95 protein-coding genes, 3 rRNA genes, 6 pseudogenes and 1 riboswitch (2 of these 105 running past the window's edge) are annotated in these 114,205 nt (G+C 71.8%); of the genes and pseudogenes, 41 read left to right on the top strand and 63 right to left on the bottom strand.

The genetic code is table 11. The features are described from left to right. Window positions 1-240: the 3' end of a cation diffusion facilitator family transporter gene (locus ACSU6L_RS32105; RefSeq protein ID WP_437062459.1), read on the top strand. The gene continues 894 nt to the left of window position 1, outside the view; the window shows 240 of its 1,134 coding nt (coding positions 895-1,134); its start codon lies beyond the left edge, outside the window; its stop codon occupies window positions 238-240. Between the two features lie 60 nt (window positions 241-300). Here ACSU6L_RS32105 and ACSU6L_RS32100 read toward each other — a convergent pair whose 3' ends face one another. Further along, window positions 301-861, bottom strand: coding sequence for a YbaK/EbsC family protein (locus ACSU6L_RS32100; RefSeq protein WP_437062457.1), 561 nt, complete (start codon window positions 859-861; stop codon window positions 301-303). Window positions 862-881: 20 nt separating this feature from the next. Continuing rightward, window positions 882-1,454, bottom strand: a complete 573-nt coding sequence (locus ACSU6L_RS32095; RefSeq protein WP_437062455.1) for a helix-turn-helix domain-containing protein — start codon at window positions 1,452-1,454, stop codon at window positions 882-884. Window positions 1,455-1,577: 123 nt separating this feature from the next. Between ACSU6L_RS32095 and ACSU6L_RS32090 the strand changes: the two genes are divergently transcribed. After that, window positions 1,578-2,435 carry an EamA family transporter gene (locus tag ACSU6L_RS32090; RefSeq protein WP_437062454.1) on the top strand — a complete coding sequence of 286 codons (858 nt, stop codon included), beginning with the start codon at window positions 1,578-1,580 and terminating at the stop codon, window positions 2,433-2,435. 1 nt (window position 2,436) lies between these two features. Here ACSU6L_RS32090 and ACSU6L_RS32085 read toward each other — a convergent pair whose 3' ends face one another. Then, window positions 2,437-3,240 carry an acyltransferase gene (locus ACSU6L_RS32085; protein ID WP_437062452.1) on the bottom strand — a complete coding sequence of 268 codons (804 nt, stop codon included), beginning with the start codon at window positions 3,238-3,240 and terminating at the stop codon, window positions 2,437-2,439. A 108-nt stretch (window positions 3,241-3,348) separates the two neighbouring features. Here ACSU6L_RS32085 and ACSU6L_RS32080 point away from each other — a divergent pair, with 108 nt between their 5' ends. Next, on the top strand, window positions 3,349-3,885 hold the full coding sequence (locus tag ACSU6L_RS32080) for a gamma carbonic anhydrase family protein (protein WP_437062450.1): 537 nt from the start codon (window positions 3,349-3,351) through the stop codon (window positions 3,883-3,885). A gap of 16 nt (window positions 3,886-3,901) precedes the next feature. Here the strand turns inward: ACSU6L_RS32080 and ACSU6L_RS32075 are convergent, their stop codons facing one another. Beyond that, window positions 3,902-4,549 (bottom strand): DedA family protein, encoded by a 648-nt coding sequence (locus tag ACSU6L_RS32075; protein WP_437062448.1) that lies wholly within the window; start codon window positions 4,547-4,549, stop codon window positions 3,902-3,904. Window positions 4,550-4,677: 128 nt separating this feature from the next. Then, entirely contained in the window at window positions 4,678-6,429 is a 1,752-nt protein-coding gene (locus ACSU6L_RS32070) for a ricin-type beta-trefoil lectin domain protein (RefSeq protein WP_437062446.1), read from the bottom strand. Between the two features lie 301 nt (window positions 6,430-6,730). Between ACSU6L_RS32070 and galU the strand changes: the two genes are divergently transcribed. Further along, a complete protein-coding gene (gene galU / locus ACSU6L_RS32065; RefSeq protein ID WP_437062444.1) occupies window positions 6,731-7,654 on the top strand; it encodes a UTP--glucose-1-phosphate uridylyltransferase GalU in 924 nt (307 codons plus the stop codon). A 67-nt stretch (window positions 7,655-7,721) separates the two neighbouring features. Here the strand turns inward: galU and ACSU6L_RS32060 are convergent, their stop codons facing one another. Continuing rightward, a complete protein-coding gene (locus ACSU6L_RS32060; protein WP_073943440.1) occupies window positions 7,722-8,159 on the bottom strand; it encodes a DUF4442 domain-containing protein in 438 nt (145 codons plus the stop codon). Window positions 8,160-8,244: 85 nt separating this feature from the next. On the opposite strand from ACSU6L_RS32060, the gene ACSU6L_RS32055 reads away from it, so the two are divergent. The 3 genes from ACSU6L_RS32055 (at window position 8,245) to ACSU6L_RS32045 (ending at window position 11,694) form a co-directional block, all read left to right on the top strand. Then, window positions 8,245-9,192, top strand: coding sequence for a hypothetical protein (locus ACSU6L_RS32055; protein ID WP_437062442.1), 948 nt, complete (start codon window positions 8,245-8,247; stop codon window positions 9,190-9,192). Between the two features lie 79 nt (window positions 9,193-9,271). After that, window positions 9,272-10,294, top strand: coding sequence for a hypothetical protein (locus ACSU6L_RS32050; RefSeq protein WP_437062440.1), 1,023 nt, complete (start codon window positions 9,272-9,274; stop codon window positions 10,292-10,294). Between the two features lie 65 nt (window positions 10,295-10,359). After that, window positions 10,360-11,694, top strand: a complete 1,335-nt coding sequence (locus ACSU6L_RS32045) for an MFS transporter (RefSeq protein ID WP_437062438.1) — start codon at window positions 10,360-10,362, stop codon at window positions 11,692-11,694. Here ACSU6L_RS32045 and ACSU6L_RS32040 read toward each other — a convergent pair. The 4 genes from ACSU6L_RS32040 to tuf form a co-directional block, all read right to left on the bottom strand. Continuing rightward, entirely contained in the window at window positions 11,656-12,501 is an 846-nt protein-coding gene (locus ACSU6L_RS32040; RefSeq protein ID WP_437062436.1) for a spermidine synthase, read from the bottom strand. The genes ACSU6L_RS32045 and ACSU6L_RS32040 overlap by 39 nt on opposite strands. After that, window positions 12,498-12,740, bottom strand: coding sequence for a helix-turn-helix domain-containing protein (locus ACSU6L_RS32035; protein WP_437062434.1), 243 nt, complete (start codon window positions 12,738-12,740; stop codon window positions 12,498-12,500). The genes ACSU6L_RS32040 and ACSU6L_RS32035 overlap by 4 nt, the downstream gene beginning before the upstream one ends. Window positions 12,741-12,854: 114 nt before the next feature. After that, window positions 12,855-13,691, bottom strand: coding sequence for a patatin-like phospholipase family protein (locus tag ACSU6L_RS32030; RefSeq protein ID WP_437062432.1), 837 nt, complete (start codon window positions 13,689-13,691; stop codon window positions 12,855-12,857). Window positions 13,692-13,836: 145 nt separating this feature from the next. Continuing rightward, window positions 13,837-15,006, bottom strand: a complete 1,170-nt coding sequence (gene tuf / locus ACSU6L_RS32025) for an elongation factor Tu (protein WP_365516798.1) — start codon at window positions 15,004-15,006, stop codon at window positions 13,837-13,839. 376 nt (window positions 15,007-15,382) lie between these two features. Here tuf and ACSU6L_RS32020 point away from each other — a divergent pair, with 376 nt between their 5' ends. Continuing rightward, window positions 15,383-16,147: a TVP38/TMEM64 family protein gene (locus ACSU6L_RS32020; protein ID WP_437062430.1), complete on the top strand. Its 765-nt coding sequence runs from the start codon at window positions 15,383-15,385 to the stop codon at window positions 16,145-16,147. Between the two features lie 4 nt (window positions 16,148-16,151). On the opposite strand, the gene ACSU6L_RS32015 is transcribed toward ACSU6L_RS32020, so the two are convergent. Beyond that, complete coding sequence (locus ACSU6L_RS32015) at window positions 16,152-17,321, bottom strand: thiolase family protein (protein ID WP_437062428.1); 1,170 nt, start codon at window positions 17,319-17,321, stop codon at window positions 16,152-16,154. Between the two features lie 106 nt (window positions 17,322-17,427). Here ACSU6L_RS32015 and ACSU6L_RS32010 point away from each other — a divergent pair, with 106 nt between their 5' ends. Further along, window positions 17,428-17,898: a winged helix-turn-helix transcriptional regulator gene (locus tag ACSU6L_RS32010; RefSeq protein ID WP_437062426.1), complete on the top strand. Its 471-nt coding sequence runs from the start codon at window positions 17,428-17,430 to the stop codon at window positions 17,896-17,898. A 77-nt stretch (window positions 17,899-17,975) separates the two neighbouring features. Next, a complete protein-coding gene (locus ACSU6L_RS32005) occupies window positions 17,976-18,434 on the top strand; it encodes a hypothetical protein (RefSeq protein WP_437062424.1) in 459 nt (152 codons plus the stop codon). Here the strand turns inward: ACSU6L_RS32005 and ACSU6L_RS32000 are convergent. From ACSU6L_RS32000 to ACSU6L_RS31980, 5 genes and pseudogenes are all read right to left on the bottom strand, one after another. Further along, window positions 18,428-18,705 (bottom strand): annotated as a pseudogene (locus ACSU6L_RS32000) (branched-chain amino acid transporter permease). The gene ACSU6L_RS32005 and the pseudogene ACSU6L_RS32000 overlap by 7 nt on opposite strands. Then, complete coding sequence (locus ACSU6L_RS31995) at window positions 18,698-18,934, bottom strand: hypothetical protein (protein ID WP_437062422.1); 237 nt, start codon at window positions 18,932-18,934, stop codon at window positions 18,698-18,700. The pseudogene ACSU6L_RS32000 and the gene ACSU6L_RS31995 overlap by 8 nt, the downstream one beginning before the upstream one ends. A 279-nt stretch (window positions 18,935-19,213) precedes the next feature. Further along, window positions 19,214-19,928: pseudogene (locus ACSU6L_RS31990) on the bottom strand (cupin domain-containing protein). Continuing rightward, window positions 19,922-20,851, bottom strand: coding sequence for a PmoA family protein (locus ACSU6L_RS31985; protein WP_437062420.1), 930 nt, complete (start codon window positions 20,849-20,851; stop codon window positions 19,922-19,924). Before ACSU6L_RS31985 ends, ACSU6L_RS31990 begins: the two are co-directional and overlap by 7 nt. Then, window positions 20,848-22,014, bottom strand: coding sequence for a Gfo/Idh/MocA family protein (locus ACSU6L_RS31980; protein ID WP_437062418.1), 1,167 nt, complete (start codon window positions 22,012-22,014; stop codon window positions 20,848-20,850). The genes ACSU6L_RS31985 and ACSU6L_RS31980 overlap by 4 nt, the downstream gene beginning before the upstream one ends. A gap of 261 nt (window positions 22,015-22,275) precedes the next feature. On the opposite strand from ACSU6L_RS31980, the gene ACSU6L_RS31975 reads away from it, so the two are divergent. The 6 genes from ACSU6L_RS31975 (at window position 22,276) to lnt (ending at window position 27,932) form a co-directional block, all read left to right on the top strand. Then, a complete protein-coding gene (locus ACSU6L_RS31975) occupies window positions 22,276-23,151 on the top strand; it encodes an undecaprenyl-diphosphate phosphatase (RefSeq protein ID WP_437062416.1) in 876 nt (291 codons plus the stop codon). 221 nt (window positions 23,152-23,372) lie between these two features. Next, window positions 23,373-23,552, top strand: a complete 180-nt coding sequence (locus ACSU6L_RS31970) for a hypothetical protein (protein WP_437062414.1) — start codon at window positions 23,373-23,375, stop codon at window positions 23,550-23,552. A gap of 10 nt (window positions 23,553-23,562) precedes the next feature. Then, window positions 23,563-24,132, top strand: a complete 570-nt coding sequence (locus tag ACSU6L_RS31965; protein WP_437062412.1) for a chloramphenicol phosphotransferase CPT family protein — start codon at window positions 23,563-23,565, stop codon at window positions 24,130-24,132. A gap of 101 nt (window positions 24,133-24,233) precedes the next feature. Continuing rightward, the gene (locus ACSU6L_RS31960) at window positions 24,234-25,634 is read left to right on the top strand and encodes a vanadium-dependent haloperoxidase (RefSeq protein WP_437062411.1); all 1,401 of its coding nucleotides are present in this window, start codon (window positions 24,234-24,236) and stop codon (window positions 25,632-25,634) included. A gap of 166 nt (window positions 25,635-25,800) precedes the next feature. Beyond that, the gene (locus ACSU6L_RS31955; protein WP_437062410.1) at window positions 25,801-26,277 is read left to right on the top strand and encodes a nuclear transport factor 2 family protein; all 477 of its coding nucleotides are present in this window, start codon (window positions 25,801-25,803) and stop codon (window positions 26,275-26,277) included. An 83-nt stretch (window positions 26,278-26,360) separates the two neighbouring features. Next, window positions 26,361-27,932, top strand: coding sequence for an apolipoprotein N-acyltransferase (gene lnt / locus ACSU6L_RS31950; RefSeq protein WP_437062408.1), 1,572 nt, complete (start codon window positions 26,361-26,363; stop codon window positions 27,930-27,932). On the opposite strand, the gene ACSU6L_RS31945 is transcribed toward lnt, so the two are convergent. Next, window positions 27,847-28,761, bottom strand: coding sequence for a Gfo/Idh/MocA family protein (locus ACSU6L_RS31945; protein ID WP_437062406.1), 915 nt, complete (start codon window positions 28,759-28,761; stop codon window positions 27,847-27,849). The genes lnt and ACSU6L_RS31945 overlap by 86 nt on opposite strands. Before the next feature lie 11 nt (window positions 28,762-28,772). Then, the gene (locus ACSU6L_RS31940) at window positions 28,773-29,954 is read right to left on the bottom strand and encodes an FAD-dependent monooxygenase (protein WP_437062404.1); all 1,182 of its coding nucleotides are present in this window, start codon (window positions 29,952-29,954) and stop codon (window positions 28,773-28,775) included. Between the two features lie 111 nt (window positions 29,955-30,065). Here ACSU6L_RS31940 and ACSU6L_RS31935 point away from each other — a divergent pair, with 111 nt between their 5' ends. After that, the gene (locus tag ACSU6L_RS31935; RefSeq protein WP_437062402.1) at window positions 30,066-30,674 is read left to right on the top strand and encodes a TetR/AcrR family transcriptional regulator; all 609 of its coding nucleotides are present in this window, start codon (window positions 30,066-30,068) and stop codon (window positions 30,672-30,674) included. Window positions 30,675-30,787: 113 nt separating this feature from the next. Beyond that, window positions 30,788-31,297, top strand: a complete 510-nt coding sequence (locus ACSU6L_RS31930) for a hypothetical protein (protein WP_437062400.1) — start codon at window positions 30,788-30,790, stop codon at window positions 31,295-31,297. 14 nt (window positions 31,298-31,311) lie between these two features. On the opposite strand, the gene ACSU6L_RS31925 is transcribed toward ACSU6L_RS31930, so the two are convergent. The 5 genes from ACSU6L_RS31925 to fabG form a co-directional block, all read right to left on the bottom strand. Continuing rightward, complete coding sequence (locus ACSU6L_RS31925) at window positions 31,312-31,872, bottom strand: hypothetical protein (RefSeq protein ID WP_437062398.1); 561 nt, start codon at window positions 31,870-31,872, stop codon at window positions 31,312-31,314. A 147-nt stretch (window positions 31,873-32,019) separates the two neighbouring features. Continuing rightward, complete coding sequence (locus ACSU6L_RS31920) at window positions 32,020-32,703, bottom strand: uracil-DNA glycosylase (RefSeq protein ID WP_073943417.1); 684 nt, start codon at window positions 32,701-32,703, stop codon at window positions 32,020-32,022. A 92-nt stretch (window positions 32,704-32,795) separates the two neighbouring features. Beyond that, window positions 32,796-34,382 (bottom strand): ABC transporter substrate-binding protein, encoded by a 1,587-nt coding sequence (locus ACSU6L_RS31915; RefSeq protein WP_437062396.1) that lies wholly within the window; start codon window positions 34,380-34,382, stop codon window positions 32,796-32,798. Between the two features lie 246 nt (window positions 34,383-34,628). After that, window positions 34,629-35,381 carry an SDR family oxidoreductase gene (locus tag ACSU6L_RS31910; protein ID WP_073943415.1) on the bottom strand — a complete coding sequence of 251 codons (753 nt, stop codon included), beginning with the start codon at window positions 35,379-35,381 and terminating at the stop codon, window positions 34,629-34,631. A gap of 13 nt (window positions 35,382-35,394) precedes the next feature. Next, a complete protein-coding gene (gene fabG, locus ACSU6L_RS31905) occupies window positions 35,395-36,156 on the bottom strand; it encodes a 3-oxoacyl-ACP reductase FabG (protein ID WP_073943414.1) in 762 nt (253 codons plus the stop codon). A 239-nt stretch (window positions 36,157-36,395) separates the two neighbouring features. On the opposite strand from fabG, the gene ACSU6L_RS31900 reads away from it, so the two are divergent. Beyond that, on the top strand, window positions 36,396-36,911 hold the full coding sequence (locus tag ACSU6L_RS31900; RefSeq protein ID WP_437062393.1) for an excalibur calcium-binding protein: 516 nt from the start codon (window positions 36,396-36,398) through the stop codon (window positions 36,909-36,911). 636 nt (window positions 36,912-37,547) lie between these two features. On the opposite strand, the gene ACSU6L_RS31895 is transcribed toward ACSU6L_RS31900, so the two are convergent. Next, window positions 37,548-37,964: a DUF3037 domain-containing protein gene (locus tag ACSU6L_RS31895; protein WP_437062391.1), complete on the bottom strand. Its 417-nt coding sequence runs from the start codon at window positions 37,962-37,964 to the stop codon at window positions 37,548-37,550. Next, window positions 37,961-38,725 (bottom strand): HipA family kinase, encoded by a 765-nt coding sequence (locus tag ACSU6L_RS31890; protein ID WP_437062389.1) that lies wholly within the window; start codon window positions 38,723-38,725, stop codon window positions 37,961-37,963. Before ACSU6L_RS31890 ends, ACSU6L_RS31895 begins: the two co-directional genes overlap by 4 nt. Window positions 38,726-38,895: 170 nt before the next feature. Between ACSU6L_RS31890 and ACSU6L_RS31885 the strand changes: the two genes are divergently transcribed. Continuing rightward, the gene (locus tag ACSU6L_RS31885; RefSeq protein ID WP_437062387.1) at window positions 38,896-39,360 is read left to right on the top strand and encodes a Rieske (2Fe-2S) protein; all 465 of its coding nucleotides are present in this window, start codon (window positions 38,896-38,898) and stop codon (window positions 39,358-39,360) included. 10 nt (window positions 39,361-39,370) lie between these two features. Here ACSU6L_RS31885 and ACSU6L_RS31880 read toward each other — a convergent pair. Beyond that, window positions 39,371-39,975 (bottom strand): annotated as a pseudogene (locus ACSU6L_RS31880) (cysteine hydrolase family protein). Between the two features lie 86 nt (window positions 39,976-40,061). Here ACSU6L_RS31880 and ACSU6L_RS31875 point away from each other — a divergent pair. After that, a complete protein-coding gene (locus ACSU6L_RS31875; RefSeq protein ID WP_437062385.1) occupies window positions 40,062-40,529 on the top strand; it encodes a pyridoxamine 5'-phosphate oxidase family protein in 468 nt (155 codons plus the stop codon). On the opposite strand, the gene ACSU6L_RS31870 is transcribed toward ACSU6L_RS31875, so the two are convergent. Beyond that, a complete protein-coding gene (locus ACSU6L_RS31870) occupies window positions 40,492-41,445 on the bottom strand; it encodes a LysR family transcriptional regulator (protein WP_437062383.1) in 954 nt (317 codons plus the stop codon). The genes ACSU6L_RS31875 and ACSU6L_RS31870 overlap by 38 nt on opposite strands. A 110-nt stretch (window positions 41,446-41,555) precedes the next feature. On the opposite strand from ACSU6L_RS31870, the gene ACSU6L_RS31865 reads away from it, so the two are divergent. Next, a complete protein-coding gene (locus tag ACSU6L_RS31865) occupies window positions 41,556-42,494 on the top strand; it encodes a DMT family transporter (RefSeq protein WP_437062381.1) in 939 nt (312 codons plus the stop codon). A gap of 48 nt (window positions 42,495-42,542) precedes the next feature. On the opposite strand, the gene ACSU6L_RS31860 is transcribed toward ACSU6L_RS31865, so the two are convergent. Then, a complete protein-coding gene (locus ACSU6L_RS31860; RefSeq protein WP_437062379.1) occupies window positions 42,543-43,874 on the bottom strand; it encodes an aminotransferase class I/II-fold pyridoxal phosphate-dependent enzyme in 1,332 nt (443 codons plus the stop codon). Between the two features lie 36 nt (window positions 43,875-43,910). Between ACSU6L_RS31860 and ACSU6L_RS31855 the strand changes: the two genes are divergently transcribed. Further along, complete coding sequence (locus ACSU6L_RS31855) at window positions 43,911-44,594, top strand: pyridoxamine 5'-phosphate oxidase family protein (protein WP_437062377.1); 684 nt, start codon at window positions 43,911-43,913, stop codon at window positions 44,592-44,594. On the opposite strand, the gene ACSU6L_RS31850 is transcribed toward ACSU6L_RS31855, so the two are convergent. Continuing rightward, window positions 44,576-45,481 carry a LysR family transcriptional regulator gene (locus ACSU6L_RS31850; RefSeq protein WP_437062375.1) on the bottom strand — a complete coding sequence of 302 codons (906 nt, stop codon included), beginning with the start codon at window positions 45,479-45,481 and terminating at the stop codon, window positions 44,576-44,578. The genes ACSU6L_RS31855 and ACSU6L_RS31850 overlap by 19 nt on opposite strands. A 119-nt stretch (window positions 45,482-45,600) precedes the next feature. On the opposite strand from ACSU6L_RS31850, the gene ACSU6L_RS31845 reads away from it, so the two are divergent. Next, complete coding sequence (locus tag ACSU6L_RS31845; protein WP_437062373.1) at window positions 45,601-46,101, top strand: cupin domain-containing protein; 501 nt, start codon at window positions 45,601-45,603, stop codon at window positions 46,099-46,101. Window positions 46,102-46,126: 25 nt separating this feature from the next. Here the strand turns inward: ACSU6L_RS31845 and ACSU6L_RS31840 are convergent, their stop codons facing one another. Together ACSU6L_RS31840 and ACSU6L_RS31835 are read right to left on the bottom strand one after the other, a co-directional pair. Further along, entirely contained in the window at window positions 46,127-47,131 is a 1,005-nt protein-coding gene (locus ACSU6L_RS31840; protein ID WP_437062371.1) for an EamA family transporter, read from the bottom strand. Between the two features lie 60 nt (window positions 47,132-47,191). Next, window positions 47,192-47,818: a Clp protease N-terminal domain-containing protein gene (locus ACSU6L_RS31835; protein ID WP_437062369.1), complete on the bottom strand. Its 627-nt coding sequence runs from the start codon at window positions 47,816-47,818 to the stop codon at window positions 47,192-47,194. Window positions 47,819-48,075: 257 nt separating this feature from the next. Between ACSU6L_RS31835 and ACSU6L_RS31830 the strand changes: the two genes are divergently transcribed. After that, complete coding sequence (locus ACSU6L_RS31830) at window positions 48,076-48,378, top strand: hypothetical protein (protein WP_437062367.1); 303 nt, start codon at window positions 48,076-48,078, stop codon at window positions 48,376-48,378. Here ACSU6L_RS31830 and ACSU6L_RS31825 read toward each other — a convergent pair. The 4 genes from ACSU6L_RS31825 to ACSU6L_RS31810 form a co-directional block, all read right to left on the bottom strand. Next, window positions 48,356-48,994, bottom strand: a complete 639-nt coding sequence (locus ACSU6L_RS31825) for a PadR family transcriptional regulator (protein ID WP_073943659.1) — start codon at window positions 48,992-48,994, stop codon at window positions 48,356-48,358. The two genes, ACSU6L_RS31830 and ACSU6L_RS31825, sit on opposite strands and share 23 nt — an antisense overlap. Window positions 48,995-49,089: 95 nt before the next feature. Beyond that, window positions 49,090-50,802: an ABC transporter ATP-binding protein gene (locus ACSU6L_RS31820; protein ID WP_437062364.1), complete on the bottom strand. Its 1,713-nt coding sequence runs from the start codon at window positions 50,800-50,802 to the stop codon at window positions 49,090-49,092. Then, entirely contained in the window at window positions 50,799-52,613 is a 1,815-nt protein-coding gene (locus tag ACSU6L_RS31815; RefSeq protein WP_437065134.1) for an ABC transporter ATP-binding protein, read from the bottom strand. The genes ACSU6L_RS31820 and ACSU6L_RS31815 overlap by 4 nt, the downstream gene beginning before the upstream one ends. A 46-nt stretch (window positions 52,614-52,659) precedes the next feature. Next, window positions 52,660-53,556: an alpha/beta hydrolase gene (locus ACSU6L_RS31810; RefSeq protein WP_437062362.1), complete on the bottom strand. Its 897-nt coding sequence runs from the start codon at window positions 53,554-53,556 to the stop codon at window positions 52,660-52,662. A gap of 252 nt (window positions 53,557-53,808) precedes the next feature. Between ACSU6L_RS31810 and ACSU6L_RS31805 the strand changes: the two genes are divergently transcribed. Continuing rightward, a complete protein-coding gene (locus tag ACSU6L_RS31805; protein WP_437062360.1) occupies window positions 53,809-54,618 on the top strand; it encodes a PhzF family phenazine biosynthesis protein in 810 nt (269 codons plus the stop codon). A 56-nt stretch (window positions 54,619-54,674) separates the two neighbouring features. Here ACSU6L_RS31805 and ACSU6L_RS31800 read toward each other — a convergent pair whose 3' ends face one another. Continuing rightward, complete coding sequence (locus ACSU6L_RS31800; RefSeq protein WP_365516859.1) at window positions 54,675-55,475, bottom strand: CPBP family intramembrane glutamic endopeptidase; 801 nt, start codon at window positions 55,473-55,475, stop codon at window positions 54,675-54,677. A gap of 172 nt (window positions 55,476-55,647) precedes the next feature. Next, window positions 55,648-57,165: a glutamate--cysteine ligase gene (locus ACSU6L_RS31795; RefSeq protein ID WP_437062358.1), complete on the bottom strand. Its 1,518-nt coding sequence runs from the start codon at window positions 57,163-57,165 to the stop codon at window positions 55,648-55,650. Window positions 57,166-57,748: 583 nt separating this feature from the next. Between ACSU6L_RS31795 and ACSU6L_RS31790 the strand changes: the two genes are divergently transcribed. Further along, window positions 57,749-58,333: a hypothetical protein gene (locus ACSU6L_RS31790; protein ID WP_437062356.1), complete on the top strand. Its 585-nt coding sequence runs from the start codon at window positions 57,749-57,751 to the stop codon at window positions 58,331-58,333. A 306-nt stretch (window positions 58,334-58,639) separates the two neighbouring features. Continuing rightward, window positions 58,640-58,846 (top strand): DUF5999 family protein, encoded by a 207-nt coding sequence (locus ACSU6L_RS31785; protein ID WP_073943393.1) that lies wholly within the window; start codon window positions 58,640-58,642, stop codon window positions 58,844-58,846. A gap of 59 nt (window positions 58,847-58,905) precedes the next feature. On the opposite strand, the gene ACSU6L_RS31780 is transcribed toward ACSU6L_RS31785, so the two are convergent. Next, window positions 58,906-60,417, bottom strand: a complete 1,512-nt coding sequence (locus ACSU6L_RS31780) for a glycoside hydrolase family 43 protein (RefSeq protein WP_437062354.1) — start codon at window positions 60,415-60,417, stop codon at window positions 58,906-58,908. A 142-nt stretch (window positions 60,418-60,559) separates the two neighbouring features. Between ACSU6L_RS31780 and ACSU6L_RS31775 the strand changes: the two genes are divergently transcribed. After that, a complete protein-coding gene (locus ACSU6L_RS31775; protein WP_437062352.1) occupies window positions 60,560-61,123 on the top strand; it encodes a hypothetical protein in 564 nt (187 codons plus the stop codon). Between the two features lie 53 nt (window positions 61,124-61,176). After that, entirely contained in the window at window positions 61,177-61,572 is a 396-nt protein-coding gene (locus ACSU6L_RS31770) for a TOBE domain-containing protein (RefSeq protein WP_241842736.1), read from the top strand. Between the two features lie 143 nt (window positions 61,573-61,715). Here ACSU6L_RS31770 and gcvP read toward each other — a convergent pair whose 3' ends face one another. Continuing rightward, window positions 61,716-64,601: an aminomethyl-transferring glycine dehydrogenase gene (gene gcvP, locus ACSU6L_RS31765; RefSeq protein WP_437062349.1), complete on the bottom strand. Its 2,886-nt coding sequence runs from the start codon at window positions 64,599-64,601 to the stop codon at window positions 61,716-61,718. Window positions 64,602-64,777: 176 nt separating this feature from the next. Next, window positions 64,778-64,873: riboswitch (glycine riboswitch) on the bottom strand. A 114-nt stretch (window positions 64,874-64,987) separates the two neighbouring features. Here gcvP and ACSU6L_RS31760 point away from each other — a divergent pair. Beyond that, the gene (locus tag ACSU6L_RS31760) at window positions 64,988-65,359 is read left to right on the top strand and encodes a PRC-barrel domain-containing protein (protein ID WP_198948585.1); all 372 of its coding nucleotides are present in this window, start codon (window positions 64,988-64,990) and stop codon (window positions 65,357-65,359) included. A 1,035-nt stretch (window positions 65,360-66,394) separates the two neighbouring features. Here ACSU6L_RS31760 and ACSU6L_RS31755 read toward each other — a convergent pair. The 13 genes and pseudogenes from ACSU6L_RS31755 to ACSU6L_RS31695 all read right to left on the bottom strand — a co-directional run. Then, window positions 66,395-67,741 (bottom strand): annotated as a pseudogene (locus ACSU6L_RS31755) (DNA polymerase IV); the annotation flags it as partial. Between the two features lie 271 nt (window positions 67,742-68,012). Continuing rightward, window positions 68,013-68,654 (bottom strand): MerR family transcriptional regulator, encoded by a 642-nt coding sequence (locus tag ACSU6L_RS31750; RefSeq protein WP_437065132.1) that lies wholly within the window; start codon window positions 68,652-68,654, stop codon window positions 68,013-68,015. A gap of 245 nt (window positions 68,655-68,899) precedes the next feature. Beyond that, window positions 68,900-69,373: a bifunctional nuclease family protein gene (locus ACSU6L_RS31745; RefSeq protein WP_004002801.1), complete on the bottom strand. Its 474-nt coding sequence runs from the start codon at window positions 69,371-69,373 to the stop codon at window positions 68,900-68,902. Window positions 69,374-69,508: 135 nt separating this feature from the next. Further along, a complete protein-coding gene (gene ftsR, locus ACSU6L_RS31740; RefSeq protein WP_073943385.1) occupies window positions 69,509-70,246 on the bottom strand; it encodes a transcriptional regulator FtsR in 738 nt (245 codons plus the stop codon). Between the two features lie 43 nt (window positions 70,247-70,289). After that, entirely contained in the window at window positions 70,290-71,252 is a 963-nt protein-coding gene (locus ACSU6L_RS31735) for an FHA domain-containing protein (RefSeq protein WP_437062346.1), read from the bottom strand. A gap of 61 nt (window positions 71,253-71,313) precedes the next feature. After that, on the bottom strand, window positions 71,314-72,147 hold the full coding sequence (locus ACSU6L_RS31730) for a DUF881 domain-containing protein (RefSeq protein WP_437062344.1): 834 nt from the start codon (window positions 72,145-72,147) through the stop codon (window positions 71,314-71,316). Between the two features lie 5 nt (window positions 72,148-72,152). After that, on the bottom strand, window positions 72,153-72,485 hold the full coding sequence (locus tag ACSU6L_RS31725; RefSeq protein WP_003988855.1) for a small basic family protein: 333 nt from the start codon (window positions 72,483-72,485) through the stop codon (window positions 72,153-72,155). Next, complete coding sequence (locus tag ACSU6L_RS31720) at window positions 72,482-73,411, bottom strand: DUF881 domain-containing protein (protein ID WP_437062342.1); 930 nt, start codon at window positions 73,409-73,411, stop codon at window positions 72,482-72,484. The genes ACSU6L_RS31725 and ACSU6L_RS31720 overlap by 4 nt, the downstream gene beginning before the upstream one ends. Window positions 73,412-73,510: 99 nt before the next feature. Further along, complete coding sequence (locus tag ACSU6L_RS31715) at window positions 73,511-76,006, bottom strand: sugar phosphate nucleotidyltransferase (protein WP_437062340.1); 2,496 nt, start codon at window positions 76,004-76,006, stop codon at window positions 73,511-73,513. Between the two features lie 116 nt (window positions 76,007-76,122). Next, entirely contained in the window at window positions 76,123-76,728 is a 606-nt protein-coding gene (locus ACSU6L_RS31710) for a CDP-alcohol phosphatidyltransferase family protein (protein ID WP_073943380.1), read from the bottom strand. 110 nt (window positions 76,729-76,838) lie between these two features. Beyond that, window positions 76,839-76,955, bottom strand: a 5S ribosomal RNA gene (rrf, locus tag ACSU6L_RS31705). An 89-nt stretch (window positions 76,956-77,044) separates the two neighbouring features. Beyond that, window positions 77,045-80,166, bottom strand: a 23S ribosomal RNA gene (locus ACSU6L_RS31700). Between the two features lie 316 nt (window positions 80,167-80,482). Then, window positions 80,483-82,010, bottom strand: a 16S ribosomal RNA gene (locus ACSU6L_RS31695). Together the 16S, 23S and 5S rRNA genes form the textbook arrangement of a ribosomal RNA operon. A gap of 551 nt (window positions 82,011-82,561) precedes the next feature. Between ACSU6L_RS31695 and ACSU6L_RS31690 the strand changes: the two genes are divergently transcribed. Both ACSU6L_RS31690 and ptsP read left to right on the top strand, forming a co-directional pair. Beyond that, the gene (locus tag ACSU6L_RS31690) at window positions 82,562-83,011 is read left to right on the top strand and encodes a PTS sugar transporter subunit IIA (protein WP_437062337.1); all 450 of its coding nucleotides are present in this window, start codon (window positions 82,562-82,564) and stop codon (window positions 83,009-83,011) included. An 80-nt stretch (window positions 83,012-83,091) separates the two neighbouring features. Then, entirely contained in the window at window positions 83,092-84,762 is a 1,671-nt protein-coding gene (ptsP, locus tag ACSU6L_RS31685; RefSeq protein WP_437062335.1) for a phosphoenolpyruvate--protein phosphotransferase, read from the top strand. 69 nt (window positions 84,763-84,831) lie between these two features. Here the strand turns inward: ptsP and ACSU6L_RS31680 are convergent, their stop codons facing one another. Both ACSU6L_RS31680 and ACSU6L_RS31675 read right to left on the bottom strand, forming a co-directional pair. Continuing rightward, window positions 84,832-85,725: a hypothetical protein gene (locus tag ACSU6L_RS31680; protein ID WP_437062333.1), complete on the bottom strand. Its 894-nt coding sequence runs from the start codon at window positions 85,723-85,725 to the stop codon at window positions 84,832-84,834. 186 nt (window positions 85,726-85,911) lie between these two features. Further along, the gene (locus ACSU6L_RS31675; RefSeq protein WP_437062331.1) at window positions 85,912-87,879 is read right to left on the bottom strand and encodes an acetoacetate--CoA ligase; all 1,968 of its coding nucleotides are present in this window, start codon (window positions 87,877-87,879) and stop codon (window positions 85,912-85,914) included. A 212-nt stretch (window positions 87,880-88,091) separates the two neighbouring features. Between ACSU6L_RS31675 and ACSU6L_RS31670 the strand changes: the two genes are divergently transcribed. Next, the gene (locus ACSU6L_RS31670; protein ID WP_437062329.1) at window positions 88,092-90,470 is read left to right on the top strand and encodes a glycoside hydrolase family 31 protein; all 2,379 of its coding nucleotides are present in this window, start codon (window positions 88,092-88,094) and stop codon (window positions 90,468-90,470) included. Here ACSU6L_RS31670 and ACSU6L_RS31665 read toward each other — a convergent pair. Both ACSU6L_RS31665 and ACSU6L_RS31660 read right to left on the bottom strand, forming a co-directional pair. After that, window positions 90,461-90,997: an NUDIX domain-containing protein gene (locus tag ACSU6L_RS31665; protein WP_437062327.1), complete on the bottom strand. Its 537-nt coding sequence runs from the start codon at window positions 90,995-90,997 to the stop codon at window positions 90,461-90,463. The two genes, ACSU6L_RS31670 and ACSU6L_RS31665, sit on opposite strands and share 10 nt — an antisense overlap. A gap of 47 nt (window positions 90,998-91,044) precedes the next feature. Next, a complete protein-coding gene (locus tag ACSU6L_RS31660) occupies window positions 91,045-91,854 on the bottom strand; it encodes a M15 family metallopeptidase (RefSeq protein ID WP_437062325.1) in 810 nt (269 codons plus the stop codon). A 179-nt stretch (window positions 91,855-92,033) separates the two neighbouring features. Here ACSU6L_RS31660 and ACSU6L_RS31655 point away from each other — a divergent pair. From ACSU6L_RS31655 to glpK, 5 genes and pseudogenes are all read left to right on the top strand, one after another. Beyond that, window positions 92,034-92,458, top strand: a pseudogene (locus tag ACSU6L_RS31655) (Zn-ribbon domain-containing OB-fold protein). Continuing rightward, window positions 92,455-93,643, top strand: a pseudogene (locus tag ACSU6L_RS31650) (lipid-transfer protein). The pseudogenes ACSU6L_RS31655 and ACSU6L_RS31650 overlap by 4 nt, the downstream one beginning before the upstream one ends. A gap of 187 nt (window positions 93,644-93,830) precedes the next feature. Further along, window positions 93,831-95,483, top strand: a complete 1,653-nt coding sequence (locus ACSU6L_RS31645; protein ID WP_437062323.1) for an EAL domain-containing protein — start codon at window positions 93,831-93,833, stop codon at window positions 95,481-95,483. 325 nt (window positions 95,484-95,808) lie between these two features. Beyond that, window positions 95,809-96,558 (top strand): MIP/aquaporin family protein, encoded by a 750-nt coding sequence (locus ACSU6L_RS31640; protein ID WP_437062321.1) that lies wholly within the window; start codon window positions 95,809-95,811, stop codon window positions 96,556-96,558. Window positions 96,559-96,578: 20 nt separating this feature from the next. Then, window positions 96,579-98,099, top strand: coding sequence for a glycerol kinase GlpK (gene glpK, locus ACSU6L_RS31635; RefSeq protein ID WP_437062319.1), 1,521 nt, complete (start codon window positions 96,579-96,581; stop codon window positions 98,097-98,099). 82 nt (window positions 98,100-98,181) lie between these two features. On the opposite strand, the gene ACSU6L_RS31630 is transcribed toward glpK, so the two are convergent. From ACSU6L_RS31630 to ACSU6L_RS31610, 5 genes are read right to left on the bottom strand one after another with little or no spacing between them, the layout of a single operon-like run. Beyond that, window positions 98,182-98,787, bottom strand: a complete 606-nt coding sequence (locus tag ACSU6L_RS31630; protein ID WP_437062317.1) for a GTP-binding protein — start codon at window positions 98,785-98,787, stop codon at window positions 98,182-98,184. Next, window positions 98,768-102,400: a hydantoinase B/oxoprolinase family protein gene (locus ACSU6L_RS31625; RefSeq protein WP_437062315.1), complete on the bottom strand. Its 3,633-nt coding sequence runs from the start codon at window positions 102,398-102,400 to the stop codon at window positions 98,768-98,770. Before ACSU6L_RS31625 ends, ACSU6L_RS31630 begins: the two co-directional genes overlap by 20 nt. A gap of 24 nt (window positions 102,401-102,424) precedes the next feature. Further along, window positions 102,425-102,820, bottom strand: a complete 396-nt coding sequence (locus ACSU6L_RS31620; RefSeq protein WP_437062313.1) for a DUF742 domain-containing protein — start codon at window positions 102,818-102,820, stop codon at window positions 102,425-102,427. A gap of 9 nt (window positions 102,821-102,829) precedes the next feature. Further along, window positions 102,830-103,267, bottom strand: a complete 438-nt coding sequence (locus tag ACSU6L_RS31615) for a roadblock/LC7 domain-containing protein (RefSeq protein WP_437062311.1) — start codon at window positions 103,265-103,267, stop codon at window positions 102,830-102,832. Then, complete coding sequence (locus ACSU6L_RS31610) at window positions 103,264-106,314, bottom strand: nitrate- and nitrite sensing domain-containing protein (RefSeq protein ID WP_437065131.1); 3,051 nt, start codon at window positions 106,312-106,314, stop codon at window positions 103,264-103,266. Before ACSU6L_RS31610 ends, ACSU6L_RS31615 begins: the two co-directional genes overlap by 4 nt. Window positions 106,315-106,731: 417 nt before the next feature. Here ACSU6L_RS31610 and ACSU6L_RS31605 point away from each other — a divergent pair, with 417 nt between their 5' ends. Further along, window positions 106,732-107,325 (top strand): hypothetical protein, encoded by a 594-nt coding sequence (locus tag ACSU6L_RS31605; RefSeq protein WP_437065129.1) that lies wholly within the window; start codon window positions 106,732-106,734, stop codon window positions 107,323-107,325. 684 nt (window positions 107,326-108,009) lie between these two features. Beyond that, the gene (locus tag ACSU6L_RS31600) at window positions 108,010-108,840 is read left to right on the top strand and encodes an IclR family transcriptional regulator (RefSeq protein WP_437062309.1); all 831 of its coding nucleotides are present in this window, start codon (window positions 108,010-108,012) and stop codon (window positions 108,838-108,840) included. Between the two features lie 325 nt (window positions 108,841-109,165). Here the strand turns inward: ACSU6L_RS31600 and ACSU6L_RS31595 are convergent, their stop codons facing one another. After that, the gene (locus ACSU6L_RS31595) at window positions 109,166-113,797 is read right to left on the bottom strand and encodes a hypothetical protein (RefSeq protein WP_437062307.1); all 4,632 of its coding nucleotides are present in this window, start codon (window positions 113,795-113,797) and stop codon (window positions 109,166-109,168) included. 58 nt (window positions 113,798-113,855) lie between these two features. Next, window positions 113,856-114,205: the 3' portion of a hypothetical protein gene (locus ACSU6L_RS31590; protein WP_437062305.1), read on the bottom strand. It continues 532 nt past the right edge of the window; only the last 350 of its 882 coding nucleotides appear in the window; its start codon lies beyond the right edge, outside the window; the stop codon is at window positions 113,856-113,858.

Genomic DNA, 114,205 nt, shown 5'->3' with positions numbered 1-114,205 from the left:
GTGCGGGAGGTCGGGGAGCTGCGGCTGCGCTGGATCGGGCACCGGCTGCGGGCCGAGGTGGCGGTGGTCGTGGACGGCGACGTGACGGTCCGCGAGGCCCACGCGATCGCGGTCGACGCCGAGCACGCCCTGCTGCACACCGTGCCGCGGCTGACCGCCGCCCTGGTGCACGCCGACCCGGCGCCGGTGCCCGGTGAGGCGGACCCGCACATGGCGCTGGCCCACCACACGAGGGCCTGACGTCGCACCGGGGCGCGGACCGGCAGGCCCGGCGGGCTGGGCCGGGGACCGCGGCCGTCGCTAGACCGGGACCCCCAGCCCGTCCAGCACCACCGCGCCCGGCAGTTCCGCGAACGCCTTCCCGGGGACGAGCAGCTTGCCGCGCCGCCGTCCGCTGCCGACCAGGACGTACGGCAGGTCGACGACGGCCGAGTCCACCAGCACCGGCCAGTCGCCGGGCAGGCCGACGGGCGTGATGCCGCCGTACTCCATGCCGGTCTCCCCGGTCGCCGTGTCCATGGGCGCGAAGGAGGCCTTGCGGGCGCCGAGTTGGCGGCGTACGACACCGTTGACGTCGACCCGGGTGGTGGAGAGCACGACACATGCGGCGAGGGTGCTCTCGCCGCCGCGCTTCCCGGCGACGACCACGCAGTTCGCGGAGCGCTCCAGCAGGTCCCGGCCGTAGTGCTCGACGAAGACGGCGGTGTCCGCCCACCGCGGGTCGGTCTCGACATAGAGGATCTGCTCGGCGGGGACACCCCCGCGCCACTCGCGTACGGCGTCGGCGACGGGGCGGGTCAGCTCGTCGAGGCAGTCGGGGGCCGGGGTGGCGTGGTCGAAGTCTCCGATGGGTGCACGCATGGCCGCACGGTAACAGCCGCTCACTGGACGGGCGGCACCGAGACGGCCATGACCATTTCCATCGGTACGGTGCCCTGGTTCCCGTAGGTGTGCGGGCTGTTGGCCTCGAAGGACGCGCTCGCGCCCGCGGGGACGAGGTAGTCCACGCCGTCGACGGTCAGTGTCAGCTCCCCGGCCGTGACATGGACCAGCTCGACCGTGCCGCCGGGGTGCGGCTCCGACGGGCTGTTCTCACCCGGCATCAGGCACCAGTCCCACATCTCCAGCGGACCGGGGGCCTCGGCGCCCGCGAGCAGCCGGTTGTAGCTGCCGGCCTCGGTGTGCCAGAGCCGCACGGCCCGCTCGGCGGGGACGATCCGGACCTTGGGTCCCCTCTCGTAGTCGAGCAGGGTGGTGATGCTGACGCCGAGCGCGTCGCCGATCTTGACGATGGTGCCGATGCTCGGGTTGGTGCGGGCCTGCTCGATCTGGATGAGCATGCCCCGGCTGACCCCGGCACGGGCGGCGAGCACGTCGAGGGTGAAGCCGCGCACGGCACGCCAGTGTTTGACATTGCGCGCCAGGGACTGGGTCAGCAGGTCGAGGTCCGACACGTTCCATCCACCATCAGAGTCTTCGGAGTCCAATATTCTGGATGACAGTGTGCACTTCACTGAACTACCGTGAGGTGCACCCGACCGTTCCCGATCGTTCACCGAACTGTACTGCGAGGCCCCGTGACAGCACTCTTCGCCCTGGCCACCAGCCTTCTGTGGGGCCTGGCCGACTTCGGCGGCGGACTGCTGACCCGGCGCCTCCCCGCTCTCACCGTGGTGGTCGTCTCGCAGTCGATCGCCGTCCTGGTCCTCGGCGCGATCGTGGTCGCCACCAGCGGCTGGAGCGAGGCAGGGCCGCAGCTGTGGTTCGCGGTGGGCGCCGGTCTGGTGGGCCCGGTGGCGATGCTCGCCTTCTACAAGGCGCTCGCCCTCGGACCGATGGGCGTGGTCTCACCGCTCGGCTCGCTGGGCGTGGCGGTCCCGATCGGCGTCGGGCTCGTCCTGGGCGAACGCCCCGGACTGGTCCAGCTCGCCGGGATCGCGGTCGCCGTGGCGGGAGTGGTGCTCGCGGGCGGACCGCAGTTCAAGGGCGCTCCGGTACAGCGGCAGGCGGTGCTGCTCACCCTGCTCGCGGCGTTCGGCTTCGGCGCGGTGATGGCGCTGATCGCCGAGGCGTCGACCACGCTGACCGGCCTGTTCCTCGCCCTGTTCGTGCAGCGGGTCACCAACGTGGTCGCGGGCGGCACCGCCCTGTACGTCTCCGTGCGGCGCGGCTCCCCCGCGCTCCCCGCCGACGGCTTCCCCTGGCGTGCGCTGCCCGCGCTCGCCTTCGTCGGGCTCGCCGACGTCGCCGCCAACGGCACCTACTCGATCGCCGCCCAGCACGGCCCGGTGACCGTGGCGGCCGTCCTCGCCTCGCTCTACCCGGTGGTGACCGCGCTGGCCGCGCGCGGCTTCCTCAGTGAGCGGCTGCGCGCGGTCCAGGCGGCGGGCGCCGGACTGGCGCTGGTCGGCACGCTGATGCTGGCCGGCGGGTGAGTCAGGGCTCCGCGTCGACCCCGTCCAGCTCCCGCCGGGCCACGTCCGGCTCGTCCAGCTCCGCGAGCCGGGCCACCGCCGCCTCGTCCAGCTCCGACAGCTTCACCAGCTCGTCGGAGGTCACGCCCTCCGGTATCGGCACGGGCGCCGGGGTGCGCAGCGGCGGCTGCCAGCCCTCGGCGGGCGTCCAGCGGCGTACGACCTTGGCGGGCGCGCCCGCCACCACGGCGTGGTCGGGGACCGTACCGCGCACCACCGCGCCGGCCGCGACCACCACGTTCCGCCCGATCCGGGCCCCCGGCAGGATCACCGCGCCGGTGCCGATCCAGCAGCCCGGCCCGATCTCCACGGGCTCCATGCGCGGCCACTGCTTGCCGATGGGCTCGTGGGGGTCGTCGTAGGAGTGGTTCGTGGAGGTGACGTAGACGTACGGTCCGAAGTAGCAGTCGCTGCCGATGGTGACCGTGGTGTCCGCGATGACATGGCTGCCGCGGCCGAGGACCACACCGTCGCCGATGCGCAGGATCGGGTCCGGACCTAGGTCGAGGTCCGGCATCAGACCGGCCGTCAGGGTGACCTGCTCACCGACGATGCAGTGGGCGCCGAGGTGGATCCAGGGTTCGCCGAAGACCGTGCCGAGCGGGAAGGCGAGCCTGGTGCCGGTGCCCATCGAACCGAAGCGGAACCGTCCCGGCCGCTCGGCGGTGACCGAGCCGGTGCGCTGCACCCAGGCCCAGCCCGCATGGACCGCGCGTTGCGCCAGGCGGCGGCGCCATGATGAGAACGTGTTCTTGGGCTTCGGCACCCGCTCACGGTACTCAGGGCGTCACAGGGCCCGGAGACCGGAGGCCTGTGATCTTCGCCCTACCGGGTGGCGTACGGTGCGGGGGTAATCGACGACAAGGAGGCGACGATGGCTCACCAGGCGCTGATCACGGGTATCGGCGGCAAGGAACCGGCCGTGGACCCGGAGGCGTTCGTCGCGCCGACGTCCACGGTGATCGGGGACGTGACGCTGGGGGCGGGCGCGAGCGTCTGGTACGGGGCGGTGCTGCGGGGCGACGTCGAGCGGATCTCGGTGGGCGCGAGCAGCAATGTGCAGGACAACTGCACGCTCCACGCCGACCCCGGCTTCCCCGTCTCCGTCGGCGAGCGCGTCTCCATCGGGCACAACGCCGTCGTGCACGGCGCGACCGTCGAGGACGACTGCCTGATCGGCATGGGCGCCACGGTGCTCAACGGCGCGGTCATCGGCGCGGGTTCCCTGGTCGCCGCGCAGGCGCTGGTGCCGCAGGGCATGCGCGTGCCCCCGGGCTCGCTCGTCGCCGGCGTACCGGCGAAGGTCAGACGGGAGCTGACCGCCGAGGAGCGCGAGGGCATCACGCTGAACGGGACGATGTACGCGGAGCTGGCGAAGGCGCACCACGAGGTGCACGCCGCCCGCTCGTAGGGCTCGGTCGCAGGGCTCAGTCGGTGGCCGGGACGGGTTCCGGCTCGGCCACCTGCTGCTCCGTCGCCTTCTTCGCCTTGCGCTTGATGATCAGCATGGAGGCGAGGCCGACGCACACCGCCAGCACCAGTCCGACCCACGAGAAGCGCTTGAGCCAGGCCTCGGCCACCACGCCGACGTAGTAGATGACCGCGGTGGTGCCGCCGGCCCAGAGGATGCCGCCGAGGACGTTGGCGATCAGGAACTTCCAGTACGGCATGCGCAGCACACCGGCGAGCGGGCCCGCGAAGATGCGCAGCAGGGCGATGAAACGGCCGAAGAAGACGGCCCACATGCCCCACTTCTCGAAGGAGCGCTCGGCGGTGGCGATGTGCCCCTCGCTGAAGTGCCGGGGGAACTTGTTGCCGAGCCAGGCCAGCAGCGGGCGTCCGCCCTTGCGGCCGATGGCGTAGCCGATGGAGTCGCCGATGATCGCGCCGGCGGTGGCGCAGGCGCCGAGGATCACCGGGTCGATGTCGCCGTGCTGGGAGGCGAGCAGCGCGGAGGAGACCAGGATGATCTCGCCCGGCAGGGGGATGCCCAGGCTCTCCAGGCCGATGACCACTCCCACCAGCGCGTAGATGCTGACCGCGGGTACGGTCTCGAGCCATTCCTGGACGTGCACGGCAGCTCCCCTCTCGTCTCTCGTCGCCTCACCGGCATGCGCCCGGCGGGCGCATGCCGGTGCAGCCTACCGGGTCACGGTCCGGCGGCGGTGCCCGCCAGGGTGACCCGTGCGGCCGGGAAACGGCGTCAGCCGAGGCGTGTGGCAGCGTCGGCGGCGGCAGCGACGGCCCGCACGGGCGGCACGGCCTCCTCGGCCCCTGGGTGAGAGGCCCCGTCGGCCCGCTCGCCCGCCGGAAGGGGGCCCGTGTCGATCCGCCCGGCCTCCGGCAGCAGATCCGCGTCGACCCGCTCGACCGCGGGCGGAAGGTCCACGTCGACCTGCCCGGTCTCGGGGACCGCCCCCTGCCGCCCGCCCGCGTCCCGCCGGGGCCGGTTCCCGCTCGGCCCGTCCTCCACCGGCTCGACCTCCCAGCGCTGTGCCGCCGAGCCGTCCCGGCCGGTGACGACGACGTCCGCGTCGGAGCCTGCGGCGACGGCCCGTCCGCGGTGCCGGCGGGGCAGCAGCTCGCCGCGCACGGTGAGGTCGTACCGCGTCCGTCCGGCGGGCTCGGCGCACTCGGCGAGCACCACCGTCCGGTCGCCCGCGTCGAGACACAGCGCCGGGTCGGTGGCACTGCGCAGCAGCCCGTCACCCCGGTACGACCACTGCCCGGCGGAGGAGCACGCCGCCAGACCGGCACGCGCCCCCGCCTCGGGCGCGCCGCCGGTGTCGAGGCACCGGTCGGCGTCCAGGTTGCGCAGCCGGCCGCCACGGACCTCGTCGGCGTGGTCCGCGGGGTCGGCCGAGGGGAGCTGAGGCGTCGGGCTCGGCCGGACCGTGTGGCCGCTGGGCGCGCCCCAGGTGGCGTGGGTGCCGGGGGCGACACCGTTGTCACCGGACCAGCCCCTGACCACCAGCAGCGTGGCGAGCAGGGCGAGGGAGGTGACGCCGACGAGGAGGGCGGCCTTGGTGGGCCGCCGGGACAGGGCGCTCCGGCCGCCGCGCACGGCCGTGACGCGGTGCCGGCCACCGCCGGCCGGGCGGGTGCGGGTGGTGTGGGGCGCGGCGGCGGTGCCGGTGCGGCCGGGGCGGGAGTCGAGGTAGCGGCGGGCGCCCCAGCCGAGCACGGTCTCCGCCAGCAGCACGCCGAGCGAGCCGTCGAAGTGGGCGAGTTGTTCGGCGGCGTACCGGCAGTACCGGCATTCCTGGAGATGGCGTCGCACATCGGGCAGCAGGGTGCCGCCGCGGCGCATCGGGATGTCGAGGAGCCGGTTGTGGAAGCGGCATTCCTTGGTGGGGGCGAGTTCCCGGTGGGCCCGTACGCAGCCCGTCCGGAATTGTTCCCGGGCCTGTTCCAGCACGGTCGCGGCGGTGAGCGTGTCCACTCCTGACAGACCGGCCGGTATGGATATCGGCTCCGCCTCCACCTCCATGTGCCACAACAGGCATTGGGCGGCGGCCGGAAGAGTGTGGAACGCGCGCTCGGCGAGGCGCCTCCGTTCCGGCGTGGCGGGCCGGGCGGCACGCAGTCCACGGCCGCCGGTGGGCTTTCCCAGATCCGGCAGCAGGGACGTCAGTACGGCGTCGGCGGCCCAGTCGGCGACCGTCTCCCGTACGGCCGCGAGCAGCCGTGGGCGCAGGGCGCCGCCGGCGGCCGGGGAGCCGAGCACCTGCCGGAACGCGGCGGTGGCCACCATCGCCGCCGAACTCTCCCGGCTGGCGAGGCAGATGGCGGCGTACTCGTGGACCGCCCGCCAGTGCCGGGCGAGCAGCAGGGCGAGGGCCCGGGAGTCGTACTCGGGGCCGCCGAGGCGGGCGACGAGGTCGCGGTCGGGGAGCCCGGGACCGGATCCGTGGCGGGGCGGGCAGGGCGGACGTGGGGGGTAAGGAGGTTGCACGGAAAACCATTTCCTTCCGCACTTATGTGCCTGGCATTTGCCTTCCCGCGGGGGGCATACCTTCGCACACACGTCTCACAGGAAACAAGAAGTCCGGCTGAGCGGGAAACAGTTGACCGGAAATACCGCGCCGTTACCACCGGTATCCGTACCGGCATTCGAAATTACTCGGCCGCGGACGACAAGTTGTGCGCGGATAAAGCCGGTTGGCGCACCAAATCTCCGATTTCCCCGCACGGTCCACAGCGTTCTCCCATGCGGTTCTCGGCGTGCTCTTATCCCGGTGCTCCAGCATGGCCGCATGAGCGCCCTCCACACCCCGGTCCGCAAGGCGGTCGTCCCGGCCGCCGGCCTCGGCACCCGCTTCCTGCCCGCGACGAAGGCGACACCGAAGGAGATGCTTCCGGTCGTCGACAAACCCGCCATCCAGTACGTCGTCGAGGAGGCCGCCGCGGCCGGGCTCGACGACGTGCTCATGGTCACCGGGCGGCACAAGCGGGCCATCGAGGACCACTTCGACCACGCCGTGGAGCTGGAACGCACCCTCGCCGCCAAGGGCGACACCGTACGGCTGGACGCGGTCCGCGATCCCGCGCGGCTGGCGAACATCCACCACATCCGGCAGGGCGAACCGCTGGGCCTCGGGCACGCGGTGCTGTGCGCCCGCCGGCACGTCGGCGACCAGCCGTTCGCCGTCCTGCTGGGGGACGATCTGATCGACCCGCGCGAGTCCCTGCTCGCCCGGATGCTGGAGGTGCGCGAGCGGCACGGCGGCAGCGTGGTCGCGCTGATGGAGGTGCCGCCGGAGCAGGTGCACCTCTACGGCTGCGCGGCCGTAGAGCCGGCCGGCCGGGACGGGATCGTCCGGGTCACCGGCCTGGTGGAGAAGCCTGCCCGACAGGACGCGCCCAGCCGCTACGCGGTGATCGGCCGCTATGTGCTCGACCCCGCCGTCTTCCCGGTCCTGGAGCGCACCCCGCCCGGCAGGGGCGGCGAGGTCCAGCTGACCGACGCCCTCCAGGAACTGGCCGCGGGCGGCACGGTGCACGGGGTGGTCTTCACCGGGGCCCGCTACGACACCGGCGACAAGGCGGACTACCTGCGCACGGTGGTCCGGCTGGCCTGCCAGCGGCCCGACCTGGGGCCCGGGTTCACGGCCTGGCTGCGGGAGTTCGTCGCGGGGCTCGACGGCACGGCCGCCGCCCGGGGCGCGGCGGCGGCCTGAGCGCATGCCGAGGGCCCCGGCCGCGACGCGACGACCGGGGCCCTGACGGCTGCAGGAGCCGTACGGCTCAGCTGTTGGGGCGCAGTGTCCAGACGACGGTCATCTCGCTGGTGACGGCGCCGTCCTCGCGCTGGATCGCCACGCTCACCGGGAACTCGGGGCGCTTGCCGGCGTCGAGTTCGGCGACGACGTCGGCGATCGGGCGGCCGAGGGTCGCGGTGGCCTTCACCGGACCCAGGGCGATCTTCTTGAACGCGATGTCGGCGTGGACGGGGAGCGGTACGGCGCGCGAGAGCTGGTCCCCGAAGGCGGCCAGGACGATCGCGCCGCTGGCCGACTCGCCGAGGGTGAACATCGCCCCGGCGTGCGGCCCGCCGACGTGGTTGCGGTACTCGCTCTGGTCCGGGAGGGCCAGCACGGCCTTCTCCGGAGTGGTCTCCAGGTACTCCAGGTTCAGGGTCCGAACCATCGGCACCGTGGCGGCGAGCAACTCGCCGATCGACATCTGATCTGCGCTCATGACCGCATGTTACCCATGAGTAGCCAAGCCTGACCAGACTCGTACGATGATCGCCGTATCCTTGCGGCCCATGTGGCATGGAGAGCAGCCGCCGACGAGCGGTCCCGATCCGCGCGACCCGCAGAACAACCCCTACCGGCAGCCCGGTTACCAGCAGACCGGCGCCTCCGCCCAGGGCCCGCGGCCCTGGGACGCCCCCACCCTCCCCGCCGCGCCGCCGAGCGGCGGCGACGCAGGGGGCGGGCGGCGGACGAGGATGATCGCGATCGGCGCGGCGGCGGCCGTCGTGGCGGCCTCCGCCGTGACCGGGGCCGTACTGCTCGGCGGCGACGGCGACCAGGCGCCCGCCCCGGCGCCGAGCACGTCGGCGGCGGCCCCCTCCCCCACCGGCAACCCCCGCGACGGGGACGGCCCGAAGCCGACCGTCGCGGGCTGGAAGGTCGTGGTCAACCCGGACCTGGGCGTCGCCTTCGACGTCCCGGCCGACTGGGCGCCCCAGTCTCCGGACTGGGTCAGCTACGTCACCGAGGACGACGACCCGCAGGAGAAGCCGCTGGTCGCGATGAAGGCACCCGCCCTGCTGAAGGAGAAGTGGTGCTCGTCAGACGACGACCGGGACGGCACCGCCGACGACACCCCGCTGGCGAGCGCCGGCACCCGCGGCAACAACGGGGCCCGCGATCCCGAGGAGGCCGCCCGCGCCGACTCCGCGAACTGGGTCTACGGCCTCTACGCCCAGCCGGACCGCGCGAAGGTCACGACGAGCCCGGCGACCTCGTTCACCACCGACTCCGGCCTCACCGGCAGCCTCGTCACCTCGTCGTCCTCCGGGGTCGAGCGGCGGGAGAAGTGCGACTCGGACGGCAAGGCCACCACCTTCGCCTTCGCGGACGGCGACGGTGACGTGGTGTCGTGGTCGTTCGTCGGCGCGCACGAGGTGGGCGAGGAGGTACCGGACGCCATGGTGAAGGAGATCGCCCGGACGGTGCGCCTCTACACCGTGCCGTCGGAGTACTGAACACGTGCACGGTTTCGCTACCGCCCTGACAAGGGGCGGTGACCGAATCGTGTCGTGAACACCACTAGGGTTACCGCTCATGTGGCCAGGACAGCAGCAGCCCGGGGGCGAGCAGAACCCGCAGGGCCAGAACAACCCGTACCAGCAGCCGGGGTACCAGCAGCCGAATCCCTATCAGCAGCCCGGCTACCAGCAGCCCAACCCGTACCAGCAGCAGCAGTGGAACACCCCCGCGCCCGTGGGTGCTCCGCAGCCGGCGACCGACGGCGGTGGCGGCGGCGGTGGCGGCAACCGGACGAAGCTGGTCGCGATCGTGGCGGCCACGGCCGTGGTCATCGCGGCCGGCGTGACCGGGTTCCTGGTCCTCGGCGGCGACAAGGACGACCAGGCCGACGGCGGTTCCAAGACGAAGACCAGCCAGTCGCCCGCGCCGACCGCGGAACCCACCGCGAGCTCCTCCGGGACGGACGACAACCCGCGCGACGGTGAGGCGGAGAAGCCGACCATCGCGGGCTGGAAGGTCGTCGTCAACCCCAAGTGGGGCGTCGCGTTCGACGTGCCGGCCGACTGGGAGGTGCAGGACCCGGACATGCTCATCGCGTTCGAGGAGGAGAACGCGGACGAGCTCAAGCCGCTCGTCACCATGACCGGCACCGCCATCTACCAGTCCAAGTGGTGCACGTCGGACGACGACAAGGACGGCAGGAGCGACGACGTCGAGCTGGCCGCGGTCGGCACCAAGGGCGCCGACGGCGCAAAGGACACCGACGAGGTGGCGATCAACACGGTCGCCTGGTGGGTCTACGGCGGCTACACCCAGCCGGACAAGAAGAGCATGGTCTTCGAGGAGAAGGCCGAGCCCTTCACGACCGCCTCCGGCATCGAGGGCAGCGTCGCCTGGGCCGAGTCGAAGGACACGCCCCGCAAGGGCAAGTGCGCGAGCGACGGCAAGGCCATGACGTTCGGCTTCCAGAACTCCGCGGGCGACTACGTGGCATGGAACTTCTTCGGCGCCAAGGGCGTGAAGAAGGAGGTCTCCAAGGAGACCATCATGAAGATCGCCGGCACCATCCGGCTGCACGGTGAGCCCACGGGCGGCTGACCTGCGCCGACGGGCGGCGGCAATACGGTTTGGCAAGTCGGGCCCCGGCCGGTGATAGTCAGCCGGTGAACTCCGCCGACGACCTCACCGCCGCCTCTGGCCGCCGCCCGCGCAGACCCTCCTGGGCGGGCCGCAACTACAGTCTGCTGACCGCCTCCGCGGTGGTCACCCACCTCGGCAGCCACGGCGCGCTGATCGCCGCCGCGTTCGCCGTGCTCGAAGCCGGCGGCGACGGCGGCGACGTGGGGCTGGTCGCGGCCGCGCGCACCCTGCCGCTGGTGCTCTTCCTGCTGATCGGCGGGGCGCTCGCGGACCGGCTGCCCCGGCACCACGTGATGGTCGCGGCCAACACCCTCAACTGTGTCTCGCAGGGACTGTTCGCCCTGCTCGTGCTCACCGGCGAGCCGCAGCTGTGGCAGATGATGCTGCTGACCGCGCTGGGCGGCACCGGCCAGGCGTTCTTCAGCCCGGCGGCCGAGGGCATGCTGCTCTCCTCCGTCCAGGGCGAGCAGGCGGGCCGGGCGTTCGCGGTGTTCCGGATGGCGATGCAGGGCGCGGCGCTGGGCGGCGCGGCCCTCGGCGGCGCGATGGTCGCCGCGATCGGGCCGGGCTGGGTGCTCGCGGCGGACGCGGTGGCCTTCGCGGTCGCCGCCGCGCTGCGCTCGTTCCTCGACGTGAGCGGCGTCCCGGCGCGCACGCCGGGCGGCGGGATGCTCGCCGATCTGCGGGAGGGCTGGCGGGAGGTCGCCGGGCGGCCGTGGCTGTGGGGCATCGTGGTGCAGTTCTCGATCGCCAACGCGGTGGTCGGCGCCGCCGACGCGGTCTACGGCCCGCTGGTCGCCCGCGACCACCTCGGCGGGGCGGCGCCCTGGGGTCTCGCGCTCGGCTTCTTCGCCGCGGGCACGGTCGGCGGCGCGCTGCTGATGACCCGCTGGAAGCCGCGCCGGCTGCTGCTGGCGGGCACGCTGTGCGTCTTCCCGCTGGCCCTGCCGTCCGCCGCGCTGGCCGTGCCGGTGCCGGTGGGGGTGCTGTGCGCGGTGATGTTCCTGACCGGGGTGACGCTGGAGGTGTTCGGCGTCTCCTGGATGACCGCCCTGCACCAGGAGATACCGGAGGACAAGCTGTCCCGGGTCTCGGCCTACGACTGGTTCGGCTCCGTCGCGATGGTCCCGCTGGCGACGGCGCTGGCCGGGCCCGCGGAGCAGGCGTTCGGGCGGACCCCGGCGCTGTGGGGGTGCGCGACGCTGGTCGTGGTGGTCACGGCGGCCGTGCTGTGCGTACCGGACGTGCGAAATCTGCGGCGCCGGACCAAGGAGGTCGCGGTGGCGGGTGCCCCGGCCGTGCCCAGCGCGGACAGCGGGTCAGCCGATGCCGAACGCCCCGTCGGGGGGCTCGGGTGACGGTACGGCGTCCTCGTCGCGGACGGGACGGGCGTCGCCGGTGAACTTCCGCAGGGCGGCCCCGTGCTCGACCCGGGCGGGGAAGACGTCGGCGGCGGTGCGGCGGGCCAGCGCGGCGATGTCGACCGGCCGGTGCGAGGCGACCAGCACGGCGTTGCCGAAGCGGCGGCCCCGCAGCACGGCCGGCTCGGCGATCAGCGCAAGCTCCTCGAAGACCGCGGAGAAGGTGGCCAGTTGGGAGCGGAGAAAGGCGAAGGGCGCGGCGTCGGCGAGGTTCGCCAGGTACACACCGTCCGCGCGCAGCACCCGCTCGGCCTCGCGGGCGTAGGCGAGAGAGGTCAGATGGGCGGGGACCCGCGAACCGCCGAAGACGTCGGCGACGAGGACGTCCGCCCGCCCGTCGGGGACCCCCGCCAGCCAGGCCCGGGCGTCGGCGGCGTGCAGCGCGATCCCGGCGCCGGCCGGCAGCGGCAGCTGCTCGACGACCAGGTCCAGCAGCCCCCGGTCGGCCTCGACGACGTCCTGCCGTGAACCCGGCCGGGTCGCGGCCACGTAGCGCGGCATGGTGAGCGCCCCGCCGCCGAGGTGCACCACGTCCAGCGCGCGCCCCGGCTCGGCGAGGGTGTCCAGCACGTGGCCGAGCCGCCGTGCGTACTCGAACTCCAGGTGGGTCGGCTCGTCGAGGTCGACGTAGGACTGGGGCGCCCCGTCGACGGTCAGCAGCCAGGCCCGCTCCCGGTCGACGTCGGGCATCAGCTTGGCGGTTCCCTGGTCGACGGCTCGGCTGACGGGGATGGGCTCGTTCACGGGTCCATTGTGCGGGCGACCGGCGGGCGGCCGTTCACCACCCGTCGCACCCAGGCCTCCGACAGCCCCAGCCGCGCCGCCAGTGTCTCCACCGGCACGCCGCGGCTGTGTGCGGCCCGCAGGGCCGCGTTCCGGCGTCGCTTCAGCCGTTCGTTCGCGACCTCACCGGCCACCGTGCGCTCCAGCACGACCGCCAGCTCGACCAGCAGCCGTGCCGCCACGCCCCGCACTCCGTCCACCGGCCACCCCCTCGTGTCCGCTTCGTCTCCCCGCCCCCCACACCACGGTCAGGGGTCGACAAAGCAACCACAAGGGCGTGTATCAGGCGCACTGGCGACAGACCGGCCCGAATGTCACCCGCCCCACACCTTCGCGACCTCCTCCGCGTGGGCGGGCGCCTGCGCGTACCCGGCCCGCGCCGCCGCCGGGCGGACCGCCGGGTCCGCGGGGTTGCGGCCGAAGGCCTGCTTCGCCGCCGCGGACGGGGTGAGGACGACGACCTGGGCGCCCTGTTCGGCGAGGCGCGCGCCCTGGGCGGCGGCCGAGGCCAGCGGCCCGCCGCCGGCGGCCATGGGGGCGAGCACGACGACCCGGTCGTACCCCGCCGCCAGATGGGCGTTGGCGGGTGAGTGGATGCCGCCGTCCATCCAGCGCCGTCCGTCGAGGGCGACCGGCGGCCAGATGCCGGGCACCGCGCAGCTGGCGGTCAGCGCGTCGAGGAGCGGGACACCGCTGTGCCGGTCGAAGACCCGCAGTTCGCCGGTGGCCGTGTCGACGGCGGTGAGCCGCAGCGGGCGCTCCGGCCAGTCGGCGGACACCAGCCGGCTCTCGATCGCCGCCCGGCGCGCCGCCGGGTCCGGGGTGCGGGCCGCGAGGGCCATCCGGCCGACCTTGCGGCCGTAGGCCTCCGGGGTGCGGGAGGTGAGAGTGGCCCAGGCATAGCGCAGGATCGTGCCGGCACCGAGCCGGCCGCCGATCTCGTCGGCGGGCTCGGCGAGCTGCCGCTCGTAGGTCTCCTCGAGGCCGCTCGCCGGCAGTTGCGCGCCGACGGTCCCTCCCGCCGACGTACCGATCAGCACCTCGGCGTCGCCGAGGTCCACGCCCGATTCCCCCAGGCCGTGCAGCATCCCGGCCAGCCAGCCGGTCCCGCCGCTGCCCCCGCCACCGAGCACGAGTGCCTTTCCGCCCATGGTGTCCCCGCCCCTCACCGACCATGACCGTCCGCGGCCCAGTGTCCCGCACGGCACCGACGACGCGACGCCGGGGGCCCGCCCCGGGCCCCCAACGGGCGGGCGGGTCCCGCCTCTTGGCATGTGCCGAGGCGGGCCCCGCCGGTCAGCCGACCGTCGTGACCGTGCCCGCGCCGACCGTGCGCCCGCCCTCGCGGATCGCGAAGCCGAGGCCCGGCTCCAGCGGCACCTCGCGGCCCAGCTCGACCGTCATCGTGACGGTGTCGCCGGGGCGGGCGACGGCCGTCTCACCGAGGTCGACGGCGCCGACCACGTCCGCGGTGCGGATGTAGAACTGCGGCCGGTACCCGGTCGCCACCGGCGTCGTACGGCCGCCCTCGCGGGCGGACAGCACGTACACCCGCGCCGTGAACCGGCTGCTGGGCACCACGCTGCCGGGCGCGGCGGCGATGTGCCCGCGCCGGACCGCGTCGCGCGGCACCCCGCGCAGCAGCAGCGCCACGTTGTCCCCGGCCTGCGCCTCCTCCATGGGCTTGCCGAAGGTCTCGAGGCCGGTGACGACGGACTCCAGCCCGGCGCCCAGCACCTCGACCCGGTCGCCGAGGCGGACCGTGCCCCGTTCGACGGCGCCGGTGACGACCGTGCCGCGGCCGGTGATGGTCAGCACGTTCTCCACCGGCAGCAGGAACGGCGCGTCCAGGTACCGCTCGGGCATGGGCACATAGGTGTCCACCGCGTCGAGCAGCGCCTCCACGGACGCCGTCCAGCGCGGGTCGCCCTCCAGGGCCCGCAGTCCGGAGACCCGTACGACGGGTACGGCGTCGCCGCCGTAGCCGTGCGCGGTGAGCAGGTCGCGGACCTCCAGCTCGACCAGGTCGATCAGCTCCTCGTCGCCCGCGTCGGCCTTGTTCAGGGCGACGACGATGTGGTCGACGCCCACCTGCCGGGCGAGCAGCACGTGTTCGGCGGTCTGCGGCATGATCCCGTCGAGCGCGGAGACGACGAGGATGGCCCCGTCGAGCTGTGCCGCGCCGGTGACCATGTTCTTGACGTAGTCGGCGTGGCCCGGCATGTCCACGTGCGCGTAGTGCCGGGTGTCGGTCTCGTACTCGACGTGCGCGATGTTGATGGTGATGCCCCGCGCGGCCTCCTCCGGGGCGCGGTCGATGCGGTCGAACGGCACGAAGGTGCCGGTGCCGCGCTCGGCGAGGACCTTGGTGATGGCGGCGGTCAGGGTGGTCTTGCCGTGGTCGACATGGCCCATGGTGCCGATGTTGAGATGTGGTTTGGTGCGGACGTACGCCGTCTTGGACATGGCGATACCTCGAAGCCTCGGCGAAGTGGATCGGGACCCCCGGGAGATGCCGACCCTCCCCCTGCGGGGTCCGCCGGACGATCCGGGGAGGGTCAGCTTCGGGCGCCGTCGGCGACGGCCGTGAGCACGACGACGGCAGCCTTCGTGGCATCCGCGACCGCGGATGCTGCGAGGACGAAGGCGTGCCGGAACATGACGTCGATCATCGCCGACGCGTCACCGCGCGTCGAATGGTTTTCGCGGCACCGCGCGGGGCGGGATCCCGGGCTGCGGCGGAGGCCGGGCCCGGTCTGCGGCGGAGGCGGGGGCCCGGTCTGCGGCAGTCCTGAGACGCACCACACGGCGATCACACACCTTCGTCGGTTACTGTCGCCGGATGCTCGATGCCACCACCCGCTCTGGGGGCACCGCCACGGCCACTCCCCTGGCCGCCTCGGAACTCGCCGTCGCCGCCCCCGCGCCCGCCGGTCTCCCCGCCCGCTGCGCGCGGGCGCTGCTCTCTCCCTGGGCCCGTTTCTCGCTGCTCGTCGCCCTGCTGGCGGGGGCGGCGGTCTCGGTGCTGCTGTTCGAACCGCAGCGGCTGCTGGCGCACGGCTGGCCGCCGCAGCTGAGCGGTGCCGCGGCGGCGCTGGTGTTCACGGTGGCGTACGGCCTGTGCACGGTGGCCTTCGTGCCGCGCCCCCTGCTGAACCTGGCGGCGGGCGCGCTGTTCGGGTCCCAGCTGGGCCTGGGCACGGCGGTGGCGGGCACCGTGCTGGGCGCGGGGCTCTCCTTCGGGCTCGGCCGGGTGCTGGGCCAGGACGCGTTGCGTCCGCTGCTGCGGGGCCGGGTGCTCACCGCGTTGGACGGGCAGCTGAGCCGGCACGGGTTCCGCTCGATGCTGGCGGTGCGGCTGTTCCCGGGAGTGCCGTTCTCGGCGGCGAACTACTGCGCCGCCGTCTCCAGGATGGGCTGGCTGCCGTTCCTGCTCGCGACGGCGCTCGGCTCGATCCCGAACACCGCCGCGTACGTGGTCGCCGGCGCCCGTGCCTCGACGCCGACGTCGCCGGCCTTCCTGATCGCGATGGCCTGCATCGCCGTACCGGGTCTGGCCGGTGCGGTGGTGGCGTGGCGCAAGCGCCACCACCTGCGGGGCCGCTGATCCGTCAGACGCTCTCCAGGATCATCGCGTTCGCGAGCCCGCCCGCCTCGCACATGGTCTGCAGGGCGTAGCGCGCGCCGCGGGCGCGCATGGCGTGCACGAGGGTGGTGGTCAGCCGGGTGCCGCTGGCGCCGAGCGGGTGGCCGAGGGCGATGGCGCCGCCGTGCACGTTGACCTTGGCGAGGTCGGCGCCGGTCTCCTGCTGCCAGGCCAGGACGACGCTGGAGAACGCCTCGTTGACCTCGAACAGGTCGATGTCGTCGAGGGCCAGGTTCGCGCGGCGCAGCACCTTCTCGGTGGCGGGGATGACGCCGGTGAGCATCAGCAGCGGGTCGGAGCCGGTGACGGCGAAGCTGTGCAGCCGGGCCAGCGGGCGCAGGCCGAGGCGGGCCGCGGTCTCACCAGACGTGATGAGCACGGCCGAGGCGCCGTCGTTGACGGGGCTGGCGTTGCCCGCGGTGACGTTCCACTCGATCTGCGGGAACCGCTCGGCGAAGCCCGGGTCGTGGTAGGCGGGCTTCAGGCCGGCCAGGATCTCGGGGGTGCTGCCCGGCCGTACGCACTCGTCGCGCGTGACACCGTCCAGGGCCGCCACCTCGGCGTCGAACAGCCCCTGGTCCCAGGCGGCGGCCGCCTTGCGGTGCGAGGAGACGGCGAAGGCGTCCATCCGCTCGCGGCCGATCGACCACTTGGCGGCGATCAGTTCGGCGCTGATGCCCTGCGGGACCAGGCCCTCCGGGTAGCGCTCGGCGACGCCCGGGCCGAAGGGGTCCTTGCCGGGCGGCACGTTGGACCACATCGGCACCCGGCTCATGGACTCCACGCCGCAGGCGACGACGAGGTCGTACGCGCCGGACATGACGCCCTGGGCGGCGAAGTGCACGGCCTGCTGGGAGGAGCCGCACTGGCGGTCGACGGTGGTCGCGGGGACCGTCTCGGGGAAGCCCGCCGACAGCACGGCGTAGCGGGTGGTGTTCATGGCCTGCTCGCCGACCTGGTCGACGGTGCCGCCGATGACGTCGTCGATCAGCGCGGGGTCGACGCCGGAGCGCTCGACGAGGGTGCGCAAGGTGTGGGCGAGGAGTTCCACCGGGTGGACGTGGGCGAGGGAGCCGTTGGGCTTGCCCTTGCCCATGGGAGTGCGTACGGCTTCGACGATGACTGCGTCGCGCATGGTGCGGGCCTCCTTGGCCGCCGGAGCGATTACCAGTGAGTAGGAAATCTGGACTCACCATAGCCGCATGAGTTGGAAATTCAAACCCTCCAATAGACTGGGCGTCATGGCCGCCCCCAAAGACCCGCGCCCCTGCTCGATCGCCGACGCCCTGGTGCTCGTCGGCGAGAAGTACTCGCTGCTCGTGGTGCGGGAGGTGTGTCTCGGCAACGGCCGCTTCGACCAGCTGGTGCGCAACATCGGAGCGCCGCGCGACATCCTCGCCACGCGGCTGCGCCGGCTCGTCGACGCCGGCATCCTCACCAAGCGGGCCTACAGCGAACGCCCGCAGCGCTTCGAGTACCGGCCCACCCAGGCGGGCCTGGAACTGGTGCCGGTGCTGCTGACCCTGATGGAGTGGGGCAACCGCCATCTGCGCCCCGAGGGCGACCGCCCGATGGTCAACGAGCACAGCTGCGGCAACGAACTGGTACCGGTCGTCACCTGCCAGGCCTGCGGCGAGGCGGTCCACCACCAGGACCTGACGGCCCATCCGCAGTCCCCCGGCTGGACGGTGGCGGGCCCGACGGCGGCGTGAAGGCGGACCGGAGTCGTTCCCCCCGACGGGGCGCGGCCGCCCGCACGGCCTCAGCGCGCACCTGACAGAATCCGCGGATGGGCATCGAGATCACGTTCTTCCTCGCCCCGGACGACGACACGGCCGCCGCGACCCGCCGGACCGGGCCGGGTCGCGCGTTCACTTCACTGGACTGCCGCGACTTCCACCCCGACGACGCCGTCGTCGAGTGGGAGGCCTGCTTCGACGCCCCGTCCGAGGACCTGCCTGCGCTCGATCGGCTCCACGCGCGCGAGTGGCCCCGCTATGTCGCCCCGATCGTCAACGACGGCACCGGCGTGTTCGCCGTCCCCGAGAAGCTGACGCGCGCGCTCGCCGACGCGGGTCCCGACGAGCTGCGCGCCTGCGCCGCGCGCTGGGCCGAACGGCTCCGGATCACGGACGGCGACGACATGACGGACGACGACCCTCCGACCGTCCTGGAAGGCGTCGCCCGGCTCGCGCGGACCGCCTCGGACAGCGGCGGCGCCTTGCGCCTGTACTGCTGGCACTACTGACCGAGGACAACGCCGGCGAGGGTCACGTGCACGGCCGTGCCGCCGAGGATGCTCAGCAGGGCGTTGCGCCGCCACAGGTGCAGGCCGACGGTGACGGCGAGGGCCGTCAGGGGGCGACGGGCGGAACTCGGTCGGTGACAGGTCGCGCAGGCAGTAGGCGACCAGGATCACCATCACGCCCGCTCGCCCGCAGCGGCGCGAGGGCGGCGAAGGGCAGTGCGCGCAGGGCCCAGGTGACGGCGGCGGCGACGGCGTACGCGGGGTCAGACATGGCTCGGCTTCCTGTCGGTCGTACGGCGCTGGGCCGGCAGCCCGGCGGTGAACAGGGCGAACGCCGCGAGCAGCAGTTGGCCGGGGAAGAGGAACCAGGTGGCCAGGGCGCTGATGAGGGCGAGCGCCGGCGTCGTCAGGTCATGGAGCCGGTCGCGGACGGCGTCCAGTGCCAGCACCGTGAACAGGGCGGTCAGCGCGAAGTCCAGGCCGGTGACACCGGCGGGCACCAGCGAGCCGAGAAGGGCGTCGGCGGTGGCGCCGCCGGCCCAGTAGGCGTGCAGACAGAGCCGGACCCGCAGGACACGTCGGCCGGACCAGGACCGGGCCTGCTCCCCGTCGGCCAGGGCATAGGCCTCGTCGCACAGCGCGAAGGTGCTGTAGGCCTTGCCGAGGCGGCCCGGGACCCGGCCTCGAGGTCCTGGCCGACGTCGAGGTCAGCGCGAACGACCGCGACACGTTCCTCGCATCTGACGATGAAGAAGATCAAGGCCTGACCGCCGAGCGGATCACGACCGGTAGACGTCCAGCCGCCCGCACATCCCGAACCGCCCCCGCGCGGAGGGCTGTTCCGCGTACGGCGGCCTCGGCGAGGTGGGACGCGTCGCCCTCGGCGAGCCGGTCGAGCTGGTGCCCGGTCGCCGCCGCGGCGGCCGCCGCCCCGCGCCGCCAGCGGTCCCGCCACTCGTCGAGCCGGGGCCGCACCAGCGTGGCGGCGGCCCGGTGGAAGGCGGCCAGCGCCTCGGGGCCGCCCGCGCGCAGCTCCCGGTAGCCCTCCAGCGCGAGGCCGCGCCGGGCGCGGACGATACGCTCCTGCTCGGCCTCCGGCGCGTCCGCCGGGATCGTGGTCGCGGCGGCGTACGTCTCCGGGTCTGCGAGGTGGCGCGGCGGCAGTGTGAGCACCGCGTCACCCGCCTCGGGCAGCCCGCTGTTCTGCATGAGGACGGTGATGCGCAGATCGCCCTCGTTGACGAGCCGGTGGACGGTGCCGGGCGTGAACCAGGCGACCGTGCCGGGCGCGAGCGGCGTGTCCTCGTAGCCGGACGCGGTCAGCGTCTGCACCGCGCCCCGCCCGCCGGTGACGACGTAGGCCTCGGAGCAGACCAGGTGCATGTGGGGAGTGCCCCCGCACACGCCGTCCGCCGCGGGCCAGTCGTACACGGACAGCCCGGAGACGCCGACCCCGCCGGGCAGCCCGCCGTGGAACGCGCCCTCGCTCACCACGGGTGCGCCTCCAGGTACCCGGCGATCTCCTCCCGTCCCCACGCCCCGTCGGCGACGACGACCCGGTAGCGGCGGGTGAGGGTGGCGCCGGGCGCCAGCGCCAGTTCGTCGAAGAACGCCCAGGAGGGCGCGACCGCCGCGAAGGGCTCGTTGCGCACGAACCAGTGGGCGGGGTGTGCGCCGTGCGCCCCGGCGTGGTCGTTCTCCGGCGCGTGCGCGAACACCAGGGTGGCGTGACCGTCCACGCCGTCGTGCTCGCCGGAGTAGGCGAGCCAGGGCGCCTGCGTTCCCATCAGGCCCGGGCCCTCGCCGTCAGGCCCCGTGACCCGTCCGTCCCGGAAGGCGCGCGGGCCGCGCCAGAACAGACCGGTGTAGCCGGCCATCTCGCGCCCGGCGGTGGTCGGGCTGCCGAACCGGAGCGGCTCGGCGCGCCGGTTGGTGATGGCACTCGTCCAGGTGAGCGCCCACGAGCCGCCCGCCGGATCGATGTCGCGCACCTCGATCCGCCGCCGCTCGTCGGCCCACAGCTGCCCGCCGTGCGGATGCCAGGTCAGCCGCTCGGCGATGACCACCCGCTCCCCGTCGGCGGTGACCTCGTCGAACGCCACGTGCGCCATCGACCCGACCCGTTCGGGAAGCGCCAGATAGCCCTCGCCGTGGACGTAGGAGTTGCCGCCCCACAGGTTCGCCCCGGACAGGTGGGACGCCGTCATCTGCAGGCCCTTGTGCCAGCGGTGGTCGTTGGGCCGGTAGTCGGTGACGACGGCGCCGGACAGGGTGCGCAGCGGATGGAGGTACGGCTTGGGCGCCTCCCAGGCGGCTTCGGGCCGGTAGACGTAGGCGAGCAGTTCCACACCGGTCCGCGGATCGGTGACGGTGACGCGTTCGCCGTGGACGTGGGTGACGCGCGGACCGCCGGTCATGCGGGCACCTCCTGGCTCTCGGCGGACGCCGCGGACCCGGCGGCGGGTGCCCAGCCGGGCGCGCCTCCGTGCAGCTCGGCGTAGTAGGGGTCGCCGGGGCCGATCTCGCCCCGGCGCACGGTGGTGTCCGTGAACGCCGACTTGTACAGAGCGGTGACCAGCTCCAGGCTCTTGCGCCCGTCCGGCCCGCTGCTGCGCGGCCGCTCCCCGGCGCGCATGGCGGCGACCAGTTCTCGCAGCTGGGCCAGGTGGGAGCTGGGCACGTCCGCCCCGAAGTCCTGCCAGGCGGCGGCCTCGGCCTCCGGCACGTCCGGCGCCGGGGTGATCCGCCAGGAGGCGTTGCTGTACCCGTAGAGGTGGGTCAGCTCGATGGTGGCGCGTTGGCAGTCGACGCGGATCCGGCTGACCTCGTCGGGGCTGAGCACGCTGTTGACGACGGTCGCCAGCGCGCCGCTCTCGAACCGCACGAGGGCCGTGGAGACGTCCTCGGTCTCCACGTCGTGCACCAGCCGCCCGGCCATGGCGCGCACCTCGCTCCACGGGCCGAGCACATCGAGCAGCAGGTCCATCTGGTGGATCCCGTGGCCCATGGCGGGGCCGCCGCCCTCGGTCCGCCAGCGCCCGCGCCAGGGGACGGCGTAGTAGGCGGTGTCGCGGTACCAGGTGGTCTGGCAGTGCGCGACCAGCGGCCGGCCGAGGGCGCCCTCGGCGAGCAGCCGGCGGACATGCGTGGCGCCGGAGCCGAAGCGGTGCTGGAAGACGATCGCCGCGTACGGGCCGCCGTCCGTGCCCTCCTCCGCCTCGACGGCGGCGAAGTCGGCGAGCGAGGGCACGGGCGGCTTCTCGCACCACACCCAGGCCCCGGCGCGCAGCGCGGCGACGGTCTGCTCGCGGTGCAGGGTGGGCGGCGTGCAGACGCAGACCAGGTCGGGGCGCTGCTCGCGCAGCATCCGCTCCAGGTCGGTGTAGGCGTGCGGGATCCCGCCCTCCACGCAGAACGCCTCGGCGGCGCCGGCGTCGATGTCGACCGCCGCGACCACCTCGGTCTCGCCCTCCTCGGCGAGCCGGGCGAGCGCGGGCAGGTGCGAGCCCCGGGCGATGGCGCCGGTGCCGATGACGGCGGCGCGGACGGGGCGGCCGGCGAGGGAAGCGGACGTGGACATAGGACTGATCAGCACTCCTCCGGGGTGGCGAGCCAGGACAGCACCGGCGATAGCAAGCGCTTTCCCTCGCCTGGCAACGTAGGTGCCCGCACACCGGCCGGTCAACACCCCGGGGCGATCGCCGCGGATCTCCTACGAAACCCCTGTGTCGGGTCCGTCATCCCGGGGCGCTACGCTGCCCCCTGCACACCTGATCACCGCGCGGCGGGACGGTGTGTCCGTCGTCCTTTCCACGATCGGCACTTGGACTCCGTAACTTCCATGTCTTGGTTCGAATCACTCATCCTCGGACTCGTCCAGGGGCTGACCGAGTTCCTTCCCGTGTCCTCGAGCGCGCACCTGCGACTGACGGCCGCGTTCTCCGGCTGGGACGACCCCGGCGCCGCCTTCACGGCGATCACCCAGATCGGCACCGAGACCGCCGTGCTGATCTACTTCCGCCAGGACATCGGCCGGATCCTGTCCGCCTGGTTCCGCTCGCTGTACGACAAGACGTGGCGCAAGGACCACGACGCGCAGATGGGCTGGCTGGTGATCGTCGGCTCGATCCCGATCGGCGTGCTGGGCGTGACGCTCAAGGACCAGATCGAGGGGCCGTTCCGCGATCTGCGGGTCACGGCGACCATGCTGATCGTCGTCGGCGTGGTCATCGGGATCGCCGACCGGCTGGCCGCGCGCGACGAGACCGGCGGACGGCACCGCGCGGTCAAGGAGCGCAAGGGCCTGCGCGACCTGAGCGTGAAGGACGGCCTGATCTTCGGCCTGTGCCAGGCCGCCGCGCTCATCCCGGGCGTCTCCCGCTCGGGCGCGACGATCAGCGGCGGCCTGTTCATGGGCTACCAGCGCGAGGCCGCGGCCCGCTACTCGTTCCTCCTCGCCATCCCGGCCGTGCTCGCCTCCGGCGCGTTCGAACTGAAGGACGCGATGGAGGGCGGCCATGTGTCCTGGGGGCCGACGATCTTCGCGACGATCATCGCCTTCGCGACCGGCTACGCCGTCATCGCGTGGTTCATGAAGTTCATCTCCACCAAGAGCTTCATGCCGTTCGTCTGGTACCGCGTGGCCCTCGGCATCATCCTCATCGCCCTGGTCACCTTCGGCGTGCTGAGCCCGCACGCGGCCGAATCGGCGCACTGAGACCACCGCGGTCGAGTCCGGTTCAAGCCGGTCAGACCCGCGAAGGCCCCCGCAGACGACATCGGCGGGGGCCTTCCGCCGTCCGGGACCCACCCGGGACGATGGCCGAATCCGCGTACTGACGCCGGGAGTTGGCCCGTGCGCCGACCGTGACCGACTCCATACGGAACGAGTAGCCGCGCGGTAGCGCAGTGTCAGTGGCAGCGCCTAGGCTTGCCCGCATGTCCCCTGATTCCGTTGCCCCTGGTTCCGTGCGGTCCGCGGCCGAGGTGAACGAAGAGATCCGGGCCCTGTGGCTGCGCGCGGGCGGCACCCTGTCCGCCCAGGAGCGTGCCGAGTACGAGCTGCTGGTGGTCGAGTGGGCGGCGGCCATGCGGTGCGAGATCATCGAGGCGGCATGAGAGCGGTGGTATGCGGCACCTGACCGGCGTGCCGCCGCGCCGCGGCCTCGTCATCCTGCTCAACGGCACGTCGAGCTCCGGCAAGTCCAGCATCGCGGCGGAGCTGCTGCGCCTGCTGGACGAGCCGTGCTTCCACATGCCGGTGGACGCCTTCCACGCCATGCGGTCCCCCGTGCCCGTCCCGCCGGAGCGGCTGGACACCGTGCTGCACCGCACCTGGCAGGGCTATCACCGTGCGGTCGCCGGCATGGCCGCCGCCGGGAACGACGTGGTGATGGACCATGTGCTGAGCGCCGAGTGGCGGCTGGCGGACTGCCTGTCGCTGTTCGCCCCGCAGGACGTGGTCTTCGTCGGCGTCCACTGCCCCCTGGAGGAGCTCGAACGCCGGGAGCGCGAGCGCGGCGACCGGCCACCGGGGCTCGCCGCGCGGCAGCTGCGCCAGGTGCACGCGCACGGCGTGTACGACATCGAGTGCGACACCGCCACCGACAGCCCCGCCGAGTGCGCCCGCCGGATCAGGGACTTCCTGCCCGCCCGGCCCACTCCCACCGCCTTCGAGAAGCTGCGCGGCACGGACTGAGCGGCGGAGGACGCCTAAAACCGCCCGTTTCGCGGCGAGTTGTCTTGATAGTGCAGTGGGCCGTTGCTAAGCCTTGGGCACTCGACTCCAGGGAGCACGCCGTGCATCGAGAGCCCCCTCTTCCCATTCCCCGGCGTTCGCGTGTCCGGGGATACATCTGCGCCCTCGCGGCCACCGCCCTCGTGACGGTCACCGCCGCGACGAGGCCCCCCGACCCGGACACCCGGACCACCGCGGACCCGGCAGCCGTGGTCCGCGAGTGGAACGCCATCACCATCGACACGATCAAGACCAGCCTCGGCCCCCGTCCCTCCGGGCAGGTGGCGATCTGGCAGGGATTCGTCTCCGTCGCCGTGTACAACGCCGTGGTGGGGATCGAAGGCGGTTACGCCCTGTACGAATGGCGCGAGCGCGGTCCGGCCAGGGCATCCTCCGCGGCGGCCGCCGCCACTGCCGCCCACGACGTGCTGCTCGCCTACTTCCCCGCCTTCAAGGAGCGGCTCGACACCGCCTACGCGGACTCGCTCGCCGCCCTTCCGGACGGCCAGGCCAGAGACCGGGGTGTTCACTACGGACAGCGCGCCGCCGCCCGCATCATCGAACTCCGGGAGGGCGACGGCAGGTTCGCGGACGTTCCCTTCACCGCCTCCCCGGCGCCGGGGGTCTGGCGGCCCACCCCGCCCGCGTTCCAGCCCTTCATCGACACCTGGCTCGCCAGGCTCCGCCCCCTCCTGCTCACCTCCCCGCAGCAGTTCCGCCCCGGCGGACCCCCCGCCCTCTCCTCGGCCGCGTACGCCGAGGACATCCAGGAGCTGAAGGCCATGGGCGCGAAGTCCGGTTCGGGCAGGAGCGCGCAGCAGACCGAGACCGCCCTCTTCTTCAGCGGCAACCTGATCGAACAGGTCCAGACGGCCGTACGGGACCACGCCGCCCGGCACCGGCTCGGCATCGCCGAGACGGCCCGGCTGTTCGCCGCGGTGAACGCGTCGGCGACCGACGCCGTCGTCACCGCGTGGGACGCCAAGCTCCACTACGCGTCCTGGCGCCCGATCACCGCCATCCGCCTCGCCGACACCGACGGCAACCCCGCGACGACGGCGGACCCGGCCTGGGAGCCGCTGCTCCCCACCCCGCCGCACCCGGACCACCTCGCCGGCCACACGACCGTCACCGCTGCCGTGGTACGCGCCCTGACCGGTGTCCTAGGCACCTCGCGCATCGACCTCCACGTCCCCTCCGAGGTCACCGGCACCACGCGGTTCTACGGGTCCGCCGACGACCTCAACCGGGACGTCGTCGACGCCCGTGTGTGGGGCGGCATCCACTCCCGCACAGCGGACGTGACCGGCTGCCGGGCCGGCACCCGCGTGGCCGCCTGGGCGCTGGACCACTACTTCCAGCCGGTCGGCGAGGACGGCACCCGGCAGTCCCCACCGAAGCGAACGGCTCGGCAGGACAGGCTTTCCGAGCCGGAGTGCGGCGGCGGCACCGGCGGACGGTGAGCGTGGTCTCCGGGTGGCGGGCCCGGACGCGGAATCGGAGTTCCGGCCGATCGGGACGATCGTTCACGGCGATCGCCCTCCGCCCGTGCCACCCACTCGGAGCCACCGCACATCCCGGCCCGCACGCCCCCTTGGCGGGGCCGGTCCGGTGCCCAACACTGAGCCGATGACGCAGCGCGTGGAGCTCGCGACCGTGTTGGACCGGCTGGCCGTGGACGGTCTGGTCACCGACTATGCCGTGGCCGTCGACGACGGCGACTGGGAGGCGTACCGAGAACTGTTCACCCCGGACGGGCGGGCGGACTACCGCTCGGCCGGCGGGATCGAGGGCGAGGCGCGGGCGGTCGCCGTATGGCTCGCCGAGAATCTGGGCGTGTTCCCGATGCGGCAGCATCTGATCGTCAACCGCCGGGTGCGGTTCGGGGTTCTGGAGCGGGACACCGGGGACACGGCACGGGTCCAGGCCGACTACGTCAATCCGATGGGCTTCGCCGGCTCCGACGGCGCATCGGCCCCGCCCGACCTGGTGTGCGGCGGCCGGTACGCGTTCGGGCTGCTGCGGACGGACGAGGGCTGGCGGCTGCGCGAGGTCGTCGTGCACGAGAAGTGGCGCCGTGCGCCCGCCGGGACGGGGCGGCGGTGACCGGCTTAACCGAGGCCCCCTGTACCGAGATCGTCCGCAGCGCGCACACTGGACGCACGGGTGACCGAGGGGCAGGAGGCGCCGTGACGAAGACGCTCGGGCAGTGGCTCGACTCCCCGTGGCGGCGGTCGCTGCTCGGCATCGCCGCGGGCGCCCTGCCGATGTTCGCCTTCCCCGGCCCGTCCCTGTGGTTCTTCGCCTACGTCGCCCTGGTGCCGTGGATTCTGCTGGCCCGCACGGCGCCGACCGGACGGCGGGCGCTGTACGACGGCTGGTGCGGCGGGTTCGGGTTCGTGCTGGCCGTGCACCACTGGCTGCTGCCGAACCTGCACGTGTTCACATTCGTCATCGCGGGCCTGCTCGGCGCGCTCTGGGCGCCCTGGGGCTGGCTGGTGCGCCGGTTCCTGGCCGGCGGTGCCGCACCGGGCCGGGTCGCGGCGGCGCTGCTGGTGCTGCCGTCGGCCTGGCTGGCGGTGGAGCTGGTGCGCTCCTGGCAGGGGCTCGGCGGCCCCTGGGGCATGCTGGGCGCGAGCCAGTGGCAGATGGAGCCGGCGCTCAGGCTGGCGTCGGTCGGCGGGGTGTGGCTGCTGAGCTTCCTGGTGGTGGCGGTGAACGTGGCCGTCGCCGTGCTGGTCGCGGTACGCGCGGCGCGGGTGCCCGCGCTGGCCGGGCTGCTGGCGACGGCGGCCGCCACCTCGGCGGCCTGGTCGTGGTCGCCGCGCCCGGAGGTGCACGGACAGGCGCGGGTGGCGGTGGTCCAGCCGGGGGTGATAGCGGGCCCCGGCCAGCGGTTCGACCGGGAGGAGCGGCTGACCCGGCAGTTGGCCGGGCAGGACGTCGATCTGATCGTGTGGGGCGAGAGCAGCGTCGGTTTCGATCTGTCGGCCAGGCCCGATCTGGCGCGGCGGGTCGCGGAGCTGGCCCGCGTGACGGACACGCCCGTCCTGGTCAACGTGGACGCCCGGCGCTCGGACCGGCCGGGCATCTACAAGAGTTCGGTGCTGGTCGGGCCCGACGGTCCGACCGGCGACCGGTACGACAAGATGCGGCTGGTCCCGTTCGGTGAGTACGTCCCGGCGCGGTCGCTGCTCGGCTGGGCCACCTCGGTCGGCGAGGCGGCGGGCGAGGACCGGCGGCGCGGCGCCGAGCAGGTGGTGATGGACGTCGGGGGCGGCCTGCGGGCCGGGCCGATGGTCTGTTTCGAGTCGGCGTTCCCCGACATGAGCCGCAGGCTCGCCGAGGCGGGTGCCGATCTGCTGATCGCCCAGTCGGCGACCTCGACGTTCCAGCAGAGCTGGGCGCCGGCGCAGCACGCGTCGCTGGGCGCGCTGCGCGCCGCGGAGACCGGCCGCCCGATGGTGCACGCGACACTGACCGGGATCTCCGCGGTCTACGGCCCCGAGGGGCAGCGGATCGGCTCCTGGCTCGGTACGGACGCGAGCGCCGCCGAGGTGTACGAGGTGCCACTGGCCGCGGGGACGACGCCGTACGTCCGCTTCGGCGACTGGCCGGTGTACGCGGCGCTGCTGGTGCTCGCCGGGTTCGCGGCCGCCGAGGGGGCGCGGGTGCTCAGGCGGCCGGGCCGGAGTACTCCAGCACCGCGTGTACCACCCGCTCGCACAGCTCGTGAGTCGCCAGCGCGTCCCGGGCGCTGAGCACCTTGCCCGCGCGGACGGCGTCGAGGAAGCCCAGGACGGCCTGCTCGATGCCGCGCTGCCGGGCGACCGGCACCCAGTCGCCGCGCCGCCGGACGGTCGGCTGGCCCTTGTGGTCGATCACCTCGGCGAGGTTGATCACCTGCCGCTTGGTGTCCTGCCCGGAGACCTCCAGGATCTCCTCGCCCGAGCCGCTGAGCCGGTTCATCACGCCGAGCGCGGTGAAGCCGTCCCCGGCGAGCTGGAGCACCACGTGGTGCAGCAGCCCGTCGCGGAGCCGGCCGCGCACCGTGACGTCGTCGACCGGTCCCGGCACCAGGAAGCGCAGGGTGTCCACGACGTGGATGAAGTCGTCGAGGATCATCGACCTGGGCTCTTCGGGCAGCCCGATCCGGTTCTTCTGCATCAGGATCAGCTCGCGCGGATGCTCCAGGCACTGGGCGTAGGCGGGCGCGTGCCGCCGGTTGAAGCCGACGGCCAGGCTGGTGCCGCGCTCCTCGGCGAGCGTCACCAGCCGCTCGGAGTCGGCGAGTTCGTACGCGAGAGGCTTGTCGACGTACGTGGGTACGCCCGCTTCCAGCAGCCGGGTGACGATCTCCGGGTGGACGGCGGTGGGCGCGTGCACGAAGGCGGCGTCGAGGCCCTGCGCGAGGAGGGAGTCGAGGTCGGCGTGGCGCTGCCCGGCGGGCAGGTGCAGGGTGTCGGCGACCCGGGTGAGCGTCGCGGGCGTACGGGTCTGCAGGTGCAGCTCGACGCCGGGCAGCACCCCGAGCACCGGCAGATAGGCCTTCTGCGCGATGTCCCCGAGTCCGATGCAGCCGACCTTCACGTGTTCTCCCCTCACCACGTCCCCGCGTCCGCCTCGACGGAAGCATACGGGGACTGCGGGGGCCGCCAGTCGGCGATGCCGTCGAAGCCGCGCAGGAAGAGCGCGGGTCCGGCTTTGGACAGGCCGGCGATGAGCGTGTTCCGTACGGCCATCAGGGCCCGGTTGCCGGTCATGTTGAGCCGGGCGACCCTGACGGCCTGGCGGGCGACGGCGGTGGTGCGCGGCAGGCGGGCGGCGGTGTAGGCGGCGAGGTCGCCGCAGTGGTGGGCGAGCACGACGGCGTCCTCGACGGCCTGGTTGCCGCCCTGGCCCAGTGTGGGCGGCATGGCGTGCGCGGCGTCGCCGAGCAGGGCGGTCCGGCCGCGGTGGTGGGCGGGCAGCGGCTGGGCGAGGTGGAACACGTCGTGGCGCAGGACGTCCTCGGGGCGGGCGGCGGCGAGCACCGCGGGGACCGGGTCGTGCCAGTCGCCGAAGCGGCGCAGCAGTTCCGCCTTCTCGTCACCGCCGCGCCCGCCGGCGGGGGTCATGGCGGCGGCGTAGGCGTAGACCCGGCCGTCCTTGAGCGGATGCGTGCCCCAGATGCGGCCCCGGCCCCAGGTCTCGTGCGAGGCGAACTCCACGCCGGGCACCGGGATCACCATTCGCCAGGTGGTGAAGCCGGAGTAGACGGGCCCCGGGTGCTCGGGGAACAGCGCGCGGCGCACCGCGGAGTGGATGCCGTCGGCGCCCACCACCAGGTCGGCCTCCAGCTCGCCGGCGGCGGTGCGCACGACGGCCGGGCGGCCGGTGTCGCCGGGGTCGGCGAGGGTGGCCTCGACGGCCGTGCGGACGGTGCCGTCGGGGAGCAGCGCGGCCAGGTGGCCGATCAGGGTGGCGCGGTGCAGCAGGACCAGGGGTCCGCCGAAGCGTTCCTGGGCGGCGGCCGCGCTGGAGCGGGACAGCCAGCGCCCGCTCGGGGTGCGCAGGCCGCCGTCGCCCTGCCAGGCGGCGAGGTCGCGGACGGTGTCGCCGAGGCCGATGACGTCCAGGGCGCGCAGGGAGTTGGGGGCGAGCGAGATGGCCGCGCCGACGGGCTCCAGCGAGCGGGCCCGCTCCAGCACGGTGACCCGCCACCCTCCCTGGTGCAGGGCGGCGGCCGCGGTCAGTCCTCCGATGCCGCCACCGATCACGACGGCCCGCCTCGACGCTGTCATGGCTCCTCCTCGCCCGACCCGTTGACTACAGCTGTAGTCGCCGGACCCGACTGTACTACAGGCGTAGTGAGGCGAGGGAGCGGGAAGAAGCGGGCCGGTAGGTTGATCCCCATGTCCGTACGCACCGCCGGCGGCGCCTCCCGCGCCGACCTCGTCGCCGACACCGCCCTCGCCCTGCTCGCCGAGCGCGGGATGCGCGGGCTGACCCACCGCGCGGTCGACGAGGCCGCAGGCCTCCCCCAGGGCTCCACGTCCAACCTGGCGCGCACCCGGCAGGCACTGCTCGAACTGGCGGTACGGCGGCTCGCGGACCGGGAGGCGCGGGTGCTCGCGCTGGACGAGATGCCGGACCCGCGCGGCGGACTCGACGCACTGGCGGACGGGCTGGCCCTGGCGACCCACCGCGCCCTGACCCACCACCGCGAACTCACCCTCGCCCGCTACGAACTGGCCCTGGAGGCGACCCGGCGCCCCGAACTGCGGACGTACTTCGACGCGACGGGCGCCCGCTTCCGCGACCGGCTCTCCGCCCTCGTCACCGCCCTCGGCTCGCCCACCCCGGACCGCCACGTCCTGTCCCTCGTCGCCTGGGCAGACGGCCTGATGCTCAGCTGCGTCGCCGGCTCCTTCAGCACCCGGCCGCCGAGTCTGGAGGAGGTACGGGCAGGACTGCGGGAACTGCTGAACGGAATGCTGGGCGGCGCGGACGCGCGCGACTGAACGTCACCCGCGCTGGACGCGCGCCCTCCCTGCGGGGACGGAGATCACCCGTACGGCGTAACGTCCGCCGGTCCGCCGTGCCCGGGCGGGCCCGACGCATCATTGTTGCGCGGGTGCATCGAACGACGACCACCGCAACGCTCCTGGTCACCGTGGCCGTAGCGGCTCTCTCCGGCTGTGTGACGGTCCAGCGCCCGCCCGTGCCCGGGCCGCCGGCGGCTCCGTCCGGGCCGGTGGCGCCGCGCCCCGACCGGCGGGCCGAACCACAGATCGTGCAGGCTCCGGCCCGTGAGGCCCTGGAACTCGTCGGCCCGCCGCGCCGGCCGGAGCGCCCCGCACTCGAGCCGCGCCGCCCGCACCCGCACACTCCCTCGCCCGCCGCCCAGCCGCCGAAGCCGCGCACCGCTCCCCCGCCCGAGCAGCCGCGTGCCCGGCGTCCGCAGTCCCGCCCCGCGAACCCGCCCCGGACGAACGCCCCCGACATCTCGGCACCCGGGCGGAAGGACATCACGAAGGACGTCCCCAAGGGCCCGCAGGACGTCTGCGCCCTCGGCAGGAATTACGGCGGCTGGCGCGCCGACAGCCCCGAAGCGACCATCTGCCGCGGGACGTACGGCCACTGAGAACGCGCTGGGGGTCAGGCCGTCGGCGGCGTCTCGGGGCCGCCGGGCCGCTGCTGCGGCGGCCCCCACGTACCGCCGCCCCGGGAGCCCCCGTCGAACTCCCCGTCCCCCAGTGCCGACTCCAGCCGGCCGATCGCCGCACGCACCCCGTCGCCGTAGCTGTCGTCGGCGAGGACACCGGCCGCGCCGCGGGCCCGGCGCAGATGGACCCGGGCCGCCTCGCGACGGCCGAGCTTGACGTAGTCGGCGGCCAGGTTGAGGTGCAGGGAGGGGTAGAGGGCGCGCACCGCGAGGGTGCCCTCGCGGGCGGCGAGCCGGTCGTCGCTCACCTCCTCCGCGGCGGTGAGGGCCCGCAGGTCCCAGGCCAGTTCGTCCGACGGGTCGTCCTGTGTGTCGGCCAGGTAGTGGGCCAGCGTGCAGCGGTGCAGCGGATCCCCGTGCTCCCCGATCTCCGCCCACAGCTGCAGCAGCCGCCGCCGGGCCTCCTCGCGGTCGCCCGCGTGATGCAGCATCACGACCTGCCCGATCCGCCCCATCACCGCGTCCGGAACCGCCTGCTCCTGCCGTTCCACCACCACGCCCTCCGCCCGCTCCGTGTCGATCCCGTCCCTCCCGACGCTAACCGCCCTCGCGGACAAACCGGACGAGGCAGCTCCGTACGACAGGAACGGGATCCGAGGCGGCCGGACCGGCGGCGCCGGCCGGATCCGGCCGGGCCGGGGTCAGCCCAGGTTCGGGATGCGCCAGTCGATCGCCGTGTGGCCCTGCCGGGCGATCGCCTCGTTGATCTGGGTGAAGGGGCGGGAGCCGAAGAACTTCTTGGCGGAGAGCGGGGACGGGTGGGCGCCCTTGACCACGACGTGCCGGGTCTCGTCGATCAGGGGGAGCTTCTTCTGCGCGTAGTTGCCCCACAGGACGAAGACCGCCGGGTCGGGCCGGTCGGCCACCGCGCGGATCACCGCGTCGGTGAACTTCTCCCAGCCCTTGCCCTTGTGCGAGTTCGCCTCGCCCGCGCGGACGGTCAGCACCGCGTTGAGCAGCAGCACGCCCTGCTGGGCCCACGGCATCAGATAGCCGTTGTCCGGCACCGGCAGGCCCAGCTCCTCCTGCATCTCCTTGTAGATGTTGCGCAGCGACGGCGGGGTCTTCACCCCGGGGCGGACCGAGAAGCACAGACCGTGGCCCTGGCCCTCGCCGTGGTACGGGTCCTGGCCGAGGACGAGCACCTTCACCTGGTCGTACGGCGTCGCGTCGAGCGCGGCGAAGACCTCCTCGCGCGGCGGGTAGACGGGACCCTTCGCCCGCTCCTCCTCCACGAACTCCGTCAGCTCCTTGAAGTAGGGCTTCTGCAGTTCGTCGCCCAGGACCCCGCGCCAGGACTCGGGCAGCATGGCGATGTCGGTCACGTCAACTTCCTTACGGTGTGCGGTCGCTTCCAGGACTCAGAACCTACAGGCGACCACTGACAACGCACCGCGCGGGCCGCGTGGGACCGGCCTCACCAACTGGTCTTCCGGTCCAGCTCCCACATCATCATGATCGTCGACGGATCGAGGGCCCGCTCCCCGCCGGAGATCTCCTCGCTCGCCGCGACGAACTGCTTGCCCTGCCACAGCGGCAGCAGCCGCACGTCGTCGACGAGGATCTGCTGGGCCTCCTCGAACTCCCGCTCCACCTGTGCCCGGTCGCTCTCCCGGCGGGAGCGGGGCAGCAGGTCACCGGTGATCTCCGGCGCCGGGTAGGGCGTGCCGAGGGCGTTCTCCTTGCCGACGAACGGCGCGATGAAGTTGTCGGCGTCGGGGAAGTCGGGGAACCACCCGCGCCCGAACACCGGGTACTCGCCCTTCTGGTAGCCCTCGACGTACGTCTTCCAGGGCCGGCTCTTCAGGGTGATCTCGAACAGGCCGGACGCCTCCAGCTGCCGCTTCAGCTCCTGGAAGAGCACGGCGGTCTCCGAGCCGTAGCGGTCGGTGGTGTACCAGAAGGTCAGCGGGACCGGGTCGGTGATGCCCGCCTCGGTGAGGATCGCCTTGGCCTTGTCGGTGTCGGGGTCGCCGTAGTCGTCGAAGAAGCCGGTGGTGTGGCCGTTGATGCCGTTCGGGACCATGGAGTACAGCGGGTCCACGGTGTCCTTGTAGATCTTGTGGGCGATGGTCGGCCGGTCCACGATCTGGGCGACGGCCTTGCGCACGGCGGGCTTCCCGGCCCACGGGTGCTCGGGGTTGAACACCAGGTAGCTGATGTCGATGCCGGCGCCCTCGACCAGCTGCAGGGTCTGGTCGGGGTCCCTGGTCTGCAGGTCGACGATGTCGTCGGCGGCGAGGCCGCGGTAGGTGAGGTCGATCTGCTGGTCCTCGAGGGCCTTCACCATGGTCTTGGAGTCCTGGAAGTACCGGATGGTCACCGCGTCGTTGCGGCGCTCGGCGAAGCCCTCGTAGTGGTCGTTGCGGACCAGTTCGGCCCGGTCGTTCTCCTTGTACGACTTGAGGGCGTACGGCCCGGAACCGATGACCTCGCTGCCCTCGCGCAGGGCGTCGGCGGGGTAGCTCTCGGGGTCGACGATGGACATCGCCGGCGTGGCGAGCACGAACGGGAAGGTGGCGTCGGCCGTCTTGAGGTGGAAGACGACCTCGCGGTCGCCGCGCGCCTGCACCCGGTTCAGGCTGCCCAGCAGCCCCGCGGGCCCGGAGGGCGCCTTGATGGCCAGGATCCGGTCGATCGAGTGCTTGACGGCGCGCGCGTCGAGCGGGCTCCCGTCGGAGAACTTCAGCCCCTTGCGCAGCTCGCACCGGTAGGTGCGGTTGGTTGTGTCCGTGAACTCGCAGCTCTCGGCGGCGTCCGGCTGGGGCGTGGTCGAGCCGCTCGGGTAGCTGAGCAGCGTCTGGTAGATGTTCCGGAACAGCTCCCAGGAGCCGTCCCAGGACGCGGCAGGGTCCAGGGTGCTGGGCGCACTGGTGGTCCCGACGACGATCGGGCCGCTCTCGGCCTCGTCGCCGTCCGAGAACAGGCCACAGCCGGCCACCAGGGATATGGAAGCGATCGCCGCCACTTGCCGCAGGCATCGGTTCCGGTTGAACACGCGCACGCTCCTCGATCTGCCATACCAAAGGTCGGCAGACACTACCGCAGCAACACGCCGCGTGGACCGTCCTTGCGGGAGGTGGTTGATCACCTTTCCGATGACGACGTTGTCAGCCTCCTTGTGAGCCTCAAACATGGGCACGGGCGCCGTTTTCGTCAACACCGATCGCGTCACGCACGGAGCACGAAAAGGTATCGACGGGAAACGACGCCCGTGTGGCGGGCCCGGCGACCGCCGGGCCCCGGCGCGTCAGGCGACGCCCGCGTTGAGGAAGATGCCGCCGTCCACGACGAGCGTCTGACCGGTGACCCAGTCGGACTGCTCGGAGGTCAGGAACGCGGCGGCGCCACCGATGTCGGAGGGCACACCGAGCCGCTTCAGCGGGTACGCCGCGGCCGCCTCCTCCTCGCGGCCCTCGTAGAGCGCCTGCGCGAACTTTGTCTTGACCACCGCAGGGGCGATCGCGTTGACCCGCACCTTGGGCGCGAACTCGTGCGCCAGCTGGATGGTCAGGTTGATCATCGCGGCCTTGCTGACGCCGTACGCGCCGATGAACGGCGAGGGCGCGAGGCCCGCGACGGAGGCGATGTTCACGATCGCCCCGCCGTTGTCCTTCTGCCAGGCGTGCCAGGTCCGCTGGGCGAAGCCCAGCGCCGAGATCACGTTGGTCTCGAACACCTTGCGGGCCACGTTGAGGTCGAGGTCCGCGATCGGCCCGAACACCGGGTTGGTACCGGCGTTGTTGACCAGGTAGTCGACCCGGCCGAAGGCCTCCATGGTGCGTTCGACGGCGAGCGCCTGGTGGGCCTCGTCGTGGGCCTTGCCCGCGACACCGATCACCCGGTCGGAGCCGAGCCTTTCGACGGCCTCCTTGAGGGCGTCCTCGGTGCGGCCGGTGATGCAGACCCGGTCGCCGCGCGCGACGAGCGCCTCGGCGACGCCGTAGCCGATGCCGCGGCTGGCGCCCGTGACGAGCGCGACCTTGCCGGAGAGTTCAGTCATGGTGATGTGATCCCTAGTCGAGCGGTCCGCCGGCGACGTACAGCACCTGGCCGGAGACGAAGCCGGCCGCCTCGCCGGTGAAGAAGGCGATGGCGTTCGCGATGTCGTCCGGCTCGCCGACGCGCTGCACGGGGATCATCGAGGCGGCGGCGGTCTTGAAGTCCTCGAAGCCCATGCCGACCCGCTCGGCGGTGGCGGCGGTCATGTCGGTGGCGATGAAGCCGGGGGCGACGGCGTTGGCGGTGATGCCGAACTTGCCGAGCTCCTTGGCGAGGGTCTTGGTGAAGCCCTGCAGACCCGCCTTGGCGGCCGAGTAGTTGACCTGGCCGCGGTTGCCGAGCGCGGAGGACGAGGAGAGGTTGACGATCCGGCCGAAACCGGCGTCGACCATGTGCTTCTGGCAGGCCTTGGACATCAGGAAGGCGCCGCGCAGGTGCACGTTCATGACGGTGTCCCACTCGGACACGCTCATCTTGAACAGCAGGTTGTCGCGGAGCACGCCCGCGTTGTTGACGAGGATCGTGGGCGCGCCCAGCTCCTCGGCGATCCGCGCGACGGCCGCCTCGACCTGCGCCTCGTCGGAGACGTCGCAGCCGACCGCGAGGGCCTTGCCGCCCGCCGCGGTGATCTTCTCCACGGTGTCCTTGCAGGCGGCCTCGTCGAGGTCGATCACGGCGACCGCGCGACCCTCGGCCGCCAGTCGTACGGCGGTGGCGGCGCCGATACCGCGCGCGGCACCGGTGACGACCGCGACCCGCTGCTCAGTGGTGGACATTGCTGCTTCTCCTCGCCCTTGGGATGCGGCTCCTGCGGTACGCCCATTCAGTGAGCGACCGCTTAGTACCTTCAGCAGACGTGACGCTAGAAGCCCTGGCACGCGGTGTCAACGCCCGATCGGGTGCGTGTGATCCATTACCCCCGCGCCATCCGATCGGCCTACCGCCACGCGCCGCCGCGCCGCCCGGCGCCTAGCGTCGAGGAGCGAGCCATTCGTGGCCGGAAAGGAGGCGCTCCATGCGCCGTCGCACCGGTGCCGTGGGCACGCTCTTCGCGCTCGTCGCGATAGTGCCGGCGGCCGGCCCCGCTCACGCGCAGGACCTGGACTGCACCCGTTTCGCCCACCAGGAGGACGCGCAGGCCGTCTTCGACGCGGACCCGAGCGATCCGCACGGCCTCGACGAGGACACGGGCCCGGACGACGGCGTCGCCTGTGACGTGCTGACCCGCCGCGGCGGCGACGACACCGGCGACGGTGACCTCGGCGACGGTGACATCTCCGCCACCACCCGGCCCAGACAGCCCGCGACGCCCACGGCGCCCGCGACCCCCGGGGTGCCCGCCCCCGCGACCACCCCGGCCGTCCCCGCCCCCGTCGCCCCCACGTCCGCCGCCCCCACCCGCGGCGTCGCGGGCGGACTCGGCGGCGCCACCACCTCCGGCCCGAGCGGCTGGGACCTGACCGCCGGCGCCCTCTTCGTCGCGGCCGCCGCGCTCACGACCGGCTACGTGGTACGACGGAGGAGACGCTGACCTGCGGGGAGCCCGCGCAGCACTGACGCAATGGCACACAGCCGCCCCGCCGCGGGACCGGCCGTTCACCAGCTTCGGCGACCGCACCACCGGCGACTTGGCGGCCGACGCGAAAGCTCCTTCGCCGGGGACACCCGTCCCCGCACCGGCCGTCCACCGGCTACCACCGGCGCCCGAGCAGCACACGGCAGGCCAGCCCGCCGAGGGCCCGACCACAGCGTCCGCCCCTCGCCACCGGCAACTTGATGGACCGGGGCAAAACCGCCGCGCCAGGAACACCCGTCCCCGCACCGGCCATCCACGGCCGTCACCCGCAGCCCTTGATGGCGCGCCGCAGGAACTACCCCGCCGAGGACCCCGCCACCGCACCCGCCGATCGCTGTCGGCAACCCCGGCACCCGGCCGCAGAAGCAGACCGCCAGCGTCCCAGCCACCGCACCACCGGCAACCTGGCGCACCGAAGCAACAGCCACCCCACCGGGGACACCCGCCCCCGCACCGGCCGTCCACGGCCACCACCGGCGCCCTTGAAGCGCACCGCATGACCGACCCCTCCGAGGGCCCGGCCACCGCACCCGCCGATCGCTGTCGGCAACCCCGGCACCCCACCCCGACAGCAGACCGCCGGTGGCACCTTCACCGCACCAGCAGGTCCAGCAAGCGCTCGGCCTCCGCGGTCGGGTCGGTCGTCAGGCCCGTGTGGACCGGGCCCGGCTGGACGATTGTCGAGCGGGGGGCGATCAGCCAGCGGAAGCGGCGGCCGGGGTCGTCGCCCGCGGCCTGTCCCGCCGCCTCGCCGCCGCCGCAGACGCTCTCGACGGCGCGCAGCGCGGCCCGGACGCCGGCCACGTCGGCCCGGGGGTCCAGGGCCAGCAGCCGCGCCTCGTCGAGGTGGGTGCGGGCGCCGACGTACGCCTTGGCCCGGCAGTAGACGAGCACGCCCGCGTTGATGCACTCCCCGCGTTCGACGCGGGGCACGACCCGCAGCAGGGCGTACTCGAAGACGTCCCGGTCGCTGCGCCGGCTGCCCTTGATGATGTGGCGCTCGGTCACTTGGCCCCCTCGATGCCGTTGACGCGGTCGTGGATGACGGCGGCGCGCGCGAGCAGCGGCCGCGCGTACGCCCTTCTGAGGTCGTCCGGCGAGTCGAAGCCGGGCTCGTCGGCCAGCCAGGCATCAGGGATCTCGGCGGTGACCTCGGCGAGCAGGTCCTCGGTGACGCGCGGCACGAGCTCGGCGGCGGCCGCGCGGACGTCCGGGGCGAACGGCCGCAGGGCGTGGTCGGAGGCGTCGTACGGGCGGGCGGCGGAGGCCTCGGCGGACGGCCAGTTGTGGTGCCAGATCATCGTGGCGCCGTGGTCGATGAGCCACGGCTCGCCCCGCCACATCAGCAGGTTGGGGTTGCGCCAGGAGCGGTCGACGTTGTTCACCAGCGCGTCGAACCAGACGATCCGCCCGGCCTCCTCGGGGCTCACCCGGAAGGCGAGCGGGTCGAAGCCGAGCGCGCCGGAGAGGAAGTCCATGCCGAGGTTGGTGCCGCCGCTGGACTTCAGCAGTTCCTGCACCTGCTGGTCGGGCTCGCCGAGCCCCAGGTCGGGGTCGAGGTCCAGCGTCACCAGCCGGGGCACGCGGAAGCCGAGGCGGCGGGCGAGTTCCCCGCAGACCACTTCCGCGACGAGGGTCTTGCGTCCCTGGCCGGCTCCGGTGAACTTGATGACGTACGTCCCGAAGTCGTCGGCCTCGACGAGTCCCGGCAGCGAGCCGCCCTCACGCAACGGCGTGATGTAGCGGGTCGCGATGACTTCCTTGAGCATCGCCCCAGGCTACTGGGGCGTCGGGGGCGGCCTGACGCGGCCCGGCCCAGCCCTGGGCCTCTTTGGGGTGAAGACCCGCGTGGCGGCTGAACCGGATCCGCTCCGGGGCCGTACTGCTGGACATCACATGCAGCCGACCGCACACGAAGTCCGCAGAAGGGAACCTCAGCATGCCCACGGAATCGCTTCAGCCCGGGTCGGGTCCGGCCCGTCGTACCGTCCTGGCCGCGGCAGGAGCGGCGAGCCTCGCCGTCACGCTGGCCGGCTGCGGCTCGGAGGACAGCGGGAACGGCGGGAACGGCGCGGACGCCGGAGACGCCGGAGACGGCGGTGACAGCGGCGCGACCGGCGCCGTGCTCGCCGCGACCACGGAGATCCCCCAGGGCGGTGGCAAGGTCTTCGCCGACGAGGGTGTGGTGGTCACCCAGCCGGCGGCGGGCGAGTTCAAGGCGTTCTCGTCGAAGTGCACCCACCAGGGCTGCGCGGTGCGGGACGTCAAGGACGGGCTGATCATCTGCCCCTGCCACGACAGTCATTTCTCGGCCACCGACGGCAGCGTCAAGAAGGGCCCGGCGACCAAGCCCCTGCCGCCCGCCGAGATCACCGTGCAGGGCGAGGAGATCAGGCTGGCGTGAGCGCGAGGGGTCAGTCCCGGCGCGCGCGTGCGAGGCGGGCGAGGGTGTGCCGGATCATCGTGGGGGTGTAGTCGTCGGGCACCCCCGCGATGGCGTCGGTCGGCACGACCACGGTGTGGCCCAGGTTCACCGCTCGAAGACGGTGTTGGGTATGGCCACGTTGGCGGAGACGCCGGTGACGACGAGGGTGCGGCGGCCGAGGTTGCGCAGCAGGGCGGGGAGCTCGGTGCCGTGGAGGGGCGACAGGTCGTGCAGCCGCCGTACGACGAGGTCTTCCTAGGTGACCTCGATCGGGGCCGCCACCCGGACCGCGGCGGTCCCGGCGAGCTACCGGACCCGCAGCCGTTCGGCGGCGCGGAAGAGGCGGGCGTTGCGGCTCGATCCCCGGCCGTCGGGGCGGCGCTCGGCGACGGCGTGGACGACCTGGACGCCGTTCCGGTGCGCGGCGGCGACCAGCCGGGCGACACGGCCGAGGGCCCCGGAGGCGCGCGCGGCCCGGGCGAGTTCGGGCAGGGCGCTGTCCGGGCCGAGAACCCCCTGCCGGCATTCGACGGTGAGCACTACGGTGGCGGCGGGGTCGAGGGGCGCGCCGGGACCCTCGTCCGACGACGTCATGGTGACCTCCACCGTTGCGCGGGGACGGGAGAGGGCCCATTCTGTTCTGACGCATCGTCAGACACCAGTGGGCCGGGGGGAATTCCATGTCCGTCGCGCAGCGCCGGGGCCGGAAGATCATGATGACGCCCGGCGAGCTGGACGCGTTCCTGGCCGCCGAACGCACCTGCCGTGTCGCCACCGTCTCCGCCGACGGGACCCCGCATGTGAGCCCCCTCTGGTTCGTCTGGGACGACGGCTCGCTCTGGCTGTACTCGATCACCCGCAGCAAACGCTGGGCGGACCTGCGCGGCGACGCGCGCGTCGCCGTGGTGGTCGACGCCGGCCGGGAGTACGACGAGTTGCGGGGCGCCGAGCTGTCCGAGACCGTCGAGTTCGTCGGCGAGGCCCCGCGCACCGGCGAGCCGCACCCCGGGCTGGAGCGGGTCGAGCGGCTCTTCGCCGGGAAGTACTTCGGCCTCGACACCCTGCCGCACGACGGCCGTCACGCCTGGCTGCGGCTGGCCCCGGACACGATCAGGTCGTGGGACTTCCGGAAGCTGGCGCTGCTGTAGGAACGTCCGCCTGTCCGGCGACCCGCTTCCCCGCCGCGCGCAGCGCCCGCACCGCCGCCCGTATCGACGGCCGCCGGTCGGCGTCCACGCGCCAGACGACGTACACATGTCGGCGCACCCGCTGCCGCAGCGGGACGGTGACGACGCCGGGCGGCATCGGATGGCGGCCGAGCAGCGGCACCACGCACACCCCGAGTCCGGCGGCGACCAGCCCGAGCTGGGTGTGTGTCTCGGCGGCGCGATGACTGAGGGTCGGCTCGATGCCCTTGGAACGCAGGGTGAACATCAGCCACTCGTGGCAGAACTCGCCCTCGCCCCAGGTGATCCACTCGTCCTCGGCGAACTCGGCGAGGTCCACCTCCTCCCGGTCGGCCAGCGGATGGCCGACCGGGAGGGCGACGTCCGCGGGGTCCTCCAGGATGGACGCCTTGACCAGGCCGTCGGGCAGCGGCATCGGCTTGTTGTACCAGTCGAGGACGACCGCGAGATCGAGGTCCCCGCGGACCACGCCCCGGATGCCGTACTCGGGTTCCAGCTCGCACGAGCGCAGGCGCAGCGCCGGATGCTCGGCGCGCAGCGCGGCGAGCGCTGTGGGGAAGAGGCCGCGCGCGGCGGTCGGGAACGCCGACAGCCGCAGTTCCCCGACCACCTGACCGCGCTGCGCCTCCAGGTCGGACTGGGCGAGCTCGACCTGCGACAGGATCCGCGCCGCGTGCTCGGCGAGCAGCCGCCCCGCGTCGGTGAGGCGGACACCTCTGCCGTGCTTCACCAGCAGCCGCTGGCCGACCTCCCGCTCCAGCTTGGTCAGCTGCTGCGAGACGGCCGAGGTCGTGACATGCAGCCCCTCGGCGGCACCGCTCACCGAGCCGTGCCGGGCGAGGGCGTCGAGGGTGCGCAGCCGGTCGAGGTTCAGCATGGACGCGATGCTACGACCGGGCGGTTAAGACGACGGTTAAGCCGCGCTACGAGATACCCCGTGCGAATTCTCGATTGTGCTACGAGGTCGACTCACGCATCGTGGGCATCATGACCACCGCCGCCTCCACCACCCGCGCCCCGTCCGCAGCCCCGCCCCGGCCCCGCCGCGCCGTCGACTGGCGCGTCCGCTTCGCCGCGCTGTCACTGATCTGGGGCTTCAGCTTCCTGCTCATCAAGGTGGGCACCGGGGCGTACGCGCCGTTCCAGGTCACTCTCGGGCGGCTGGTGTTCGGTACTGCGGTGCTGGCGGCGGCGATGGCGATGAAGCGGCAGCGGCTCCCGCGCGGTGCCCGCACCTGGGCCCATCTCACGGTCGCCGCCTTCCTCCTGAACGCGCTGCCGTTCTCCCTCTTCGCCTACGCGGAACTGACCATCCCGTCGACGCTCGCCGGCATCTGCAACGCCACCTCGCCGCTGTGGGGCATGGCCCTGTCCCTGGTCGCCCTCTCCGAGGACCGTCCGACCCGGCTGCGCGTCGCCGGTCTCGGCATCGGCTTCCTCGGCGTCCTCACCGTGCTCGGCGCCTGGCAGGGCTTCGCCGGACTGGACGCCACCGGCACGGCGATGGCCCTGCTGGCCTCGCTGAGCTACCCGATCGGCTGGATCTACGTCCGCCGCACGCTCGCCGGGGCGCCCGACTCCCACCTGTCCCTGACGGGCGCGCAGCTGCTGCTGGCCACGGTGCAGCTGGCGATCGTCACGCCCCTGTTCACCAGCGCGCCGACCGCGTTCCCGCTCATACCGCTGCTGGCCGTCGCGGCCCTGGGCGCCCTCGGCACGGGCGTCGCCGTGCTGCTCCAGTACGGCCTCGTCGCCGAGGTCGGCCCGACCACCGGCCAGATGGTCACGTACTTCATCCCCGTCATCGCCACCGCCGCCGGAGTCGCCCTCCTCGGCGAACCGCTCGCCTGGTCGACGCCGGTCGGCGCGGCCGTCGTGCTGGCGGGAGCGGCACTGACCCAGGTGCGGCCGAAGGCACGGGGGTAGCGGCGCACCCCCCTGCGCGAGCAGCAGCGCCCCCCTGTGCGCACCGCCTCAGACATACCCCCGCGCCGGTGCCGGCCCCACCGCCGACGCGATCGCGTCCGCCAGCGGCTCCGTCTCGGTGTCGGTCAGCGCCGAGACGGTGACGCGGATGCCGGGCGGGGCGCTCATCCGGAAGCGGGCACCGGGGGCGACGGCCCAGCCCGCGTGCAGCAGCCGGGCGACGGCCCCGGTCTCGTCGGGCACCGGGATCCACACGTTCATCCCGCTGCGCCCGTGCGCCGCGATCCCGCGTTCCGCGAGCGCGTCGACGAGCGCGTCGCGGCGACGCCCGTAAGCCTTCGCCACCGCCCGCGCGTCCACCGCCCCGTCGGTCCAGAGCCGGACCACCGCACGCTGCACGATCCGGCTGACCCAGCCGGGCCCGAGCCGCTGGCGGCCGACCACCCGGTCGACGGTGACGGTGTCGCCGGTGAGCACGGCGAGCCGCAGGTCCGGGCCGTAGGCCTTGGCGACCGAGCGCACGAAGGCCCAGTGGCGGGTGGCGCCGGCCAGCGGGTGCAGCGGCAGGTCGACGATCCGGTACCCGTGGTCGTCCTCGATCAGCAGGGTCTCCGGGTGGTCGCGGAGCACGGCCCGCAGGGCACGCGCGCGTGCGGCGGTGACCGCGGCGCCGGTCGGGTTCTGGGCCCGGTCGGTGACGATCAGGGCACGGGCCCCGCCGGCGAGGGCAGCGCCCACGTCGTCCGGGAGCGGTCCGGCGTCGTCGACGCCGACGGGCACCGTGCGCAGCCCGAGCGCCGGGACGAGGTCCAGGAGGCTGCCCCAGCCGGGGTCCTCGACGGCGACCGCGTCGCCGGGCTTGAGGTGTGCGACGAGCACGCGCTCGATCGCGTCGAGCGAGCCGGAGGCGACCGCGACCGGCCCGTCCGGCACCCCGTCGGCGTCGAGGTCGGCGCGGGCGATCCGGGCCAGCTCGGGCTCCACGGCCGTCTCGCCGTACAGCACCGGATGCCGGTCACCCTCTCCGGCGGCCGCCGCGAAGGCCGGGCCGAGCGGTGGCAGCAGCGCGGGGTCGGGGTTGCCCGCGGCCACGTCGCGTACGCCCTCCGGCACCTCGACCCGGATGTACTCGCGTCCGGTGGTGGCCGGTTTGGCGCGCACCCGGCTGCCCCTGCGCCCGTCGGTCTCGATGACCCCGCGCTCGCGCAGGGTGCGGTAGGCGGCCGCGACGGTGTTCGGATTCACTCCGAGCCGGGCCGCCAGCTCCCGCATCGGCGGCAGCAGCCGGCCGGGTTCCAGGTCCCCGGAGGCCACCGCCTCCTCGACGCTCGCGGAGATATCCGCTGCGCGCCGCCCTCTGATCGGATATTCTCCTAGCACAAAGACGATTATGCACTAGTGCAATGGAGAGCGCCAATGCAGGGCACCCGGCAGACGGATGAGTCGCCCACCGCCTACACCCCGACCGACCGCACCGTCCCGACTCGCTCGGCCGAGCGCGCCCGGTACGACAGGGAGCTGGTGCACTCGATACTCGACGAGGGTTACGTCTGCCACCTGGGCTTCGTCCGCGACGGCGCCCCGGTCGTGCTGCCGACGCTCTACGGCCGGGTCGGCGAGCGGCTGTACGTGCACGGCTCGACGGGTTCCCGCCCGCTGCGGATGACCGGCCAGGCCGACCCGGGCCTCCCGGTCTGCCTGACGGTCACCCACGTCGACGCGCTGATCCTGGCCCGCTCGGCCTTCCACCACTCGATCAACTACCGCTCGGTGGTCGTGCACGGCCTCGCGTACGACGTCACGGACCCCGACGAGAAGCGCGAGGCCCTGGACGCCCTGGTGAACCACGTGGTGCCGGGCCGGGCCGAGGACTCCCGCCCCGCCAACAAGAAGGAACTCGCCGCCACGGCCGTGATCCGCCTCGACCTGAACGAGGTCTCGGCCAAGCTGCGCACCGGCGGGGTGAACGACGAGCCCGAGGACCTGGACCTTCCCCACTGGGCCGGCGTCGTCCCGCTGCGCAAGGGCTACGACACACCGGTCGCCGACGCCGCCCTGGCGCCCGGCACGCAGCTGCCCGGCTACCTCACGGCGCTCTGACCCGGCCCGGGTCCGGCGTCCACCCGCGCCACCGCCGCCAGCAGGTGACGCAGCGGCGCGGAGGGCGGGCCCGGCGGCACGGCGAGCGAGGTGACCAGCGCCGGCCCGGCCAGCGGCCGTATCGCCACGCGCGGCACCGACGGCAGTCCGGCCACTTCGTAGAAGACCGTCCAGGAGGGGCTGCCGGCGCCGATCTCGGTCAGGGTCTCCTGGAGGGTGGTGAACGGCGGCCCCGGCACCGGTTCGGCGCCGGCCGCGCGCAGGGCGCCGGTCACCAGGTCGTGGAAGGGCCGGTTGCGCTCGCGCGGGGCGAGCCGCAGCGGCAGGTCCGCCAGCTGCTCCAGGCGCGGGGCCGGCCCGGCCGACAGCGGATGGCCGGCGGGCAGCGCCACGTACAGCGGGTCCTCCCACACCGGCAGGAAGACCGGCGCCGGCGCGGTCAGCGGCCCGCGCACCAGCGCCGCGTCCAGCTCGCCGGCCCGCACCGCTGCCAGCCGGTCGGCGAGGGGGAGCCGCCGAAGCCTGACCCTGAGCCGGGGGGCCACCGCGGCCAGTTCCTCCAGCAGGCGGTAGATCCGGTCGCCTGGGCCGTGCACGCTGCCCAGCCGCAGCACTCCGTCCGCCCCGGACACGATGCCGGCGGCCACCTCCCGCACCCGCCGCGCGGCGGCCAGCGCGGCCCGCGCCTCGGGCAGCAGCCGCTCACCGGCACCCGACAGCCGCACCCGGCGCGTGGAGCGATCGAACAGCGGCACCCCGAGCTGCCGCTCCAGGCGGCGGATCTGCTGGCTCACGGCCGACTGCACGATGCCGAGCCGTTCCGCGGCCCGGCCGAATGCGCCCTCCTCGGCCACCGCCACGAAGTATTCGAGCTGCCGCAGCTCCACAGCTCCCCCATTCATCACGAACCGTGATCACCACCAGCGCCAACCGCCGCTGGTTCGCGGTCTGTTCCCGCGCTCGAATGGAGACACAGCCCGGCACACCCCGACAGGAGCCACGAGACATGACCCGGCGCACCGGCACCACCCACGACCCGCTGATCGTCCGGCCCGAGGAGGCCGAACACGTACCGCTGCCGCACGGGGGCGGCTTCCGGCTGCTGGCCGACGCGAGCGCCACCGGCGGCACGCTGGGCGCCAACCGCCTCACCCTTCCCGAGGGCGCCGACGGCGCCCGGCCGCACTACCACTCGGCGTCGTCCGAGCTGTTCTACGTGCTCGGCGGCACCGTGGACTTCTTCCTGGACGGGACGCTGACACCCGTCGGACCGGGCGGGCTGGTCGTCGTCCCGCCGGGGCTGCCGCACGCCTTCGGCGCCGCCCGCGGCCACGACGCCGACCTGCTCGCGGTGCTGACGCCGGGCGTCGACCGGTTCGGCTACTTCCGCGCCCTCGGCCGGATCGCCCACGGCGCCGAGTCCTTCGCCGCCCTCCTGCCCGAACAGGACCGCTACGACGTGCACTTCCTCGACCCGTCGGCGTGGGAGGCCGCCCGGGCCCGCTGACGGGTGCCGGGGACCTGGCCGGGTGTCAGGTGGCCGTGCCGCGCGCGGACAGCTCCCGTTCCGGCGCGCCGCCCGCCACCGGCTCCGCGGCCCCCTTGGCCGGTGTCGAGGACTGTGCGATGAACGCGCCCACCAGGACCACCGCGCCGCCCACGACCTGCGGGGCGGACAGGTGCTCGCCGAGCAGCACCCAGGCCAGCACGGTGGCGATGACCGCCTCGAGGCAGGCCACGACCCCGGCGACCTGCGGTGACAGCCGGCGCACGGACAGCACGCCGGTGATGTAGGCGACGACCGTGGCGACGAGCACGATCCAGCCGAGCAGCAGCCAGGCCGCGACCGGGGTGCCGTCCATGCGCGCGGTGCCGGTGAGCACCGACCAGTCCATGCCCCAGGGCCGGGCTACGACGGTCAGCACGGCGGCGCCGACCAGCAGGCCGTAGGCGATGACGCCGAGCGGGTCGGGCGCGTCCTCGCCGGAGTCGCTGCCCTGGTCGGACAGGACGAAGTAGCCGACCTGGCAGCAGGCGGCGCCGAGCGCGAGCAGCAGGCCGAGCGCGTCGAAGCGGAGTCCCGACCACGCCTCGACGACACAGGCGAGCCCGCCGACCGCGAGGACCACGCCGAGCGCCGCGGCCCGGGTCACCGGCCGCCGCTGCACGAACCGCACCCAGCCGAGGACCAGGGCGGGCGCCAGGTACTCGACGAGCAACGCGACCCCTACGGGGATCCGGGATATCGCGGCGAAGTAGCAGGCCTGCACACCGGCCACGGCGAGCAGCCCGAACCCGGCGAGCAGCGCGGGCCGGCGGCGCAGCAGCGCGCGGTGGCGCACGGCGAGCGGCAGCATCACCAGGGCAGCGCCGGTCACCCGCAGCCACACCACGTGCAGCGGGTCGAGGCCCGCCTCGATCAGCGGTTTGGCCGCGACTCCGGAGCCGCCGAAGGCGACCGCCGACGCGAGCGCGAGACCGAGGCCGAGGCCCTTCCCGCGGCTGCTGTGACTGCTCTCAGACGTATGCACCGGCACATGATGACAGGCGACGACATGACCGTCATCCGTGTTGACACCTGTCTCACCGGATGGACCTCAGAGCCCGGGTTCGCCGCCCCGGACATACGGCCGCGGCGCATCCTCGAACAGACGGCCGTCGAGCGATCCGTCGCCGAGTGATCCGTCGGGGAGCGATCGACCGTCGAGCGATCGACCGTCGAGCCGTGTGCGCAGCTCCGCCACGTCGATCCCGGCCCGGCCCAGCACCTGGACCGCCCGCGCCCCGGGATCCACGACGATCCCCGCGAGCAGGTCGACCCCGCGGGCGGCGAGGTCGCCGCGCCGCCCGGCCCGGCCGCGGGCGTACGACAGCGCGGCCGCGGCCACGGGAGAGCAGCCCTCGCAGCCGGGCACGACCGGGATCGCGCCGGAGTCCTCGACGCTGCCCTGCCAGCGCAGGCCGTAGCCGATGCTGCGCTGCACGAGATAGCCGAGCAGCCGGGCGAGCCGGGGACCACCGCTGAGGGCGGCACGGACGTCGGGGTCGTACTCCAGGAGCGAGTGGAGGAGATGGGCGGTGTCGATCTGCCCGTCCCCGTCGCGTACGGCCCTTCTGCGGGCAGCGGCGAGCACCGGTGCCAGCTCGGCGCTGAGCCCGGCATCGTCGTCCACGCGGTGGGCGCCGAGGTCTTGGCCCGACTGCCGGGGGAAACGGGGTCGCACATCCCCCACCCCATCAGCCCTCGCCGATCGGGGCATCCCCGGCAGGACGCATCTTCGCGTCCCACGCGGAGCGGACACCCCTGGCCGGAATCTCCTCCTTACGGATGAGATCACGCCGAATCTGCCCCGAGACCGCCGCGATCGGCGTTCTCCGCAACTTCTGACGGTTCGTCAGTATTGAAGGTTGCGGGCCCCGCCACTAATTCCGCGACACCGAAGGCCGGCGCGAAGAGCGGACCGACAGAAGAGGTGGCCGTATGGCCGAAGTCGGCGCGAAGACAATCCTCCCGGCTTCGGCCGAGAAGGTCTGGGGACTGGGCTTCCCCGCCGAGGTCGAGTGGACCGTCGAGGAGGTGACGCCGGCCCGGGTGCCGGCGAAGGACTCGGCGACGGCCGCGCTCCACGAGTCGCTGCGCAAGCCGGGCGGACTGGCCGGCCGACGGGACAGCGGCGGACGCGGGAGACCGCCGGACACGGGAGAGCGCCCCGCGGGGTGTCCGCGGGACGCTCTCGCCGCCGTAGGGCCTGCGCGGCCGCTCAGTCCTCGTCGGCGAGGATGAGGTACAGCTTCTTGCGGGCGTCGTTGATGACGGCCAGCGCCTTCTCGCGCTGCTCGGCGCTGCCGGTCTTCCAGACCTGACCGAAGGCCTCCATCAGGCCGAACCCGGCCTGGCGGATGTCGTTCAGCGCCTCCCAGTCGACCCCGCGCGAGGCCTCCTCCCAGGGGGCGTCCGGGCCTTCCTCGGCCGCCGTGCGGCCCGTCTCGGTGAGCGAGAACAGCTTCTTGCCGCCCTCTGACTCACTGACGATGAGACCCTCGTCCTCCAGCAGTTGGAGGGTCGGGTACACCGAGCCGGGGCTGGGCTTCCAGGCGCCGCCGCTGCGTTCGGCGATCTCCTGGATCATCTCGTAGCCGTGCATCGGCCGCTCCTTCAGCAAGGCCAGGATCGAGGCCCGTACATCACCTCGCCGCGCCCTGCCACGCGGTCCGCCGCGCCCTCGGGGCCCCCAGGGGCCCGCGCCGAATCCCGGTCCGCCGAAGCCGGGACCGCCCGGCCCGAACGGACCGAAGGCCGCACGCCGTCCCTCGAAACCGGCACCGAGGCCGCCACCGAAACCACCCCGGCCGTGACGGCCGGAACCCCCGTGTCCACGCTCGAATCCGTGGGTACGCATGATCATCACTCCATTCGATCGCTGATCTGTCGCGTATCGTTCGCGATGTCTCGACGATATATCGGCATGATGCTTACGACAAGGGGCTCGCTCGCTCAGCCTCCTGCCGGCGCCATGGAGATGCTCCAGAACTCGGCGTAACGGCCGCCCCGGCGCAGCAGCTCCTCGTGGCCGCCTTCCTCCACCACCCGGCCGCCGTCCAGGAACACCACGCGGTCGGCGTTTTCGACGGTCCGCATCCGGTGCGCGACCATCACCACCGTCCGGCCCGCCATCAGGCGCTCGATGCCCTCGTGGACGGCCGCCTCGTTCACCGGGTCGAGTGCGGACGTCACCTCGTCCAGCAGCACGACGGGCGCGTCCTTCAACAGCGCCCGGGCGATCGACACGCGCTGGCGTTCACCGCCCGACAGCAGTGCGCCGCCCTCGCCGACACGCGCGTCCCAGCCGCCGGGCAGCCGCTCGATCACCTCGTCCAGCCGCGCCGCGGTGGCCGCCTCCCGTACCTCGGCCTCGGTGGCGTCGGGGCGGCCCAGCCGGACGTTCTCCTCGATCGTGCCGTCGAAGAGATAGACGTCCTGGAAGACGATGGCGATCCGGCCCATCAGCACCTCGGGGTCGATCGAGCGCACGTCCACGCCCCCCACGCGCACCGCGCCCCCGTCCACGTCGTGGAACCGCGCCGGCAGTTGCAGCAACGTGCTCTTGCCCGCGCCCGACGGTCCCACGACGGCGAGCCGCTGACCCTCCGGGACGGACAGCGAGACGTAGTCGATCACCGTGCGATCGCCCTGCCGGAACACGACCGACTCGAACTCCAGGTCATGGCCCCGCGGCTGGACCGGTTCGGCGGCTTCCGGCAGCGGGGCGGTGCCGAGCACCGCGGCGAGCCGCGCCAGCACGGACCGGGCGCCGCGCAGCTTCCCGGCGATGTCCGTCAGCGACAGCAGCGGATCGGCGCAGCGGGCGGCCAGCACCAGGATGGTCAGGAGCTCGGCCGCACCGATGGTCCCGTCGAGCGCGCGGTAGGCGCCCAGGGCCAGCAGCCCGGTGAACACGGCCTGCACGGTGAGCGTCAGGCCCACCGCGCCGGGCAGCGCCGAGAGCGTGGACCGGCGGGACGCTCGCTGGACGTCCCGCAGCGCGTCGTCGAGCAGCCGGAAGCGCTCGGTGGTCCGGCCGCCGGCCCGCAGCACCGGCTGCGCCTGGAGGAACTCGATGACCCGCCCGGTGGCCTCGTGGTCGCGTTGCTCGCGCCGCGCGTCCTGGGCGGCCGTCGCGCGTGCCGTCCACACCTGGATCGCCGCCACGACCGGTACGGCGGCCAGCGCGGCCAGCCCCATCTGCCAGTCGAGGACCAGCATCACGACGACGATCGTCAGCGGGGTCACACCGGCCGAGACGAAGGGGGCCAGCAGATGCGCGACGACGCTCATCGCGTCCAGGACGCCACGACTGGCCAGGACGGACACCTCGCCGAGGCGACCCGGGCCGTACCAGCCGAGGGGAAGCCTGGCCAGATGGTCGCCGAGCCGGTGGTACATGCCGCGCAGCAGCGCGCTGCCGACGTGGAAGCCGGACAGGTCGCTGAGGTAGCGCAGCGCCGCGTAGACCGCGAACGCGATCCCGAACGCGATCAGCCAGGGCCAGGCGTCCCCGGGTGTGCTCCCGAACAGCTCCCGCAGCACGGGGGCCAGCAGCGCGCAGGACAGGCCCTCGGCCACCGCGGTCGTCGTCATCAGGGCCACGGTGCGGCGCAGCGGCCGGGCGTACGCGCGGCCGAGCACGCGCAGCAGCATTCGGATCATCGGGAGTCGTCTCCTCGCGGTACGTCACCGTGGGCTTCGTTCTCGTCGGCGGTCGTTGATCGGTGGGACGGCCGGAGCGCGGCCGATCGATGGGACTGCCGAAGCGCGGCCGACCGGTGGGCATGCCAGAAGTCGGCGAATCTGCCGTTCCGAGCCAGCAGTTCGGCGGGCGTGCCGCGCTCGACGATCGCCCCGTCCTCCAGCATCACGACGGTGTCGGCGTCGGCGATCGTCTCCAGGCGGTGGGCGATGACCAGAACGGTCCGCTCGCCCCGAAGCGTCGCCAGCGCCCGGCGTACCGCCTGCTCGGTGCGCGGATCCGCGAACGCGGTCGCCTCGTCGAGCACCAGCACGGGCGCGTCGGCGAGCAGCGCGCGGGCGAGCGAGATCCGCTGTGCCTCGCCGCCCGAGAGACCGGCGTCCTCACCGATCACCGAGTCGTAGCCGCGGGGCAGTTCGAGGACGCGGTCGTGGATGTTCGCCAGCCGGGCCGCGCGCACCACGTCGTCGAGGTGGGCGTGCGGTACCGCGAGGGCGATGTTGTCCGCGACCGACGCGCGCAGCAGCCGGACGTCCTGGAAGACGCAGGAGACCGCCCGGTACAGCTCCCGGCTGCCGAGGTCGCGCAGGTCGACGCCGCCGAGCAGGACGGACCCGTGGGTGGGGTCGAAGAGCCGCGGCAACAGCTGCGCCAGCGTCGACTTCCCGCTCCCGGACGGTCCGACGATCGCTGTGACCGTGCCCGGCTCCAGGACGAGGTCGATGCCGCTCAGCACCTCGCGGTCGGCCGTGTAGCCGAATCGGACCTCTCGCAGTTCCACCCGCTGCCCCTGGGGCGCCACCGGACGCGCGGGCTCCGGCAGCGGCTCCGTCGCCAGCACCTCCCGGATCCGGCCGACCGCGCGCCGCGCCGCCTGCATCTCGTCGAAGCCGTGCCCGAGGGCGGCCACGGGGGCGGTCAGTCCCAGTCCGAGCAGCAGGAACGGCAGCAGGTCGGCCGGCGCCAGGTCGCCGTTCGTGATGAGGGCCGTACCGCCGGTCAGTACGACCAGCAGGACGAACGGCGGCGACAGCGCGAGCTGCATGCCCGCGGCGATCCTGGAGAGGCCGTGCACCCACCGGTCGAAGGTCTCGGCGAAGTCGTCCGCGGCGGTGCGGAACGCGCGGTGGGCGCGCCCGGTCCCGCCGAACGCCTTGACCACCGAGATGCCCTGTACGAACTCGACGACGGAACTGGAGATCCGGGCCATGGCCCCGTCGAACTCCTCCTGCTCACGCAGCCGGGCCGGGGTCATCATCAGCGGGACCAGCGCCACGGCCAGTACCACCGGTACCAGGGTGATCAGCGTGAGCCGCCAGTCGACGGTGAACAGGTAGACCAGCGACGCCGACGGCACCACGAAGGCGGAGACCAGCTCGCCCGGGGTGTGCGCGATGAACGGGTGCACGGCGCCGACGTCCTCCCCGACCACCTTGGCCAGTTCACCGGTCCGGCGCCGGGCGAACCAGCCGATCGGCACGCGCCCCAGCCGCGCGGCCAGTTGCCTGCGGAAGGTCAACTGCACCCTGGCGTCCAGGATGTGGCCGATGCCGGACGACGCCGCCGTGAACACCAGCCGGACGAACAGGCCGACCGCGCCCGCGATCACGATCGTCCGGACATGGTCGCGGTCGGCCGGTCCGGGCTCCAGCAGCGTGCGCCCCAGCTCCACGACCGCGAGCAGCGGCGCGAGACCCGCGAGAGCGCCGATCACCTGAAGGATCACGACGGCCGCGAAGGTCCGTGCGTGCGGGCGCAGCAGCCGCCCCATGCTCTCTTCCACAGAATCGTTCTTCGTCTCGGCGGTCACCACCGCCTCACCCGGCGAGGGCACGGCGCAGGGCGCCGCCGATCTCGGCGAGCTGTCGCTGCGAGACCTCGGCGGACTGGATCGCCAGCGACCCGTGGAAGGTGCCCGGCCACTGGTGCAGCTCCACCGGCACGCCCGCCTGGAGCAGGCGCAGCGCGTACTCGATGCCTTCGTCGCGATTCGGATCGAACTCCGCGGTGGCGACGTAGGCCGGCGGCAGACCGCTCAGGTCGTCGGCCCGCGCGGGCGCGGCGTACGGCGTGGCGGGCTGGGAGCCCAGGTAGTGCTCCATCGCCGCGGCGCGCACCGCGCGGGTGTTCCAGGGCGTGTCGGTGAAGTTCCGCGCCGACCAGGTCCGCTGCCGGTCGTCGAGGGCGGCCTCGTTGAGCAGCTGGAAGCGGATCGGCGGCCCCTGCTCGTCGCGGGCCCGCAGGGCCACCGCGGCCGCGAGCGCGCCGCCGGCGCTGTGACCGCCGACCGCGATCCGGTCCGGGTCGACACCGAGCTCGCCGGCGTGCCGGTGCGTCCAGGTCAGTACGGCGTAGACGTCGTCCAGGGCGGCCGGGAACCGGTGCTCGGGCGCCAGGCGGTAGTCGACGCTGATCAGGACGGCGCCGGAGAGTCGCGCGATCGGGGCGGCCCAATGGCGTTCGGTGTCCAGGTCGCCGACGACCCATCCGCCGCCGTGCAGCCAGACGACGGCACCCTGCGCCTGGTCCGGGCGGTAGATCCGCACCGGCACGTCCGGATCGGCGGGCACCGTGCGGTCCTCGATCTCCAGTCCCGTGGTGTCGGGTTCCGGCCTCGCGGCGGCCAGCTCGGTGTAGGTCTTGCGGTAGGCGACCGGATCGGTCAGGTCGAAACTGGGGAGCAAGGGGACGAAGGCTTCAAGTTCGGGATCCATGCCGGTCATCCTCACCGGCGCCGACCCCGAGGGTCATCCGCCAACTGTCGGGCAACTCGCCCTGCCAGCGCGCCGATTGGCGCCGCGTCGGTGCGAGGCTGCCCGTAATTCTGACCGGCCGAAATCACCGCGCCCGAGCCGAGAACCCGAACCGGGGAGCCGAACCGAGGACCACCCACCGCCCGCGAAATCAATCCAACACTCGCGAATTGGCCTTGGTCCGCGGCTCCACCGAACCCCTAGCGTCATGCCATGCGGATTCGAATCGTCGACGCCTTCACCGACCGTCCCTTCGCCGGCAACCCGGCGGGGGTCCTGCTCCTCGACGCCTACCCGGACGACGCCTGGCTCCAGAACGTGGCCATGGAGGTCAACCACGCCGAGACCGCCTTCGCGCACCGCCTGCCCGAGGGCGGCGAGGCCGACTGGGCGCTGCGCTGGTTCACCCCCGTCGCCGAGGTCGCGATGTGCGGCCACGCCACGCTCGCCACGGCCCACGTCCTGCACACCACCGACGCCCACGAGGGCCCCGTCCGCTTCGCCACCCGCAGCGGCGTCCTCATCGCGACACCCCGCAAGGACGGCTCGATCACCCTGGACTTCCCCACCGCCCCGCTCACCCCCGTCGACGTGCCGGACGGGGTCGCCGAGGCCCTGGGCGCGGTGCCCCGCGCGGCTTTCGACACCGGCCCCAACGTCGGTGACCTGCTGCTCGAACTCGCCGACGAGAAGACGGTGCACGCCCTGGCACCGGACCACAAGGCGCTCGCCGTGTTCTCCCGGCGCGGCATCATCGCCACCGCCCGCGCCGACGACCCGGCCCGGGGCCACGACTTCGTCTCCCGCTGCTTCTTCCCGAACGTCGGCATCGACGAGGACCCGGTGACGGGCAGCGCCCACACCGCGCTCGCCCCGTTCTGGTCCGGGCGCCTGGGCCGCACCGCGCTGACCGGTCTCCAGGCCTCACCGCGCTCCGGCCGAGTCCACGTCGAACTGCGCGGCGACCGCACACTGCTCAGCGGACACGCGGTCACCGTGATCGAGGGCGAACTGCACGCCTGAGGAAGGCAAGAAGGGGGCGTACGAAGCAGCCGTACGCCCCCTCCCAGCCCGGTCGCTCACGCCGTCGGCAACCAGTCCACCCGGCCGGCCAGCAGGGCGTACCCGACGAACGCCCCGATGTCGAGCAGCGAGTGCGCCACCACCAGGGGCCCCACCCGGCCCCAGCGCCGGTACAGGTGGACGAAGACGACGCCCATCACCAGATTGCCGATGAAGCCGCCGATGCCCTGGTAGAGGTGGTACGAGCCGCGCAGGACGGAGCTGGCCATCAGCGCGCCGCCGGGCGACCAGCCCAACTGGTTCAGCCGGCGCAGCAGATAGCCGACCACGATGACCTCCTCCACGACGGCGTTCTGCACCGCCGAGAGGATCAGCACCGGGTACTTCCACCACACGTCGGGCAGCGCCTCGGGCACCACGGTGAGGTTGAAACCGAGGCCGCGCGCGGCGAGGTAGAAGGCGATGCCGGTACTGCCGATCACCGCGGCGATCGCGGCACCCCGGCCCAGGTCCGGCCAGGGCCGGGTGCGGTCGAAGCCCAGGGTGCGCAGGCTCTCGCCCTCGCGCAGCAGGAAGTGCGCGACGAGGGCGACCGGCACCAGCGCGGTCGTGATGCCGAAGAGCTGCCAGGCGAGGTCGAGCCAGGGGCGGCCCGGCGCGGCCGAGGCGTTGAGCGTGGCGGCCTGGTCCTTGAGCCCGCCCGGCCTGGTCACCGAGCCGATGAAGCTGATCAGCGCGGAGACCCCGCTGGCGCCGAGCGAGAGCGCCAGTACCAGCAAGGTCTCGTCCCGCAGAACCCGCCGCCCGGGCCGCTCCCGCGGAGAGGAACCAGCCACCGCGTCCGAGTCCGCCTGCACTCTGCCTCCCGTTGCCTCACACCCGTCACACCCGCGACGGTTAGAGACAGAGCTTACGAACCTCCCCACCTCACCAAGCCCTCGACCTCCCACCGGCCCTGACCGGACCGCCGACAGGCCCCAGCCGCCGCGCGCGCAGTCACCCGGCCCTCGACCGAACGGCTCCCACCGCTCACCTCGCTACCACCGGCTCCGGCAGTCCCACCGGCCACAGATGCACCGGCTCGCCCTCCCGCATCAACTCGGCGTACCGCCGCGTCGTCGCAGCCAGTGCCGCCTCCCTCGACAGTCCCGCCTCCAGGGCCCGGTGAAACGTCGCGACCTGCCAGGACGCGCCGTTCACCCGGCGCCGGCACCGCTCGTCGATCACGCCGAGGTAGAAGTCCCGGTCGGCGGGCTCCACCCCCCACGCGTCCAGCCCGGCCGAGGCCAGCGGCAGCAGTTCGTCGCGTACGAGGCTCACCGCGTCGACCTCGGTGAGGCCGCCGTAGCGCCCGCGCCGCGGCCAGGTGAAGCGCGCCTCGATGCCGTACCGGCACGCCGCGTCGAAGTTGGCCGCCGCATCCTCGAACGGCAGCCGGGTCCACACCGGCCGCGCCTCCTCGGCCAGCGCGCGGACCAGGCCGTAGTAGAACGCCGCGTTGGCGACGACGTCGGTCACGGTCGGCCCGGCCGGCAGCACGCGGTTCTCCACGCGCAGATGGGGGACGCCGTCGGCGATGCCGTACACCGGCCGGTTCCAGCGGTACACCGTGCCGTTGTGCAGCACCAGCTCGGCGAGCTTGGGCACGCCGCCCGCGTCCAGCACGGCCAGCGGGTCCTCGTCGTCGCAGATCGGCAGCAGCGCCGGGAAGTAGCGCAGGTTCTCCAGGAACAGGTCGTGCGCGGAGGACACCCACCGCTCCCCGAACCAGGTCCGCGGCCGCACGCCCTGCGCCTGGAGCTCGGGCGGACGCGTGTCGGTGGACTGCTGGAACAGCGGTGGCCGGGACTCCCGCCACAGTTCCCGCCCGAACAGGAAGGGCGAGTTCGCGCCCACGGCGATCTGCGCGGCCGACGCCGCCTGCGCCGCGTTCCACACGGCGGCGAAGCGGCCCGGCGTGACCTGGAGGTGCAGCTGCACGGAGGTGCAGGCGGCCTCGGGGGCGATGGACTTGGACGTGCAGACCAGGTGTTCCACGCCGTCGATGTCGAGCGTGAAATCCTCGCCGCGGGCGGCCACGATCTGGTCGTTGAGCAGTGTGTAGCGGTCGACGGCGGAAAGGTTCGTGGAGACCAGGTCGTCCCGTTCCAGGGTCGGCAGAATGCCGATCATCACGATTCCCGCGTCGACCTCCCCGGCCTTTCGGTGGGCATATGCCAGCGCGGTACGAAGTTCCTCGGCGAGCTGGTCGAATACCCGCGCACCCAGCCGGTGCGGGGCGATGTTCACTTCCAGGTTGAACATGGCGAGTTCTGTTTGGAAATCGCGGCTGGCGATCCTTTCGAGAACCTCGCCGTTCAGCATTTTCGGCATGCCGTCGCCACCCGCGAGATTCAGCTCGATCTCCAGGCCCATGAGATTCTTCGGCCGGTCGAACCGCTGCTCCTCCAGGAGTCGCTCCAGCCCCCTCAGGCACTGCTGGAGCTTGTCGCGGTAGCGCTGCCGATCGGACAGGTCGAACGCGCCTGCCACGACCTTCTCCCCCATCGAAGCGTCCCTCCTTCGGCGGGCAGGCCGGACGGTCCGGCCCCCGGTGTCCGGTGCAGGGGGGATGATGCCCAGCCGAAGCGATCCATAACGTCCCCGGCCCAGGCCCCGGACGGCTACTCTGGTCACGCCGACCAGAATGATCGACGGCACATTCACCAGGCATGACGCAGAAGGCAATTTCCGGCACTCCACCCACTCGTGAAAAACGCCGACGACAATGCGCCGACCGCAGCGCCACTATTAGCCGAGGTCACCGCCGCGCAGCCGGCCCGGAATCGGGATGATTCCGCATGTATCGTCGCCGCCTCACCGGCTGAATGACACCTTGTCGGAGTGCCCTGAATCAGCTAGATCAAACAACGAGTGAACAAGTGTCGTATAAACTCCGCGAACAAGGCAGAGAAGGTTGGCGCCCGGTCTCCGGAGCCTGCCGCCGATACCCCGCGGCAGCCCCCGTACACACACATCCCTCGTGCACGGACCCCGGCCCGCCTCTCTGACCTTCATGAGCTGACAGCGCCGTCCGCCCAGCCCTCCCCTCCTCGCGCCACCGTGCCTGTCGAATGAGAGGCGACCCACCATGCCGCTGCATGTCCCCCCGGCTCCCGCGCCCGCACTTCGCTCCGTCCTCACGGCACTCGGTTCCCCCACCGCGGTCCGCGAGGCTCGAACTCCCTCCCTGCGCGCCGTCCAGGGCCCCGTCACTCCCGAGCTGCCCCTGCCGGTCCACGTCCTCGACAGCGTCAGCGCCAAGGGCGTGACAGCCACCCGGCTGGCCGGCTGGCGTTTCCTGATCCGCTCCGGCGACCGGTCCGTGGCCGCCGCCGAGACCCGGCTGACCCCCGACGGGTGGGCGTTCTCCCACTTCTTCGAGGGGCCGTACATCCCGTCCACCGAGCGCGCGCTGGCGCAGGCCGAGACCCTGACCCAGGCCTACCAGCCGCGTCTTCTGTCCGTACCCGGCCTCTACATGCTCACCCTCTGGCTGCACGGCGACCCCACCGCGGACGGCGCCGCCGGCCACCCCGCGGCCACCGACCTGCTGGTCCCGCTGGCACCCGCCCCGCCCGGCATCGCGGCCCACCGCCCGCACCAGGTCGCCGACCTGCTCCCGGTGCTGACCCTGCGGGCGACACCGACTCCGCTGCTGGGCTCACCCGCCTGAAGTCGCGCATCGAAGACAGCGCGTTCCGTACCCCGTCGCGGCGACTCCGCGGCGGGGTACGTCCGTTCGCCCCGGCCCGCCCTCCGAGGGCACCCCCCCTCCGGACTAGCCCCTTCCGGCCACCCCGAACCACCCAAAGGGACAGTGCAGTTGGGATGAACCGTCCGCGTGGGTGACGCGTCATGAATCTGTGAGAAGCGGTGCGGCGAAATCCCTGCGGATCGACGCCCGCGGGGCAACACTGGGTTCCGACCGACTTATCCAACGGGGGCGGCCATGAACACGACAGAGCGAGAGACCTCACCAATGTGCCAGCACCAGCCACCGTGCCCGACCGCCGACTCCGCCGACCGGGAATCCGCCCGACTCGTGGCGCACCACCCGGAGCAGGGATGGAGTCTGCTGTGCAACGGCGTCGTCCTCTTCGAGGACACCGGTGAGCTCCTGCCGGACGGCCGGATCATCGCCCCGCACCGTCCGCAGGACACCGGTCAGGTGATGACAGCCGCCTGAGCGGCACGGTACGAAGGGGGCCGGCCCACGGACCGGCCCCACCTCGCGCCGGGTGCCCGTCAGCTGCCGGCCCGGTAGTCGAACCAGTCGAACGCCGCCCGTCCCTCGGTGGCGTACATCCCGATCACCCGGCCCGTGAACCCGCCGGCGACCTCGGTGGACAGGTAACGCCCGTCCAGCTCCGCGAGCGTCACGGACCCGTCCGGGCCCTCGACGGAGAAGGCGAGCGTGTCGGGCCCGCCCGACCGCAGCCCCGGGCTCTCCTCGCCGGGCAGTACGGCCGTCGGCGGACGTACGCCGGTCGTGCGGATGCCGACGGCGAGGGTGACCGGCCCCGGCGGCACCGGACGCTCCGCGAGGACCTGCCGGACCGGACCGATCCGGGCGATCACGCTCGCCACCCCCTGGGCGACCTCCAGGTCGTAGTGGTGCGCCTCGTCCAGCCGGACCGACAGCCCGGCCCGCGCGTCCGCCGGGTCCAGCCGTACCGCCGCCCGGCAGTCGTGATGCTGCTGCCGGCGTCCGACGAAGGTGTGACCGGGGCGGTCGAGGCTGTCCCCGGTCGCGGTGAGCGTCAGCCACCCCGGCCGCTCGGTCAGCGACCAGGAGTCCTCGGCGCGGCGGCGCGGGGAGATCCAGCAGGGGGCGAGTGCGGTGCCGTCGAAGTCGTCCCGCGCCGGGTCCGCCGCCTGGGGGTGCCATGCCGCGGGCGCCGGATGCCGGTCCCGTACGGGGCCCACCCGGGGCCAGCCGTCGACCCACTCCACCGGCGCCAGGAACGTCTCGCGGCCGAGGACGTGGAACTCCGGGAAGTAGCCGCGCGGCCGGGTGCCGAGCAGCACCATCCACCAGCTGCCGTCGGCCGCCTCGACCAGGTCGGCGTGCCCGGTGCACTGGACCGGCTCCCGGGTGCCGCTGTGGGACAGGACCGGGTTGTGCGGCGCCGGTTCGTAGGGGCCCAGCGGGGAGCGGGCGCGGGCGACGGAGACGGAGTGGCCGCGCGCGGTGCCGCCCTCGGCCACCAGCAGATACCACCAGTCCCCCACCCGGTACAGGTGCGGCCCTTCCGGGTCCCGCTTCCCCGACCCCGACCACACCGGCACCGGACCTTCCAGCACCTTTCCCGTCGCCGGGTCGATCCGGGCCAGACCGACCCCGGCCAGCGCGACCCAGCAGGTGCCGTCGTCGTCCCAGGCGAGGTCGGGGTCGATGCCGGGCAGGTCGATCCAGACCGGGTCGGACCAGGGGCCCTCGGGCCGCTCGCTGGTCACGATGAAGTTGCCCCCACCGCCGACGTTGGTGGTGATGACGTGGAACCGGCCGTCGTGGTGGCGGATCGTCGGCGCGTAGATCCCGCCCGACGCCGGGACCTCGTCCGGCACCGGCAACTGTTCCGGCCGGTCCAGAACGTTGCCGATCCGCCGCCAGTTCACCAGGTCGCGGCTGTGGAAGACCGGTATGCCGGGGAAGTACTCGAAGCTGGAACAGACCAGGTAGTAGTCCTCGCCGACCCGGCACACGCTGGGGTCGGGGTGGAAGCCGGGGACGACGGGGTTCTCGTATGTCCGCATGCGTAGCAAGCCCTTTCTGAAGTCACCCCGAGCCTGCGACGCCATCGGCCCGGGCAAACCCGTGTCAAGAAACTCCCGCCGACCCGTCAGAGTCACGTCAAGCCGCGCCGACCGCGCCCGCCGGGACCCTAACGTCGAACACATGACGCCCTTCGACAGCGCAAGAGGCGAACTATCCCGCTTACCCGAGCGGCACTCCGGCCCCACGGCCTCCGACCGTCACTGGACACGCCACCGGGACAGCGCCCTGGCCTGTGCGGCAGCACTTCTCTCCACGCTGATCCTCACCGACTGGGCCGCCGGCACCCTCGCTCCCTGGCGCGGCGTGATCTGGCTGATCCTGTCCGCGCTGCTCTTCCTGATGCTCTGCCCACCCCGCGTGACGGCCGGACCGGGCTGGCTGGAGACGCGGTTCCTGCTGCGCACCCGGCGGCTCCGCACCGACCTGCTGGTCACCGTGGGCTGCCACGGCGGTGTCGCCCAGCGCGTCATGCTGCGTGACGCGTTCGGCGACTGCGTCGAACTCGACCCCCGGGTCCTCGTCGACAACCCGGACCTGTGGCGCCACCTCGACGCGGGCGCCCACCACTCCGAGAGCACGGGCACCCTGCGGTGCGGGCGCACCGCGCTGCGCCGCCTGGTCCGGCACGTCGACCACGAGACCGCCCTGGCCGTGTTCCGGGTCTCGGGCCTGGAGGAGCCATGACCTACCTGGTCGCGGGTGTCGGTCGACCGCGAGGCGGCCCTATCGTGACGGACATGCACTCCTACACGATCGGTCAGGCCGCGCGACTGCTCGGTGTCAGCCCCGACACCGCACGCCGCTGGGCGGACGCCGGCCGGTTCGCGACTCACCGCGACGACACCGGGCGGCGGCTCATCGACGGACGGGACCTCGCCGCCTTCTCGGTCGAACTCGCGCAGTCCGGCAACGCCGAGGAGGAGACCCCGTACACCTCGGCCCGCAACGCCTTCCCCGGCATCGTCACCGCGATCAAGCTCGGCGACATCGCCGCCCAGGTCGAGATCCAGGCCGGCCCGCACCGCCTGGTCTCCCTGCTCACCCGTGAGGCGGTGGAGCAGCTGGGCCTGGAGGTCGGCATGGAGGCCACCGCGCGGGTGAAGTCGACGAATGTCCATATCGACCGCACCTGACGTCCCGGCGCCCCTGCCCGCTGACGCCGGCGTTCACCCCCTGACACCGGCGCGCACAGTCGCCGCCGTACGCCCGCCCGAAACGCGGTGAGGGCCCCGCCCGGCCGATTGGCCGAAGCGGAGCCCTCACCGTGCAGGAACGATCAGTCCTCGTACGCGTCCAGCGGCGGGCACGAGCACACCAGGTTCCGGTCACCGAACGCCTGGTCGATCCGGCGCACCGGCGGCCAGTACTTGTCGGCGACCGAGACCCCGGCCGGGAAGACGGCCTCGTCACGGGCGTACGCGTGGTCCCACTCCCCGCCGACCGCGGCCGCGGTGTGCGGCGCGTTGCGCAGCGGGTTGTCGTCGGCGGGCCACTCGCCGGAGCCGACCTTCTCGATCTCCGCGCGGATGGCGATCATCGCGTCGCAGAACCGGTCGAGCTCGGTCAGGTCCTCGGACTCGGTCGGCTCGATCATCAGCGTGCCGGCCACGGGGAACGACATGGTCGGCGCGTGGAAGCCGTAGTCGATGAGCCGCTTGGCGACGTCGTCGACGCTCACGCCGGTCGCCTTGGTCAGCGGACGCAGGTCGATGATGCACTCGTGCGCGACCAGCCCGCCCGGGCCGGTGTACAGCACCGGGTAGTGCGGCTCGAGGCGCTTGGCGATGTAGTTCGCGCTGAGCACGGCCACCTGCGTGGCCCGCTTCAGGCCCTCGCCGCCCATCAGCCGGACGTACGCCCAGGAGATCGGCAGGATGCCCGCGGAGCCCCACGGCGCCGCCGAGATCGGGCCGACGCCCGTCTCCGGGCCGGCCGCCGGCTGGAGCGGGTGGTTCGGCAGGTACGGCGCCAGGTGCTCGCGGACGGCCACCGGACCGACGCCGGGGCCACCGCCGCCGTGCGGGATGCAGAACGTCTTGTGCAGGTTCAGGTGCGAGACGTCACCGCCGAAGTGACCCGGCTTGGCCAGGCCGACCAGCGCGTTGAGGTTGGCGCCGTCGACGTACACCTGGCCGCCGGCCTCGTGGACCTGCGCGCAGATGTCGGAGACGTGCTCCTCGAACACACCGTGGGTCGAGGGGTACGTGATCATCAGCACCGACAGCTCGTCGCGGTACTGCTCGATCTTGGCTCGCAGGTCGTCGACGTCGATCTCGCCGTCCTCGGCCGTCTTGACGACGACCACCTTCATGCCGGCCATGACCGCGCTCGCGGCGTTCGTCCCGTGCGCGGAGGACGGGATCAGGCACACGGTGCGCTGCTCGTCGCCGTTGGCCCGGTGGTAGCCGCGCACGGCCAGCAGACCGGCCAGCTCGCCCTGCGAACCGGCGTTCGGCTGCAGCGACACCTTGTCGTAGCCGGTGACCTCGGCGAGACGTTCCTCCAGCTCGCGGATGAGCGTGAGGTATCCCTCCGCCTGCTCGGCGGGCACGAACGGGTGCAGCTGGCCGAACTCCGGCCAGGTGACCGGCTCCATCTCGGTGGTCGCGTTGAGCTTCATGGTGCAGGAGCCCAGCGGGATCATGCCGCGGTCGAGCGCGTAGTCACGGTCGGCGAGCCGGCGCAGGTAGCGCAGCATCGCGGTCTCGGAGCGGTGCTGCTGGAAGACCGGGTGGGTGAGGTACGCGTCGGTGCGCAGCAGCGCGCCCGGCAGGGCGTCCTCGGTGGCCGCGTCCAGCGCCTCGACGTCGCCCTCGACACCGAAGGCGGTCCATACGGCGGTCAGCTGGGCCCGCGTGGTGGTCTCGTCGCAGGCGATCGACACCAGGTCGGCGTCGACGAGCCGCAGGTTGACGCCGTTCTCGCGCGCGGCGGCGACGACCTCGGCGGCCCGGCCCGGCACGCGCACGGTCAGCGTGTCGAAGTAGGCGCCGTGAACGATCTCGGCCCCGCCGTTCGCCAGGCCCGCGGCCAGGATCGACGCGTACCGGTGGGTGCGCCGCGCGATGCCCTTCAGGCCTTCGGGCCCGTGGTAGACGGCGTACATGCCGGCCATCACGGCGAGCAGCACCTGCGCGGTACAGATGTTGCTGGTCGCCTTCTCGCGGCGGATGTGCTGCTCACGGGTCTGGAGCGCGAGGCGGTAGGCCTTGTTCCCGTCGGCGTCCACGGACACGCCGACGAGCCGCCCGGGCAGGCTGCGCGCGAACTTCTCGTGGACGGCCATGTAACCGGCGTGCGGGCCACCGAAGCCCATCGGCACACCGAACCGCTGCGTCGTGCCCACGGCGATGTCCGCGCCCAGCTCACCAGGCGACTTCAGCAGCGTCAGCGCGAGCAGGTCGGCGGCTACGGTGACGAGCGCGCCCCGCTCGTGCGCCTGGTCGACGATCGGCTTGATGTCCCGTACGGCACCGGAGGCACCGGGGTACTGGATGAGCACACCGTTGATCTCGCGCCCGTCCAGCTCGGCCGGGATGCCCTCGGAGAGGTCGGCGACGACGACCTCGACGCCGGTCGGCTCGGCGCGGGTCTCGATGACGGCGATGGTCTGCGGCATCGCGTCCGCGTCGACCAGGAACAGGCCCTTCTTGTTCCTGCCCATGCGCCGGGACAGTGCCATCGCCTCGGCGGCGGCCGTGCCCTCGTCCAGCAGCGAGGCACCGGAGGTCGGCAGCCCCGTCAGATCGGCGACCACGGTCTGGAAGTTCAGCAGTGCCTCGAGACGCCCCTGGGAGATCTCCGGCTGGTACGGCGTGTACGCCGTGTACCAGGCGGGGTTCTCCATCACGTTCCGGAGGATGACGGGCGGCGTGAAGGTGCCGTAGTACCCGAGCCCGATCATGGAGCCGAGGACCTGGTTGCGGTCGGCCAGCGACCGCAGCTCGGCCAGCACCTCGGCCTCGGTGCGCGCCCCCGGCAGGTCCAGGGCGTCGGCGTTCTTGATCACATCCGGGACGGCGGCGGCGGTCAGCTCGTCCAGCGAGCCGTAGCCGACCTGCGCGAGCATCTTGGCCCGAGCCTCCAGGTCGGGCCCGATGTGGCGCTGCTCGAACGGAATGCCCTGTTCGAGCTCGGAGAGCGGAATGCGGGGGGCGGTCATTGCGGAGGCCTCCTGGTCTGACGCGACCTGCGAGGGGCACCACGGCGCGGGTGCCCGGACGGCCTCCCCCTCTGTCATCTCAACCTGAGAGTTTCACCGGACCACCCGAGGGGACCCGGCTTTCACCGTCGGTGAGAGCGGAAGCCGTCGACACCCGCCCTGCTTTCCAGAGTGACCTCGTCCGTGCGGTACATGGGCCTGAGAGATTCCGGGGAGGATTTGCTCCTTCGGCGCCTCCGATGGTGTCCGGAGGACTCTCCCGCACGGGGTCAGCAGCCGTTTGCCAGCGTACCAGCGAGGTCAACGCCCAGGCGTTCGAGTGGCCGGGTTCACCATTGTGCTCTTTCGTAGTGCTTACGGATGAGTTGCGACCACGTGGAGGGCCCGTGCAGACCGATATCGATCCGCGCAACCTGATCGGCCGCAAGGCGTTCGACCGCAACGGCACCAAGATCGGCACCATCGACGAGGTCTACCTCGACGACGCGACCGGCGTGCCGGAGTGGGCCGCCATACGCACCGGCCTGTTCAGCAGGGACGCCTTCGTCCCCCTCGAACCCAGCGAACTGGTCGAGGGCAGCCTCCACGTCCCCTTCGAACGCGCCCTGATCAAGGACGCCCCCGACTTCGGCGTGGGCCGCCACCTCTCGCCCGAACAGGAACTCCAGCTCTACCACCACTACGGCCTCGACATCGCGCCCCCACCGGTCCTGCCGGACCACGACTTCGGCAAGCTGGCGGGCACGGACGAGACCTGAGCCCCCGGGGTGAGCGGCCCACGGCAAACCCGAACCGCGCACCCACCGGCTTCACCCACCGAGCCGGTTCGGCACACGCCACTCAGCCACTCACCCCGGGCACCACTTGAGCACCACCCCTGGCGGCATCTCCGGCTGCCTGTCCGTACCTGGCGGCCTCGCCCTCCCCGGCCACTCGGCCCTCCCCGGTGGCCTCCGAGTTCGCGGCGGCCTCTGAGTCCCCGGTCGATTGACGTTCCCCGGCGGCCTCGCCGTCTCCCGTCTCCCGTCTCCCGTCTCCCGTCTCCCGGCTCCCGGCTCCCGGCTCCCGGCTCCCGGCTCCCGGCCAGCGGGCCATCCCTGGCGCCTCGCCATCTCCGGCGGCTTGGCTTTCCCCGGCGGCCTCATCGTCCCGGCAGCCCGGCCGTCCCCGTCGGCTTCGCCATCCCCGCGCGCATCGCCTTCCGGGGCAGCCTCGCCGTTTCCAGGCACTCCGCCGTCCCTGGCCGCTCGGCCATCGCTGGCGGCCGCACCATCTCAGGCCGCTTGGCCTGGCCTGGCGGCCTCATCGTCCCCGGCGGCTCGGCCGTCCCCAGCGATGTCGCCGTCCCCGGCGGTTTCACCATCTCCGGGCGCTTCGCCTGCCCTGGCAGCGTCGGCGTTTCCAGGCGCTCCTCCATCTCCGGCGGCTTGGCCTTCCCTAGCGGCCTCATCGTCCCGGGCAGCTTCGCCGTCCCCAGGGATGCCTGTGGCTTCACTATCTCCGGGGGCTTCGCCTTTCCCGGCAGCTTCGCCAGCCACTCGGCCACCCCCGGCGACCTCGCCGTCCTGGGTGGCTTCGCCGTTCCCGGCAGCTTGGTCTTGCCGGGCAGCCTCATCATCACCGACGGCCTCGCCACCTCCGGTCACTCGGCCGTCCCCGGCGACTGTGTCTTCCCCGGCAGCCTGGCCGTCCCCGGCTCCCTCGGTGGCTTCGCCACCCCAAGCGGCTCGACCATCCCCGACGGCCTCAGCGACCCCGCCTACCACGCTATCCCCGGTAACCCCCTCGCCTCCCCCGAGGCCTCCGAGTCTCCCCGCAACCAAGGGCAACGGCTCGGCCGGTTCCAGTGCCGGATCGTCGATCCGGAACGTCCGCACGCGCCCCGGCTCCGAAGCCGGCGTCTCGAACCGCACCGTCACCCGCCCCAGGCCGCTGCCCTGTACCCAGCCGTGCCCGTACTCGGTGTGCCGCACGTCGTGTCCCGCCCGCCAGTGCCGCTCGGCCGGCTCCGCCTCCCCGGGAACGCGTATGTCGACCGTCTGGTCCGCCTCGTCGTCCTCGCGCTCCCCCGCCGCCTGCGCGAACAGGTCCTCCTGCGTGTAGTCCGCGAGCCCGCTGACCCCGACGCCGAGCAGCCGGACACCGCCCGTCGTGTCCACGGAGTCCAGCAGCCGCGCCGCCGCCTCCCGTACCACCGCCGGGTCGTCCGTGGGCCCGCGCAGGGTCTCGGAGCGGGTCAGCGTGGAGAAGTCGTACCTGCGGACCTTCAGCACGATGGTCCGCCCGGACAGCCCCGCGCCGCGCAGCCGCCGTACACACCGGTCCGCCAGCCGCCGCACCTCCAGCCCCACCCGGAGCCGGTCGTGGATGTCCACGTCGTAGGTGTCCTCGACCGACACCGACTTGGCTTCCCGCTCGGCCACCACGGGCCGGTCGTCCCGCGCCAGCGCCATCGCGTGGAGCGCCTGCCCGTGCGCCTTGCCCAGCAGCCGCACCAGCTCGTCCTCGCCGGCCTCGGCGATGTCGTCGACCGTGGTGATGCCGGCCCGCCGCAGATGGTCGCCGGTGGCCGGGCCCACCCCGGGCAGGGTCCGCACGGACATCGGCCCGAGCAGCGCCCGCTCCGTCCCCGGGGGGATCAGCACCAGCCCGTCGGGCTTCGCCTGCTCGGAGGCGATCTTCGCGAGCATCTTGGATGCGGCCAGCCCCACCGACCCCGTCAGCCCGGTCACCGCCCGGATGTCCGCGCGCAGCTTCGCCCCCGCCAGCCGCGCCGACTGCTCGTCCCAGGCCGCTCCCCCGGCCTCCAGGTCCACGAACGCCTCATCGAGGCTCAACGGCTCCACCAGCGGCGACAGCGCCCTGAGCAGCGCCATGACCTGCTCGCTGATCGACCGGTACAGCTGGAAGCGCGGCACGAGATACGCCGCGTTCGGCGCCAGCCGCCGGGCCTGCCCCATCGGCATCGCCGAGTGCACCCCGAAGACCCGTGCCTCGTACGACGCGGTGGCGACCACGCCCCGCGGCCCCAGCCCGCCCACGACCACGGCCTTCCCGCGCAGGCTCGGCTTCGACGCCTGCTCCACCGAGGCGAAGAAGGCATCCATGTCCAGATGCAGGATCGTGGGCGCGTTTCTCACATCTCCGATGCTGCACCACGCCACTGACAATGGGCCCGCGCGAACGGACGCGACGGCGACGGCGACGGCGACGGCGACAACGGAACGGGAACGCTCCCATACGCCACTCGCCGCACCCGGAAACACGTTTCAGCAGCCCTCACAGCCGCTGTCACGCCCCTTCCGGAGCCACGTGCCCACGAGTGCCCACGCGAGGCCCATCGGTCTCCACGACAGCCCTGTGACCGTCTCCTACCGCTCCGCTGCTGCGCCGGACCTCGTCGCGACCGGCTCAGACCGCCCGGTTGCGCCGCCGGGCCAGCTCGTCCGCCGGATTGTGCCCGACGAGCGTCTCCCCCGTGTCGATGCGCTCCCCGTGAAGCTGCGACAGCGCGTTCTCCACATCCCGCCAGACCACGCCGACCGCGATGCCGAAGATCCCCTGACCGCCCTGGAGCAGCGCGTGCACCTCGTCGGGCGATGTGCACTCGTAGACGGTCGCGCCATCGCTCATCAGCGTCATACGCTCAAGATCACGGAACCCGCGTTCCCTGAGATGCCGGACGGCGGTGCGGATGTTCTGCAACGACACCCCGGTGTCGAGGAACCGCTTCACGATCTTCAGGACGACGACGTCCCGGAAGCTGTAGAGACGCTGGGTGCCCGACCCGTAGGCGGGCCGCACGCTCGGCTCGACCAGCCCGGTACGCGCCCAGTAGTCCAGTTGCCGATAGGTGATGCCCGCCGCGGCACACGCCGTCGGGCCGCGGTAGCCGACCTCCTCGGCCTCCTCGGACGATGCCCCTCCGCCGCCGGACACAGCCGTCGGCCGCTGCGCAGGGTGATCGGCCGCCCGCCCAAGCGGGTACGGACCGCTCTCCCCGAAACTGCGTCCGGGGGCACCCCCAGCCGTACCGTCGCCGCTGTTTCTCACGCCGACCTCCGTCCTTGACCTGCCTTCTCGACGGTAGGCAGTCACCAAGGGTGCGTCAACGATCGCCACACTCGGCACGCCGAGTGATAATCACCCTAAGAGTGGTTTCCCGTGCCCCACCGCGGGGAAAGGCTAGCCGAATGCTCTCGGCGGGAGCCGCAGGACGCTCTCACTCGCCGCCGGCAAATGCCCACGGCGTCCTGTGACAGGCGCGGCCCGGCCGAGGTCCGCCGGACCGCCCCGAGTCACTGGCTGCTGGTCCCGAAGTCCTCGGGCGAGATCTGGTCGAGGAACTCCCGGAACTTCTCGACCTCGTCCTCCTGCTCATCCGGAATGGCGATACCCGCGTCGTCCAGCACCCCGTCACTGCCGTAGATCGGCGTTCCGGTGCGCAGGGCCAGCGCTATGGCATCGGACGGGCGGGCGCTCACCTCGACCCCGCTCGCGAAGACCAGCTCCGCGTAGAAGACGCCTTCACGCAGATCCGTAATGCGTACTTCGGTGAGCTCCTGGCCGACGGCCTCCAGCACGTCCTTGAACAGGTCGTGGGTCAGCGGTCGTGCGGGGGCCATGCCCTGCTGGGCGAAGGCGATCGCCGTCGCCTCCCCGGGCCCGATCCAGATGGGGAGGTAACGGTCGCCTCCCACTTCGCGCAGGAGCACGATCGGTTGGTTGGAGGGCATTTCGACCCGGACACCTACGACATCGAGCTCGTTCACACAGCAACCCTAGGCCGTGCTCGGGACGTTTGGGTAGTCGGGCCGACATCAGGTGCCCGATCCCGGCCGTCCCGGCCCCCTCGGACACCGTTCGCCACCCCGGCCGAGCGGGCCCCGCAGGCAGCGCGTCCCAGCTCAGGGCAGGCGCACCCCGAGCGCGGTCTGCACCAGCGCCGAGTGCAGCCTCACCGCGAGACCGGCCAGTTCCTTGGCCCGCGCTTCCGCGTGCGCCCTGGTCTGCGGGTTGCGGTGGCGCCTCAGCGGGGCCACCACCTGGTCCACCAGCCCGGCCTCACGGTCGGCCGCGGCCTTCATCGAACGCAGATGACGCGGCTCGATCCCGAACCGCCCCAGCTCAGCGACCAGCGTCGCGACGGTTACGGTCTCCGCGTCGTACACCCCGTCCGACAGCGCCGTGACCAGCCCGTACGACTCCCACTCGGCCAGCTGGAGCTCGTCGATCCCGGCGGCGGCCAGCAGCTCGGCCCGCCCGATCCGGGCCGCCGTGGGCCCCTCGGCCGGCTCCAGGACGGCCTCGCCGTCACGCTGCCGGCCGAGCACGGGAAGCCGTACGTCCTCGCCCCGCTCCAGCGCGTCGAGGTGCTCACGGATCACCTTGAGCGGCAGATAGTGGTCCCGCTGCATCCTCAGGACGTGACCGAGGCGCTCGACGTCACCGGCGCTGAACTTGCGATACCCCGAGGGGGTCCGCTGCGGCTCGATCAGTCCCTCCGACTCCAGGAAACGGATCTTGGAGATGGTGACTTCGGGGAACTCCTCGCGCAGCAGGTTCAGCACCATGCCGATGCTCATCAGCCCACTGTCCGCGGCGGCGGTACCGTGCCCGGCACCGCCGCTCGGTGTTTGAAGCATGGACCTTCCCTGGGGTTTCCCCCGGACTGCGTCTGGGGGAGGGTCAGATGCCCTGCCGACTGGCGTAGAAGACCAGTCGGTACTTGCCGATCTGCACCTCGTCACCGTTCGCCAGAGCGACCTGGTCGATCCGCTCACGGTTGACGTAGGTGCCGTTCAGGCTGCCCACGTCCGCCACCGTGAACGAGCCGTCCGGGCTGCGCCGGAACTCCACATGCCGCCGGGAGACCGTCACGTCGTCCAGGAAGATGTCGCTCTGCGGATGACGCCCGGCCGTGGTCAGGTCGCCGTCCAGCAGGAAGCGGCTGCCCGAGTTCGGACCGCGGCGCACCACCAGCAGCGCGGAGCCCAGCGGCAGCGCGTCGACGGCGGCCTGCGCCTCCGGGGAGAGCGTGGGCATCGGCGTCTGGCCGGTGGCCTCGGCGTCGTAGGCCTCCAGGCCGCTGATGGAGATCGTGGAGGTCGTCTCCGACGGACGCTCCGCCGCCGCACCCGCCCGCAGCGGCGCACCGCAGTTGGAACAGAAGCGGCTGCTCTCCGCGTTGCGGTTACCGCACCTCGTACACACCAGGACCGACATGGACGGATCCTCCTGCCGCGGCTGCCCCGCCGGCGCATTGGACGCGTACGGACCAGAGGAGAACCCTCCACCCGTACTTGAGGTTGACGGTTGCCCGAAACCTATGCCGCCGGACTGGGCAGGGTCAACAGACGGCGCGCCCTGACCTCCCGAAATGTCACCGCCCGGACCAGCCACCTGGTCCCGGAACAGCGGGCGCTGGCCCTCCGCGTCAGGCTGTGCGCGATGACGAGCGGTGGCGTTGTTGTCGCTACCCTCTCGCGCGCTCTTGCCGAACAACTTCGCAAACAACTTCACGGGCGATTCCCCTTGACCGAAACAGACCCGCCCGTGGGGCAGGACGAACCCTGATTGCACACACTGGTCGAGCCGGACATCCTCACAACGTCCGTGTCCACCAGACAGTTTCCACCACGCACCACCCAATCGGTGCGGCGACCCCCCGCAAGCTCATGCCCCCGCCGGACGTCCCCCATGCACCGCCGGTTCACTGGGAGGACGACCGAGCGTAGTCAGGTCGCTTCGCAGCTCGCAAGGCGTCCACGACGATCTTGTCCGACCGCTCGACGGTCACGGTGGCCTGCTCCTTCTCAAGCGTCTGCACCACGCCTCCAGGGATGTTGAGCGCCGGTTCGAGGTCCTGCGGCTTGCCGATGACCTTGAAACGATAGGGCGCGTTGATCTTGTTCCCGTCGACGGCCACGCTTTCGCCGGAATCCGTCAGGAAGGTGCTCGCGACCACCCGCACGCCGTTCACCTGGATCGCCTCCGCGCCCGCGGCGCGCAGCTCCTGGATCGCGTCGAGCAGCATGTCCGCCTCGACCGTTCCCTTCGGGTCCTCGATGGTCATCGTGATGCCGGTGCCCTCCGCGGCCACCGTGCCCGCGAGGACACCGAGTTGTCTCTCCTTCTCGATCGTCTGCCGACGGGCCTCCTCAGCCTGGTTCGAGCTGTTCTCCAGCTCGTCCCGCTGCGTCTCGAGATCCTGCTTCTCGTCTTCAAGACGCTGTGTCCGGTCGTCGAGTTCATCGAGGATGCGGACCAGATCCTCCTGCCGGGCTCCGCGCAGCGCGCTGTCCCCGTCGCTGTTCGAGGCGACCTGCACGGCCAGACCGAAGCCGAGGCCGAACAGCAGCAGTGCCACGATGAGTTGGGCCCGGGTGACGCGCGGCGGCCACAGCCCCTGCACCAGCCGCTGCCGCCCGGTCAGCGCGGGCTCGGCGGGCTCCTCGGGCTCCGGTGCCGGCGCCGGAACCGCCGGCACCTCCTCGGGCAGCTCCTTGCGCAGCCTGTTCTCGCCGGTCTCGTCCTGGGTGCTCATCGGCCTCACGCCCGGAACACGTGCCGGCGGATCGCCGCGGCGTTGGAGAAGATCCGGATGCCGAGGACGACCACGACACCCGTGGACAGCTGGGCGCCCACGCCCAACTTGTCGCCCAGGAACACGATCAGCGCGGCGACGACCACGTTCGACAGGAACGACACCACGAAGACCTTGTCGTCGAAGATGCCGTCGAGCATGGCCCGAAGTCCGCCGAAGACGGCGTCCAGCGCCGCGACGACGGCGATCGGCAGATAAGGCTCGACGACCGCCGGAACCTCGGGCCGGACCAACAGGCCGGCCACGACTCCCACGACGAGGCCCAGTACGGCGATCACGATGTGCCTTTCTCAGTTCTCGGCTGTGCTGACTCGGATCTCGGCTGTGCGGTGCGCACGGTCACACTCGGCGCGGCCGGAAGCCGGAGATCGTCCTCCACGGAGATACCGGTCCGGATGCCGAAGTTCTCCTGCAGGGCATGCAGGTACAGACCGTCCGCGCTGTTCTGGAACCGCCTGCTCAGCGTTTCCCCGTCCCCCACCGCGAGCACCGTGTACGGCGGCACCAGTGGCCGGTTGTCGACCAGTATGGCGTCACCCGCGGCCCTGATCGCCGACAGCGCGGTCAGCCGCTGCCCGTTGATCGAGACGGCTTCGGCGCCCGATTCCCACAGCCCGTTGACCACGCGCTGCATGTCGCGGTCGCGCACCCGTCCCGTGTCGGAGAAACCGGAGGTCCCGCGCGGGTCGGCGTCGCCGCCCGCGCCGGCTTCCTTGGCGTCGTTGACGACCAGCTTCACCCCGGGCCCGTGCACCGCGGTGGCGCCCGACAGGATGCCCATCAGCTCCGTGCGCTCGCCCTCGCCGGTGTGCTTCAGGGCCTCGCGCTGCCGTGCGCCGACCTCGTTCCGCAGCTCGTCGACATCGTTCTCCAGCGCGTCGGCGGCCTCGGTCTCCCGGTCGATGCGGTCGATCAGCTCCTCGCGCTCCTTGGCGAGGGCGGGAGCGGCCACCCGCGCCTGCGCGGCGCCGACGGTGACGACCAGGGCGGCCAGCACCAGACCGACGGCCAGCCCCAGCCGGGCCCGGAGCGTCTTCGGCATGCCGGCGTCCCCGACGGCCTTCTTCCGCTCCGCCGCCTCGGCGTACCCGTCGTCGAGGCTGTGGTCCATGACGTTGTTGAGCAGCGACATGGACGCGTCCGGACGCGAGGGCGGTCGCGTCGATGTGCTCCGAACGGGGGGCGGCTGCGGCATGCCGCACATCGTCGCACGTCGCGCCCAGTACCTCCGAATGGCCCCACCGACGTGCCGGACAGGCCCCCTTGGGGGGCACATGTCCGGCACGCGCGCGTGGAGGGTTCTTTACCGTCCGGCGCTGTCCACGACCGCCGACCACTCGTCGAGCAGGGCCTGCGCGGACGCGTCGTCCGGGCCCTCCGCCCACAGATGGGTGACCGCCTCCGCCGGGTCGGGCAGGACCATCACCCAACGACCGTCGGCCTCCACCACGCGGACACCGTCGGTGGTGTCCACGAAGCGATCTCCGGCCGCCTCGACCACCCGCCGCATGACCAGACCCTTGACGGCCCACGGGGTCGCCAGATCCTGCTTGAGGACGTGCGCCCGCGGAATCCGCGCGTCGATCTGGCTGAGCGTGAGCTGTGTCCGCGCTACCAACCCGATCAGCCGTACGAAGGCCGCCGTGCCGTCGAAGACACTGCTGAACTCCGGAACGATGAAGCCGCCCTTGCCGTCACCGCCGAAGATCGTGGACTCCTCGGCCCCGACCCGTGTCAGATCGTCGGGCGAGGTGGTCGTCCACTCGACCTGGGTCCCGTGGTAGGCCGCCACCTGCTCGGCGATCCTCGTGGTGGTCACGGGCAGGGCCACACGCCCGCTGCGCCGCTCCGCGGCCACCAGGTCGAGCATCACCAGCAGCGCCCGGTCGTCCTCGACGATCCGGCCCTTCTCGTCGACCAGCGACAGCCGCTCGCCGACAGGGTCGAACCGCACGCCGAACGCCGCCCGCGCGGACGCGACGATCTCGCCGAGCCGCACCAGGCCCCGGCGTCGGGCCTCCTCCGACTCCGTCGGCCGGGACTCGTCCAGACCGGGGTTGATCGTCAGCGAGTCCACGCCGAGCTTGCCCAGCAGGCTCGGCAGCACCAGCCCCGCACTGCCGTTGGACGCGTCGACGACGACCTTGAGCCCGGACTCCGTGATCCCCGTCGTGTCGACGTTCCGCAGCAGCGAGCCCGTGTACGAGTCGAACACGCTCGCCGGGAAATGCAGGTCCCCGATCTCTCCGGGGAACGCCCGCCGGTACTCCTGCCGCGCGAACACCCGGTCCAGCTTCCGCTGGCTCGCCTGGGACAGGTCCGCGCCCTGGCCGTCGAAGAACATGATGTCCACGGAGTCCGGCACCCCGGGCGTGGTGCGGATCATGATGCCGCCGGCACTGCCCCGCGCCGTCTGCTGTCGCGCCACCGGGAGCGGTACGTTCTCCAGGTCGCGTACGTCGATGGCGCTCGCCTGCAGCGCGGAGATGACCGCCCGCTTCAGGGCGCGAGCACCCCGCGAGTGGTCACGGGCCGTGGTGACCGTCGAGCCCTTCTTCAGGGTGGTCGCGTAGGCGCCGGCCAGCCGGACCGCGAGTTCCGGGGTGATCTCGACGTTCAGAATGCCGGAGACGCCCCTGGCCCCGAAGAGATGAGCCTGGCCCCGGGATTCCCAGATGACCGAGGTGTTGACGAACGCACCGGCCTCGATCGTCTTGAACGGGTACACGCGCACGTTGCCCTGCACGATCGATTCTTCACCGATCAGGCATTCGTCGCCGATGACCGCGCCGTCCTCGATACGAGCGGCACGCATGATGTCGGTGTTCTTCCCGACCACACATCCCCGCAGATTGCTGTGCTGCCCGACATACACGTTGTCGTGCACCACGGCCTTGTGCAGGAACGCCCCGCTCTTGACGACCACGTTCGAGCCCACGACGGTGTCCTCGCGGATTTCCGCGCCGGCCTCCACCTTGGCGTAGTCGCCGATGTAGAGCGGGCCTCGCAGAACGGCGTCGGGATGCACCTCGGCACCTTCTGCCACCCACACACCCGGAGAGATCTCGAAGCCGTCGATCTCGACGTCGACCTTCCGCTCCAGGACATCGGCCTGGGCCTTCACATAGCTCTCGTGCGTGCCGACGTCCTCCCAGTAGCCCTCGGCGACATAGCCGTAGATCGGCTTGCCCTCCTTCATCAACTGCGGGAAGACATCGCCCGACCAGTCGACGGGAACGTCGGCCTCCACGTAGTTGAAGACCTCGGGCTCCATGACGTAAATGCCGGTGTTCACGGTGTCCGAGAAGACCTGCCCCCAGGTCGGCTTCTCGAGGAACCGCTCGACCTTGCCCTCTTCGTCGACGATGGTGATGCCGAATTCCAGAGGATTGGGCACACGCGTCAGACAGACCGTGACCAGCGCGCCCTTTTCCTTGTGGAAGTTGATCAGATCGGTGAGGTCGAAGTCGGTCAGCGCGTCACCGGAGATGACGAGGAACGTGTCGTCCTTCAGCGCCTCCTCAGCGTTCTTCACGCTTCCCGCGGTACCGAGTGGCTTCTCCTCGTTGGCATAGGTGAGCTCCATTCCGAGCTCTTCGCCGTCACCGAAGTAGTTCTTGACCAGCGAGGCAAGGAACTGCACGGTTACGACGGTCTCGTTGAGCCCATGCCTTTTGAGCAGCCTCAGAACGTGCTCCATGATCGGCCGGTTGGCCACCGGCAGGAGCGGCTTGGGCATGCTCGAGGTCATGGGACGAAGGCGTGTGCCCTCGCCACCGGCCATCACGACGGCCTTCATGTCGGAAGCGTCCTCCTCGAAGAGACGACGGTCTAGCCGACTTCACCCGTCCGAAATTGTCGCGCACTTTTCCGCTGCGGGCCATCGCGCCGTTGCGACCGCACCATTCGGCGAGCTCAATCGGCCATGTCCGCCCGAACGAGACGGCGGACTTGTACCACGTAGAGGACTCCTGCCCACCAGTACAGCGTTGTACCCCATCCGGCGAACGCCCATCCGAAAATGGCAGCGAGTGACGAGAGCCAGCCAGTCCCGTCACTGAGCAACAGCAGCGGGAAGGCGTACATCAGGTTGAAGGTGGCGGCCTTGCCGAGGAAGTTCACCTGCGGCGGCGGATAGCCGTGCCGCCGGAGGATGCCCACCATCACCAGCAGAACCAGCTCTCGCGCCAGCAGTACAGCGGTCAACCAGATCGGCAGGATCTCGCGCCAGGTGAGCCCGACCAGGGTCGAGAGAATGTACAGCCGGTCAGCCGCGGGATCGAGCAGCCGGCCAAGGTTGCTGATCTGGTTCCAGCGCCGCGCCAGCTTGCCGTCCAGATAGTCGCTGACGCCGCTCAGGGCGAGTACCAGCAGCGCCCAGCCATCGCTCTTCGGACCGCCGAACTCCGGCCTGAGGATGAGCCACAGGAAGAGGGGCACGCCGACGAGTCGCGCCATGCTGAGGATGTTCGGGATGGTGAGGACCCGATCTGTCTGAACTCGGGTCTCCTGGACCTCCACCCGGGGGCCTCCTGTGGGAAAACGTGCCAACGATGCCCCCCGACCTTACCTCAACGCAAAAAAGCTCTGGCTCTTGGGCTGTATGCCCAAGAGCCAGAGCTCTAAAGGGAGTTCGGCGGCGTCCTACTCTCCCACAGGGTCCCCCCTGCAGTACCATCGGCGCTGTGAGGCTTAGCTTCCGGGTTCGGAATGTAACCGGGCGTTTCCCTCACGCTATGACCACCGAAACACTATGAAACTGACAACCGGAGCCGCAACACATCGGCTACGACGGCTGTTCGTGGTTTCAGAACCAACACAGTGGACGCGAGCAACTGAGGACAAGCCCTCGGCCTATTAGTACCGGTCAACTCCACCAGTTACCTGGCTTCCATATCCGGCCTATCAACCCAGTCGTCTACTGGGAGCCTTACCCCATCAAGTGGGTGGGAGTCCTCATCTCGAAGCAGGCTTCCCGCTTAGATGCTTTCAGCGGTTATCCCTCCCGAACGTAGCCAACCAGCCATGCCCTTGGCAGAACAACTGGCACACCAGAGGTTCGTCCGTCCCGGTCCTCTCGTACTAGGGACAGCCCTTCTCAAGACTCCTACGCGCACAGCGGATAGGGACCGAACTGTCTCACGACGTTCTAAACCCAGCTCGCGTACCGCTTTAATGGGCGAACAGCCCAACCCTTGGGACCGACTCCAGCCCCAGGATGCGACGAGCCGACATCGAGGTGCCAAACCATCCCGTCGATATGGACTCTTGGGGAAGATCAGCCTGTTATCCCCGGGGTACCTTTTATCCGTTGAGCGACGGCGCTTCCACAAGCCACCGCCGGATCACTAGTCCCGACTTTCGTCCCTGCTCGACCCGTCGGTCTCACAGTCAAGCTCCCTTGTGCACTTACACTCAACACCTGATTGCCAACCAGGCTGAGGGAACCTTTGGGCGCCTCCGTTACCCTTTAGGAGGCAACCGCCCCAGTTAAACTACCCATCAGACACTGTCCCTGATCCGGATCACGGACCCAGGTTAGACATCCAGCACGACCAGAGTGGTATTTCAACGACGACTCCACGAACACTGGCGTGCCCGCTTCAAAGTCTCCCACCTATCCTACACAAGCCGAACCGAACACCAATATCAAACTGTAGTAAAGGTCCCGGGGTCTTTCCGTCCTGCTGCGCGAAACGAGCATCTTTACTCGTAGTGCAATTTCACCGGGCCTATGGTTGAGACAGTCGAGAAGTCGTTACGCCATTCGTGCAGGTCGGAACTTACCCGACAAGGAATTTCGCTACCTTAGGATGGTTATAGTTACCACCGCCGTTTACTGGCGCTTAAGTTCTCAGCTTCGCCCACCCGAAGGTGAGCTAACCGGTCCCCTTAACGTTCCAGCACCGGGCAGGCGTCAGTCCGTATACATCGCCTTACGGCTTCGCACGGACCTGTGTTTTTAGTAAACAGTCGCTTCTCGCTGGTCTCTGCGGCCACCCCCAGCTCACCGAGTAAATCGGATCACCGGGTGTGGCCCCCCTTCTCCCGAAGTTACGGGGGCATTTTGCCGAGTTCCTTAACCATAGTTCACCCGAACGCCTCGGTATTCTCTACCTGACCACCTGAGTCGGTTTAGGGTACGGGCCGCCATGAAACTCGCTAGAGGCTTTTCTCGACAGCATAGGATCATCCACTTCACCACAATCGGCTCGGCATCAGGTCTCAGCCGTATGCAAGGCGGATTTGCCTACCTTGCGGCCTACACCCTTACCCCGGGACAACCACCGCCCGGGATGGACTACCTTCCTGCGTCACCCCATCACTCACCTACTACCAACTTGGGTCAGCGGCTCCACCACTCCCCCTCACTCCGAAGAGATCAGGGGCGGCTTCACGGCCTTAGCATCACTGGATTCGATGTTTGACGCTTCACAGCGGGTACCGGAATATCAACCGGTTATCCATCGACTACGCCTGTCGGCCTCGCCTTAGGTCCCGACTTACCCTGGGCAGATCAGCTTGACCCAGGAACCCTTAGTCAATCGGCGCAAACGTTTCTCACGTTTGTATCGCTACTCATGCCTGCATTCTCACTCGTCAACCGTCCACGACTACCTTCCAGTGCCGCTTCACCCGGCAGACGACGCTCCCCTACCCATCACAGCCGGCGTTGGCCGTTATGCTGCAATGACACGACTTCGGCGGTACGCTTGAGCCCCGCTACATTGTCGGCGCGGAATCACTAGACCAGTGAGCTATTACGCACTCTTTCAAGGGTGGCTGCTTCTAAGCCAACCTCCTGGTTGTCTGTGCGACTCCACATCCTTTCCCACTTAGCGTACGCTTAGGGGCCTTAGTCGATGCTCTGGGCTGTTTCCCTCTCGACCATGGAGCTTATCCCCCACAGTCTCACTGCCGCGCTCTCACTTACCGGCATTCGGAGTTTGGCTAAGGTCAGTAACCCGGTAGGGCCCATCGCCTATCCAGTGCTCTACCTCCGGCAAGAAACACACGACGCTGCACCTAAATGCATTTCGGGGAGAACCAGCTATCACGGAGTTTGATTGGCCTTTCACCCCTAACCACAGGTCATCCCCCAGGTTTTCAACCCTGGTGGGTTCGGTCCTCCACGAAGTCTTACCTCCGCTTCAACCTGCCCATGGCTAGATCACTCCGCTTCGGGTCTTGAGCGTGCTACTACAGCGCCCTATTCGGACTCGCTTTCGCTACGGCTACCCCACCCGGGTTAACCTCGCAACACACCGCAAACTCGCAGGCTCATTCTTCAAAAGGCACGCAGTCACGAGAATGAAGCAAGCTCCATTCCGACGCTCCCACGGCTTGTAGGCACACGGTTTCAGGTACTATTTCACTCCCCTCCCGGGGTACTTTTCACCATTCCCTCACGGTACTATCCGCTATCGGTCACCAGGGAATATTTAGGCTTAGCGGGTGGTCCCGCCAGATTCACACGGGATTTCTCGGGCCCCGTGCTACTTGGGTGTCTCTCAAACGAGCCGCTGACGTTTCGACTACGGGGGTCTTACCCTCTACGCCGGACCTTTCGCATGTCCTTCGCCTACATCAACGGTTTCTGACTCGTCCTACGGCCGGCAGACCGTAGAAGAGAGATCCCACAACCCCGCATGCGCAACCCCTGCCGGGTCTCACACGCATACGGTTTGGCCTCATCCGGTTTCGCTCGCCACTACTCCCGGAATCACGGTTGTTTTCTCTTCCTGCGGGTACTGAGATGTTTCACTTCCCCGCGTTCCCTCCACTTGCCCTATGTGTTCAGGCAAGGGTGACAGCCCATGACGACTGCCGGGTTTCCCCATTCGGAAACCCCCGGATCAAAGCCTGGTTGACGACTCCCCGGGGACTATCGCGGCCTCCCACGTCCTTCATCGGTTCCTGGTGCCAAGGCATCCACCGTGCGCCCTTAAAAACTTGGCCACAGATGCTCGCGTCCACTGTGCAGTTCTCAAACAACGACCAGCCACCCATCACCCCGAGCCATCAAGACTCAAGTTCACTGGGGCCGGCGATCCGAAGACAGACCATGCGGCCGTGCCCTCAGACACCCAACAGCGTGCCCGACACGATCAGTTGACCAGATCAGCGTTCCACGCCCCGAGGGGCAGTACTAGCGCCTGGTCCATCCTGGACCGTGCCGAGTAGTCAACGTTCCACCCATGAGCAACCAGCATCAGACGTTCGCTGATGTACTGGCCTCTGAACCAGGCAAGCCCGGTTGAGAAGTGCTCCTTAGAAAGGAGGTGATCCAGCCGCACCTTCCGGTACGGCTACCTTGTTACGACTTCGTCCCAATCGCCAGTCCCACCTTCGACAGCTCCCTCCCACAAGGGGTTGGGCCACCGGCTTCGGGTGTTACCGACTTTCGTGACGTGACGGGCGGTGTGTACAAGGCCCGGGAACGTATTCACCGCAGCAATGCTGATCTGCGATTACTAGCGACTCCGACTTCATGGGGTCGAGTTGCAGACCCCAATCCGAACTGAGACCGGCTTTTTGAGATTCGCTCCACCTCACGGTATCGCAGCTCATTGTACCGGCCATTGTAGCACGTGTGCAGCCCAAGACATAAGGGGCATGATGACTTGACGTCGTCCCCACCTTCCTCCGAGTTGACCCCGGCGGTCTCCCGTGAGTCCCCAGCACCACAAGGGCCTGCTGGCAACACGGGACAAGGGTTGCGCTCGTTGCGGGACTTAACCCAACATCTCACGACACGAGCTGACGACAGCCATGCACCACCTGTACACCGACCACAAGGGGGCACCCATCTCTGAGTGTTTCCGGTGTATGTCAAGCCTTGGTAAGGTTCTTCGCGTTGCGTCGAATTAAGCCACATGCTCCGCCGCTTGTGCGGGCCCCCGTCAATTCCTTTGAGTTTTAGCCTTGCGGCCGTACTCCCCAGGCGGGGCACTTAATGCGTTAGCTGCGGCACGGACAACGTGGAATGTTGCCCACACCTAGTGCCCACCGTTTACGGCGTGGACTACCAGGGTATCTAATCCTGTTCGCTCCCCACGCTTTCGCTCCTCAGCGTCAGTATCGGCCCAGAGATCCGCCTTCGCCACCGGTGTTCCTCCTGATATCTGCGCATTTCACCGCTACACCAGGAATTCCGATCTCCCCTACCGAACTCTAGCCTGCCCGTATCGAATGCAGACCCGGGGTTAAGCCCCGGGCTTTCACATCCGACGCGACAAGCCGCCTACGAGCTCTTTACGCCCAATAATTCCGGACAACGCTTGCGCCCTACGTATTACCGCGGCTGCTGGCACGTAGTTAGCCGGCGCTTCTTCTGCAGGTACCGTCACTTTCGCTTCTTCCCTGCTGAAAGAGGTTTACAACCCGAAGGCCGTCATCCCTCACGCGGCGTCGCTGCATCAGGCTTGCGCCCATTGTGCAATATTCCCCACTGCTGCCTCCCGTAGGAGTCTGGGCCGTGTCTCAGTCCCAGTGTGGCCGGTCGCCCTCTCAGGCCGGCTACCCGTCGTCGCCTTGGTGAGCCGTTACCTCACCAACAAGCTGATAGGCCGCGGGCTCATCCTGCACCGCCGGAGCTTTCGATCATCAAAGATGCCCAAGATGATCAGTATCCGGTATTAGACCCCGTTTCCAGGGCTTGTCCCAGAGTGCAGGGCAGATTGCCCACGTGTTACTCACCCGTTCGCCACTAATCCCCTCCCGAAGGAGGTTCATCGTTCGACTTGCATGTGTTAAGCACGCCGCCAGCGTTCGTCCTGAGCCAGGATCAAACTCTCCGTGAATGTTTACCGGTAATCCGGTGCAACACATCACGAGAGCGGTGCGAGAGGAGGAATAATCCTCTCGCACACAGCGTCCTCGCTGTGTTTTTTCAAAGGAACCTCGACCATCGGTTGTCCGATGGACGGGGTATCAACATATCTGGCGTTGACTTTTGGCACGCTGTTGAGTTCTCAAGGAACGGTCGCTTCCTTTGTACTCACCCTCTCGGGCTTTCCTCCGGGCGCTTCCCTTCGGTGTTCCAAACTCTATCAGGGTTTTTCCGTCTCTCTGACCACCCTCCCGCAGGCATGCAGAAGGAGACCCCGAGATAGGATCTGACAAGTTGGGTGCCGCCGGGCAAGGACGCTCGGTCGCGTCGCTCAGCCTCAAGCAGGAGTACGACTGTACACGGGGCCGTCGAGCAGGTGCAAATCGATGGAGGATGTGGTCTAGACCTCTAATCGGACCCACTCGTACGAACCGGTACTTCCTATGACATACCCTGCTGCTCAGTGCGCCGTCCGGGACAGGCAGTGACGGCCCATATATCTCCACCCCTGGGAGGTTTCCCATGACCACCGTGACCTCGCCGCTGGCAGGACACGCCATCGGACTGGCAGCCGTGCCGGATCCGGTCTTCTCCGGGGCCATGGTCGGCCCGGGTACCGCCATCGACCCCGTACGTGAGCCTTCCGAAGCGGTCTCGCCCGTCGACGGAGTCATCGTTTCTCTGCACCCGCACGCCTTCGTGGTCGTCGACTCGGACGGGCACGGCGTGCTCACCCACCTCGGCATCGACACCGTGCAGCTCAACGGCGAGGGCTTCGAGCTGCTGGTGAACAAGGGCGACACCGTCACGCGCGGCCAGGCCGTCGTGCGCTGGGACCCGGCCGCCGTCGAGGCGGCGGGTAAGTCCCCGGTCTGCCCGGTCGTGGCGCTGGAGGCCACCGCCGAGGCTCTGTCCGAGCTCCGTGAGGACGGCGACGTCAAGGCCGGCGACAGTCTCTTCGTCTGGAAGTGACGTCACTGCCGTCTTAGGGCGGCCAGGTAGGACAACCACCGCGGCGGCGGGACCCGCCGCACTTATCGGAGACGGGTGAGATGGAGACAACGCTGCGAGGCGTCGGCGTGAGCCACGGAGTGGCGATCGGCGAGGTTCGGCACATGGGAACGGCGGTGCTCGAGCCGCCGGCCAAGCAGATCCCGGCGGAGGAGGCGGAGCGTGAGCAGGGGCGCGCCCGCCAGGCCGTGGAAGCTGTGGCGGCCGACCTGATTGCGCGCGGCAATCTGGCGGGGGGCGAAGCCCAGGCGGTGCTCGAGGCTCAGGCCATGATGGCCCAGGACCCCGAGCTGATCGCTGACGTGGACCGGCGGATCGCCGTGGGCAGCACGGCCGAGCGGGCGGTGTACGACGCGTTCGCGGCGTACCGCGATCTGCTGGCTGGTGCCGGCGAGTACCTGGCCGGTCGTGTGGCCGACCTCGACGACGTGCGGAATCGTATCGTCGCCCGGCTGCTGGGCGTGCCGATGCCGGGCGTGCCGGACAGTGACGAGCCGTACGTCCTGGTCGCCCGTGACCTGGCGCCGGCCGACACTGCGCTGCTGGACCCGACCCTGGTTCTCGGCTTCGTGACCGAGGAGGGCGGACCGACCAGCCACAGCGCGATTCTGGCGCGGGCGCTGGGAGTGCCGGCCGTGGTGGCGCTGCCGGGTGCCGGCGAGCTCGCCGAGGGCACGGTCGTCGCGGTCGACGGCAGCACCGGTGAGATCTTCGTGAACCCGAGTGAGGACAAGAAGGCTCAGTTGACGGCCGCGGCCGCGGAGCGCAAGGCCGCGCTGGCCGCGTCGACCGGTCCGGGTGCCACCTCCGACGGTCACAAGGTGCCGCTGCTCGCCAACATCGGCGGTCCGGCGGACGTGGCCGCCGCGGTCGAGGCGGGTGCCGAGGGTGTCGGTCTCTTCCGGACCGAGTTCCTGTTCCTGGACGACAACAAGAAGGCTCCCTCCGAGGACAAGCAGGTCGAGGCCTACCGTCAGGTGCTCGAGGCGTTCCCCGAGGGCCGGGTCGTGGTCCGCGTGCTGGACGCCGGTGCGGACAAGCCGCTGGACTTCCTGACGCCGGCGGACGAGCCCAACCCGGCGCTGGGTGTCCGTGGTCTGCGGACACTTCTTGACCACCCGGAGGTGCTGCGCACCCAGCTGACCGCCCTGGCGAAGGCGGCCGAGGGTCTGCCGGTCTACCTCGAGGTGATGGCCCCGATGGTGGCGGACCGTACCGACGCGAAGGCGTTCGCCGACGCCTGCCGCGAGGCCGGGCTGCGGGCCAAGTTCGGCGCCATGGTGGAGATCCCGTCGGCCGCGCTGCGGGCGCGCTCGATCCTTCAGGAGGTCGAGTTCCTGTCGCTGGGGACGAACGACCTCGCGCAGTACACCTTCGCCGCCGATCGCCAGGTGGGCGCGGTGTCGCGGCTGCAGGATCCGTGGCAGCCGGCGCTGCTGGACCTGGTCGCGCTGTCCGCTGAGGCGGCCAAGGCCGAGGGCAAGAGCTGCGGTGTCTGTGGTGAGGCCGCGTCCGACCCGCTGCTGGCCTGTGTGCTGACCGGTCTCGGTGTGACCTCCCTGTCCATGGGGGCGGCGTCCATTCCTTACGTTCGGGCGACGCTGGCGAAGTACACGCTGGCGCAGTGCGAGCGTGCGGCGGCGGCCGCGCGTGCGGCGGACACCGCCGAGGAGGCGCGCAGCGCCGCTCAGGCGGTGCTGTCCGGCGAGTGAGTCCGGCCCGGCCGGAGACGGCGGGTGTGCAGGGGCGCTCCACCTTCGGGTGGGGCGCCCCTGGCGCGTTCAGTGCTGGTGGGCCGGGGCGGGGCCGTCCTCCTCTCCCAGGTCGGGTGGCTCGCAGTAGTCGACTCCCGATTCGGGGGAGATGAGGTCTCCGGTCTGTGCGTCGGTGCAGTAGGCGTCGAAGACCTCGCCGGCGGTGAGGGGTTCCAGTCCGTTGCCGCGCAGGCGCCAGCCGTAGACGCGGTCGGGGGTTCCGGGGGCGGTGGTGCGCATGACGAGGCCGCCTGGGCTGTGGGTGGCGAGGCCGAGGGCCAGGACGGTGGTGAATTCGAGAGCTTCGCTTTCGTCGAGTTCGGTGGTGCCGTCGCGGTCGTCGGCGTGCAGGACGGCGACGAGGGTTTCGGCGGTGCTCGAGATGCTGCAGACGAGGTGGTGGCTCCCCTGTGGGGCCGTGTCGAGGATGCGGAGGAGGAGAGCGGAGGCGCGGGTGAAGGCGGAGCGTCCGAAGTCCTCGCCGCAGGTGGGGCAGGAGCCGAGGCGGGCGAGAAGGGTGGAGGCGTAGTCCCAGGTCGCCTGTCGTACGGCCTCGTCGATGAGTGCGGGGACGAGGTCGGTGAGGGGCTGGCCTTCGTAGGGAATGGTGGGGCCTGTGGCGGCCAGTTCGGCTGTGAAGCGGCTCCGGCTCGACGGGACGTCCGGGTCGAGGCCTGTTTCCGCGCAGTAGTCGGCGTACTCCTGGGGGTCGAACAGGGCCACCGCTGTGTGGCTGCCCTGGGACGCTCGGGTCTTGAGCAGGGCCTCGATCTGGTTCAGGTAGGTCTGGTGGTCGTCGAAGGTGAAGCTGCGGTAGCGCCGCATGGCACGGAAGTCGTGCTCGTCGGTGAGGAGCCCGATGGTGCCGGCGATCTCGCGGCGCAGGACGCGTCGCATGGTCAGGTGGTCGGTGTGCGCCATGTTTCCCCCTGTGCGCAGTCGATCAATGCTCACTCACAGTAACCGGCGGCACTGACAGCGGGCTTCGGGTGACACTGGACGCGACCAAGCGAGGGGGAAAAGTGCAGGTCAACGCAGTCGTCTCGGGCTCGGGGTGGTGGTCGGCGAGCCCGAGGCCGTCTGCGGAGAGTGGCCGGCGTCGGGGCGTCAGCCGCGCTTGCGAGCCAGGTCCTCGTAGAAGTGCAGCAGGTCGAGGTTGTCGATGGAGCCCGGGTTGACCGCCTTCTCCAGTGGGGTGCCCTGGAGGAGGCGCTTGACCGGGACCTCGATGCGCTTGCCGGTGAGGGTGTGGGGGATGCCGGGCACCTCGATGATCTCGTCGGGGAGGTGGCGCGGTGAGAGCTCGGCACGGATGGTCTGCTTGATCCGGTCGAGGAGGGCGTCGTCGAGCGCGGCTCCGGAGGCGAGGTGCACGAAGAGCGGCATCCAGTAGCCGCCGTCGGGTTGCTCGATGCCGATGACGAGCGATTCCTTGATCTCGGGGAGGCGTTCGACGGCCTCGTAGATGTCGGCCGACCCCATGCGCACGCCCTGCCGGTTGAGTGTGGAGTCGGAGCGGCCGTGGATGATCACGGAGCCGCGGGATGTGACGGTGATCCAGTCGCCGTGGCGCCAGACGCCGGGGTAGGTGTCGAAGTAGCTGTCGTGGTAGCGGCTGCCGTCGGGGTCGTTCCAGAAGTAGATCGGCATGGACGGCATGGGGTTGGTGACCACCAGCTCGCCGACCTCGTCGGTCAGCGGCTTGCCGCTCGGGTCCCAGGACTGCAGGTCGGTGCCGAGCCCGGGTGCCTGGAGTTCGCCGATGTGCACGGGGAGCGTGGGGACGGCGCCCGCGAAGCAGGAGCAGACGTCGGTGCCGCCGCTGACGGAGGCGATCCACAGGTCGTCGCGGACCTCGTCGTGCAGCCAGCGGAAGCCGTCGGGCGGCAGCGGGGAGCCGGTGGTCGCCACGCAGCGCACCGCGGAGAGGTCGTAGTCCCGCCCGGGGTGTACCTCCGCCTTGCGGCATGCCATGACGTAGGCCGCGGAGGTGCCGTAGAGGGTGGCTCGGGTGCGTTCGGCGATCCGCCACTGGGCGCCGGTGTCGGGGTATCCGGGGCTGCCGTCGTAGAGGACGATCGTGGTGCCGGTGAGGAGGCCGGAGACGAGGAAGTTCCACATCATCCAGCCCGTCGAGGTGTACCAGAAGAAACGGTCCTCGGGGCCTAGGTCGCAGTGCAGGCCGAGCTGCTTGAGGTGCTCGACGAGGATGCCGCCCTGGGACTGGACGATCGGCTTGGGCAGGCCGGTGGTGCCGGAGGAGTACAGCACCCACAGGGGGTGGTCGAAGGGAACGTGTTCGAAGTCGGGTTCCACGTCGGCGCTCGTCAGTGCCGACCATTCCACGGCTCCCTCCGGGGCGTGGGTGCCGAGGAGGGGGATGTGGACGACGGCTCGGAGGGTGGGCAGCTCGCGGCGCAGTTCGGCGACGGTGTCGCGGCGGTCGTGCCGCTTGCCGCCGTAGCGGTAGCCGTCGACGGTGAACAGGACGACGGGTTCGACCTGCTGGAAGCGGTCGAGGACGCTGCGGGCGCCGAAGTCGGGGGCGCAGGAGGTCCAGACGCCGCCCACCGCGGCGGTGGCCAGGAGCGCGACGACGGCCTCGGGGATGTTGGGCAGGTAGCCGCTGACGCGGTCGCCGGGGCGTACGCCGAGGGAGCGCAGTTCGGCGGCCAGGGAGCCCACCTGGCGGCGCAGCTCGCGCCAGGTCACCGCGCGGGGCTCGTGGGTTTCGTCGACGCAGAGGAGGGCGGGTTCGTCCGCGCGGGTCGCGGTCGCGCGGAGCGCGTGCTCGGCGTAGTTGAGGGTCGCCTCGGGGAACCACTGGGCGCCGGGCATGCTGCGATCGCCCAGCACGCGCGCGTAGGGGGTGGAGAAGCGGACGTCGAACCACTCGGTGACGGCCTTCCAGAACGTGTCCAGCTCGTCGACGGACCAGCGGTGCAGTGCGGCGTAGCCGCCCTCGGCGGGGGCGCCGTGGTGCTCGGCGGCCCAGGCCTGGAATCTGGTGACCTGTGCCTGGGCGATGCGTTCCGGATCTGGCTGCCAGAGCGGCTGCGGGTTGACGGTCGACATGGGCGGCTCCCGGACTGTGCGCGTCGTGTGCGTCCTCCGCGCACGGGCTGGGGTGTGCGCGTGACGCGGCTGACACGGACGATGCCATGTGATCGACTTCTACACCAGGGTCCGCCCCACATACTCCGTGTCGCGAAGATGTGGTCCTGGCACGGGTGAACGGAAGTTGAACGGGACGCACGCATCGGCCGGACAGTGGCAGGGTGAGCAGCATGGACGGTCGTGACCTGGTGCGTTCGATAAAGGCGGTCGGTTCCGTGGGGGCGGCGCAGGGGTGGCGTACCGTACGGGCGGCGTGGCGCAGGAGCCGTGCCGATGCCGCGGGGCTGCCGCCGCGCGGTGTGGAGCGCGCGCGGGTGCCCGGTGTGCTGCGGGGGGCGGAGCCCGGCCCCGGTGGGGGCATTCTGCGGTTCGACCGTTCCGAGCTGCGGATCACCGTGACGGTGAGCGGGGCGGTGTTCTGGGGCTGGGACGGGGCCGGTCCGGAGCCGTCGTACGCGCTCGCGGGACGCTGTCCGGAGCCTGATCCGCGGGCCGTGCTGGAGCCCGACAAGGACGGTGGCTGGCGGGTCGTGGCCGAGCGCATGACGGTCGTGGTCTCGCGGCACGGGGCGGTCGAGGTGCGGACACCGGGCGGGGTGACCCTGCGTCGTGATCTGCCGCCCCGGTGGTGGGAGCCGGTCGGCGGGGGCGGGGCGCGCTGGATGCAGCGGTCGGAGGTGGCCGCGGACGCGCGGTTCTTCGGGCTGGGCGGGCGAGCGTCGGGGCCTCGGCTGCGGGACGGCGTGTACCGGCTGTGGAACACCGACCCGGGGCATGCCTTCGGCCTCGGGGACGATCCGTTGTACATCACGATGCCGGTGCAGCTGGTGGTGGCGGACGTGGGGACGCATTTGATGTTCCACGACACCACGTGGGACGGCACCGTGCTGCTGCGGGAGGGCGAGGAGGGCGCGGGTTCCGGGCACGACCGGGCCGGTGTGAGCGAGCTGCGCATGGACGGTGGCCCGCTGCGCTGCTGGGTGATGGTGGGGACCCCCGCGCGCGTGCTGCTCACCTGGGCCGCGCTGACGGGGGCGCCCGCGCTCCCGCCGGCCTGGGCGCTCGGCCACCACCACGCGCGGTGGGGTTTCGGCAGCGAGCAGGAGGTGCGGCGGATCGTCGCGGGGTACCAGGAGCGTGGGCTGCCCCTGGACGCGGTGCATCTGGACATCGATCACTACGAGGAGCACCGGGTGTTCACCGTCGATCCCGACCGCTTCCCGAAGCTGCCGCAGCTGGCCGAGGAACTGCGGCGCGACGGCGTCCGCCTGGTGTCGATCGTCGACGCGGCGGTGAAGGCAGAGCCGGGCGACGCCGTGTACGACGGCGGCGCGGCGGAGGAGGCGTTCGTGCGGGACGCCTCGGGACGGACCGTCCGGGGGGTCGTCTGGGCCGGGGAGTCGGTGTTCCCGGACTTCACGCACGCGCGCGTGCGGCAGTGGTGGGGACGTCTCTACGAGGAGCGGCTGGCCCAGGGCTTCTCCGGCTTCTGGCACGACATGAACGAGCCGACGTCGTTCGCCGCGTTCGGGGAGACGACGCTGCCGCGTTCGGCACGGCACTCCCTGGAGGAGCGCGGAGGCGACCATCGCGAGGCGCACAACGTGTACGCGCTGTGCATGGCGAGGGCCGCGTACGAGGGGCTGGCCGAGCTGGCGCCGGGACAGCGCCCGTTCGTCTTCTCGCGCTCCGGCTGGGCCGGTATGCAGCGCTACGGCGGGACGTGGTCGGGTGATGTGGCGACGGGCTGGCCGGGGCTGCGGGCGTCGCTGTCGCTGGTGATGGGGCTGGGGCTGTGCGGGGTGCCGTACTCGGGTCCCGACGTGGGCGGTTACGACGGGAGCCCGTCACCCGAGCTGTATCTGCGCTGGTTCCAGCTGGGCGCGTATCTGCCGCTGTTCCGGACTCACGCGAGTATGCGGGCGGGGCGCAGGGAGCCGTGGGAGTTCGGCCCAGAGGTGCTGGAGCACGCGCGCGTGGCGCTGCTGGAGCGTCGCCGGCTGCTGCCGTACTTCGTGACGCTGGCGCATCTGGCGCGGCGTACCGGGGCTCCTTATGTGCGGCCTTTGTGGTGGGGGACGCCGGAGGACCGGGCGCTGCGGGACTGCGAGGACGCCTTCCTGCTCGGCGACTGTCTCCTGGTGGCGCCGGTGCTCGACCCGGGGACGGACCGTCGGGCGGTGCGGCTGCCGCGGGGGCGGTGGTACGACACGGTGACGGAGCGGGCGTACGAGGGGCCGGCGCAGGTGCTCGTGGAGGCGCCCTTGTCGCGTGTCCCGGTGTTCGCGCGTGCGGGTTCGGTCGTTCCCGTACGGGGCGACGACGGTGGGCTGGAGCTGGAGGTGTGGGCTCCCGCGCCGGGGCGTACCGGGGGCGGGCTGGTGGTGCCGGACACCGAGGAGCGCTGGCAGGAGCCGGAGATCGAGCGCTATGTGACCCGCCGGGAGGGCCGGCGGGTGGTGGTCGAGCGGGAGGGTGAGGGCGGTATGGGCGAGCCGCCCTACCCGGTGCGGGTGCGCGGGACTCGGGCGGACCGGCCTCAGACGTAGCGGCCCTCGAACCAGGCCCGCGTGACGAGGGTGTGCAGGGGGAAGGCCAGCTCCTGTGGCCTGCGCAGGAGGTGCCAGCCGCCTGTCTCGTCGGTGGCGGCAGAGGCGGGCAGGCCGTCGGCGGGCCGTTCCGGGAGGAGCCCGAACAGCAGCAGGTGGCCGTCGGGAGAGCTCATGGCGTCGATGAGCCGCACGTCGCGGGCCGCGGCGTCGATACCGGTCTCCTCCCTGAGCTCGCGGACGACGGCCTGGCGCCAGTCCTCGCGGTCGTCGATGTAGCCGCCGGGCAACGCGATGCCTCCCCGCGCGGGGGCGATGGTGCGGGTGATGACGACCAGGGCGGTGCCCTGGGTGTCGTAGACGGGCTGGACGGCGACCGCGACCGGCAGTGGGTTGCGGTAGGTGACGGTGCCGCAGGCCGGACAGGTGCGGGGCCAGCCGGAGACGCCCTCTCCATAGGGCGATCCGCAGCTCGAACAGTGGGAGCCCGGTGCGGAGTTGAGGTTGGGGGTTTGGGTTTCGGACACGCCGCGGACTGTATCCGATCGCGGAGAGGGCGTCGTGGGGCGGAGGCTCAGTGCCCGTGGTGGAGGGACTTCGCGGACACGGGGAAGTCGAAGTAGGTGTCCGGGTAGGGCTCGGGCTTGTAGGTGAAGTGCCACCACTCCTCGGCGAGGTTGACGAATCCGAGGTCTTCCAGGGTGCTCTTCAGCAGCAGCCGGTTGGCGCGCTGTTCGCCCTGGACGCGTGGGTCGAGGGTGTGCGAGAGGGTGTCGAAGCAGTCGAATCCGGAGCCCATGTCGACGGAGTTGTCGGGGAATCGTTCGTCCTGCGGCGCGTAGCAGGGCACGAGGGGTTCGCCGGGGAGGTACGGCCGGGTGGGCTTGGCGGGGAGCTTCACGATGGTGAGGTCCACGGTGGAGCCTCGGCTGTGGCCGGATTTCTCGGCGATGTAACCGTCCGCGAACAGACGGGTCTTGTCGACGTTCGGGTAGAACTCGTCTTTCATCCGCTGGTCGTCGAGGTCCTTCGCCCAGCGGACGAAGTGGTCCACAGCGCGTTGCGGCCGGTAGCAGTCGTAGACCTTGAGGGTGTAGCCCTGGCGCAGCAGCTTCGTCTGGGCCTTGTGGAGGGCTTGTGCGGCGGGGCGGGTGAGGACGCACAGGGGCTGCCGGTAGCCGTCGATGCGTTCGCCGACGAAGTTGTGCGGGGTGAAGTAGCGCATCTCCTGGATGATCGTCCGGTCCACGCTGCGCAGCGCCACGAAGCCCTCGGGGGCGGTGGGTTCGGTCTTCGCCTGTGCGGTGGCGGTGGTCGCGGTCATGGTGAGCAGGGCGACGGCCGCGGTGACGAGGCCGCGGGCCATCAGGGAGAGTCGTGTCATGTCCCCTGCATCTATCAGGCTCGGGTCACACCAGGGAAGCGATCGGATGCAGTCCGCGCTCGATCGGGGGACCCGAGTTCCGCTCGCCCTCTGCCCGTGCCCGGTTCAGCCGTGACACACTCCTGACGCTCAGTCAGATGTCGGCTTGCGGAGGATTCTTGGCGCACACCCGCACTCCTGTGGTCGCCGGCTGGTTCACCGGCGACGGGGACGACTTCCGACTCCTGGGCACACGCTGCTCGGCGTGCTGCTCGGTGTTCTTTCCGCGCGAGGGGATCCACTGCCGCAATCCCGGGTGTCCCGGCGGGGACCTGGTGGAGGTGCCGCTCTCGCGCGAGGGGCGGATCTGGTCCTACACGGACAGCCGCTACCGGGTTTCGTCACTCTACGTGAGCGAGCGGGAACTCTCTGGGAGGCCTACGCGTTGATCGCTGTGGAGTTGCCGGCCGAGCGGCTGGTGGTGCTGGGGCAGGCGGTGCCCGGGATCACCGTCGACGACCTCGCGGTGGGCATGCCGGTGGAGGCCGTCCCCGGTGTGCTGCACGAGGACGTGGAGACGGTGTGGACGACGTGGAAGTGGCGGCCGAAGGGGGCGACTGCGTGATGGACGAGGTGGCGGTGCTGGGCGTGGGCATGCACCCCTGGGGCAAGTGGGGGCGCGGCTTCGTCGAGTACGGCGTGGCGGCGGCCCGCGCGGCGCTCGCCGACGCGGGACTGCGGTGGCGGGACGTCGGCTCCGTCGTCGGGGCCGACACGGTGCGCGGCGGCTATCCGGGTTATGTGTCCGGGGCGACGTTCGCCAGGGCGCTGGGCTGGCAGGGCGCCCGGGTGACGAGCATGTACGCGGCGTGCGCGTCAAGGGCGCAGGCCGTGCACACCGCGCGGGCGCAGACCCTGTCCGGTCTGGCGGACGTCGTGCTGGTGGTGGGCGCGGACGCGGCGCCGAAGGGGTTCTTCCGGCCGATAGGCGGGGACCGGCCGGACGATCCCGACTGGCTGCGCTTCCGTGTGCTGGGGGCGACGAATCCGGCGCACTTCGGGCTGTACGCCCGCCGTCGGATGGCGGTGCACGGCGACACCTTGGAGGACTTCGCCCAGGTCAAGGTGGAGAACGCGGCCCTGGGCGCGCTGAACCCGTACGCGCGCTACCGGCGGCGGACCACCGCCGAGGAGGTGGCCGCCTCTCCGGTGGTCGCCGATCCGCTGCGGCTGCTCGACATCTGCGCGAGGTCGGACGGCGGAGCGGCCGTGGTGTTGGCGGGGGTGGACTTCGCCCGCCGGCGCGGGCTGACGGAGCCGGTGCGGATCCGGGCGGTGTCCACGGTGACTCCGCGCTACCCGAACACTGCTGGACCTTCCGGACATCGCCACGGACTCCGCTGTGGCGGTGGATCCCCCGGCCGGGACCTTCCGCGAGTCGATCGCGCGGGCCGCCTACGAGGAGGCGGGGATCGGGCCGGAGGAACTGTCGCTCGCCGAGGTGTACGGCTTGTCCGCCGCGCTCGAGCCGCAGTGGTACGAGGATCTGGGGCCGTGCGGCGCGGGCGAGGCGGCGAAGCTGCTGCGCGAGGGCGTGACCGGGCCGGGCGGGCGCACACCGGTGAACCCCAGCGGCGGGCTGGCGTCCTTCGGAGAGGCGGTTCCGGCCCAGGCGATCGCCCAGATCTGCGAGCTGACCTGGCAGTTGAGGGGCACCGCGGGCGACCGGCAGATCGCGGGGGCGCGCGTCGGCATCGCGGCCAACCAGGGGCTTTTCGGGCACGGATCGGCGGTGATCGCGGTGCGGTGAGCGGGGCGTCACGCCGGGGCGCGCACTCGGGCGCGCGTACGCCGGTCCGGCGGGCGTACGAACGCGACCCCGCCCTAGTAGCCCTGACGAGGGAGGCCATACGTACGCTGCGTGACCGACCAGGAATGCTGCGTGAACGTCTCATGAACTGGGCCAGGGCGTGCGCGGGCGGGGCCATCATGCTCCCGTGCGCACCTGGTCGGACACGCTCCGCTTCGCTTTCCAACCGGTGGTCAACCTGTCCACCGGCGGGATCGCGGCACTGGAGATCCTCGCCCGCCCGGAAGCCGGCGACATCCTGGCCGAGGCACGTCGGGACCCCGAACTCGACGGGCGGCTGGCCGTGTCGGCGGTCCGGGCGGCGGTTCGCCACGAGACGCTGCTGCCGCTGCACGTCAACGTGTTCGCGGGGACCCTCGCGGACCTCGGCGGGCTCGCGCCCCTGCACGACGCGGTGCGCGCGGCGGGGCGGCTGCCCTGGGAGGTGACCGTCGACGTCGGCCCGCCGTACACCCACGTGCCGCAGCAGGCGCTGCTGGAGGCCGTGGCCGCGCTGCGCGAGCAGGGCTTCCGGGTCAGCGCGGACGGTGTCGGCGACGGTGACGTACCGCTGCGGCTGCTCACGGATCTGACGCCCGACCTGGTCAAGCTGGACGGGTCGATGCTGGCCCGGCCCGCCGCGGTGCGGGCCATGCGGACGCTCTGCGACGAGGCGGGGGCGCTGCTCGCCGTCGAGGGCGTGGAGACCGAGCTGCAGTGTGCGACGGCGTTGTCGGCCGGGGCGCAGCTGGCCCAGGGCCTGCTGTTCGCCCCGCCGGCCAGGCTGCCCGCGGTGGACGTGTACGTTCCGCCCCGTTCCCCGGCCTTCGAGGGGGCGACGCGGTCGGGCCCGTCGGTGCGCGAGTTCGTACGGCCGGCCGCGCTGCTGCCCGACACCGCGTCCGCGTCCCAGGTGCGGGCCCTTCTGACCGGGTCGCCGGACGTGTCGGGCGTGCTGCTCGTGGACCGGGACGGCGTGCCGGTCCGGTCCGTGCACCGGTCCCGGTTCCTGCTGTCGATGTCGGGCCGGTACGGGCACGCGCTGTACGCCGACCGGCCCGCCGCCCGGCTGGGCGATCCGCCGCGGACGGTCGGGGTCGACGCCACCGCCTGGGAGGTGCTGGACGTGGTGGCGGACGGCGCGCGGGACCGTACGTCGGACGATGTGGCGGTGGTCGACGTCCATGGGCGGTGCGTGGGTGTCGTACGGCTCGCGGATCTGGTCCGGGCGCTGGCCGAGTCCCGCGTCGAGGAGGCGGCCGGGCTCAATCCGCTGACGCGGCTGCCCGGTTCGGACGCGATCACCGGTGAGGTGGACCGGCGGATCGCGGACGGCCGGGTGTTCGCGCTGAGTTGGCTGGATGTCGATCACTTCAAGCAGGTGAACGACGGGGCCGGGTTCGCCGCGGGTGACGAGTTGATCCGGTCGGTGGGGCGGGCGTTGCAGCTGGCGGCGTCGGGCAGCACTCGCGTGGGGCACATCGGCGGGGACGACTTCCTGGTGCTGGGAGACCCGGAGGGGCTCCATCGGCTCGCCGCCTCGGTGCTCGACGCGCCCTGGTCGGCGGGCGGCCTGCCGGTGACGCTCTCCCTGGCCACGGTGGTGTGCGGGCCGGGCAGCGTGGCGGATCACCGGCAGGCGGCCGCGTCCCTGGCGCCGCTGAAGAAGGCCGCGAAGGCGCTGACCGGAGCGAGTTGGGTGCTGGGGCGGGCGGGGCTGCCGGGGCACGAGGTCCTGCGGGGCGTGGAGTCGGTGCCGCGGCAGGCGGGGTGCGCCGTGTCGGAGCCGGGGCGAGGGTGATCGGCCCACGGGCGGCCGGTACCGCGGCTGCCGGTACGGCGGTGCCGTGCGCGGCGGCACGGGCCGCACAGGTGACCGAAAACCGTTGCGGTCGCCGACCTTGACGGTCCCTGGGCGCCGGTGAACACTTCCCGGTGTCGGCCGACATCGCCGTACATTCTCGGCGTATTCCGTCGCCGCGCCGCATGGGCTCCTGAGCCACGGCCCACTCCCCCACAGGCGTTTCACGCAAGCCACTGAGCCAGAGAGCCACGGGAGCAACGGGAACCGCATCCTGCACAGGGCATCGGGGTCGATCACCCCGGGACAGGGCCTAGGAGCCGCCATGAGCAACGGAGACATCCTCGTCGGCGAGATCATCGGCACCGCGATCCTGATCCTCTTCGGTGCCGGCGTGTGCGCCGCCGTCACCCTCAGACACTCCAAGGCGCGGGCCTCCGGGTGGATCGTGATCGCGTTCGGCTGGGGATTCGCGGTGCTGGCGGGCGCGTACACGGCCGCACCGCTCTCCGGCGGGCATCTCAATCCGGCCGTCACCCTCGGGATCGCCGTCGACACCGGTGAGTGGGGCGAGGTCTGGGTCTATCTGCTGGGGCAGATGATCGGTGCCATGCTCGGCGCGGTCCTCGCCTACCTGGTCTACTTCGCGCAGTTCCAGGCCAACGTCAGGACGACGGGAACGACCGAGGGGACGGCCGACGAGCCCACGCCGACGCTCGGCGTCTTCTCCACCGTCCCTGAGATCCGCCACCCGGTCGCCAACCTGGTCACGGAGATCATCGCCACGGTCGCGCTGGTCCTGCCGGTCCTCGCCTTCGGGCTGACCGAGGGCCTCGGCGAGTCCGGCACCACGGCGCTGATCGTCTCCCTGCTCGTCGTAGGCATCGGTCTCTCGCTCGGCGGGCCGACCGGGTACGCCATCAACCCCGCGCGCGACCTCGGCCCGCGCATCGTGCACAGCTTCCTGCCGATCCCGAACAAGGGAACCTCCGACTGGGGTTACGCCTGGGTCCCGGTGGCCGGCCCGCTGATCGGAGGAGCACTCGCCGGTCTCGTATACAACGCAGCCTTCTGAACCGAGCCCGAGAGGTGGCCATGACGGACAACGCCGAGAGGTACGTCGCCGCGATCGACCAGGGCACCACGTCGAGCCGCTGCATCATCTTCGACCACGGCGGCGCGATCGTCGCCGTCGACCAGCGCGAGCACCGCCAGATCTTCCCCAAGCCCGGCTGGGTCGAGCACGACGCCACCGAGATCTGGTCCAAGGTGCAGGCGGTGGTCGCCGGGGCGCTCGCCAAGGCCGGACTGCGGGCCGACCGGCTCAGCGCGCTCGGCATCACCAACCAGCGCGAGACGACGGTGCTGTGGGACCGCGCGACCGGCATGCCCGTGCACAACGCCATCGTGTGGCAGGACACACGGACCGCCGCGCTCTGCGCCGAACTGGGCGGCGCAGACGGGCAGGACCGCTTCCGTGAGCGGACCGGACTGCCGCTGGCGAGCTACTTCTCCGGGCCCAAGGCCGCCTGGCTGCTCGACAACGTGCCGGGGCTGCGGGCGCGGGCCGAGCGCGGCGAGATCGCCTTCGGCACCGTCGACTCCTGGCTGATCTGGAACCTCACGGGCGGCACGGACGGCGGCCGGCACGTCACCGACGTGACCAACGCCGGGCGCACCATGCTGATGAACCTGAACACCCTTCAGTGGGACTCCTCCATCCTGTCCGCGATGAACGTTCCCGAGGCCGTCCTCCCCGAGATCCGGTCGTCCGCCGAGGTGTACGGCACGGCGGTCGGCCCGCTCGCCGGCGTACCCGTCGCGTCGGCACTCGGTGACCAGCAGGCGGCGGTGTTCGGGCAGGCGTGCTACGACGTGGGGGCGGCGAAGAACACGTACGGCACGGGCAGTTTCCTGCTGCTGAACACCGGCGACCGGCCGGTGCCGTCCAAGAACGGGCTGCTGACGACGATGGGCTACAAGATCGGCGAAGAGGCGCCGGTCTACTGCCTGGAGGGCTCGATCGCCATAACGGGCGCGCTCGTCCAGTGGTTCCGGGATCAGCTCGGGATCATCCGTACCGCCGACGACATCGAGCCACTGGCGGCCAGCGTCGAGGACAACGGCGGCGCGTACGTCGTACCCGCCTTCTCGGGCCTGTTCGCGCCGTACTGGCGCTCCGACGCGCGCGGGGTCGTCACGGGGCTGACCCGGTACGTGACGAAGGCGCATCTCGCCCGCGCGGTGCTGGAGGCCACGAGCTGGCAGACGCGTGAGGTCGTGGACGCCATGTACCAGGACTCGGGGGTGCCCATCACCACCCTGAAGGTCGACGGCGGGATGACGAAGAACAATCTGCTGATGCAGCACCAGGCCGACGTGCTGGGCGTGCCCGTGATCCGGCCCCGGGTGTCGGAGACGACCTGCCTGGGCGCCGCGTACGCCGCCGGACTCGCCACCGGGGTGTGGAACGACCTGGACGAGCTCGAGGCGCACTGGCGGAAGGACGCCGAGTGGGTTCCGGCCATGGAGGAGTCGGTGCGGGACCGCGAGTACCACAACTGGCGCAAAGCCGTGGAGAAGAGCCTGAGCTGGGTCGAGGACGGCGACGGCTAGGTCCGCGCGGGCGGGGTATCCGACGTGGACCACGGCCCGTACCCCCAGTCGGCGGGGGTACGGGCCGTGCCTGTGGGCCGCGTCAGGTGGTGACGGCCTGACGGCGGTCCGCCGCGTGGGCCATCGCGTGGCGGACCACGCCGACCAGGACGTCCTTGACCGACTCGCGGTCCCGGGCGTCGCAGAGCAGCAGGGGAACCGCGTCGTCCAGATCGAGGGCCCTGCGGATCTCGTCCGCCGGGTAACGGGCGGCTCCCTCGAAGCAGTTGACCCCGACGAGGAAGGGTATGGACCGGCGCTCGAAGTAGTCGACGGCGGCGAAGCAGTCCTCCAGCCGACGGGTGTCGGCGAGGACGACCGCGCCGAGCGCGCCCTCGGAGAGTTCGTCCCACATGAACCAGAACCGCTCCTGACCGGGCGTACCGAAGAGGTACAGCACCAAGTCCTCGCGCAGCGTGATGCGGCCGAAGTCCATCGCCACGGTGGTGGTGTGCTTGCCTTCCACACCGCTGAGGTCGTCGACCGGGCGTCCGGCCTCGGTGAGTGGTTCCTCGGTGCGCAGCGGTCGGATCTCGCTGACCGCTCCGACGAGGGTGGTCTTGCCGACGCCGAAGCCGCCGGCCACCAGGATCTTGAGCGTGACGGGCTCGACCGGGGGCTTGCCGCGCTCAGAACGCCCGAAGATCATCGATCTCTTCTCCTGCTCGCTGGGGGTGGGTGGACGGGGGGCCGTAGCCTCCGCCGCCGGGGGTTTCGACGACGAGTACGTCGTCGGGGCCGACGGACACGGTGTCGCTGCCGCCGAGGGCGGTGACCGTGCCGTCGGCGTGCTCTACGCGGTTGGCGCCCAGGGCGCCGGGCTCGCCGCCCGCCATGCCGTACGGCGGGACGCGGCGGTGCTGGGAGAGCGTGGTGACCGTCATCGGCTCGCGGAAGCGGATGCGGCGCACGGCTCCGTCACCGCCGCGCCAGCGGCCCGCGCCCCCGCTGCCGCGGCGGACCGAGAACTCCTCCAGCAGCACGGGCAGCCGCCATTCGAGGACTTCCGGGTCGGTCAGCCGGGAGTTGGTCATGTGGGTCTGGACGACGCTCGCGCCGGGGAAGCCGTCGCCGGCGCCCGAGCCGGAGGCGACGGTTTCGTAGTACTGGTGGCGTTCGTTGCCGAAGGTGACGTTGTTCATCGTGCCGGAGCCCTCCGCCTGGACGCCGAGCGCCGCGTACAGGGCGCCGGTGATGGCCTGGGAGGTCTCCACGTTGCCGGCGACGACCGCCGCCGGCGGTTCGGGGGCGAGCATCGAGCCCGGCGGCACGACGATCCGGATCGGGCGCAGGCAGCCGTCGTTGAGCGGGATGTCGTCGGCCACCAGGGTGCGGAACACGTAGAGGACTGCCGCGTTGACGACGGCGTACGGCGCGTTGAAGTTGGTGGCCAGCTGGGCTGAGGTACCGGTGAAGTCGACGGTGGCGGAGCGGCTTTCGCGGTCGACGCGCACGCGTACGCGGATGACGGCGCCGGAGTCGGTCTCGTAGGCGTACTCGCCGTCGTCGAGGGCGTCGATGACGCGGCGCACCGCTTCCTCGGCGTTGTCCTGGACGTGCCGCATGTAGGCCTGGACGACGTCGAGGCCGAAGTCCTCGATCATGCGGGTGACTTCGTCGACGCCTTTCTGGTTGGCGGCGATCTGGGCGCGCAGGTCGGCGAGATTGGTCCGCGGATTGCGGGAGGGGTGGGGCGCCTCGGTGAGCAGGCGGTGGGTCTCCGTCTCGCGGAAGCGGCCGTTCTCGGCGAGCAGCCAGTTGTCGAAGAGGACGCCTTCCTCCTCGATGGTGCGACTGTCCGCGGGCATCGAGCCGGGGGCGATGCCGCCGATCTCGGCGTGGTGGCCGCGGGAGGCGACGTAGAACAGGATCCGGTCACCCTCCGTGTCCGACGGGCGGTTGCTGTCGAAGACGGGGGTGATCACGGTGACGTCGGGCAGGTGGGTGCCGCCGTGATACGGGTCGTTGACGGCGTAGGTGTCGCCGGGGCGCATCCGGGAGCCCCGCCGACGGATGACCTCCTTGACGCTGGTTCCCATGGAGCCCAGGTGGACGGGGATGTGCGGGGCGTTGGCCACCAGGTTTCCGTCCGGGTCGAAGAGGGCGCAGGAGAAGTCCAGGCGTTCCTTGATGTTGACGGACTGGGCGGTCGACTCCAGGCGGGCGCCCATCTGCTCGGCGATCGACATGAAGAGGTTGTTGAAGACTTCGAGGAGAACGGGATCGACTTTTGTGTCGGCGTCGGAACTCTCCGTAATCGCGGTGCGTTCCATGACCAGGTGCCCGTCGTCGGTGGCCGTGGCCTGCCAGCCGTGGTCGACGACGGTCGTCGCACTGGCCTCGGTGATGATCGCAGGGCCGGTGACGGCCTCGCCGGGCGGCAGTGCCTCCCGGCGGTGCAGGGGTACGTCGCGCCAGGTTCCGCGGGTGTGGAGGCGGACCGTGTCCGGGGCGGCGGTGCGGCCCTCGTACGGGGCGAGGGCGGAGAGATCGGGGGGTGCGGTGAGGCCGGTGGCTTCCACCGAGAGGGCTTCGACGACGATCGGGCGGTCGAGGGTGAAGGAGTACGTGGCGCGATGACGTGCTTCGAAGTCCTGCCGCATGCCGGCGGGGTCGGTGAGCCGGACGGTGAGGGCGGTGTCGGTGCCGTCGTAGCGGAGCTGGGCGCGGCGGGTGACCTCGACACGGTCCTCGGGGATGTCCTCGGCGAGGAGTTCCGCGCGGGCGGCGGCCTCCAGGTCGTCCGCGGTCTTGAGGACGCCGGGCATCGCCGCGGGCTCCAGGGGCGCCTCGACGGACTGTTCCCGCATGGCGGTGGTGTCGGCGAGGCCGATGCCGAGGGCCGAGAGGACTCCCGCCATGGGCGGGACGAGGACGGTGCGGATGCCGAGCGAGTCGGCGACCATGCAGGCGTGCTGCCCACCCGCCCCACCGAAGGTGGTGAGGGCGTAGCGGGTGACGTCGTGGCCCTTCTGGACGGAGATCCGCTTGACGGCGTTGGCGATGTTGGCGACGGCGATCCGCAGGTATCCCTCGGCGACCTGCTCGGCGGTGCGGTCGTCGCCCGTGCGTTCGTGGATCTCCCTCGTGAGGGCCGCGAAACGGTCGCGGACCAGGGCGGCGTCGAGCGGCTGGTCGCCGCCGGGGCCGAACACGCGGGGGAAGTGCGCGGGCTGGATGCGGCCGAGCATGACGTTGGCGTCGGTGACGGTGAGCGGGCCGCCGCGGCGGTAGCAGGCGGGGCCCGGGTCCGCGCCCGCCGAGTCCGGCCCTACGCGGTAGCGGGAGCCGTCGAAGTGCAGCACCGAGCCGCCGCCCGCCGCGACGGTGTGGATGTCGAGCATCGGCGCGCGCAGCCGGACGCCGGCGATCCGCGTGGTGAAGACGCGTTCGTACGCGCCGGCGAAGTGGGACACGTCGGTGGAGGTGCCGCCCATGTCGAAGCCGATGACGCGGTCGAAGCCGGCCAGCTGCGACATGCGGGCCATGCCGACGATGCCGCCGGCCGGTCCGGACAGGATGGCGTCCTTACCGCGAAACTGGCCGGCCTCGGTGAGGCCGCCGTTGGACTGCATGAACATCAGCCGTACGCCGTGGAGCTCGTCGGCGACCTGCCGGACGTAGCGGCGCAGCACCGGCGACAGGTAGGCGTCGACGACTGCGGTGTCACCGCGCGGCACGAGCTTCATCAGCGGGCTGACCTCGCTGGACAGCGAGATCTGCGGGAAGCCGATGCGGACGGCGAGGTCACCGACGGCGCGTTCGTGCGCCGGGTGGAGATGACTGTGCAGGCAGACCACGGCGACGGCACGGATCCCGTCGTCGTACGCCTGCCGGAGCGGTCCGGCGAGGGCCTCCAGGTCGGGGGCGCGCAGCACCGTGCCGTCGGCGGCGATGCGCTCGTCGACCTCGACGACCCGCTCGTGCAGCAGCTCGGGCAGGTCGATGCGGCGGGCGAAGATCTGGGGGCGGTTCTGGTAGGCGATGCGCAGGGCGTCGCGGAAACCGCGGGTGATGACCAGGAGGGTGCGTTCGCCCTTGCGCTCCAGCAGGGCGTTGGTGGCGACGGTCGTCCCCATGCGTACGGCGTCGACGGGCTCCTCGGAGCCCGCCAGCAGCTCACGTACACCGGCGACGGCCGCGTCGTACCAGGCCGGGCTGTCCGACAGCAGCTTGTGGGTCAGCAGCCGGCCGTCCGGACGCCGCGCGACGATGTCGGTGAAGGTGCCGCCCCGGTCCACCCAGAACTGCCAGCCTGTCACGTCTCCACCTCGCTTCCGCGCTGCTCACAGCGCCCGGAGGCCGTTGATCACGTCGCGCAGAATACTCTCGTCCGGCAGCTCGGCAGGGGGGACGGGGCGGGTCACATGGACGAGTTCCGCGTCCACGAGGTCGCCGATCAGGACCCGTACGACACCGATCGGAAGGTCGAGTTCCGCGGCGAGCTCGGCGACCGACTGGGGCGTGTCACGGCACAGTCCGACGATGTCCACGTGTTCCGGGGACAGCGTCGGGTCCGTCTCCGGGTCGTCCGCGTGGGATTCCGTCACGACCACCGCGATCAGATCGAGGCGGTGCTGGGCCGCATGGCTGGTGCGGCCGCGCGTCATGGCGTAGGGACGGACGACCGGTCCTGCCTCGTCGTCGAACCAGTGGCTTCTTGCCTGACCGTCTGCGCTCATGTCATCCCACTACCCGCCCGCGGGCAGGTCGGTGCGCGGAGCGGTGGCCAGATGCGTCCCGACGCGCTTCACCAGGAGCGTCATCTCGTAGGCGACCTGGCCGATGTCCGAGTCGGCGTCGGAGAGGACGGCGAGGCAGCTGCCGTCGCCGGCGGCCGTGACGAACAGGAAGGCGTCGTCGAGCTCGACCATCGTCTGCCGGACGCTGCCCGCCTCGAAGTGGCGGCCGACGCCCTTGGCCAGGCTGTGGAATCCGGAGGCCACGGCGGCAAGGTGCTCGCTGTCCTCGCGGGTCAGGCTCTTGGACACCCCCGTGGGCAGTCCGTCGCCGGACAGGACGACGGCCTTGCGGATGCTTGCCACGCGGTCCACCAGGTCGTCGAGGAGCCAGTTCAGCTCGCCGGACTTGCCGGTCGTGGCGTGGTCGGTCGCCTTCGGTGCGGTCATCGACCGTCCCCCTTAGTCGTTCCCTGTGGTGCTGTGCCGCTGTGGGCGTCGTCGCCCGCGGCGTTCTCCTCACGGCCGCGCCGCCAGCCGCGCTGGAGCGAGGCCATACGGCTGCGGACCTCGTCGGCGTCCCGCTCGGCGGGTGCCGATGCGTCGTCGGTGCGACGGCGTGCCGGGTCGTGTCTGAGCTGCGGCGCGAGGCTGGCCTGCCGTACGCGTCGGGGCAGCGGGTCGGAGCCGGTACCGGGCTCTTCGGGTTCGGGGCGCCGGCTGGTGCCTGGTGCGTCGTCCCGGGGGGCGCCGGTGCCAGGGCCTCCGGACCGGGTGGCGGTGTGGTCGCCAGGGGCCGGGGCCTGCGGATCGGCATGGCTGCCCAGGGCCTGGGTCTCGGTGGGACGGCCCAGGGCTCGCGGCGGCGAGTCGGCGGGGCCGGTCAGGGCCCGGGGCGGGGAAGCGGTGGGGCCACTGAGGGCGCGGCGCGGGGGCGCGGTGTCGTCGTTCGGCTCGCGGGCCGGGGAGATGGAGTCCCGGCGGCTCGGCGCGGTGGTGGGATCGGGGCGGTCCCGGGAGTCGGTGCGGCCGTCGAGGGGCCCCGGCGAGCCGGCGGTGCGGCCGAGCGGGGAGCTGCCGCGGCGGCGGGTCGGCAGCGGAGCCAGGTGGTCCGCTTCCGGGTGGCGCGAGGTCGGGCCGGTCGCAGGCTCGTCGTCCCGCTCCGCTCGGCGTGGACGCTGCTCGGTGACCGGGCGGCCGTGCGAGCTGACCAGCTTGGGCGTGCGTCTGCGGGGCAGCGGGACGGGAGCGTCGAGGCGGTCGTCGTCCCGGCCCTCGGTGGCGGACGTGTCACGGACGCCGGAGGCGGTGTGGTGACGGTCGCCGGGGCGGCCCGGCGTCTCCTCGTCCATGGGGACGAGGGAGCGGCGCGGGCGGAACAGCCCGCCGCGTTCGCTCTCCTCGCTGTCGAGCACACCGGGGAAGTCCTCGATCGCGTCGAGGTCGACCGGCGCCTCCAGTTCGACCGGTCCGTCCAGCAGCGAGGCGGGCAGCCCGGGCAGCTTCACCGGTACCTGGGAGAGCGCGGTCCTGCGCCCGCTCTCGGCGTCGGCGTCCTTGGGGGGCCGCGGCCGGTCGAGACGGAAGCCGACGCCGTTGGTGTCCGGGACGTCGTCCGTCAGCAGCGTGTCGGGGATGAAGACGACAGCGGTGGTGCCGCCGTAGGGGGAGGGCTGGAGCGAGACCCGGACGTTCTGCCGCTGGGCGAGCCGGCTGACCACGAACAGTCCGAGCCGGTCGGTGTCGGACAGTTCGAACTCCGGGGTCTCTGCGAGCCGGAGGTTGGCGTCGAGGAGCGCCTCGGCCGCCATGCCGAGGCCCCGGTCGTGGATCTCCAGGGTGAAGCCGTTGGCGACCCGTTCGCCCACGACCTGGACGGCGGTGTGCGGCGGGGAGAACACGGTCGCGTTCTCCAGGAGTTCGGCCACGAGATGGGTGAGGTCCGCGACCGCCGGACCGGTGACGGCGACGCGCGGCAGCCGGCGGACCTCGATCCGCTCGTAGTCCTCGACCTCGCCGACGGCGGCGCGCACGATGTCCATGAGCTGGATCGGTTTGCGCCACTGCCGCGACGGGGCCGCGCCGGAGAGGATCACCAGGCCCTCGGCGTGCCGGCGCATGCGGGTGGTCAGGTGGTCGAGGCGGAACAGATCGGCCAGTTCCTCGGTGTCCTCGGTCCTGCGCTCCATGGTGTCCAGCAGAGTGAGCTGCTTGTGCAGGAGGACCTGGCTGCGACGGGCGAGGTTGACGAAGACCTCGGAGACACCGGCACGCAACTCGGCCTGCTTCACGGCGGCTTCGACGGCGGCGCGCTGGAGGGTGTTGAGGGCCTGGCCGACCTCGCCGATCTCGTTCTTGTCGTACTCCAGCCGCGGGACCTCGGTCTCCACGTCGACCTGCTCGCCCACGGAGAGCCGGCGCATCACGCTGGGCAGCCGGACGCCGGACGCCTCATGGGCCTCCAGGCGCAGCTGGCGCAGATCGCGGATGAGCCCGCGGCCGATGCGCACGGAGACGAAGAGGGAGACGAGCAGTGCGGCCAGGCCGAGGACGCCGGCGACGACGACCTTGACGATGACGCCGGTCGCGATGGGCCGGACGCGTTCCTGGTAGCGGTCGGCCGCCTCGTCGTCGAGTGTGCCGAGTTCCTCGAGCACGGTCCCGGCGGCGGTGTCCCAGCTCTGCGCGGTGACGCCGCTGGGCATGCCGGACCGGGTCTTCACCGCGGCCTCTTCGGCGACCCGCAGGGGCGCGGTCTCGGCGTTCTTCCAGAACCGCTCGTACCGGTCCCGGTCCGCGGTCGGCAGCAGGGACCGGTTGACGTCGTACAGCAGGGTGCGCTGGGCGATGAGGTCGGAGATCTGGCGGATCTCGCCGGGCGTGAGCCTGCCGACGACCAGGGCGGAGCCGAGCAGGGCGTCTTCGCGGGAGAGCAGTTCGCGGGCGCGGGAGAGATTGACGAGGGCTCGGTGCTGGGTGTCCATCTCCACGTTGTCGACGACGTGGATGCTGCTCAGCAGGGAGTAGCAGGGGTCGACCAGCCGGTTGTACAGGACGAAGGCCTGGGAGCGGTTGACGGTGCCGTCGGCGACGCTGCGCCGCAGGGCCTCGATGCCCTCGAACGCGTCCAGTACGGCGGTCAGCCGCTCGCCGGCGTCACCGAGGGCGTCGCGCACCTCGGAGTCCCGGGCGTTCTCACGGATCTCGGCGACGGCCTCGTCCGTGGCGGCCTGACTGCGTTTCAGGGCGGCGAGGCCGTTGGAGGCGCGGGGATCGGCGAGGTAGACGAGGGTCTGGCGGCGTTCCTGCTGGAGGACGCGGACGGTGTCCTCGGTGGGGTACCCGATCTCTTCGACGAGGGACGACACACTGAACAGCCGGCCTGCCTCACGGCCCGTGAGTACCGTGGCGAAGGCCCAGATCGCGGTCAGGGACACCAACGGCACGAGAAGCAGCGCCACGATCTTCCGGCGGATGGACTTCCCGCGAAAGCGCATGGCCTCCCCCAGCTCGACCCCCACCGGCAGGGGGTACACCTGTGCGTCAACAAACGGCGCGAGCCTACTACCGACGCACACGTAACTCGAAGGACGATCCGGAAGGCGAACTTCCGTACTGGGCGCCGAGCATGGGGAGTTGTCGGGTCATTGCGGGAGATTGCCTCCCGCATTCCGGTGCCGTGGGAGCCGCCCGGCGCGATCGTCTGGACCGGACGATTGGCCGGAATTTTTCGCTGGTCGGGAATCTTCGGGGAGTGCCGTTCGTCCTTCATGGCAGGGAATGGGGGCGGAATCGGCCACAGGAGCCGCAACCCGCACCCCGGCGGCGTAAAACAGCGCAAGCCGGGCAGCCACTGGGGAGTCGGGGTCTTCGGACCGGCGAGCGGGCTGCTGGCGGTGGGGAGTGACACGGTGATGGGCACGGCGGAGCGACGCGAGGCACCCGCGCGGGGTACGGCGGCGCACGTGACGGCGGAGCGGGGCACCAAGGTTCCGGATCGCGACGTTCCGGTCGGCACTCGGGCGGATACGACCGCGGACGAGGGTGCTGTTCGGGCCGTGAGTACGGTGGTCGCCCCCAGGTCGTGGGAGCCCGACGACGCCCGGGAACGGCCGCAGTACCGGCCGTTGTGGGTCGAGGAACCCGCGAAGCGGCGAAGGCTGCCCGACCCGGTGCGTACCGCCGCCGTGCGGGCGGTGCTCATCATCGCCGTGACGCTGATCCAGGCGATGGTGGCCTTCCTGAGCACCTTGGCCGGATCCTGGCTGGCGTTCCCCATGGTGCTGAGCAGCGTGGCCAGCACGGTGGTGGCCACGTGGGGAGTGCTCGACGTGTGGGTGACGCGCCAGGTGTGGAGCCAGCGCAACGGCGTGGTGTCCGCACCGAGCAGCACCGCACGAACGCTGCGCCGCGAGCGGCGCCGGATGCGTCGGCAGGCCCGGGCCGCCGAGCGGACGCAGGAGCGAATACGCCGGACCGGCGGCGCGGAGCAGCTGTCCCATTCGTGACGGGCGTGGCCCTTCCATCCGGAGGTTCAGAGTCCGGCGCGGTTCATCTGCCCCTTTCTGCATGTGAGTTCGCGACGGGGCCCGCATGAAGGGGGGCCGGTCGACGGCGAGGACGGCGGTCGTACGCCCCTCCCGGTCGTAGAGCGCGAGGAAGCCGCCGGTGGCGAGGGCCGGTGTCGGTGCCGGGACCACTGTCGGTGCCGAGGCTTGATTCGACGCGGCCGGAGTCGACGCCGAGGCCGGAGTCGACGCCGAGGAATCCGGTGCCCCCGCGCAGGGCCAGGGCACCTCTCCCTCGACGACCCGCACCACATCTCCCCCCACCCGGACTCGCCCTCGGGGAGGTCTTCGAGGCGGCAGACGGGTATCACGGGCCCCCTCTCGGTCCGGGACGCGGGGTCCGGGACCTCTTGGTCCAGGCAGTCGGGAAGTTCAGGGAGTGACGGACCGTCGTTCGGTCCGGGAGGTCCGGCCGGTCGGGTGCCCTGGCCCAGGACAGCCGGTCCGGGTGCCCTGCTCGGGACACGTCCCCTTCCGGGATACGGACGCTTCGATAACATGATGTTTCACATGGCGCATGCACGAGCGCTGTGCGCAACAGAATCCCGGGCGGGGCGACCGTCGCGTCAAGGGTTTCCCGCAAATGCGGCCCACGCCGGGCCGTCAGGTGGTGAGAGTCGAACTATGGCCCGCACGCAGAAACACTCCGACCACGGCGACGCGGAAGCCGGGAGCGCGGCGAGGCAGGGCGGACGCGGTGCCCCCAGCGCCGTGCAGTCGGTGGACCGTGCCGTGAGCGTCCTGGAGATCCTCGCCCGGCACGGCGAGGCGGGGGTCACCGAGATCGCCGACGAGCTGGAGGTGCACAAGTCCACGGCGTTCCGGCTGCTCGGCGTCCTGGAGAACCGCGGCCTGGTGGCCCAGGCGAAGGACCGCGGCAAGTACTACCTGGGGGCCGGCGTCCTGCGGCTGGCGGGTGCGGCGGCCGTCCGGCTGGACATCTCGCAGGAGGGCGTCCCGGTGTGCCGGGAACTCGCCGACGAGCTGGGCGAGACGGTGAACATCGCCGTCCTGGACGACGACGCGGCCGTCAACATCATGCAGGCCCGCGGCACCGCGTCCGTGACCGCGCAGAACTGGCTCGGCCGGCGCACGCCCCTGCACGCCACCTCCAGCGGCAAAGTGCTGTTCGCGCACATGCCGCCCACCCTGCGCGAGGGCCTGCTGGCGAGGCCGCTGCCCCGCTTCACGGACCGCACGGTGACCGGCGCCTCCATGCTGCGCGGCGAGCTGGAAGCGGTGGTCGAGCAGGGCTACGGGGTCACCGTCGAGGAGCTGGAGCTGGGGCTGGCGGCCGTGGCGGCGCCGGTGCGGGCGCACGACGGCAAGGTCATCGCCGCGATCAGCGTCTCGGGGCCGGTCTACCGGCTGAACGCCGACCGGCTGCCGGAACTGGCCAAGCGCACCGCGGCGGCGGGCGCCGAGCTGTCGCGCCGGATGGGCTACGGCTTCTGACATACGGACAAGGCGGCGCGGCACAAGGCGACTTCACCTCCCGCACACGAGCGCGGGACCGGGACTCACCGGTCCCGCGCTCGCGATGCCGTCGGGCTCTCAGCCCTCCCGCTCGTTTTGCGCTGCGTTGACCCGCACCCCTTGACGGCCCGTCGACGGCGTTCTCAGCATGTTCCTCATCACGCAACCCATCGTGTAATGCGCAACGGCAGAGGAGCTTGTCGTGCCACACGAGGTCCGTGCCGTAGTCGCCGTGAAGAAGGGCGCGCCTGTCGAGGTGCACACGATCGTGGTGCCCGATCCGGGGCCCGGAGAGGTGCTGGCGCTAGGCAGGCCGCTTGAACATCCGCGTCGCCGTGATCTCGCTGTGCACCGCCTCCCCCGCCTGGGGCTGCTGGGGCAGTCCCGGGCGGAGGTGCTCCTCCACGCTGATGTACTTCAGGCCGGCACGCAGGTCGGCGTCGTTGCGCAGGCGGATGACCAGCGGGAACTCGGCGAGCGCGGTGGTGTCGAACAGGCCGGTGGTGTACAGCAGCTGCACGCCGAGCGCATCCGAGACCGCCCGCTGGAGCTCCAGCAGGTACGTCGCGTTGGCGCGGCCGATCGGGTTGTCGAGGAACAGCGTGCCCGCGTGGCGGTGCTTGTCGCGGCCCCGGTCGTTGGAGCGCAGTGCCGCCATCGTGCAGTACAGGGCGATGGCCGCGGTGAGCAGCTGGCCGCCGGAGAACACGTCGCCCATCTGCCCGACGGGGACGCGCTCGGCGCGCAGCACGGCGTCCGGCTTGAGGATCTCGACGGCGACGCCCTTGGGCTGGAGCGCGGCGGCGACTCCGCGCAGCAGCAGGGACATGCCGTCGCGCCGCAGGTCGGAGTTCTTCTTGACCGCGGCCCGGGTGGCCTCGTCGACGACCTCGCCGAGCCGTTCGGTGAGGGTGGCCTGGTCGGGTTCCTCGAAGCGGATCCGCAGGAATTCCTGCCCGGACCACTCCCCCAGTCCCTCCGGCAGCCGGGACAGCCGCTGCGCGGAACGCAGGGTGGCCAGCGACGACTCGACCAGTCCGCGCAGCCGGTCCACGATCGAGTCCCGGTTGCGTTCCAGCTGTGCCAGCTCGTCGGTGAGGACGCGCAGCCGGGGCGCGAAGGCGTCGGCCCAGCGCTGGGCGTGCTCGGGCAGCGCGGCGGCGGGCAGTTCGCGGATCTGCTGCCGCGCGGGGGTGCGCACCTGCTCGTAGCGGGTGGAGTTGGCGTGCCGGACGAGGACGTCGCTCGCCTCGCGGACGGCGGCCTCGGCGGCGGACAGGTCGGCGGCGCAGCCGCGCAGCGACCGGCGGGCCTCGGCGGCGGACTGCCGGGCCTCCTCCAGGGTGCCCGGGTACGGCTCCGGCTGCTCCTGCTCCTCCTCGGCGGCGTGCTCGCGCAGCAGGTCCCGCAGGAGCGCGGCGATCTCGTCGAAGCCGCCGGCGGCGTCCTCGGCGGCGCGGTGGGCGGCGAGCAGTTCGGCGTGCGCCTCGCGGGCCTGGGCCAGCGCCTCGGTGCGGGAGGCGAGTTCACCGGTGGCGGTGCGCAGCAGGCCCTGGGCGTGCTCGGCGTCGCGCGGGATCAGTTCCTCGGGCAGCTCGGTGTGCGCCTCGGCGTCCTCGGGGGCGTGCCGTTCGGCCTCGCCGCGCAACCGGCCCAGCTGCTCGCTGGCGCTGGACATGCGGGTCTCCAGCAGCTGCACCAGTTCCTCCGCGCGGGCGGCGGCGGCCTGCCGGGACGGGCCGTCGGAGCCGTCTGGCGACTGGAGGAGCTGTTCGGCGCGGGTGCGGACCTTGTTGCTCAGCCGGTCCAGTTCGGCGCGCGCCGCGCTCTCGTCGCTCTCCGCGCGGGCCTGCTCGGCGCGCAGGTCGGCGCCGACGCCGACCTTCTCGTACACCTGGGAGGCCGCGCGGTAGGCCTCTCGCAGGGCCGGCAGGGACGACTTCGGCGCGTCGGTGCCGTCGTCCGGTACGTCGTCGGGGGCGCCCGCGATCTCGGCGCGCTCGGCGCGCAGGGCCCGCGCGGTGCGGCGGGCGTCGTCGGCGGCACGCTGGGCGGCGCGGCGGTCCTCGTCGGCGGCGCGGGCGCGCTCCAGGCAGGTCTGGGCGCGGGCCTCCGACTCGGTGGCCTCGTCGGCGAGTTCGCGCAGCTTGACCTGCCAGCCGGCGCGCTCGCGCAGCCGGAAGGCGAGTCCGGCGAGGGCGTCGGCGGCGCGCCGGGCCTTCTGCGCGGCCTCCTGCTTCTCGTCGCGGACCTGGGCCGCCTCGGCGGCGGCCTCCTCGGCCTCGGCCCGCGCGGTGCGCGCCTCGGCGAGTTCGGCTTCGGTCTCCTCGGCGAACGCGCGTGCCTCCCGGGCGGCCTGGGCGAGTTCGGTGAGCCGTCCGGCGGGGCAGCCGGTGCGCCAGGAGGCGAGCCGGGCGGCCAGTTCGCGGTCCTTGCCGAGGCGGGCCGCGAGGGCGCGGATCTCCTCGTCGCGTTCCGTGGCCCGGGCGCGCAGTGCCTGCCGCTCCTCGTCGGCGGCGTGCTCGTCGTGCATGGCCGGGTTCGGCGGTACGAGGAAGACGTCGCCGGTGTCGGTGCCGGCGGCCGGTGTCGGGGCGAGCAGGGCGGCGGCGGTGCCGACGGCCACGGCGGACCGGGGCAGCAGGGCGGCGTCGCTCAGCGCGTCCCGGGCGCGGGCGTGCGAGTCGGGGTCGGTGATGATCACGCCGTCGACCAGTTCGGGGCGCGCGGCGAGGACGCGGGCGTGGTCGGCGGGGTCGACGGCCTGGGCGAGGTAGCGCCAGCCCGGCAGTGCCGGGATGCCGTGTTCGCCGAGGTATTCGACGGTGGCCAGCACGTCCGGGCCGGGCGGGAGCAGTCCGCCGTCACCGAGGGCGCCGAGGATGCGGGAGTCGTCGGCGGCGGCGGTGCGCAGGTCGAACAGCTGGCGTTCGGCGGAGGAGACGGTGTCGTCGAGGAGTTCACGCAGTTCGTCGGCGAAGCGGTCCAGTTCCTCGGGGGTGAGGGTGCCCTCGCAGCGGGCGGCGCCCTCGGCGGGTGTGTCCGCGCCCGTGCGCGGTGCCGGAACCAGGGCCCGTGCCCCGGCGGAGGCCCCGGGCAGGCTCAGCAGTTCCGCCAGCCGTTCCTCGGCTGCCAGCGCTTCGGCGGTGCGCCGCTCGCCCTCGTACGACCGTTCCGCGGCGGTGGCCGCGTCGGCCGCGCGGGCGGCGGTGAGTTCGGCGCGGGACTCGGCGGAGGCCGCCTCCCGCGCGTGTTCGGTCGCCCAGCGGGAGGCCTCGCGGGCGGTGTCCCAGGCGGCGACGGCGGCCTTCTCGGCGTCGCTGGCGGCGAGGGCCGCCCGCGCGGGGTCGGCGTCGGGCGCGCTGTCGTCGAGCCAGCCCGCGCGGACGGCCTCGGCGGTCTCCTGCTCGACCTCGTCGAGCCGCTGGCGCAGGTGTCCGGCCTCGCTCCGGGCGCGCTGCGCCTCGGTGGCGGCTGCGGTGGAGTCCCGGTAGGCGGAGTCGCCGGCCTGCTGGAGCGCGGCGGAGCGCTCCTCCTCCTCGTTGGCGAGCGTCTCGGCGCTCTCGGCGGCGGCGTGCAGGGCGCGGACGAGGTCGACGGCGGCCTTGGTGCGGGCGGCGAGCGCGGGGGCGGCGTCCCGCTCGGCCTCCTGGATGGCGGCGGCCACGCGGGCGACCCGGTCGGCGGCCGCGCGGTGGCGCAGTACGGCCTCGGCGGCCTGCCACGCGGAGTGCAGGGTGCGCGCGTCGGCGAGTTCGCGTTTCTGCGCGGCGGCCGACTTCTCGGCGGCGGCGAGCGCCAGGGAGGCGTGCCGGTAGGCGAGTTCGGCGGTGATCAGGGCGCTGCGCTCACGGGCGTTCTCGGCGTGGGTGACGGCGTAGGCGGCGGCCGTGACCCGCTGGGCGAGGTCGGCGGCCCGCACCCGTTCCTGCGCGCCCCGCGCGGAGAGCCGGCGGGCGAGGACGCGGGTCCTCCGCTCGGCCCCGGTGTGCACGTCCCGGGCGCGGGAGCGGGCCTCGGCGGCCTCCACGATCCGGCCGAGCAGGTCCACCGACCCGGCGGTGAAGTCCCGTTCGGCGATCAGTTCGGCGCGCCGGCCCAGCTTGTTGCCGAAGCCGCTGACGAGGTCGGCGAGCCCGTCGGTGTCGCGGGTGTCGGTGACGGCGCGCAGCAGCAGGTCGGTGAAGTCGGAGTCCTTCTTCACCGCGAACAGGCCGGCGGCCTCGCCCTCGTCGGCGTTCATCTCCCGCTGGTAGCGGAAGAGTTCGGGGTCGAGGCCGAGGTCGCCCAGGTGCTCGATCCACCGGTCGTGGATCTCCTCCCAGTGCACCTCCAGGTGCGGGTAGGCCTTGCCGGCCTCGGTGAGCGCGTCCCGGAAGCCCTTCATGGTGCGGCGGCGGCCCTGGGCGCCGGACTGGCCCTCGGCGGGCGGCCGTACGGCGGTGGCCTCGGCGACGGGCAGGTTGTCCAGGGTGAGGCCGGGGCCGGGCCGGAAGGAGTACCAGGCCTCGGCGAACTTCCGCGGGTCGTTGGAGACCTGCCGGCCGCGCCACTCGCTGACCTTGCCGACGACCACGCACTCGCCGGTCTGCACGTGCTGCCACTCCAGGGCGACGTGGCCGCAGTCGTCGGCGAGCAGGAACTTGCGCAGCACGCCGGAGCTGGCGCCGCCGAGGGTGTTGCGGTGGCCCGGCAGCATCACGGAGAAGATCAGCTTGAGCAGGACGGACTTGCCGCCGCCGTTCTCCAGGAAGAGGACCCCGGCGGGCGCGGGCCGGCGCGGCGGTCCGACGGGCTCCTCCTCGAAGAACTCCGCCTGGGTGGGTGCGGGGTCGGGCACGGGCTCGCCCACACCGCGCAGGTCAAGCACGGTGTCGGCGTAGCGCGCACCGGCGGGTCCGATGGAGTAGAGGCGGACCCGGGACAGCTCGTACATGGCGGACTCTCGTAAGGCTTCGTCAGATCGGGGAGGTTCTTGGCGCGGGGGCGGGGGATCAGCCGGAGTGGAACGGCAGTCCCGCGTCGGCCACCAGCTCGAGGTCGTCGGTCTCGTCCGCGGGCAGCAGGGTCGGTGTGCCGTCGGTGACCGGGACGACGCCCAGTTCCAGTAGTTCGGCCATGGCGGCGTTGCCCGCCATGTCGCGGACCTGGAGCCGGTAGCGGGCAGTGGTGCGGTAGGTGCCGCCGCTCTCGTCGCCGGTGCGCTGGAGGAAGCCGGAGTCGGTGAGGAAGGTGACGGCCTTGGCGACGATGCCGGTGGTGGAGGCGGCCGGCCGGCGGGCGTCCTTCGTCGCGCCGGTGGCGCTGCGTCTGGCCCAGATCCGCCAGGCGGCCTCCAGGCCGG

This window comes from Streptomyces sp. enrichment culture, assembly GCF_964272855.1.
Classification (GTDB): Bacteria; Actinomycetota; Actinomycetes; order Streptomycetales; family Streptomycetaceae; genus Streptomyces.
This window is presented reverse-complemented; position numbering and strand designations above follow the sequence as displayed.

Bases quoted from the DNA above. Each gene is read 5' to 3' on its own strand.
- ACSU6L_RS31600 (WP_437062309.1), top strand. From the start codon at position 108,010: ATGGCCCGCACGCAGAAACACTCCGACCACGGCGACGCGGAAGCCGGG.
- ACSU6L_RS31935 (WP_437062402.1), top strand. From the start codon at position 30,066: ATGTCCGTACGCACCGCCGGCGGCGCCTCCCGCGCCGACCTCGTCGCC.
- ACSU6L_RS32005 (WP_437062424.1), top strand. From the start codon at position 17,976: ATGGGCATCGAGATCACGTTCTTCCTCGCCCCGGACGACGACACGGCC.
- tuf (WP_365516798.1), bottom strand. From the start codon at position 15,006: ATGTCCAAGACGGCGTACGTCCGCACCAAACCACATCTCAACATCGGC.
- ACSU6L_RS31810 (WP_437062362.1), bottom strand. From the start codon at position 53,556: ATGGATCCCGAACTTGAAGCCTTCGTCCCCTTGCTCCCCAGTTTCGAC.
- ACSU6L_RS31630 (WP_437062317.1), bottom strand. From the start codon at position 98,787: ATGATCTTCGGGCGTTCTGAGCGCGGCAAGCCCCCGGTCGAGCCCGTC.
- ACSU6L_RS31775 (WP_437062352.1), top strand. From the start codon at position 60,560: ATGACGCCCTTCGACAGCGCAAGAGGCGAACTATCCCGCTTACCCGAG.
- ACSU6L_RS32060 (WP_073943440.1), bottom strand. From the start codon at position 8,159: ATGTCGATCGGCGAGTTGCTCGCCGCCACGGTGCCGATGGTTCGGACC.
- ACSU6L_RS31610 (WP_437065131.1), bottom strand. From the start codon at position 106,314: ATGCGCTTTCGCGGGAAGTCCATCCGCCGGAAGATCGTGGCGCTGCTT.
- ACSU6L_RS31675 (WP_437062331.1), bottom strand. From the start codon at position 87,879: ATGTCGACCGTCAACCCGCAGCCGCTCTGGCAGCCAGATCCGGAACGC.
- ACSU6L_RS31715 (WP_437062340.1), bottom strand. From the start codon at position 76,006: ATGAAGGCCGTCGTGATGGCCGGTGGCGAGGGCACACGCCTTCGTCCC.
- ACSU6L_RS32020 (WP_437062430.1), top strand. From the start codon at position 15,383: ATGCTCGATGCCACCACCCGCTCTGGGGGCACCGCCACGGCCACTCCC.
- ACSU6L_RS31770 (WP_241842736.1), top strand. From the start codon at position 61,177: ATGCACTCCTACACGATCGGTCAGGCCGCGCGACTGCTCGGTGTCAGC.
- ACSU6L_RS31980 (WP_437062418.1), bottom strand. From the start codon at position 22,014: ATGTCCACGTCCGCTTCCCTCGCCGGCCGCCCCGTCCGCGCCGCCGTC.
- glpK (WP_437062319.1), top strand. From the start codon at position 96,579: ATGACGGACAACGCCGAGAGGTACGTCGCCGCGATCGACCAGGGCACC.
- ACSU6L_RS31870 (WP_437062383.1), bottom strand. From the start codon at position 41,445: ATGCTGAACCTCGACCGGCTGCGCACCCTCGACGCCCTCGCCCGGCAC.
- ACSU6L_RS31680 (WP_437062333.1), bottom strand. From the start codon at position 85,725: ATGGCGCACACCGACCACCTGACCATGCGACGCGTCCTGCGCCGCGAG.
- ACSU6L_RS31875 (WP_437062385.1), top strand. From the start codon at position 40,062: ATGTCCGTCGCGCAGCGCCGGGGCCGGAAGATCATGATGACGCCCGGC.
- ACSU6L_RS31785 (WP_073943393.1), top strand. From the start codon at position 58,640: ATGTGCCAGCACCAGCCACCGTGCCCGACCGCCGACTCCGCCGACCGG.
- ACSU6L_RS32010 (WP_437062426.1), top strand. From the start codon at position 17,428: ATGGCCGCCCCCAAAGACCCGCGCCCCTGCTCGATCGCCGACGCCCTG.
- ACSU6L_RS32050 (WP_437062440.1), top strand. From the start codon at position 9,272: ATGTGGCCAGGACAGCAGCAGCCCGGGGGCGAGCAGAACCCGCAGGGC.
- ACSU6L_RS31815 (WP_437065134.1), bottom strand. From the start codon at position 52,613: ATGGGGCGGCTGCTGCGCCCGCACGCACGGACCTTCGCGGCCGTCGTG.
- ACSU6L_RS32055 (WP_437062442.1), top strand. From the start codon at position 8,245: ATGTGGCATGGAGAGCAGCCGCCGACGAGCGGTCCCGATCCGCGCGAC.
- ACSU6L_RS31780 (WP_437062354.1), bottom strand. From the start codon at position 60,417: ATGCGGACATACGAGAACCCCGTCGTCCCCGGCTTCCACCCCGACCCC.
- ACSU6L_RS31955 (WP_437062410.1), top strand. From the start codon at position 25,801: ATGACGCAGCGCGTGGAGCTCGCGACCGTGTTGGACCGGCTGGCCGTG.
- ACSU6L_RS31730 (WP_437062344.1), bottom strand. From the start codon at position 72,147: ATGAGCACCCAGGACGAGACCGGCGAGAACAGGCTGCGCAAGGAGCTG.
- ACSU6L_RS31845 (WP_437062373.1), top strand. From the start codon at position 45,601: ATGACCCGGCGCACCGGCACCACCCACGACCCGCTGATCGTCCGGCCC.
- ACSU6L_RS32100 (WP_437062457.1), bottom strand. From the start codon at position 861: ATGCGTGCACCCATCGGAGACTTCGACCACGCCACCCCGGCCCCCGAC.
- ACSU6L_RS31830 (WP_437062367.1), top strand. From the start codon at position 48,076: ATGGCCGAAGTCGGCGCGAAGACAATCCTCCCGGCTTCGGCCGAGAAG.
- ACSU6L_RS31620 (WP_437062313.1), bottom strand. From the start codon at position 102,820: ATGAGCGCAGACGGTCAGGCAAGAAGCCACTGGTTCGACGACGAGGCA.
- ACSU6L_RS31890 (WP_437062389.1), bottom strand. From the start codon at position 38,725: ATGCTCAAGGAAGTCATCGCGACCCGCTACATCACGCCGTTGCGTGAG.
- ACSU6L_RS31670 (WP_437062329.1), top strand. From the start codon at position 88,092: ATGGACGGTCGTGACCTGGTGCGTTCGATAAAGGCGGTCGGTTCCGTG.
- ACSU6L_RS31790 (WP_437062356.1), top strand. From the start codon at position 57,749: ATGCCGCTGCATGTCCCCCCGGCTCCCGCGCCCGCACTTCGCTCCGTC.
- ACSU6L_RS31965 (WP_437062412.1), top strand. From the start codon at position 23,563: ATGCGGCACCTGACCGGCGTGCCGCCGCGCCGCGGCCTCGTCATCCTG.
- ftsR (WP_073943385.1), bottom strand. From the start codon at position 70,246: ATGCTTCAAACACCGAGCGGCGGTGCCGGGCACGGTACCGCCGCCGCG.
- ACSU6L_RS31820 (WP_437062364.1), bottom strand. From the start codon at position 50,802: ATGATCCGAATGCTGCTGCGCGTGCTCGGCCGCGCGTACGCCCGGCCG.
- ACSU6L_RS31605 (WP_437065129.1), top strand. From the start codon at position 106,732: ATGGGCACGGCGGAGCGACGCGAGGCACCCGCGCGGGGTACGGCGGCG.
- ACSU6L_RS31690 (WP_437062337.1), top strand. From the start codon at position 82,562: ATGACCACCGTGACCTCGCCGCTGGCAGGACACGCCATCGGACTGGCA.
- ACSU6L_RS31885 (WP_437062387.1), top strand. From the start codon at position 38,896: ATGCCCACGGAATCGCTTCAGCCCGGGTCGGGTCCGGCCCGTCGTACC.
- ACSU6L_RS31805 (WP_437062360.1), top strand. From the start codon at position 53,809: ATGCGGATTCGAATCGTCGACGCCTTCACCGACCGTCCCTTCGCCGGC.
- ACSU6L_RS31660 (WP_437062325.1), bottom strand. From the start codon at position 91,854: ATGACACGACTCTCCCTGATGGCCCGCGGCCTCGTCACCGCGGCCGTC.
- ACSU6L_RS32015 (WP_437062428.1), bottom strand. From the start codon at position 17,321: ATGCGCGACGCAGTCATCGTCGAAGCCGTACGCACTCCCATGGGCAAG.
- ACSU6L_RS32030 (WP_437062432.1), bottom strand. From the start codon at position 13,691: ATGGGCGGAAAGGCACTCGTGCTCGGTGGCGGGGGCAGCGGCGGGACC.
- fabG (WP_073943414.1), bottom strand. From the start codon at position 36,156: ATGTCCACCACTGAGCAGCGGGTCGCGGTCGTCACCGGTGCCGCGCGC.
- ACSU6L_RS31985 (WP_437062420.1), bottom strand. From the start codon at position 20,851: ATGACCGGCGGTCCGCGCGTCACCCACGTCCACGGCGAACGCGTCACC.
- ACSU6L_RS31900 (WP_437062393.1), top strand. From the start codon at position 36,396: ATGCGCCGTCGCACCGGTGCCGTGGGCACGCTCTTCGCGCTCGTCGCG.
- ACSU6L_RS31940 (WP_437062404.1), bottom strand. From the start codon at position 29,954: ATGACAGCGTCGAGGCGGGCCGTCGTGATCGGTGGCGGCATCGGAGGA.
- ACSU6L_RS31970 (WP_437062414.1), top strand. From the start codon at position 23,373: ATGTCCCCTGATTCCGTTGCCCCTGGTTCCGTGCGGTCCGCGGCCGAG.
- ACSU6L_RS31595 (WP_437062307.1), bottom strand. From the start codon at position 113,797: ATGTACGAGCTGTCCCGGGTCCGCCTCTACTCCATCGGACCCGCCGGT.
- ACSU6L_RS32080 (WP_437062450.1), top strand. From the start codon at position 3,349: ATGGCTCACCAGGCGCTGATCACGGGTATCGGCGGCAAGGAACCGGCC.
- ACSU6L_RS31865 (WP_437062381.1), top strand. From the start codon at position 41,556: ATGACCACCGCCGCCTCCACCACCCGCGCCCCGTCCGCAGCCCCGCCC.
- ACSU6L_RS31720 (WP_437062342.1), bottom strand. From the start codon at position 73,411: ATGTGCGGCATGCCGCAGCCGCCCCCCGTTCGGAGCACATCGACGCGA.
- ACSU6L_RS31855 (WP_437062377.1), top strand. From the start codon at position 43,911: ATGCAGGGCACCCGGCAGACGGATGAGTCGCCCACCGCCTACACCCCG.
- ptsP (WP_437062335.1), top strand. From the start codon at position 83,092: ATGGAGACAACGCTGCGAGGCGTCGGCGTGAGCCACGGAGTGGCGATC.
- ACSU6L_RS31825 (WP_073943659.1), bottom strand. From the start codon at position 48,994: ATGCGTACCCACGGATTCGAGCGTGGACACGGGGGTTCCGGCCGTCAC.
- gcvP (WP_437062349.1), bottom strand. From the start codon at position 64,601: ATGACCGCCCCCCGCATTCCGCTCTCCGAGCTCGAACAGGGCATTCCG.
- ACSU6L_RS31795 (WP_437062358.1), bottom strand. From the start codon at position 57,165: ATGGGGGAGAAGGTCGTGGCAGGCGCGTTCGACCTGTCCGATCGGCAG.
- ACSU6L_RS31910 (WP_073943415.1), bottom strand. From the start codon at position 35,381: ATGACTGAACTCTCCGGCAAGGTCGCGCTCGTCACGGGCGCCAGCCGC.
- ACSU6L_RS31615 (WP_437062311.1), bottom strand. From the start codon at position 103,267: ATGACCGCACCGAAGGCGACCGACCACGCCACGACCGGCAAGTCCGGC.
- ACSU6L_RS31640 (WP_437062321.1), top strand. From the start codon at position 95,809: ATGAGCAACGGAGACATCCTCGTCGGCGAGATCATCGGCACCGCGATC.
- ACSU6L_RS31975 (WP_437062416.1), top strand. From the start codon at position 22,276: ATGTCTTGGTTCGAATCACTCATCCTCGGACTCGTCCAGGGGCTGACC.
- galU (WP_437062444.1), top strand. From the start codon at position 6,731: ATGAGCGCCCTCCACACCCCGGTCCGCAAGGCGGTCGTCCCGGCCGCC.